This is a genomic window from Sphingobacterium sp. HMA12 (assembly GCF_002933815.1).
Taxonomy (GTDB): Bacteria; Bacteroidota; Bacteroidia; order Sphingobacteriales; family Sphingobacteriaceae; genus Sphingobacterium.
In genome coordinates this window covers 1-115343 of record NZ_BEYR01000001.1, presented here as the reverse complement: position 1 = coordinate 115343, position 115343 = coordinate 1, and the positions used below count along the sequence as shown (strand labels likewise).

Here is a 115343-nt window from a genome sequence, read left to right as displayed (position 1 = left end):
ATACGGAGAAATCACACTATTATCCTTATCCGCACGGGGAATGTTTAGCAGATTTTATTTTTGCTTCAAGGTTCTCGATAATCAATTTAGAGAAATCCTCTTTTAAAATTTCCTCTGTTTGACATAATGCACCGGGACTAAAAACATTAATTTCCATAATACGGTCACCTACAATATCCAACCCCACGAAGTACATTCCATCCTGAATTAATTTATCCTTGATTTTATCAACCATCTGCAGTAATCCATCTGATATGACTGCGGCTTGGGTTTTCGCACCCTGATGCACGTTGCTCCGGATTTCATCACCCTGTTGTACCCGGTGGACAGCAGCGTATTTCCCATGAATTGAAACAGGTTCACCATTGAGCAAAAAGAATCGGATGTCACCACCCGCAGCTTCGGGAAGATATTCCTGCCCAATTACGTAACCATCCCGCGCTATAGCTTCTACTGTCTGCTTTAGATTTTGTTGATTATCTTTATTGATTAAAAACACATTTTTACCGCCTGAACCTTTTAGGGGCTTTAGAATAATCAGTTTATTTTGTTGTTCAAAAAACTCGACTACATCTGCATAATTCCTGGTTACAATTGTCTTAGGCCGAATAGATTCGTCAAAACCTTCGAGATACAATTTGTTACTTGCCCTTCCCAGACTATCGGGATCATTGATCACCTGTACCCCCTTCTCTTTTAACAGCGAAGCAAATTGCAGGGCAGATGTTGCTGCCCAGGGCCGATTGACCATATCAAGAACAGGATCGAATCTGAGCCAAACTACATCCATCTTCTCCATATTCATTTTTGTCTTTGTCGTCGCTCGCAGCACCTCCATCAGCCGCTTGGCTGAAGTAACTTCCTGCTCAGGCAATACTTCCCGCACATGGGCTGCGATGTGGGCAGATTCATAATAAAAATCTGCTAATCCGATGTAATAAATTGCATGTCCCATCTGATGTGCCTTCAATGCGAGAAGGGTTGTTGTGAAACGTTCTGTTTCTTTATGGGTTTGATTAATAACAAATGCTATCTTCATATAGTGTCGCTAATTATTGTATCATCTGAAATATTCCTTTACTTTTCTTTAGATTTGCCAGTACATCGTTATAAGAAGATGTCAGGTATTTAGGTGTCAAAACCGGAGCATTCAGGATCCCTTTAAGCATCAATTCCTCGACTATCGGGATGTAATCCTCCCTGATCTTACCCATGGTCAATAAGGTAAGATCCCGGCCACTTTTTATATAATTTATTAATTCGATCAAACCGCTGAGGTATAACGCATCTTTTGTGAGTCCGCCACTTCTAAAAACACGCATGGTCATTTGAAAAGCTGTTTCCGGCAGGAACTGATACTTATCTACCAACAGTGCAAAAGTATCTAAAAACGTGTTTCCCTGTTGCATGTGGTATACCGCAACCACCCGGCCTGCCAGTATACGCAACCGATTATTCGTCAATCCGCCAACTAAATATTCGGCAAGTACCGCCAGCCCCTCCTGAAGCTTTTCATAGCCGGGTACTCCCAATCTAAAAAGACTGAAAGGTTGCTGTTTGCCATTGTAATAAGTAACGATATGCGTCCCTACTTCATGCTGGATTAGTGCCTGTACCCTATTCCTTGGCAAACTATATTGTTTACTGATGTTTAACACACCCTGATTGACCATGACCCCGTAAATATCATCTCGAAGCCGTACAGTAGTAGAAAAATTCGGATCCTGACTTTTTAAATAATCCAGTTCCTCCTGGGCTAGTTTGGCAAATTCTTCGGCATAGACAATATCTTCTTCTTTTGTTCTACTTTCCCTATCCGTCACTGTGATTGTTAAGATGGCCTGTGCTTTCTCGAGCAGTTTCTCATTGACTGTACCAAAAACCTGCATGCTGCCGAGTAAAAATCCTTCTTTCCCTCGCTCACTGAGCATAGTCATCATCTGATCAAGCTCTTTGCGTTTGTCTCGGAACAAATAAGCAATCGATGGGTCGTAGAGATCTTCAATATGCAGATTATACAAATTCCGTTTGATAATATCAGGATCAATGGGCATAGGTCGGTAACGAAAAACAGGCACTTTACGATAATTCCCTTTTCTGAACTGTAGCCATGCATCGTAAGAATTCGTCGGAGTAATTAATAATAGAAAATCAAAACGTTGGCTTTCACGCGCCAGTTTTTGATCAATTTCCCAAGCCAATGGAAGCATCTTTTTGGGATGACTTATTTTAAATGATGTCGGTTTTGAGAGGGTATGTATCCGAATAAACTCAAAAAATGTCTTGGACAAGCTCCTGGATATTGCTTCACGAAAATGTCGCAGGTCGATCGGCAGTATTTGCTGATTAGCTCCCAATAGATACTTCGGTTTGATTTCCAGCCCCATGTAGAGAATATTGCTATTTAACTTATCTAGTTGGATACTTGCGGGTGAAAGACTCTGTGTCGCATTGGTTTTCGATTCGGTCACAATCTCAACCTTAGCAATAGATTCCTCTGTTTCCAATTGTTTTCCAAGATACTGAGCAATGGATTGCACATTTTTCCGGGCGATATGGATCTGGATATCCTCTTCCTGGCCTTGTCCTGCGGTCCATGCCTCTATAATAAGACAGGCGCCAAATTCTTCAACAAGCTGATTGAGTAGGGGAGCAATCCAGTCGGACACATTCATTTCCGGATCCTTCACTCTAAAATATGCAGGTTCTGATTTCACCAATTCCGCCAACATCGGATCTGGACTAAAAAACTGCCGATAAAGAAATAGGTAAGGTACAACCTGATTGAATACCAGTTTATTCTTTGGTGGTATCTGAACATGAAAAACCTCTTTATTTTTGATCTTTTTTAGAATGCCCGCCAGCTGCTTTGCATTATCTTTCATAGGCAAAATAGGATTCAAGTGTTTCTATACTTTGCATTAACAACTGTTTATACTCCTGTAGCTTTTGAGGAAAGACCTCCCCCGTCCATTCATCCATAAAATCCTTTCGAAACTCAATGGAAAAAACGCAGCCTTTATCACCAAATTTCTTATTTAAATAGGCGGACAAAAAACCACCCTTAAATTTAATATTCTCACGCACATCATAATCCTGCCCATCCTTGCCCTTTCTAAGCTTAGCTAAAAATAAATCTGTCAAGTCTCTCCATTTACTGTGATTATGTTCTGTACCAACATTAATCTGCGGATTTTTGACCTGGTCAACAACTGTATCCGGGCCATCGCGGCGTGCATTGTAACTATGAATATCATAAACAACAAAATAACCATACCGATCGATTGTATTTTGAATCTGTTGTACAATTTTTTGATATAAACGATCATAAGATTCGTACAATTGATCTTTATACTGCTGCGGCAATTGTGTTTGCCATACCCGTATTCCCCAGGATTGTTCAGGTGTCAAATAAATTGCTCCTTCCTTATTCCGATTCAAATCCAATTGAAATCTCGAAGTGCCACAAACAAAACGATTGAAGGGCAATTCTGCCAAAATAGCGGTATACGGATCCTCTTCACGTAACCGATTTTCGGGAGAAATATGCAAATACGATTCTAAATCCGCATCGATGTGATGGCCATCGTGAACTGCAAAGGCCCAAAAAGGACTTCTATAATTTTCGAATTGATAAAGATAGGACAGCGACATGTACTTTATTTTAAACAGTTTCACTTATTATTTGCTCACTCCGATTAGTAAACGCTTACAGGCAATAAAAGGTTTGAAAAATAAAACAACATGCAAACGGTAAAATCTCTTGCCACCTTTGTGGCGATATAAAGCGTTAAAAATCGTTAAACCGGCTGGTCGTTTTATGCCTTGGCATTTTTATTGGAAGATGTTTACTAGTTTCATAAATTTAGGTTAATAATTAGTTAGTTTATAAAAAACCTGTTAGTCCCCGCTAACAGGTTTTTTATTTTTCTTATACGAAAAGAATATACATACTAGAATATTTTACTGAAAATCAACATACAAATACTAAAAAATGTTAAAAAACCAAAAAAAGTGAAAATACCTGAAACATTTTATGTTGAGATCACGTTATACTTGTACTTTTCATAAATTTAGGTTAATAATTGGTTAGGAAAACTCCTGTTGCTCCCCGCTTCAGGAGTTTCTGTTTATCAGTAATTTACATAATAAAACAAAGAAACATCCCCCAATACCATCAACATACCTTAATACGTTTGTCACATATCAAAGTTCGATGAAGAATTAGCATTTAAAAATCAACGGTATCAGTGTATAGCGAAAATGGAAGCAAAATTATAAGTTAACAAAAAAATGACAATTTATTCATCTTAGGTAAATAAATTTTGGCACAGGTATTGCACTGTTTTAAGCATTCATAAATTTAGGTTAATAATTGGTTAGTTAAAACACTTGAAGTTCCCCGCTTCAAGTGTTTTTCGTTTAACGACTCCTGTAAAAGATTTAGAGAAGTTGCTTTAATGCAATTTCATATGCTCTGGAAGCAATCTGTGTACGATCAGCAGAAGAATCTCTTATCTTTTTCAAAGCCTCAAAAATCACGTTTGAAACATCAGAGAAAATCGCATCATCACTCATTTCTATATTTCGCTGCATTAAATAGGCGAATACCCTTGCCATACCACAATTTGCAATAAAATCAGGTATCACCGCAACATGTTGATCAGCAAACTCCATCACTGGTCCATAGAATATTTCCTGATCAGCAAAAGGTACATTTGCACCAGAAGCAATGACTTCAAGTCCATTTTCCAGGAGCTGCTGGATCTGATCTTTTGAAACCAAACGTGATGCAGCTGCCGGGACAAAGATATCGGTCCTCAGTCCCCATATTTCCTTCTGAGTCTGCTCAAATGACATCAAATCCGGCGAATTAAGCTCGTTTCCCCTACGATCCAGAAGTAATTGTGTAATTTCTGCTTGGCTAAAACCTTCAGGATTGATTAAACCACCAGCCCGATCAATAATTCCGACAATTTTCACACCCAGCTTAGAGAGGTAGAATGCTGCGGCGGCGGCAACATTCCCCCATCCTTGGATGACTGCACGTTTTCCTAGACAGTCGCTTCCAAAAAGTTGATAATAATGGCGTATAGATTCAGAAACTCCATAGCCTGTTATCATGTCTGCAACCTTATATTTACGCTTTAAATCCGGACTGTAGGTATTATCTTCCAACACTTTGGACACTCCATAGCGCAACTGTCCTATCTGGTGGATACGGTTACTCTCATTTACCTTAAAATGTCCATTCAAGATACCTTCCTGTGGATGCCATAGGCCATATTCTTCGGTCAATGGAATGACATCATGGATTTCATCGATATTAAGGTCCCCCCCTGTCCCGTAGTAATTTTTTAATAGCGGTGTCACCACTTTAAACCAACGGTCCAAAACCTCATTTTTGCGTGGATCATGTGGATCAAAGTCAATTCCTGACTTGGCACCACCAATCGCGGGTCCTGAAACCGTGAACTTCACTTCCATAGTTTTGGCAAGGGATTCTACTTCATGCCGATCTAGGCCTGCCCGCATCCTTGTGCCCCCCCCTGCTGCACCACCCCGCAAAGAATTGATAACAATCCATCCTTTGGCATCAGTTTCACTATCTTTCCACTCAAACACTATTTCTGGACTTCTATGCTCAAATGCGCGCAATAATTCTTTCATACCCAACATATCCTTATAGATTACCTCTGCGTTCCTGTTCCCGTTCAATTGCTTCAAAAAGTGCCTTAAAATTACCGGCACCAAAACTCTGCGCGCCTTTTCGCTGAATAATCTCATAAAACAAGGTGGGCCGATCTTCCACTGGTTTAGTGAAAATTTGGAGTAAATACCCCTCTTCGTCACGGTCCACCAAAATACCCAGTTCTTGGATAATCCGGATTTCCTCATCTATCACCCCGACCCGCTCTGGAAGCATATCATAGTATGCTTCGGGAGGAGCTCCCAGAAATTCGACACCCCTAGATTTAAGTTCCCTCACGGTACGTACAATATCCTTCGTTGCCAATGCCGCATGCTGCACACCTTCACCTTCATAAAATTCAAGATATTCTTCAATTTGAGATTTCTTTTTTCCCTCCGCAGGCTCATTGATCGGAAACTTTACATAGCCATTGCCATTACTCATCACTTTGCTCATCAATGCTGAATATTCGGTATTGATCTGCTTATCATCAAAGGACAAGATGTTGACAAAGCCCATCACATCCTGGTACCATTGAACCGTTTCATCCATTTTATTCCAACCCACATTGCCAACGCAATGATCGATATAGAGCAAGCCGGTCTCTGCAGGATTATAATCACTTTCCCATTTTTCATATCCTGGCATAAATACCCCGCTGTAATTCTTTCGCTCCACAAAGAGGTGCACCGTTTCTCCATAAGTGTATATCCCTGCAGTCCAGACCTCCCCTTGTTCATCTTTGAACAGTTGCGGTTCTTGATAAACCTTTGCTCCTCTTTTGGTCGTCTCTTCAAATGATTTTCGGGCGTCATCAACCCATAAAGCCAGTATTTTGACGCCATCGCCATGCTTTTTTACATGCTCAGCAATCGGATGGTCCGATTTAAGCGCTGTGGTCAGCACCAGTCTTATTTTATCTTGTTTTAGAACATAAGATGCACGGTCTCTAATACCGGTCTCGGGTCCTGCATAAGCCTCCGACTGAAAACCAAAGGCAGTTTTGTAATAGTGTGCGGCCTGCTTCGCATTCCCCACATAAAATTCAATGTAATCGGTGCCATTAATAGGTAGAAAATCTTGCGCTTGGGCAATCTTCTCTGCAAATGTATTTGCCATAATTTATATAAAGGTTATTCGTATTCAACTTAACTCATCCAGGATTTAAAATAATCCGGATCTTCAATTTCTAACGCTTCTTCTGTCAGCATCAAGGGACGGAAAGGATCGATCATGACCGCAAGTTCCTCTGTTTTAACTTGCCCGATACTCTTTTCCACAGTACCGGGGTGTGGCCCATGCGGGATACCGCCCGGATGTAATGTAATCTGTCCTTTCTCAACCGATTTCCGGCTCATAAAATCACCATCCACATAATATAGTACCTCATCCGAGTCTACATTGCTGTGGTTATAAGGCGCGGGTACGGATTGTGGATGATAATCATATAGACGTGGGCAAAAACTACACAACACAAACGTATCGGTCTCAAATGTCTGATGGACAGGCGGGGGCTGATGTAATTTCCCGGTAATCGGCATAAAGTCATGAATGGAAAATGCCCAAGGGAAATGATAGCCATCCCAACCAATAAAATCAAAGGGGTGGCTTCCATAGATGTACGGATAGATCAATCCCTGTTTCTTGATTTTCACCTCAAAATCGCCAAGCTGATCAAAAGTTTCCAGATCCTGTGGTACATGGATATCCCGTTCGAAAAAAGGAGCATGCTCCATCAGCTGACCAAATTCATTCCGATACCGCTTTGGTGTACGTACCGGAGAAAACGATTCAACAATAAATAATCGGTTGTCTGTCTGATCAAATTCCATCTGGTAAATTGTGCCTCTAGGGACAACCAGATAGTCACCATACTGAAATGGAATGCTTCCGTACCCCGTCTTGAGTTTCCCTGTTCCTTGGTGCACAAAAATAATCTCGTCGGCCTGGCTATTTTTATAAAAATAATCCGTCATGGATTGACGTGGGGCAGCCAGTGAAATGTGTAGGTCCTGGTTGACCAGAACAGGTGTCCGGCTTTCCAGATAATCATCTTTGGCCTTAACCTGAAATCCTTTTAAACTGGTATGTTTAAGATGTTTTTCACGGACAATCTTGGGAGTAACATCATAAGGTTCACGGATCTGTTTGACCAGTGTAGGCGGGTGGCAATGATACACGAGCGAATAAAGACTGGAAAAACCATGGGTAGAAACCAATTCCTCCGCATAGAGCGTATGATCGGGCTTTCTAAAAACAGTATGTCGCTGTGCTGGAATTTGCCCTTGTTTAACATAAAATGGCATAATTCTACGATTTAAAACGGTTATAAAAATAAATGAATATCAACCTTGCCAATAGCATCGATTGGCAAAAAACTCGAGGGGATTAGTATTGTGCAAAAACGATATCAGCTATAATTGCTCTATTAAAAGCAATATAGGGCATGGATGACGCAAAGCGATGTATTCCATGATTAATCATTTTTACTAGTTTATAATGTTATAATAAAGGTAAGAATATTTTTCTGTTTTCAAGGGAAGAAATATTTTTTTTCAAAACTTATACGATATATTTGTGTCGCATTCAAAGATTGAATAACCAATAGAATATTCCGATATGAGAATTGTTACATGCACGAAAAACGGCCAACAAGAATTAGGAATTATGATCAATGACCGGGTGTACACCTGCTCGGAAATAGCTCCTTCCCTTCCAACCGATATGACTGCTTTTTTGGTTCGTGGCGATGAAGCCGTAAACGATTTAAAGTATTATCACAACGCATTGCTGGAGGGGCGGATGTCCAGACCTTACCAGCTATTTCAAGATAATCAACTTGTTGCCCCAGTACCGCATCCGACATCGGTGCGTGATGCTTATGCTTTTCGGCAGCACGTAGCGACGTCAAGAAGAAACCGCGGACTGGATATGATTCCGGAATTCGATGAATTTCCTGTTTTTTACTTCTCCAATCATCAAGCCATACAAGGCCCCGGTCCGATACAATGTATGCCGCTGCATCTTGAACAACTGGATTTTGAACTTGAAGTAGCCATTGTGATCAATAAAACCGGGATAAATATCCCTGCCTCAGAGGCCGATGAGTATATTGCTGGTTATATGATCATGAATGACTTCAGTGCCCGAAAACTCCAGCTGGAAGAGATGAAATTAAGCTTGGGTCCGGCCAAAGGAAAGGATTTTGCTACAGCAATTGGTCCTTGGTTAGTCACCAAAGACGAATTGGAACCTTATAAAATTAAATCTTCAGCGGATCATATTGGCGACAGATACAATTTAGACATGTCATGCCGCGTGAACGGTCAACAGGTTTCTTCCGGTAATTTCGCTACAATGCACTGGACATTTGCCGAAATTATCGAACGCGTCTCCTATGGTGTACGTCTTTTTCCTGGGGATGTGATCGGTTCAGGAACAGTTGGAACGGGATGTTTTTTAGAACTCAATGGCACAGGACGCATAGAGAATCCGTTTCATCAGGATCGATGGTTGCAGGAAGGCGATCAGATCGAACTGGAAGTAACAGGTCTGGGAACACTTTCTAACACTGTTGTGTTATACCACCAATAAATCTATTCAACCAATGAATTCTTCTTTCGATACAGTCACTTTTGAGTCCTCGGCCGATAAAGCCATCATTGATAATTTAATCAAATATGCCATTGCACCTCGCCCAATCTGTTTTGCGAGCACGATCGATGGGGAAGGCAATGTCAACCTGAGCCCTTTTAGCTACTTCAATCTGATGTCACACCAGCCACCAATATGTGTGTTCTCTCCCTTACGTCGCATGCGTGATGGAAGTACCAAGCATACGCTGGACAATATCCAAGAAGTTAATGAGGTCGTCATCAACATCGTAAACTATGCGATGGTACAGCAACAGTCTCTGGCGAGTACAGAGTACGCCAAGGAGGTAAATGAATTTGACAAATCTGGGTTTACACCGGTCCCATCATTACACGTTCGCCCACCACGGGTAGCGGAATCTCCGGTTCAACTTGAATGTCGTGTGAGAGAAGTGATCGCCATCAGCGACGAGCCTGGAGCAGGAAATCTTGTTATTGCCGAAGTTATCTATATGCATGTGCACAAAGAACTCTTGCACAAAAACAATACGATAAAACAAGAGGAACTCGACCTGGTCGCCCGTCTCGGCGGTGACTGGTACTGCCGTATAACCAACGAAAATCTCTTTATAGTTCCTAAACCACTCCGCAGTCTGGGTATTGGTATCGATCAGCTACCCGAAAACATTCGCCTTTCCAAAGTACTCACCGGAAACCATCTCGGGTTACTAGCAAATGTAGAATCCTTGCCAGTTTTAGAGCAGGCCACCCAAGAGGATAAATATTTAAACTATCTCCGGCTGAATTTTCAACAAGGTTCACCACAATTGACACAAGAAATACATACTTATGCTGCACAATTGTTGGATTCAGAACAATTGAACAAAGCATGGCAAGTCTTATTAAGCCTATAAAAATGCTTCTTGGCACACGATACACAAAAGCAAGGCTAAAAAAACAGGGAAGCATAGATTGATGGCTATGCTTCTTTTTGGCAGAGGTCAGTGGAATTGGAATAAATCATTTCACTCAATGGTTATTTAAGGGCTCCTCCTTTGCTACCCGGATACCATCATCAATAAGTTTTTTTAAGCTTGGACGTTCAGTAACAATAGCTTGGAGCTTACGTTCTACATTTTCAGCGAAGTCGTAAGCATGATTCGCCAAGGCGATCTCATAAAGTTCTACCAGAGCCAGCCAGCTATCTGTGCTTTCAGATTGCAGCTGGTCAAAGATGTTGCTCCAACTCTCCCCTTCAAAATTTCCTATGCGGAGCTGTTCAATTGTAGCATGTAAAGCGATCAATTTTGAGCTTTCAGGCTGACCATCCCATGCAGCCGATGGCCCTTCTATTTCTTCATCAATAGACTCATAAGCATCTTTGTCTGCTGCACCCGCAAAGACTGAAACGATCTCAGCTCCAATAGCCATGTCGTAAACTCCCCATTCAGGTTTAAAATAAATTTCCTTCCGGCCATTTCGGTAGACTTCACAGTCTTCAAATGAAATCAATACAACTTTACCCGCCTGACGCGCAATATTAAAAACAAGGCCCTCAACTTCAATCCCTGAAGAAAACCGTAAAGAACATCGCTTTCCTTGACTGATACCATGAGCGATCATTTCTTCATCGGAGAAATCCGCCAGATCTTTATTGCTATCTGCGAGTAGACCGACCGGAGAACCAAAGCCTTCGTGATGATAACTTACGCCGTGTCCTTCTAATTGCCTCCCTGAACACGCCAATGCAGTGGGCCCTGCTGCTTGTATATAGGAAACAGATTGATCTGCATTCGCTGCCTTAAAAATACCGGACACCTGTAGCCCAGAACTATAAACAACCGTGCATACAGCCTGACAATCAATCGCTTTTTCCAAACTTTGTTTGCCGCCGATCCGGAAGGCCATGGTATCTGCAAATTGATTCAGGACATCCATTAAATGTTCAAAATTGGGTGTGACAAACAACTGTGGCTGTGGCTTAGTGATATCATAGGTATATGCTACAGTATTTAAATCGTAAGGGAGCTTAGGTACCGACTTCTGCATACAGCTGGCACTTTCACCAATGGAAGACAGTAGCCCCGCACCATAAATCTTAGGATCTTCCAGACTACCGATCAGACCATACTCCACAGTCCACCAGTGCAATCTACTTAGTAAAGCCATTTCCGAAGGTTCGCCCATATTATCCTGAACAATCTTCAACTGATTTTCAGCTTCCATCAACTCGGCTTCGGTTGTACCCGCATGCTCTTTTAAAATTGACAGATGACGAATGGCCTCATATAATTCGAAATCCTTACGGGATGACAATGCTTTTGTCCCAATTTCACCAAAATACTGTAGATAAACCGCGTAGTCCGGCTCCCCTATAATGGGCGCATGTCCGGAAGATTCGTGAATGATATCCGGTGCTGGTGTATATTCGATATGCTCCAATTGTCGGATATCTGCGGCGATGACCAATACTCGATGCGCCTGAAATTCCATAAAAGCTGCCGGTGGAATAAATCCATCGACTGTTACAGCCCCCCAACCAATTAATTTCAAACTATCGTTCATTTGTTGCAGATCCGGTATGTACGCAATGGAGAGTCCAGCTTTCTTCAATCCCGGTATATACGGATAATAGGCGACATCTTTTAAAAAGGAATAATTCTGGCGCATGACATAGCGCCACAATGCTTGATCCAAAGCTGTGTAACGTTCGTATTGCTGGGCGACTACATAGCGCTTTAAATGTTTGGGCAACTGCTCCAAAACAACATTATTGTATGTTTCCATTTATAATCGGTATCAAAATAAAGTGTGAGACTTTGTATGAAGGTAGAAAATATTTATGGCTTCCGAAAGGCTAACCTGACATTCTCACAATTTTTACAAAATATATCAAAGGTATACCCCTTTAAACCTTCCTAAACAAATTTAAAAAAACCTCTTTTTCCTAATTTAATTCTAAAACTAGTCTTCAGGTCAACAGCCAGATCCGGATTTATACATTTAGTTGAATCAATCTGAACTGCTCCTTCGGCTATGAGTCGGCGGACAGCAGATTTGCTCAAGTCCTTTTTTAAAAAGTGACAAAGATCAACAAGCTTTGCAACAGGCCCCAATTGTGCTTTGGCGAGTGGCAGTGATACCTCTTCAAAGCTTTTATCGTCAAATGACTTTTGCTGAAATTGTTTAGCAAAAAAATCCGCTGCATCCGTTGCCGCCTGCTGATCGTGATATTGACACACGAGATTGTGTGCAATAAGCTTTTTGACTTCCATCGGATTTTCGCCCATTTCCATGCGTGATTTCAAGAGCGTCTTTTCTGATCTGGTAAAGTCTGTCGTGAGATCAATATAATCCGGGATTAAAGTGTCGGGAATAGACATTGCTTTACCGAACATGTCATTCGGCTTATCCAACAGACCAATGGTATTGTGCAGCGATTTGCTCATTTTCTCCTTACCATCTAATCCTTTGAGCAGTGGCATACAGAGCACAACTTGAGGATCGAGACCGAAAGATTCCTGAAGTTGTCGCCCCACTGTACAATTAAACAACTGGTCTGTCCCCCCCATCTCAATATCGCTTTTGATGTGCGCCGAATCAAAACCTTGCAGTATAGGATAGATGAGTTCATGCATGGCAATAGGCTGATTTTCCGTAAAACGCTTGTGAAAATCATGTCGTTGCATAAGTTGCGCAACTGTCACTTTTGAAACAAGCTGAATAACCTCCGAAAAATCCAGTTTATCTAACCAATCGCCATTAAAGACAACCTTTGTCTTCGACATATCGATAATTTTGGCTAACTGAGCAATATAAGTAGCCGAATTGTCAGCTATTTTTTCCTGGCTCAAAGGTTTGCGAGCCTTGTTTTTCCCTGTTGGATCTCCAATCCGAGCGGTAAAACTTCCAACCAAAACGATGACCTGATGGCCCAATTCCTGAAATTGTTTTAGTTTTTTCAGCACCACGGCATGCCCCAGATGAAGATCCGGAGCAGTAGGATCAAAGCCCAGTTTAATAATCAGTGGCCGCCCCGTCTCTTTAGCCTGTTCCAATTTGGATCTCAGCCCACCCACGGGGAGGATAATTTCAATGTTTTCTTCTAAATCTGTCAACATAATGGTATAAAAACAAAAAAGCCCGAACGTGATGTTCGGGCTTAGCTATATAAATAATTGAATTCTCTAATTTTTAATAGGCATAATGTTCCCGAACTACGATCGGGAGATAATAATTAACGAAAAATGGAAGACGTAAGATATTATTCATTTTCTTCATTGCCTAGGCAAAGGTAATGCTATAATTTCAAAATTCAAAAAAGATGCTATAATACGCAGCCGGCTTCTATCGGAGGCCGGACTTTGCTTCTTGTTGATCAAAAACGCAATTATACATTACTTCCGTCTGTCTTTTTTACATCGCTGCCTTCACTTTTCTCAAGTAATTTGCCTGCGGCGTTATACACCGATCGTTCGATACGACCATTTCTCTTTTTCTCAACAATTTTCTTCAACAGCAATTGATTCTTAAAGTATTCTCTAAAAGTTGAACCATTGGATTGGTACAGGCGTTCTACAAGATTATTATGCTGATATAAATCGGTGTAAGCCACCTTATCCTTTTTATAGGTGTGTTTGAGTAACTGCCCCTCCTTGTTAAAAGACTTAGATTCCATGACCTGCCCAACGCAATCCAATTTAGCCTTATAAAGCAACTTATTATCCAGACTATAGTCAGATTTACTATGATCAAATTCATTTTCAATCGTGTAATAGGTATCAAAAAAAGTCTTTAATACCTTCTTCTTCCCCAAATTCGGCTGATATACAACGATCTTCTCCTGGCTGATTTTACCGTTTCGGAAATCACGCTGCACACTTGATGTATCCGTTATGGTGTACTGAAAATCCATTAATGCATCTGCTTTAACCTCCATTTGTTGCATGACACCATGTCTTACCTGAACTATAGCGCGCTTTCCTTCTTTTTCAATCTTAAAATTTCCGTCCACTAAACCTTCTTTGTTGATCGTGATAAAAGCATTGGAGCTGCCCATAAATTGATTTTGCTGCAAAATGTATTTTCCCTGTTTCAATTTAGTTGCCCGTCCTTTTTCAACGATGCTAATGGTGTCCTTTGGAGATTCCGACAAATGCAATTGATAAATGTCTTTATCCAAACGAACATACTCTTGTGCTACGGCTATTTGCCCAAATAAGGCAATAAATGGGTATAAGAAAAAATTCAATTTCAACATATTGTAATAAGTTTGTTGCAAATAGAGTAATGCAATTATTACACCAAAAATGATAAACGCAGAAAAATCAGGGAGTAATACGGCGCAAAAAAGGGTAAATATCAACATATAACCATAAAAAAGGGAGAAATATCGTTACGATAAATCTCCCAAATTGTCTTAATAAGTGATGGTATTAGACGGATTCGAGGTACTGCGCATAGCAATATCCTTCTTCATTATCTTTGGTTCTTACCAGCCACCATTGGTCATTTGCTTTACTGATCAATGTGATAATTTCGCCTTTCGCCGCTTTTCCGACAATAGGCTGATCTGTCCCGGGCCCCTTTCGAATATTCAGGTTACTATTCTCCGTAACCACTTTCACTTGACTTCCCGGTACTTCTGTAGCTACATCAACATTCAAAACGACATCACCGGCCTGAAAATTTGGATCTATATTTCCGTAAATCTCCCATAGCTTATTTTTTACGTCTGCACTAGGTGCGGTACCCCTAATCTGAAGTACACCATCCATTTCAGCGTAATTTAAATCGTTAACGCCTGAAGATTGTGCAGTATCCAATAAAACTTTATATTTTTCTTGTAATGACATAATTTCCGTTATTTTATTTTTTAACAACAATACCACTCAAATCCACTTTCTTCGGATTTAGATTATCCAAACCCTGCTTCAGTGTAACAATCTTTGTTTGCTCCAATGTCCCTGTTACCGAAATAACACCATCTTTGACACTCGCTTGAACAGAAGGGAAATCTTTCATAAACGTGTTTACAGCCGCACCGAGTACAGCATCATTATTCGATGTTTCAATAGGCGCTGGAGTTGTCGCTACAGGTGCACTCACAATAATATTATTCTGAATGGACTTAACATCCTTATCTCCCGCTGTCTTAGCAATTGTTTCGATTTGCTGCTTTTCTTCTTCTGACGCGACAGTTCCGCTTAGGATTACTTTTCCTTTTTCGACTTCAACGTCTACAGTTTTACGCCCCGTAAGTGCATTTTCTATCTTTTCTTCCAATTTATCATCCGATAAACCCGATTTGCATGCAGAAAAAGAAAGTGCTGCAGATACTGCCAAAAGGCAAAATGTTAATTTGTAAAATTTCATATGCTCAATATTAATTTATGATTTCCAACAATATCCTTAACAAACTGCTCGATCAATTGTTTGTCAGATAATTTTTAAACAGCAAATCACTTGTTGAAACCTAATTATATCCTTAATTTTAAAAGAAAAGGTGTAACAAGTTTTTGCATATGACATAGGGATTCAAATCGAATAAATAGGAATTATGGGATTTTTGGACAATATTTTTGGCAAGAAAGAAAATAAAAAAGATAGCATACAGGATTTCTGGAGTTGGTTCATAAAAAACGAGCAGACTTTTTTCCAAACAGTAAAAAATAGTGATGACATCGATCAGAATTTTTTCAGCAAACTTTCTCCAAAAATTGACCCACTTCGAAAAGAGCTCTATTTTTTAACAGGGATGTATAACGATAATATAGCTGAACTTGTCATCACCCCCGACGGAGTTGTAAAAAATATCGCATTTGTTGAAGCCTTGGTAGATGCTGCGCCTACCCTTCCAAACTGGAAATTCACAGCTTTAAAACCAGCAATCGAAGATATGGAGAAATTCAAAATAACCATGTATGGGTTCTCTTTTGATATTAACGCGATGTATTTTTATCCTATTGAACATAAATATCGTCCCGATGATGTCGATATTGTTATTGTCCACCCCGATTGTACGGAGGAAAACAAAGCTCACATCGCTCATGGGGTTGAAATCTTCTTGGATAATTATATCGGTGAGCTAAATTCTATCATCACCATTGACAATTTAAATGTCATTTCAAGCCAGCAAGCAACCGGAGAACTTATTCCACTAATCAAATTAAAAGACTATTTGGTGTGGCGGGAGAAAGAATTTATTGAAAAATACACAGATATTCGACACGAAACCGAAAATGATTCCTACACCGCTTTTGAAGGCCAGATGGAAAATGACCTACCTATTTTAGCCATAATAAACACCACATTATTAAACTGGGACGGAAAGGCCTCACATCCTTGGATCGTAACATTGCGGATCAATTATGACGGAACTGCCACAAACGGTATGCCTGACCAGAAAACATACGACTTAATGGATAAATTTGAGGATGAACTCATGGTTAGTCTCCCACATGATATTGGCTATCTCAATATTGGCCGGGAAACTGCGGACAATTTAAGGGAAGTTTATCTCGCTTGCACGGAATTTAGAAAATCATCCCAAACGATAGATCAGTTAATAACACAGTATCAAAATCAGCTCCAGATAGACTATTCGATCTATAAAGATAAATATTGGAAATCGTTTGAGCGATTCAACAGAACAGTGGAATAACGATATAAACCGCTAAAAATAGATAAGCCCTCCTTTTATGAACAAGAAAGTGTTTCTAAGAAATGAATAAACTTACTGCACTGATGATCATCATCGGGATCGGTTTGATCGCTTTTAAGATATCCAGAAATAACGGGCTCGTTGCAGAGCACACTAATGACACGGCCTTATCGGACCAAGAGCGATATAATAAAGCTCTCGATCAGGTCAAAAGCCTCGTTAAAAATGAAGAAAAATACAATAAAGAGATTGCTTTTCTTCTCGACATGAAAAGATCTTCGGGTAGAAATCGTTTTTTTGTTGTCGACCTTCAAAACAACCGGATCCTGGATCAAGGTTTGGTATCCCATGGCTCAGGATCGGAAACTGGAAAAGCCGGTCAATTAAAATTCAGTAATACGGAAAACTCTTATGCTACTTCATTGGGCATCTACTCGATCGGCTCATCTTACAATGGCCGCTTCGGAAAGGCTTACAGGTTATATGGACTGAAAATTCCAACAGCAATGCCTACAGCAGAAATATTGTTTTGCATAAATATGACAGCCTGCCTTACGATGAACAGGTTGCTCCAATATGTTTGAGCCAGGGCTGTCCGATGGTGAATGTAAAATTCTACGAAAGATTGCAGGCTGTTATTGACCCTTCTCCAAAACAGATCATCTTAACTATTTATTATTGATCCATTTTCAGCCCCAATGTTCCGACCAGATCCAATAAAGCTTGGTAAGGACTTTCAGATGTGATCAGGGATTTTAACCAGGCAATGAATCCGAGCACAAATAAATCTTGATTTTCGACATCCTGAGCCATATTATCAATGGCGGTAATAAAAGCTTTATTTTTTACAATTGCAGGGTTTTGCAGATACTTTTCAACCAGTTTTAAAAAATGGACAACTCGGCCTTCCCGTACCGTTTCCAAATATTTTTTATACCGACGTCTAAAGCTTTTCACACGCGAAAACGCCAGTTCAATATCCCCAAATTGAATATGGATTAATATTTCCAACAAACTCTTGCGAATCGTCCAGAGCATGCCCATTTTCTTCTCATACCAAGCATCCGTCCGAATCAATTTCCTTAATTCTGTCAATGCTAGTTTATCTTGAAATTGTGTCAGAAACATAACTAGACATAATTGTAAGTCAGCAAGATCAGTCTCACTGGACTTCAATGTTGATTGTTCGATCCCAAGTCTTAAAATAGCAAGGGCTTGTGCCCCTTCACCCATATAATGGTAGTTTAAGGCCTTTAATAAATAATAACGTAAATGAAATTGAGTACGAAGCACTGTTCCTTGAGGACAGCCCGCAATTAACTGTTCTAAATATGTTAAACTTTCATCAAATAACCTATTCCGTAAATTGAAATTAGCGAGGTAATAGAGAATATGCAGGTAGTAAAACGAATGATGCACTGAATTTACCTTTTGCCGTGTTATAAATTCGTTACTTATGTTCAAAAATGACCGAACCAACGTATAATTCTGATGGATCATTGCGTATTCATTAGCGATAAACAAAAGCTGATAAAGCGACTTAAAAGACAATAATTCGCGCAATGAAATATCATATTTACCGATGGTATCAAGCACTAATTTATTCAGATCTACAATCTTTCCTTTTAAATGGATATCCTGCAATTCGACTCTAAGAAATGCATAAGCAATTTGAAACTTTGCTTCCTGCTGCATTTTATGTTGATTTACCCTAAAACGATCTACCAATAGCTCCAAATCAGGATTGGAGTCCAAGTAAGCATATTGCAACCTAACTTGTAAGATTTCATTGAGCAAGCTAAATTGCTCTAGAAGTAACGCTTTTTGTTCAGCACGCTGTAAGCATTTAAAGCCCGGTTTTATCAAATGATTCTCCAACAGGAAACGGCCGACGATCAGCAACCTCAGCGCTTCATGCGCTTCACTATTATCCCGTTCAAAAGTCTTGTTTGAAATAAAAAATAAAAGACTGTCATGCAATCGTTTCCTTAGTGAGTGATAAGCATCTTTATTTTTTGAAGAACCATAAAGTTTTTTTAATCTATTTATATCATCAGTTTCTAAAATTTCAAACAACCTGATATTCTTGACATCGTTCCGTTTGTTTTTCTTTTTTAAAAACCCTTTAAAGTCTTTAATATCTTCATGATTTAATGTACCAATAAGCTCTACAATTGAATCCATATTTTCAAATTTACACGAAAATCAAATATAGTCAACAAAAATATATCATCAGTATTTCAGATAATATGATTTTATTTTAGCTCAGTCCCTTCTGATATTTGAACCAACAAATAATAAAAACAACATTAAAAAATAAAAATTATGGAACCGCTAAAAAACATGATTGAAGAAAAAATTTCAAAAAAGGATTCAAACACAAGAAATCCTTTCAAACCAACAGGAGCCTTCATTGGCGCATCCTGGACCGCTTTACTGGTGGGAACTATTGGTTATTGCATCGGTTTATGGAATGCTTCAATGGCATTAAATGAAAAGGGCTACTATTTTACGATTCTATTATTTGCCTTATTTGCTGTCATTTCTGTTCAGAAAAGTGTCCGGGATAAAGCCGAGGGGCTTGCTGTAACTGAACTTTATTACGGCTTAAGTTGGTTTGCAACCATTGCCGCCGTAGTCTTACTTGTGGTGGGGTTATGGAATGCTGATTTACTGCTGAGCGAAAAAGGGTTTTATGCCATGTCTTTCTCACTAAGCATATTCTCGGCGATTGCTGTTCAGAAAAATACACGGGACGCGAAGCTTATCGACGATAATGAAATAAAACTTTAGCGGTTTGCCGATCCTGCGGCCACTGTTTCGACATGCCGCAGGATTTATTGCAGATCATTAGAGATAAAAGAAAAAGTCATATCAAAAAGCTATTTTTTTAATTTGAGCAATGAGATGGCCTTTTCTTTGGTTATTGTCTGCTTATTTATTGGTGATCGTTTGATTATTTATTGCTTATCCTAGGCCATTTCTTCGGACTTTCTAGGGCCTGGCTTGCTTCTGCGGTGCTATATCCTTGCTATTTCTCTGGTATTTCGTTGCCTTTTCGTTGCTATATTGACCATAAAACAGTAATGAAAAAGTAAGTAAACGGCAATAGAGGTCCTATGTTGCCTGGCCATAAAAAAATCCAACCAAAAGACATCTGAATGAAAAAACTGCACTATTTTGAAAACAGATTTAAAGATTGATGGGATTGCGCTATTTAGACTACGGGGAGAAAAAATGAAAATGTACTTCCAGCACCATACTCACTTTCCACTGTAATACCCCCGCCCATACTTTCAATAAATTCTTTGCTAATGCTCAGCCCTAAGCCTGTGCCTTCTTTTTTTGTCTCGGGAATACGGAAGTATCGTTCAAAAATTTTGTCAAGATATTGTGCTGCGATCCCCGGCCCCGTATCCTGCACACTTATCAATACCCCCGACTCGCGCTTGCTGACTAGAATAGAAACTGAAGTCCTTTCATTGGAATACCGGATTGCATTAGACAGCAAATTTGTCAATACCCAGGCCGCTTTTTCACTATCTGCCATAACCAGCGGCAAATCTTCCGCTACATGCACATCAACATGAATTCCCCGCTGTTCAGCCATAGACCTATTGGCCAATACAGCATATTCTACTATTGGTGCTACAGCAACTGGAATCAGTTTCATCTGAATTGCACCACTTTCTACCTGAGTCATATTCAACAGCTCCCCAGTGATACGTAGCAAACGATCTGTGTCGTCGGCAATGCTAGCGAGCAATTCTTTCTGTTCGTCATTCAACGCACCGACCTGCTTGTTTTCTAACAACTGGACTCCCATTCTTATTGAAGCAATCGGTGTTTTCAACTCATGAGAAACTGTTCCGATAAAATTTGTTTTGGCGACATCAAGCTCCTTGAATGTGGTTATATTCTTTAATAAGATAAACTGGCCTATAAATTGAAATTCACTTTCTCCCGTTGGAATAATATTGATAGGGATAATCTCTTCCTCAAAATAACTCTCCCTGCCATTGACAAATACCTTAATCGGGTCAGCATTCGTTTTCTCTGGGTGCTTATGGAATAGCTTACCTATTAACCAATCCACCAAATTGTTAGACAGAGCAATGTCCTGCAATTTTCTGCCCTCAAAATCAATCAGTTTTACACCGGTAATCAGACAGGCTTGTTCATTCGCAAAAAGTACTTTTCCCTCTTCATCAACCCCAATAACCGCATCGTGCATATTAGCTATTAATGCTTCAATCCGTTTTTTGTACGCCAATATTTTCCCCAACTTACTTTCGGAATATTCTTCAAGCTTTTGAGCCATGGTATTAAAGGACTGGGCCACAAGACCAAATTCATCTTTTTGCTCAAAATGCAGGCGTCGTCGATAATTTCCATTGGCGATCTGCTGTATGCTCTCCGTCAATTGAGCAATTGGATTTGCGATTGCCGCAGGAAGATTGATAAGCAGCACAAAAGCAATCATAAAACAAATCGCTCCCGCTACCGATATGGCTAAAATAGCTTTTTCCGCCGTGTCATCTGCAATTTTACTTTTGTGCTCAATGGCCTCCATATTCAGATACATCAATTGAGATATATCTTTCCGTAGATCAGCTATTAAAGCAAGATCTGACGGGCGCTGTTGGAGTGCCGAAAAATGCAAACTCACACGTGCGGTGGCTTCTTTTTCTCCATTTTCGGTCATATTTTGCTGTTGCAATTTTAAATTATGCGCAAAAAGCTCCAGCCCGCTCAAGTCGCTATGAAGTTGCTCCAAAGCAAGCAGCATATTTCTTGAATAATGAAGTGTATTGTAGTTTGCAACTAAAATATTATTGGTATCTTGTTTTAAACGACTGATTTTCCAGCCACTTAAAACGGCCAAAAACAGGATCATGAAAAATAAAAAACCTACGCCGAAAGTCAGTTTTGCCTTGAGTTTCATTGTATTTTATACTCCTCAATTTTTCGATACAAGGTGGCTACACCGATCTCCAACAAGCGCGCTGCTTCTGCTTTATTTCCATTTGTATGCTGTAATACGCGCTGAATGTGCTGGCGTTCTACAGTTGTCATGGAAAAACTGGAGGATAGCCCATCGTTGGCTTTCAAGCTATTTACACCAAAAGGAAGACTTCCAACATCGAGCTGTCCATCTTCGCTCAATATGACACTGCGTTCAATCACATTTTTTAATTCACGGATATTTCCCCGCCACACATTTCGTTCGAGCACGGCAACAAATTCAGCTGTCATTTCTAAAGGCTTGAGATTCGATTTTAGTGCAAAGATATCGGCGTAATATTGGGCTAACAACCGAATGTCCTGAACACGTTCGCGCAAAGGCGGTAGCTGTATCGTAAAGACCGATAGCCTATAAAATAAATCACTTCTAAAATGCTCGGCATCAATTTCAGCTTCAAGATCCCTATTGGTTGCGGCAATAATACGGACATCCACTTTTGTTGGCCTGGAATCACCGACTTTTAAGAATTCCCCAGTCTCCAGTACACGCAGAATTTTGGCCTGAAGTTCAATCGCCATCTCCCCGATCTCATCCAAAAAAATCGTCCCCAAATGCGCCTCTTCAAAAAGGCCACGCTGGTCTTTTGTTGCGCCCGTAAACGCGCCTGCTTTATGTCCGAACAATTCATTTTCCAACAGATCCTTCGTGAAAGCCGCACAATTAATGGCAACAAAGCTACGTTCCTTCCGCGGACTAGCTTGATGGATCGCCTGTGCAAACACCTCTTTACCTGTCCCCGTTTCCCCGGTTAAAAGCACGGTCGTATTCGTAACAGAAACTTTTTGAGCCAAAGCGATTGCAGATTTTATCGCAGCAGAACTTCCTATAATTTTATCGAATGAGAGCCTATCGCCCAACTGCTTTTCCAACTGTCTTACCCTTCGGGCGAGCGCAACTTTCTCACAGGCATTATAGAGTAAGGGAATAATCCTGTTGTTGTCATCACCTTTGGTAATATATTCAAATGCACCATTTTTAATTGCCTTAACCCCATCTGGAATATTGCCATAGGCAGTCAACAGTATAATTTCAACAATAGGGAAACGTTCCTTGATCAATTTTGCGGCTTCCACCCCATTACCATCCGGCAACTTGACATCACACAATACAACATCAATATCGAAAATATCAAGCTTTTTCAAGCCAGATTTAATATCAGCGGCCTCGATTACCTCAAAACCTTCCAAAGTAATGATCTTAGCGAGCAGTTTGCGAAGTTTCTCTTCGTCATCTATAAGAAGTACTCTATTCACCATGTTTTTTTTCAAAATTACGATTTGTTAAACGCAAAAGGCAATAATATACACTCAAAATTCTGCCTATTATCCTATATTTTCGTAGCTCAGCACTCAGGAATTTGACTGTAGATCAAAAACAAACTTTTTGAGATCAAAAATAAAGCTGTATATTTGCAATACTACAACACAAATAAAACTGTATGTAAGATTAAAATTCTTTATAACGTCATCAAATCCAACGATAAATAGCTTATCGAAATGGTTCGTTTTAACATTTAAAGAATTTTAGCATGATTTCATTACAACAGATATCCTATATACATCCTAATAAAGATTTATTGTTTGAAAACATAAGTCTATCGATCAATTCTCAAGAGAAAATAGCTTTAATTGGCAACAATGGTGTTGGTAAATCCACCTTACTGCGTATGATGTCCGGAGATCTATCTCCCAGTACCGGAAGCATACACAGCGATACCCCTGCATTGTACATTCCGCAAGTGACCGGACAGTATGACGAGTTTACTGTCGCTCAAGCTTTGGGCATTGACAAAAGACTGGAAGCATTATATGCTATTCTAGCCGGCAATGCTTCGGAACAAAATTTCAATGATCTTCAAGATGACTGGACACTGGAAGAAAGATGTCAGGAGGCCTTCGGGTATTGGAATTTACCAGAAATTCATTTGAAACAGAACATGTCCGATCTTAGCGGTGGACAAAAAACTAAAGTACTTTTGGCCGGCATTCAGATTCACGCTTGTGAGCTTATTCTTCTGGATGAACCCAGTAATCATTTGGACTTTGACAGCAAAAAGCTGCTTTATCACTGGATGGAGTCTTCCAAGCAAACCATCGTTGTCGTCAGCCATGATCGAATGCTCCTCAACCTCCTGGAGGATACCATTGAGATGACTGCAAATGGCATCAAACGGTACGGTGGAAACTACGCATTTTATGAGTCGCAAAAAGAAGTAGAACGCCATGCTTTGCAACAGGATATACAGCATCAGGAAAAGGCAGTCAAAATCGCAAAAGAGAAAGAAAGAGAAACCATTGAAAGGCAAAATAGATTAAACAACCGTGGTCAAAAAAAACAAGAGAAAGCAGGTGTGGCCCGTATTATGATGAATACATTACGGAACAATGCGGAAAGAAGCACGGCCAAAATCAAGAGTGTTCACCAAGACAAAATCAGCGATATCCAATCCAACCTCCAAGAGCTTAGGAGTACCAAAGCTGCATTGGATGAAATCAAAATTGATTTGGGAAACAGCTTTTTCCCACTCGGAAAAAGCATTATCAAAGCCACAGATATCAATTTTAAATACAATTCAACTGAACTATGGAAGGATAATATTGACTTCCAGCTATTCAGTGGAGACCGCGTTATTTTAAAGGGCTCCAATGGTTCAGGCAAAACTACATTGGTTAAATTGCTCTTAGACCGGCTCACTCCTACACAAGGTCAAATTGACCGACATAGCTTTAGCTTCATCTACCTCGACCAAGAGTATTCACTTATCGATCTGCAGCTGAGCGTTTATGAACAGGCCCAAAATTACAATAACGAATCTTTACCAGAACACGAAATCAAAATTAGACTCAACCGTTTTCTATTCGGGAAAGATGACTGGGACAAATCCTGTAAATTTCTAAGTGGCGGCGAGAAAATGCGTTTGATCCTGTGCTGTCTAACAATTAAACAGCAGGCCCCCGACCTGATCATATTGGATGAGCCCACCAATAATTTAGATATCCAAAATATTCGTGTACTTACACATGCAATTCAAGGTTACAAAGGCACACTGCTTGTAATTTCTCATGATGAAATATTTCAGCAAGAGATTGGGATAGATAGAACAATCAACTTAAAAAATTAAGTTAGATCAAGCGATAACCGATATTTCTTGTGCGAGTAATATCAGTATCATTTTACTTTGAGCCCCAACATCATGCTCGCTGCATTCAAATAATCAACACGACATTTGTAACAATCTTCTATTCTTTATTTAGAAACTTGCTAAAACGATAAATTAAATTGGAAAAAAATAAAATTTTATCAATATATTCACGATGATTTTAAACATGAAACAATAACCATCAATTAATTGAACCGTCCCATAGATAGAAAAATCGCTCAAGAAAAATATATCTCATAGGTTATTCAATTAATTACTCAATTTAATTATGTCAAATTATCAAATTAAAGAGAATCCCGAATTGTTTGACGCGATCGTAGTTGGCTCTGGTGCTGGCGGAGGTATGGCCGGATATATCCTGGCACATGCAGGCCTTAAAGTATTGATGCTGGAGGCTGGTCCATTTTATGATCCGGCAAAAGATTCGTTACAGTTACGTTGGCCATGGGAGTCTCCACGAAGAGGAGCAGGTACCACACGGCCTTTTGGCGATTTCGACGCGGCATTTGGCGGCTGGCAGTTGGAGGGCGAGCCTTATAGTAAAGTAAATGGAACCGAATTCGAATGGTTCAGAGCAAGAATGCTGGGGGGGCGAACAAATCACTGGGGACGTATATCTCTACGTATGGGACCGGACGATTTCAAACCAAAAGATGGGGTCACGGACGAATGGCCGATTACTTACGATGAAGTCAAACCATTTTATGATCGTGTAGACCGCATGATCGGTATATATGGAACAGCGGAGGGTATACATAACGAACCAGACGGCATTTTTATGAAACCTCCAAAACCTCGACTCAACGAATTGTACATCGCAAAAGGTGCCAAGAAAGCAGGTGTACCTGTCATTCCGGGACGCGGTGCCGTACTGACCGAGGTCTCCAAAGACATTAAAGACAGAGGTACCTGTTTCTATTGTGGACAATGCGGCCGTGCATGTAAAGTATATGGAGATTTCTCATCATCATCTTGTCTGGTGATTCCGGCAATGAAAACCGGAAATCTAAAAGTGATCGACAATGCGATGGTTCGGGAAGTATTGACCAATGACGAGGGCTTGGCTATTGGAGTTTCCTATGTTGACACAAAAGATTTACAAGAATATACCGTAAAAGGAAAAACGGTCATCCTTGGGGCTAGTGCCTGCGAGAGTGCCCGGATTATGCTAAATTCAAAATCAAAATCGCACCCCGGCGGTGTGGGCAATAGTAGTGGATTAGTCGGCAGATATCTCCATGATTCGACCGGAGCCAGCCTGTCTGGATATTTACCTCAACTTCTCGATCGTAAGAGATATAACGAAGACGGAGTGGGAAGTGTCCATATCTATTCACCATGGTGGGAAGACAACGCAAAACTGAATTTCCCAAGAGGTTATCATATTGAATATGGCGGTGGTTTGCATATGCCATCCTATGGCTTTTTAAACTGGGTACCAAACGTAAATGATGCCGGAAAAGCTACCAATGGAAAAACGAAAGCGAAAGGCGGATATGGTACAGCACTGAAAGAAGATTTCCGCAGCTACTATGGGGCAAATGTTGGCATGGCAGGTCGCGGTACAGCATTGGCAAGAAAAGATAATTATTGTGAAATTGACCCTAACCAAGTTGATAAATTTGGTATCCCGGTACTCCGCTTTAATTACAAATGGGCAAACGAAGAGATAGCGCAAGCCAAACACATGCAAGAAACATTTCAGTCCATTATGCATGAAATGGGTGCTGTCATTACGTCTAAAATTCCGGGTGCAGACACTTTATATGGTTTGGAAGCTCCGGGAAAGATTATTCACGAAGGAGGTACAACCCGAATGGGCAACGATCCTAAAACTTCCGTGTTAAACAAATGGGGACAAGCCCATGACTGCAAAAATCTCTATGTCGTGGATGCAGGTCCATTTGTACAACAAGGTGATAAAAATCTTACATGGACAATTCTGGCTTTATCAATGCGCACAGCAGAATATATATTACAAGAAAAGAAAAAATTAAATGGTTAAAGCATGAATAGAAGAGAATCTCTAAAAGCATTGGGTTTTATTGCGGCTGGATCTGGTCTTTTAACCGCAGCTTGTAATTCCAAAGATGCCAAAAACACAACAACCGCAAATAATGCGGATAAATTACCTGGTGTCCAGGATTTTGAATATGAAAGGACAGCACAATTAAAAGCAGAAAAGTTTTTTGATGAACATGAAATGGCAACAATTACTGTTTTAGCCGATATCATTATTCCAAAGGACAGCACATCAGGAAGTGCTTCGGAAGCAGGAGTTCCCGATTTTATCGAGTTTATTGTCAAAGATTTACCCGACAATAAGATCCCGATGCGCGGCGGTCTACGTTGGCTGGATCTTCAGTCTAAAAGACGGTATGGTAATGTATTTATAAAATGTGACAGCAAAGATCAACTTGCACTCATAGATGAAATTGCTTATCCTGAGCTGGCAAAACCAGAAATGCAACAGGGCGCCGCATTCTTTTCTTTGATGCGCAATCTGACTTCTTCCGGATTTTATACCAGTGAGATAGGTATTAAAGATATAGGGTATGCGGGCAATAAACCGGGGGTCTGGAACGGTGTTCCAGACGATGTACTGAAAGAACATGGTTTTGATCCAAGTAAATTTTTCGGATAAAATAAAAAATCCTTTCCAAGTTTTTGGAAAGGATTTTTTTATTTAAACAGTATACTTATTGATCTACGCATCGTTCTAACACTTTATTTATTGTTCTTGTGTTACTTCCGTCGGCTCTGGAGCTTTATCAATTAATTCCATAAACTGATCCAACTTTGGTGTAATAATAATCTGCGTTCTACGGTTACGCTGTTTTCCAAGAGCAGTTGAATTATCAGCAACAGGATTATACTCGCCTCTACCGCCAGCTGTCAATCGCTTAGGATCCACACCGTATTTAGTCTGCAAAGCTTGAACAACAGAAGATGCTCTCAGCGTACTCAAATCCCAGTTGTTTCGGATATTTGGTTTTGAAATAGGATCTGTATCTGTATTACCTTCAATCAATACTTCATAATCTCTGTAATCCTGGATAATCTTCGCTATTTTGCTCAGCGTCATGTCAGCACGATCACTGATCTCATAGCTACCAGACTTGTACAGCATATTATCCGCAAGTGATATATATACTACCCCTTTCAAGACCTGAACATCAACCTCCTGTAATTCCTCACGGCTCAGTGATCGAGTCAGGTTATTTGTCAATACCAAATTCAACGAGTCAGACTTGTTCTTTGTTTCAACAAGATGTTTGATATACTTATTCGAAGCATTGATTTCATCAACAAGTTTGGAAATATTGACATTTCCCTGAGAGTTTTGATTGATACTCTTATCCAGTGAACCTTGTAGCGCAGCATAGGCCGCCTTAAGGTCAGCATTATTTTGTCGTTCTGAAGCCAATTGATCTTCCAAACTCTTAATCCTTGACCGACTTTCAGTCAATTGAAGTTGACTATCCTGATATTGCGTCTGCAAGGTTTTGTACTCCGTCTGCAAACCTACATATGTTTTTTTACTGACACCACATGCCGTAAAAAGTAAACTTGCGGTCAGTATGGACATCGGAAAAACTATATTCTTCATAGCATTCTAATTTTGTAGATGTTGAATTAATTCGTCGAACTAAGATAAAGCAATATTTCAGCCAAAAAAAGAGCATCCCATTGAATTAACATCCTTTAACGTCTATTGTCCAAGTTCCTTTAAATCAACCGTAGAGAATATCTGCTCCCCTTTCAGATAGGGATTGGCTCCTTTCAGGTAACTGTAAATAATTGATTTTGCTTCTTCATTCGGTAACTTATGCAGATTTTTGACAAGGAAGTTTTTATCTTCGATAATATTATCTTTGTACCCCAAAAATGAAGGCGCATGAACCTGTACACTCCATCGAATAAACCGGGCTTCAATATGATTGGGATTATCTTTAATCAATTCTTCCAAATGCTTCTTACCTTCTTTAAACTGACCGACTTTTTTAAAGGGGTTACCCATGTGTTTAGCCATTAATATCTCATAAGCTGCCCGGTAAACTTTTTCTGTAGTAGATTTAGCACCTTCTTCGAGTAGCTCAAAATTCCGTTCACATAGATCCTCATCTTTAACTGCCTCAGCATAATCTTTCCGGATCTTATCAATATTCAACTGCTGCCCCATCCCCATCTTTGCCATTGTAAACAAAAATACTGTCAATACTATTCGTGTCATCATAATTATAAATCAGGCTATTTCAAAAAAATCATTTTCCGATTTAAATTACTAAAAAAATCGAATTCAAATATTAATTTTCAATTATCATACCACAAAGCCTAAAGCTTCATGTCATGATATGACTACAATAGTCTTTTTCGCAGCCAAAATTTTTTCTTAAAGGATATTTTTAACGCATTTTTGCATCATGAAATTAGCGTTAACAACAAGCCCTATCTGGCTAAAAGTAAGTCTATCCATTATTTCCGGTATCTTATTGGGATGCTTATTAGGTGAAATGATTTTCAATCTCCTCATGTCTTAATTTGCGTCCGGAGAGGGCACAAAGAAAAACAACATACACACCGCTGCCAAACAAATCTTGTCTCCAATCTTGCCCAAAATAAAATTATTTTTAGTATATTGCTGATACCAATATAAATTTAAAGTGAGCTATGGAGATAAAAGCGGAGTATCAGATTTGGGACACTATAGTGAATAGTGCAAAAACTAAATTCGATTATAAGCATATTCGTGCTATGTTCAAAAAGGAAGATGACGAAATAACCGATAAATTTCTATTCCATATTATTGCAGGATTTGCCTGTGGTGAAAATCATCAAACGATCTCGACCAACTTATTCAACGAGTTGCAAAGTATACATTTCGAATGCAATGAGCAGCAAATCGATAAGTTTATTTCAGACAAACATGTTAAATTCAGTCCTGAGATCTACGCAACATACCTAGCGTTTTCGATGCTGGAAGATGGTGAAGATATCGATAATATTACCGAAGTCATTAATAATCTACTACAAATAGACAAATAATATTTTTAGAGCTATCGTTTAATTTTGGCCAAAAACTTATATTCGTAAATAAATTACGCCTAAGTTATGCGCCATTTTTTAACGCTATTTTTTATATTTTATTTTTGTCCAACTATATTTGGTCAAAATTTTGAATTTGGGAGGATATCTACTTCGGATTTCTCGCCTACGCCACTCGACAGTAATGCCGATGCTATCGTTTTAAAAGAATTCGGACAAAGTTCGGTCTTCGTCGATGACTATGACCACCGGGTAAAATTAATGCATGAGTATCATGTACTTATTCGCATAAATAATAAAGAGGGATTTAAAAAAGCTAATTTCGAAATACCATCCTACAAAAGAGGCAGTTATATACGTGACCATCTGGACGAATTAAAAGCTGTTACCTACAACTTGGAAAATGGACAGATCAATCGAACAGAACTTGAGAATAAAAAGGTTTTTAAAGAAAATTACTCCACTTACCTCGATCTGAATAAATTTACACTCCCCAATATTAAAGAAGGATCCATCATAGAAGTTTCTTATCGAACACTCGAACAGGATCTATTTAATTTTAAGACATGGGTATTTCAGGATGATATTCCTAAATTACAGAGCCAGTACATCGCTATTATACCAGCATCTTTTACTTATAATGTGGTATTGCGTGGCCCTTATAAACTGGACGACCAAAAAAAAGGAGAAGTTTTGAAGGAACATCTCTTTTTGGATGGGGTAAGAATGGATTGTTCAAAGCTCACCTATGCGATGTCCAATATTCCAGCTTTTATTGAAGAAGACTTTATGACTTCCCCAAAAAATTTTAAATCCGCAATATATTATGAACTCGAATCTATATTCTATCCAAGTACCGGGGTTAAAAAAACATTTAGTAAGACATGGAAAGATGTTGACACAGAATTAATGAATGAAAAAACTTTTGGTGGACAGCTGAAGAAAACAGAGCTATTCAAAACTACATTGTCAACGCTTTTATCTCCAGATGATTCAAAATTGATAAAGGCCAACAAAATCTACGACTATATCAAGAAGCAGATAAAATGGAATAACTACCACGGAAAATATGCAGAAAGCGGGATCGAAAAAGCGTTGGAAAAAAGAACTGGTAATATCGGTGATATCAATCTAGCACTGGTCACTGCCCTACAAGCTGCGAACTTAGATGCTTATCCAATTATTCTATCTACTAGACGAAACGGCAACCCTAATTCGCTATTCCCTGTATTATCTGATTTTGACTATGTCATCGCCTGCGTCGACATCGATGGGACGAAATATAAACTGGATGCATCGAACACCTATCTTCCTTTTGGCTCATTGCCACTACAATGTCTCAATGAACGCGGCAGAATCATATACTCCAAAAAAAGTTCAGACTGGTTTCCATTAGCTTCCGAGGAGATATCCGAACAATACTATACATTGATAGGTGTACTAAATGAAGAAGGTCAGATTAAAGGAACGCTTACCATAAGCAGTCAGGGCAATAAAGCACTCTTAAAAAGACAACATATCGCCAAATTCAACTCCCTCGAAGAATATTGGGAGAAAATGGATGAAGAGATGTCCAACCTCAGTCTTACGAATGCTAAAATTGAACATCTTAACGAGGTTGACCAGGTATTAAACGAGACATTTGATATTACACTCGAAGTCAATAAGCAACAAGGAAGTACTATATTATCGCTTGCGCCCAACGTCATCGATCGTATATCCTATAATCCGTTCAAAATCCAAGACCGTACTTATCCTGTAGATATGGGATTTAAATCTAAGCTTCAATATACTATCCAATTGGAAATCCCGGAACAATATGAAGTAACGGATAAACCACAAAACTTATCTTTAGCCCTTCCTGAATCCGCTGCGCGATATAAATATCTAACACAGCTAAATGGTAATAAACTGGAAGTTCTGGGAAGTCTTAGTTTTAACAAGCCCATATTCACGGTAGATGAATATTTCTCCTTAAAAGAGCTTTATTCACGTATTATACAACAGCAAAAATTAGATATTAGATTAACCACAAAAAAATGAAAACGTTAATTGCCAATTTAATCTATTTAATCCTTCCAATTGCCGCTATTGGACAAGATAACTACGATATCGCCAACATTCCAGGTCCGTTAAAAAGCCGGGCCGTAGCCACAGTCAGAAATGACAAAACCGTGGTGGAGGTAAAATCCCCAGAGCAAGTCACTGAAACAGTTACGCGCATCATTACCGTATATAATAAAAACGGAGATTACTATGCAGCCCTTCCGATACATTATAACAAATCAAATGAGATCAAGAGCATCAAAGGAGCGATTTATAATGAGATGGGGATATTACAGAAAAAAATAGCAAGCAAAGATTTTAAAGATCTTAGTGCTGTCGACAACAGTACGATGTTTGCGGATTCGAGGATGAAGCTTTATGTTCCAGATTACCACAGTTACCCCTATACAATTGAATATCAATACGAAGTCAAACATAAACAAAACTTGATTATTCCTTCATGGACTCCTGAAGTTTCGAACAATGTCTCGATTGAAAAAAGCAGCTATCAATTTATAACGCCCGTTGGCACTGAATTCCGCGTTGAGTCAAAAAACTATAAAGGTGATATTAAAGAAGAGAAAACAGACAAAACAGTCAGCAAAACCTGGAATGCGGGACAAATTCCTGCTAAAAAAGAGGAGTCTTATTGTCCCAATCCAAATCTAAAAAGAATAAGTGTATTGATCGTTCCTAAAAACTTTGTCTATTATGGAAAAGAAGGCAACTTTAACGACTGGAAAGAATACGGAGACTGGTTTACAACCAAATTATTGAGCAAAAAGGAAGATCTTACAGAAGCCTCAAAACAAAAATTCATATCACTTACAAAGAATGCTTCATCGGATCGGGAAAAAGCAAAAATTCTTTACGATTATTTGCAAAAAAACACGAGATATATCAGCATTCAGATCGGAATAGGTGGACTTGAACCTTTTCCCGCGTCTGAGGTTGACCGTTTAGGATATGGTGATTGCAAAGCCCTAGTGAACTATATGAAAAGTATGTTATCGGCAGTAAATATACCTTCTTACTATTGTATGGTAGAGGCCGGTAAACGCAAGGAAAATTTCCACAAAACATTTGCCAACGTACAGGATGGCAATCATGCAATCCTATGCGTACCCTTCAAAAATGATACGACCTGGCTTGAATGTACCAGTCAGAATCTTCCTTTTGGATTCCTCAGCAATTTTACCGATGACAGGGATGTCATCGCCTGCACAGAAAATGGTGGGGTGATTATGCATACCCCAAAATATAGTAATTCAACCAATCTCCAGCTTCGCAATGCTGACCTCACACTTGCTGATGACGGCAGTATAAAAGGTGCTTTAAACACGAAGTTTTATGGCACACAATATGAAAACCATATGGAGATACTTTTAGCGAACAACAATGAGAAAACCAAATTATTGGCCGAATATTATAATATCGACAATATCAATTTTGACCAGGTGAAATACTCCGAACACAAACAGGAGAAACCATTTATTGAGGAAAACCTAACGGTTTTCATTAAAAATTACGCCGTGAAAAATGGTAATAAAATGTTGATCCAACCCAATATTTTCAACACACAATCCAGCATTTCCGAGAATAAAAATCGTACAGAGGATATTTTTATAGAACGTGGATTTATTGACATTGACAGCATTAGCATCACACTCCCGGACAATATCGTAAAAAATATAACACCTGAACAAAAGATCATCGAAAAACCATTTGGTAAATATGAATTTAAATCGGAAATAAAAGGAAATAAACTATTAACGTATCGGAAATTGGAACTCTTCGAAGGAAATTATCCAGCAAGTAATTACGAAGATTTCTTTCAGTTTCATAAAGAAGTAAGCAGTTCCGATAAAGGCCGTTATAATCTAGGCATATTGTAAAAAGTATCAAAAATATTTACCGGAATATGAAAGTTGACAAACAATCAAATAAAGCAATTATTGTATATTAGCCACATGACAGAATACGCGGCAATTTTTGACATGGACGGGGTTATAAGCCACACAAATCCCTTTCATGCAGAAGCTTTCAGAGTTTTTTTTAAAAACCATAACGTACAGCAGGCTACTGAAGAAGAATTTGAACAGCACATGTATGGCAAACACAATAGCTATATCATGCAGCATTTTTTTAAACGACCAATATCTCCTGAAGAATTGCGTACGCTTGAATTTGAAAAAGAACAGCTCTTTAGAGTGATCTACAAAGAACATGTGGCTCCGATCAAAGGATTAATAGAATTTTTGAAAGATTTAAAAGACAAAGGATTTAAACTTGCTGTAGCAACATCTGCACCCAAGGAAAATATGGATCTGATCTTGGATGAATTAAATATCCGGGATCTTTTCTCGTCCACCTTAAGCAGCGAAGATGTGAAACTTCATAAACCACATCCCGAAGTTTACTTGAAATCAGCTGAAAATCTCGGTATGCCAATTGAAAAATGTATTGTATTTGAAGATTCCTTTTCAGGTATTACAGCTGCTAAGAATGCGGGTATGAAGGTTGCTGCTGTATTATCAACCCATAAACAAGAAGAGCTTCCTGTAAGCGATACTTATATCAGAAACTATACTGAAATTTCAGTAGCAAATGTGAAAGCAATGTTGCAGTAGAAAAATCTTGATTTGATAGCTCTTATTAAACTTTATCAAGATCATTTTGGTGATATAGCTGCTTAACTATAATTTGTGAAGTAAGCATAAACCTTTAAAGAAAATAAAATAGGGGCTTCTAAAAGAAGCCCCTATTTTATTTTAATCCCTTTTGAGACCAAATTTCTCAATTTTACTATAGAGATGGCTACGTTGTATATCGAGGTCATCTGCAGTCTTGGACACATTCCAATTATTCTTTTCTAATTTATATTTTATAAATTCTTTTTCCGCATGATCCTTATAATCCTGAAATGAATCAAACGAATCCATATCCAAACCATAATTTACTGTCCCCTTTTCATAGGCAACCCCACCTACGGGCTCACGCGAAGGATTAGCGAATGCAACAACATCTTTATCAGTAATGGATTTATCACTCAAAATAATTAGACGCTCGATCATATTACGTAATTCACGAATATTTCCTGTCCAAGGAAGATGGCTCAATTCTTTCATTGCAGCACTCGTTATTTCCTTAACAGGAATACCGTACTCCATGCATATTTCTTCACAAAAGTTGGTGGAAAGCAAAGGAATGTCATCAACGCGATCAATCAGTGCGGGCACATGGATTAAAATCACCGAAAGGCGGTGATATAAGTCCATTCTAAAATTCCCATCTTCAATTTCTTTTAGCAAATCTTTGTTGGTTGCAGCGACAACACGTACATTAACATCAATTTCCTTATCTCCTCCCACTCTGGTAATTTTATGCTCCTGTAATGCCCGCAATACCTTAGCCTGAGCAGAAAGGCTCATATCACCTATCTCGTCCAAAAACAATGTCCCACCACTAGCCTGTTCAAACTTACCTATACGTTGTTTAATCGCGGAAGTAAAGGAACCTTTTTCATGCCCAAACAATTCAGATTCAATTAATTCCGAAGGAATCGCGGCACAGTTCACCTCAATCAATGGTGCCTGTGAACGATTTGATTTTTCATGCAGCCAACGAGCCACAAGCTCTTTACCCGAACCGTTTGCTCCGGTAATCAATACTCTGGCCTCCGTTGGAGCAACACGATCTATTGTTTCTTTGATCCGTTTGATTGCCCCGGATTCACCCAATATATCCTTTGTCTTTGAACTGCTGACTTTACGTTTTAATACCTTGGTTTCGGTAACAAGCGAACTTTTATCCAATGCATTTCGAACCGTAATCAGCAACCGGTTTAGATCCAATGGTTTTTCCAGAAAATCGAAAGCACCCTTTTTTGCGGCCTCAACTGCTGTTTCAATCGTGCCATGACCGGAAATCATAATAAAAGGAATATCTGGACTGGTCTGATGTGCTTCAGACAGCACTTCCATTCCATCCATGTTATTCATCTTGATATCACATAGCACCAAGTTGATCTTTTCTTTTTTTAAAATATCTAATCCATCCCGGCCATTGTCAACATCTAAAATCGTGTAATCTTCATATTCCAAGATATCACGCAGAGAACTTCTGATGGCGCGTTCATCGTCAATGATTAAAATTGTACTCATAAATTCAGCGTTATGCTATTTTCAATTACGGAAATCAATATAAGGTTTTTTTAGCAATTAGCGAAAAAGAAGCAAACCTTGTAAGCCGGGTTCTGTAGACCACCGAAGTGGAATTTCTATCATTTATCTAGATTTGCCATCGCTGACAAACTCAATCAACCTACCCATTACGAATTCCAATAAATTGAAAGAAGACGAGCAGCCTTCAGATTTCGTAACCTATTTGGTCTTTCAACACACGAGGTTTACCGTAATATATGTTACCATATAAGACCGTAAGCTCTTACCTTACGTTTTCACCCTTACTCCGAAAAGCGGTATATTTTCTGTGGCACTTTCTGTCTGCTATTTGCATAGCATCCTTCCCGTTAGGAAGCGTGTCGCTCTATGTTGCCCGGACTTTCCTCTCCTCCCGAAAGAGCAGCGATAGAACCAGTTTGCTTCTGCGCAAAAGTAGCTATTTTACTTGGATAAACAGCGAATTTCCTTAAAAATTCAATGATGCTCCTTTAAAGCGTTGAAGACAATTAAAAATCACGCAGTCCCTTTGCGTAGATAACATAAAGTTTGTATTTTCATCTAAACTTCCATCAGCAAAAATATGGCATTAAATAAACTCGCACTTATCCGTTACAAAACAATAGACAACTGTCTGCGTCTAAGACACCGTAAGTGGACTTTAGAAGACCTAATGGAAAAAGTTTCCGATGCACTTTATGAGTTCGAAGGAATCAAAAACGGTATAAGCAAACGAACTATTCAGGGCGATATCCAGTTGATGAGAAGCAATAAATTGGGATATAATGCGCCTATAATTGTCACACATCGCAAATTTTACACCTACGAAGACCCAAAATACAGCATCAGCAACTCCCCTATTTCTGTTGGAGATATGCAAAAAATGAAGGAAGCTGTAGAGGTCTTAAAACATGTCAGTGGCTTTTCAAGCTTCGACGAAATGAGTGATATCGTCGCACGCCTTGAGGATAGTATACACACTAAAAAAGACAATCAACCCGCCATTATCCAAATGGAGAGCAACAATCTTTTGAAGGGGTTATCATTTATTAGCCTCCTCCATCAGGCGATTCGTGAAAAAACACCACTTCTCATCAGCTACCAGTCTTTCAAAGCAACACAAGGGCAGGACCTCGTCTTCTCACCCTATCTCTTAAAAGAATATCGTAACCGGTGGTTTCTGATTGGCCATCATAAAAAAAGCGAGGGCTTGATGACACTTGCGTTGGACCGAATTGATACGATTGAGGAGATGGGTAAAAATTCATACATCGCCTATACAGGAATAGATTTTGAACGATACTTTTCCGATACCATAGGCGTTACTAAAACACAAAAAGATCGTGGCCAACGTGTGATACTAGAGATCAACGCGAGAAATACACCTTATGTGGAAACCAAACCGCTACACTCCTCCCAGCAGATTTTAGACAAAAAGAAGGACGGATCAGTCTTAATCCGCATTGATGTCGTCCTGAACTTTGAATTGGAGCGGGAAATTTTAGGTTTTGGTGAAGCGATTAAAGTATTGGCTCCGCGCAATTTACAAAGTCGGATAAGACAACGTCTAACTGCAGCAGCTCAATTATATCTAGATCGGTCGGAATAGCCAACTGATACCGCACAGAATCAGCACGCTTCTAATCATCTTTCGTAAAAATCTGGATTTAACGGTATTGAACTCCTTATTGTTCCTCAGCTCACCTTCAAGACATTTCCCCAGTAAACCAGAGATTTACCTTGGGCACTAAATAGCTTGCGCAATCACATAGCCACTTGCCCAGGCCCATTGGAAATTATAACCGCCAAGCCAGCCTGTAACATCAACAGTCTCACCTCCAAAATAAAGACCGGGTATTTTCTTGGATTCTAATGTCTTGCCACGCAGTTCCTCTGTAGAAACACCACCACGCATCACCTCGGCTTTATCATATCCTTTATCACCTGCAGGTTTTACTTTGAAACGATGGATCGTATCGACAATCACCTTAGCGTCAGCTTTACTCAAGGATGCTATTTTGATATCCAATGCAAGGAATTTGCCGAGCGCGTCCACCAGCTTTCGACTAAAATAGTCATTCAGCAGTTGTGAAACAAGCCTCTTTCCGCCGACTTGGCGCTCTTGTTTGATAAGATTCTCTAAATTAAAATTAGGTAGCAGATCAAGGATAATTTCCTGCCCCGGCCGCCAATAACTTGATATCTGAAGAATTGCCGGACCACTTAATCCCCAGTGCGTAAACAGAATATTCTCTTCAAAAGACATTCCGGCAACAGATACTTTGGAGAACAAGGAATTCCCAGACAACGAACTATACCAGTCTGCATCTTTTCCCGTGATTGTCAAAGGGACCAATGCAGGAGCCGTAGCGACAAGCTCCAAGCCAAACTGTTTTGCAATACGTAATCCAAAATCAGATGCGCCCAGTTTTTGAACCGGAAGCCCCCCTGAAGCAATCACCAACTTTTTAGTTTTATACTGATGCGCTCCTTTTGGATTTTCTACATGGACCGTAAATCCATCAGCGTTCTTTTCCACCGATTTCACGAGCGTATGGAGTGCAATATCCTGCTCAGTCTCGTGCATAATTTTCAGGAACACCGCAACAATATCCTTAGCTTTATTGGTTTCGGGAAACAGTTGCCCTAAAGTTTTTTCCTGCCCGCTGATACCATATCCTTCGAAAAAATCGATGGTATCTTCGACGGTCCATTGCTTAAATATCCCGTGCAAAAAATCTGGGTTGTCCGAGATAAAATTAGCAATTGTAGTTCCGGTATTCGTATAATTGCATCGTCCGCCACCTGAAATCAAAATCTTTGCCCCGGCCTTATCATTGCGCTCCAAGAGCAAGGTTTTCTTCCCCAACAATCCGGCTTGCGCTGCACACATCAAACCACAGGCACCAGCCCCAATGATAATCGCATCGTATGTCTTCACAATCGTATATTAATAAGCAATCAATTGATCTTCAACCGAAACAACACATCGTTCCAATTGACTTTGGTACCCAAGTTCGATGATACGAATTACATCTCTTGCCTGATCGGGCGAAGCAATTAAAGTAGCTTTGCCTAAAATCGCATCGGCAACATTTTGATAAAAATCAGGATAGGATCCTTTCTCCGATACAATGATTTCTTCTACATCTCTACCATCTTCAACGATGTTCAGCTTGCCGTAAATACCGGGATCCTCTTCACCCCAATTTGGATCTTCATCGGGGAACTTACCATCCCTCAATAATGCTTCTTGGGGGTCAACGCCATTTTTCACAAAATTACCGTTCATACCAAAGAGGCGATATCGTGAGGTCGGTTCTTTCGCAAGCATTGATCCTTTTAGCGAAACTCTCAGGTTATCGTAGTACAGGATACATTCAAAATTGTCAATGGTCTTTGCATGGTCACGCTGTACCGCAAGATCCGCGAATAAGGCCTTCGGTCTCCCAAATAACTGCAGCGCCTGATCGATCAGATGCGGGCCTAAATCGTAAAATATACCCGATCCAGGCAAATCTTCTTCCCGCCATGCATTGGGCCGCAAATAATTCCGGAAACGGTCATATCTTGATTCCAGATTTACAATCCTTCCCAAACGTCCACCTTTTATGATTTTCACGAGCGTACGGAAATCCGAAGTAAATCGCAGATTATGATAAGGAGCAAGCACCAAGTTCTTTTCTTTAGCCAAGGCGATTAACTCATCGGCTTGTTCTACCGTGTTTGTAAACGGTTTTTCAACAACAACATGTTTTCCTGCCTCCAAAGCACGTTTAGCCATTGGGTAATGCATATCGTTAGACGTCGCAATCACGACCAGTTCGATGGTTTCATCGGCAAAAATTTCATCAGCAGACAAAGCGATTTCTGCTTGCGGAAAGCGCTCTTTCAATAACGCTTGCTGTTCAGCTTTGCGTGCAGTAACTTTTACCAGGTCCAATACCGCAATCGAACGCATGACAGGAGCATGAAAAACCTGTCCAGAAATACCAAAGCCTATAAGGCCAACACGAATCTTTCTCATATCCTTACATTCTTTCTGGTACACATATACCCAACAAACCCATTCCTTTGGCGATAACTTTCGCTGCCGCCGCGGATAGATGTAATCTAAAATTCTTTACATCCGTGGCTTCAGCCTTTAATATACTTTCCTCGTGATAAAATTTATTATATAACTTGGCAACCTCGTAAATGTAATTCGCTAACTGCGCCGGACTAAATTCTTGTGCCGATGCTTCAATAGTTTCAGGAAATGCGCCCAGCTGCTGAATCAGGTCACGTTCGTAAGATGAAATAGATGTGAGAACAGATACAGGACTGCTGTCATCAAAATTAGCTTTACTCAAAACAGATTTTATACGAGCATACGTATACTGTATAAACGGCCCGGTATTCCCTTGAAAATCAACCGATTCATTTGGATCAAACAATAAGCGTTTCTTCGGATCTACTTTTAATAAAAAGTATTTCAAAGCGCCCATTCCAATCGTGTTATATAAGGTTGCTTTGGCATCCTCAGCCAAACCTTCGGTTTTCCCTAGTTCTTCTGTTCGTTCCTGCGCTGTTTTTAGCATTTCAGCCATTAAATCATCAGCATCCACAACCGTTCCTTCACGTGATTTCATTTTGCCGGAAGGCAGATCAACCATACCATAGGATAAGTGGAACAAACCTTCTGCCCATGACTTACCCAGTTTTTTCAGGATCAAAAACAATACCTTGAAATGGTAATCCTGTTCGTTACCAACAACATAAATAGATTCACTCATTTTGAATTCGTCATATTTAAGTTGTGCAGTACCTAAATCCTGCGTAATATAAACTGAAGTACCATCTCCACGGAGAACCAATTTTTGGTCTAATCCTTCGTCAGTCAGATCTATCCAGACCGAATTATCCTCTTTCTTAAAGAAAACGCCTTTGTCTAGTCCCTCCTGAATAATATCTTTACCCAAAAGATAGGTGTCGGATTCATAATAATATTTATCAAAGTCTACCCCCAATTGTTTATAGGTTTTTTCAAAACCGGCGTAGACCCAACTGTTCATGGTTTTCCAAAGCGTGATTACCTCTTCGTCTCCTGCCTCCCATTTTTGAAGCATAGACTGAGCTGCTTTCATCAGGGGAGCATTCTTTTTTGCTTCATCTTCTGACTGCCCAGCTGCTTTCAGTGCTTCAATTTCTTTCTTATACTCTTTATCGAAGACTACATAATATTTCCCAACAAGGTGATCGCCTTTCATTCCTGTAGATTCAGGCGTCTCTCCCGCACCGAATTTCTGCCAGGCCAACATGGATTTACAAATATGTATACCGCGATCATTCACTAAATTTGCTTTGATGACTTCGTAACCGTAAGCTTTCAGTATTTCAGCAACAGAATACCCTAATAAGTTATTTCGGATATGCCCCAAATGCAATGGCTTATTTGTATTTGGTGAAGAATATTCGACCATTAGTTTCTTTCCATTGGCAGGGAAGACACCAAAATCCTGGGCCACAACCGTTTCGTTCAACAAGGAAACCCAATAGTCATCGGAAAGCACAATATTCAAAAAGCCTTTTATCACGTTGAAGTCTGAGATTTCAGGAATATGCTGCTGTAAATAGGTACCGATCGCTGCACCGGTCTGCTCCGGAGACGATTTTGAGAAGCGCGTTACTGGAAAAGTTACGATCGTAATCTGCCCTTCAAACTCCTTTCGGGTCGCTTGTAAAGCTATCTGATGTTCTAAAATATCTGCATTGTAAAGTGCTTTAACAGCCTGTACAGTGACTTCAACAAGTCGCCTTTGAATAGAATTTGCCATTTAGTGATTTTGTAAATTTTACAACTTCCTGATAGTGAACTGGAAATAAATAACATTCCTTATTTAGGTATTCACCATTAAAGTATATCTTTGCAAAAATAATAAAAAATGCAGAGCTATCAGGAATTTCTTGACTTAAGTGTTGGTTTTCCGCAAGACGGATTCGAAATCATCGACGACGAATTGTATTTTCACGATTTGAATTTAATGGAAATGATAGAAACGTACGGTACGCCGTTACGTTTTACCTATTTGCCTATCGTCAGCAAAAAAATTCAGCAAGCGAAAATCCTTTTTCAGACCGCCATTCTGAAACATAACTATCGCGGATCTTACAAATACTGTTATTGCACCAAATCTTCCCATTTCAAGCATATCGTAGAAGAAGCCTTGAAAAATGACATCCACCTTGAAACTTCATCTGCATTTGACATGCCGATGATTGATTCATTGGAAAGACAAGGTACCGTAACAAAAGACATTACAGTCATCTGTAATGGATTCAAAACCTATCAGTACAAGCAGTATATTGTCGATATGATCCATGATGGATATACCAACATTATTCCTGTACTGGACAACAAAGAGGAATTCAATCTCTATGATGATGAGATCGAACTGGATGAACCGTGTGCTTTGGGTATCCGTGTCGCTTCAGAAGAGCAACCCGATTCTCAGTTTTACACGTCGAGATTAGGGATTCGCCAAGAAGATGTGATCGACTTCTACAACAATAAGATTGTGGACAATCCCAACTTCAAAGTAAAGCTACTTCACTTTTTCATCAATTCTGGAATATCGGACACACCATATTACTGGAATGAGCTGGAGAAATATGTGACCCTCTATTGTAAATTCAAAAAGATAAATCCTGATTTAGACACACTGGATATCGGTGGCGGCATGCCTTTCAAAGATTCATTAGTACATGACTTTGATTATGAATACATGGTCAACGAAATTGTCAATCGGATCAAACAGATCTGTGCACATCATGAAGTGATGGAACCAGATATCATTACAGAATTTGGCAAATATACAGTTGCTGAAGCATCAGGTATACTTTATAAAGTACTCGGACGTAAACAGCAAAATGATCGGGAACGCTGGTTTATGATTGACGGATCTTTCATCACCAACTTACCGGACGTTTGGGCTTTAAACCAAAAATACATTCTATTACCAATCAACAATTGGGACTCAGAGTACGAACGTGTAAATTTAGGCGGAATCACCTGTGATGGCCAAGATTACTACAATCAGGAAGCACACATGAACTCTGTTTTTATGCCTAAAACACGTAAAGTACAATATCTAGGATTCTTCCATACCGGAGCTTATCAAGATGTATTGAGTGGATACGGTGGTATTCATCATTGTCTGCTCCCTTCGCCCAAACATGTATTGGTAAGGAGAAACAGAGATGAAACTTTCAATTACGAAGTATTTGGAGAGGAACAAAATTCCAAACAGGTCATGAAGCTATTGGGTTATCAATAAGATATTCCAACTAAAAAAATGACTTTATAAATTTTAACATATCTTTTTAGAAGGAAGATATGCTAATTAATCATACAAAGAAAGGTCTCGATCTTAAGGTCGGGACTTTTCTTTGAGGTAGCCGCCTACTTTTTTCAATCATTTACGATCTAAACTTCCCCTGTCAATCAATAAAGCTGACAGCACCTAGCTTCAAAACAAGTCTTCACTTAACAGGGACTTTATTCGGACTTAATAGGGACCTCATCCGGACCTAGTTCGGATAAACCCGTTTAAAGTACGTTTTAACTCCGTATAATATTCATATTAATCTTATATCAATAATGGAGTTTTTCCACTGATGCTTCCATCCAAATACATCGCTATATACCGAATCTAGTACAGTACTATTCTGATACATCATTTTACCACAAAACAAAGCAGGCCCCTTATTTAGGGACCTGCTCGTAGTGTATTTTCCGTTGCTGTATGATGATCTTCCTTAAGAAATTCAGCCGTGGTTCTTTTTTATTTTGCTACCCAAGCTTTAAAAAATTGAAGCACTTTCTCTTCGTCATAACTTTTATCCTTTTCCAGGCTGCCGCTCTCCTGTACATGAAGTGTCTTCCCATTCATATTCAATACGATAAAAAATGGATATCCTAACTTCCCGCCCTCAGGCGCATACTTCTGAAAAACTGCCTCATTCTTGTTCTCTTTCGAATAATTTAGGTGATAATAGAGAAAACGACTTTTTAACAATTTGTCTATGCTTGCCGTTTTATGGATATAATCATTAAATCGCAAACACCATACACACCAATTCCCACCGGCTTGAATAATAACATTCTTTTTTTCCTTCTTGGCCAATTTCAATAAGCTATCAATATCTTTCTGTGCGTCAGCTTCTGGATGATATGGTTTGGAAAATTCGGTCTGAATCTTCTGAGCTTCCTGCGCAAAGGCGCCTGAATGCATTAACTGGGCACCCATAAATACACCTAGTCCTAAAAACAATAATTTAATCCTTCTCATTATTCAACAAGTTATTAATGATTTAAAATTACAAAATCATTTTCCCAAACCAAAACATAAGCCTATTATAATGGTTAAACATTATATCATTCTTTTTGAAAAAAAAAGACATATATAGAGCCATAATGAAAATGTCACCTTAATTGTTTTTAGAATTTTGACAAAAAAACAAGTGGCAGCGAACGAATTAAAAAAACTAAAGACATAAATATCAAAACAAAACAAAAGGAAATAAAACATAAAACGCTTTTAAATAATTTTATCAAATTCCTTTAAAATCTCATAAATATACTATAACTTAGTACTAATCGGCTAAAACGATTATACTAAGGGATATCACTTTAGGATCAAAAACGAAACAAAATGAAACACGAAGAATTCAAACGGTCAAAATTAATAGAAAGAATAAAAGACACAAGTGAATGGGATGTTATTGTGATAGGAGGTGGAGCTAGTGGCTTAGGTGTTGCACTAGACGCATTGAGTAGAGGATTCAAAACTATATTATTGGAACAAGTCGATTTTGCAAAAGGCACATCCAGCAAAGCAACAAAGCTCGTTCATGGCGGTGTACGTTACCTCGCCCAAGGAGACATCTCCCTTGTCAGAGAAGCACTTCATGAAAGAGGCCTATTGCAGCAAAACGCACCACATTTAGTTAAAAACCAATCTTTTATCATCCCTAATTACAGTTGGTTCGACGGTCCTTTCTACACCATCGGCATGAAAATATACGATTTCCTGGCCGGGAAACTGAGCTTAGGAAAATCCACACATATTAACAAGGAGGAAACACAACGAAGAATCAGCACAGTGAGAACAAAGGGCCTTTATGGCGGTGTTGTTTATCAGGATGGCCAATTTGACGACTCAAGGCTCGCAGTCAATGTCGCGCAAACCTGTATTCAAATGGGTGGTGTCGCACTAAACTATATACGCGTAACCAATCTTACGAAAAATAATGCAGGCCAAGTAAATGGTGTTATTGCGCAAGATACTGACACTGGAGAAGTTTTCGCGATCCAAGGCAAAGCTGTCATCAATGCTACAGGAATTTTTGTCGATGATATCCTAAAAATGGATAAACCTGAAGCAAAACAGATGGTAAGGCCAAGTCAAGGTGTTCATCTTGTTTTTGACAAATCCTTCCTCCCTGGTGATGATGCGATCATGATCCCAAAAACTGACGATGGTCGCGTACTCTTCCTTGTCCCATGGCATAATCGCGTTATTGCAGGAACCACAGATACACCTATTGACGAACATAGTCTTGAACCTGTAGCACTGGAACAAGAAATCGATTTCATCTTAAAAACTGCCGGACGGTATCTCACCAAGCAGCCTACCCGTCAAGATGCACTTGCTGTATTTGCCGGTCTTCGACCCCTCGCGGCTCCAACCGGAAATTCCAATAAAACCAAAGAAATTTCCCGAAGTCACAAAGTTATTGTCAGCGATTCAAACTTACTGACGCTAACTGGAGGAAAATGGACGACTTTTCGCAGAATGGGACAGGATACAATCGACAAAGCAATTAAAATTGGTTGTTTACCCAAAAAGGAAAGCAACTCGGCGACACAAAAGATTTATAGTGCCATCCCTACAACCGACAGAAGTAACCACATGTATATTTATGGCGCTGACCAGGAAGCGATACATGCGCTCGCGCAAGAAGATCCTGCCTGGGGTGAAAAATTAGTGGATCATCTCGAATTTAAAAAAGCCGAAGTGGTCTGGGCTGTTCGCAACGAATTAGCACAAACAGTAGAAGATGTCCTTTCACGTCGTGTGCGTATGCTATTCCTCGATGCCAGAGCAGCCATTGCTGCAGCCCCGGAAGTCGCCAAAATACTCGCCCATGAATTAGGTAAAGACGGGAACTGGCAAAAAAATCAAATAGAAAATTTCGAGAAAGTTGCAAAAAATTATATCTTAAACTAATACAAAATAACCAGCAGTAATCAATTATGGAACAACAATACATCTTGGCCATGGATCAGGGTACAACAAGCTCCAGAGCCATCATTTTTGATAAAGAAAGAAATATCGTTTCAATAGCTCAAAAAGAATTTACACAAATATTCCCAAAACCAGGATGGGTAGAACATGACCCACATGAAATCTGGTCCACGCAAGCCGGTGTCACAGCTGAAGCAACAACAAAAGCTGGACTGAATGGCAAAAACATCGCCGCAATCGGAATAACCAATCAGCGGGAAACTATTGTTGTATGGGAAAAGGAAAGCGGCAAACCGATCTACAATGCCATTGTATGGCAAGATAAGCGGACTGCGGATTATTGTGATGAACTCCGCAAATCGGGCAAACATGAAATGATCCAGAAAAAAACGGGACTTATCCTAGATCCTTATTTTTCAGCAACGAAAATAAAATGGATTCTTGATCATGTCGATGGCGCAAGGGAAAAAGCTCAAAATGGTGAGTTGATCTGTGGCACTATTGACACCTGGCTGGTATGGAATCTTACACGCGGAGATGTTCACATTACTGATGTGACCAATGCTTCACGTACACTTCTGTTCAATATCCATACAATGGACTGGGATACCGAGCTTCTAGAATTATTTGATATTCCCGCCTCCATGCTACCTCAGGTGAAAGAAAGCAGCGAAATATATGGTGAGTCCAGAACAACAATCTTTGCGCATAAAGTCAAAATTGCCGGAATCGCCGGGGACCAGCAAGCAGCACTTTTTGGTCAACAATGCATTGAAAAAGGCATGGTAAAAAACACCTATGGCACAGGATGTTTTATGTTAATGAATATTGGCAATAAACCAATCATGTCCAAAAACAACCTACTGACGACCGTAGCCTGGAAGATTAACGGGAAAACCGAATATGCCTTAGAAGGAAGTATATTTATAGGCGGCGCACTGGTCCAATGGCTACGGGATAATCTTAATATTATTTACAAATCCGCAGAGATTGAACAGTTGGCACTCTCCGAAAAAGATAACGGTGGAGTAACCTTTATTCCCACCTTCGCAGGTCTGGGTGCACCTTATTGGAACGCCAGAGCACAAGGCACAATATTCGGACTAACACGTGCAACGACAAACGGGCATATTGCCAGAGCTTCACTGGAAGCAATCTCACTCCAAACCAGAGATGTGTTAAAGGCCATGGAAGCAGACAGCGGAATACCGATCAAGGAACTTCGCGTGGATGGCGGAGCAACGGCAAATAATCTTCTGATGCAGATCCAGGCCAATGTACTGAACAGCAACGTCATTAGACCTAAAATCACTGAAACAACAGCTCTGGGAGCAGCCTACCTGGCAGGATTGGCAGTCGGTTTTTGGAAAAACGAAGAAGAACTTTCCAAATTCTGGGCGCAAGACCGTCTTTTTGAACCCGAAAAGGAACAGCGAGAACAGACCCAACAAATTATTAAGCAATGGATCAAGGGTGTTAAAGCATTACAATTCTGGACAGAAAACTAACCAATACTTATGAACCATTATTTAGCAGAATTTATAGGCACAACGCTCCTTCTACTTCTTGGAAACGGTGTCGTGGCGAACGTAATCTTAAAAGGCACAAAAGGAGAAAATAGCGGATGGATTGTGATCACGACAGCATGGGCCTTGGCTGTGTACGTTGGCGTCGTATTCGCAGGCCCTTATACAGGCGCTCACTTAAACCCAGCAGTGACTATCGCCATGGCGCTTCATAAAGCGCTCCCCTGGACGGAAGTGCCAGGCTATATTCTTGCCCAAATTGCGGGCGGTTTTTGCGGGGCTATGCTAACTTACATCATACACAAAGATCACTTTGACGCGACAGCCGATCCGACCACAAAATTAGGAGTTTTCGCTACGATCCCCAATATCCGAAATACCACGACAAATCTGGCGAGCGAAATCATCGGAACTTTCGTCTTAATTTTTGTCATCTTTTTTATCACCGGACAAGATGTGACCATCAATGGAAAGACTGAACCTATTGGAATGGGCTCTTTAGGCGCGATACCCGTTGCTTTTTTAGTTTGGGCTATCGGATTATCATTAGGCGGAACAACAGGCTATGCGATTAACCCTGCAAGGGATTTGGGACCACGTCTATTCCACGCACTCTGGCCAATTAAAGGGAAAGGAGATTCGGATTGGTCGTATGCCTGGATTCCTATTATAGGACCTATCACCGGAGCGGTGCTAGCGTTTGTTGTCTATATTTTAATAAAATAAATAAGGGATAAAATAATAAGGGATTCAATAAATTGAATCCCTTATTATTTATGCTCGTTTTGGTTTTCGGTGACCATATTCACGGTCACGTTCAAAAGTATTCATGTGCCGTTCTTTTTTTACGGGATAAACATCTTCAATAACAATCAATATCCCTTTCTCTTCCACAGTACCGAACTCATCATTTCGGGCAGTGCCAAAAGACTTCATCGTTGGAGACAAGTTCATGTAGGTATTGATTAACGGTGGAATATTTTCTCCCAACGCCCTGACATGACTATTTAATATTTTATACCCTTCTTTATAATCTAATCCATCAAAAATACCCACAAAACGATCGTAGTCATTTTTAATTTCGAGGTCAGGAAGTGGGACAACCAATTTATCGCGATCTGGGAAATAGTAATCCATGAAGTAAAGCAGCATATCTCTAGCATCCTTGTTATAATGAGGATACATCGTTACTTTTCCAAAAAGATACTTAATTTCGGGGTTCAGCATAACCAAAGCACCCAAACCATCCCATAAATTGTCTAGCGAAAAAATCCCTTTCCTATTATCAATTGCCGGCTGATACCTAGGCTGAACAAACGATCGGCCCAGTTCAATTGTATACGGTAAATAATCTTTTGTAAACTGATCAGAGAACTGAAAATAATGAGCTGTAGATAAATTGGGAATACCATTTGCCTCCCCTGCTTCAGCACATTTAATCACACGATATCCTGCAACAACTTCTTCATCTTCAGGATTCCAAGCGATCAATTGGTCATAACAGTCTTCGCATGTATCGTTTTCATCAATGTCGATGGAAAGCCCTGTACCTCCTCCTGCGCCACGGAACGTCAACTCTCGTAACCGGCCGATCTCACGCATCACATTTGGCGAGTTATGATAGTTGATTAAATATATCTCGTTATTTCCATTGTTGGTATAGCGTAAGAAAACCTCTTTATTCAATTCGGCTTTCAATAATTCTCTATCAACTGGAGGTATAATTTCTTGCATAAATTCTATTTTTCTTGAGCTAATCCATAAACCCTTCTTTTCACTTCTTCAGCCCAAGTCTTTTCGTTTTTTGATTGATCAAACGCTGTATAAGGGATTCTCTTTCCTACTATAATGTTAACGGTATGCCCGCGCTGGGCAAACATTTCATCGGGTAAATATAACATTTCAATGTTTACCTTAAGACCTATTTTTTGTCTAAGCCTTGCAAAATTATAAAAAAACTTAGAGTTTTTGCCGTCAATCAGTACCGGAATGACATCTTTTTTATATTTTTTTGCTTTACTAATAAAACTTTTTTTCCATTCCAGGTCTTCAATACGCCCATCTTTCTGTTTTCTAGAAACCAGCCCCGCGGGAAATACAAGCAATGCATCATCTGCGCTGTAGGCTTCTTCAATTGCCGAAATGACTTGTTTCCCTTGAGTCCCCAGTTTATTCACTCCTACAAATAAAGGCCTCAAATTACCTATATTTAACAAGATATCATTGACCAAAAATTTCACGTCCCGCCGATGCTTTCCGATCGCATGCATAAAGGCAATACCATCCAATCCACCCAGAGGATGGTTGGATGCGAAAATTACCGGATCAGACACCGGAATATTTTCTGCGCCGTATAAGTTTACTTTCACTCCCAGATCATTGATTAACGCATCGACAAAATCCAGTCCTTGCAAATCTGCAAAGCGTGTCATGATATCATTGATTTCATCCTCATGGATGGTTTTCTTCAGATAGTTCAGCAGGAAAGATGGAATCCATTTTGCTAGTCCAGCATTTTTTTTGTGAATAACTTCGCGTATATCAATAAATTTTTTATTCTCACTCGTAATCATCAATCTTATTTTTCTGACTAAAAACACCTACTTGCCCTATTTAAGCATAGCAAATAGCTGACAAAAATACTAACAGAATGCTAATAAAAGTACAATTTTAAACATTAAAATTGTACTTATTTGCAATAATGTGATTACTTACTTTTATTTTATCCATTAAATTCAAAAAAGCCTCTGTTTCATGGAGGAACCTGATCTATAAAAATTTCCCTTTCACATCATTTTTTTTATTAAGTTTGGGTATGTTAATAGGACAATTTCTTTCAAACGCAGATTTCAGCATTCAAAAAGCTGATTCAATACAGCAGGCATTAGAAAAATTACAGGACATGCTTTGTAAAGAATTAGTTGTTTTAAATGGAGATGAATATATTGGATTTGTCAACGAGTCAATTTTATTGGATGCTGACAATGAAGAAGCTCCTATTTCCGCCATTAAAATTAATACAGCCCCGATACAGCTTAAATTTAACCAACATCCCTATGATGCTCTAGTCATGATGACCGTATATAATAGTTCACTGGTTCCTATTTTGGATCAGGATAACAAATATGTCGGTGTTTCTACACAATTAGATATTTTAAAAGCAATTTCATTGATTCAATCTCAAAATGAATCCGGAGCTATTATTGTCCTATCAATTGGATTACATGACTTTTCATTATCTCAAATTGCGCACTTGGTGGAGAGTGACAATTGTAGAATTCTCAATTGCGCTACAAAAATAAACCTTGAAAGCGACTCGATTGAAGTTACTTTAAAAGTAGATAAATCCAATATCAATGCATTGCTTAATTCTTTCCTAAGACATAATTATATAATTATGGAGACACACAATACTGTTGCCGCTTTTGATGACACAGCAGAACGTTATCAGCAGCTTATGAATTACATCAACATTTAGTTATTTAAGATTAGTTTTTTTCTCATCTTTGCCCCATAAATTCAAAAAATATGAGAATTGCGATATATGGACGAGAGTTTCAACCCTCCGTTATAGCACATGTGAAGCACTTGTTTAAATATCTCGTTAATAAAAACGTCGATATTTGGGTTTATGACCCCTTTTATAAGTTCTTGACAACGCAGTTTGAATGTGATTTTAATTTCCCTACCTATCATACGTACGAGGAAATTAAAGACAGCGCAGATCTTATGCTCAGTTTAGGTGGCGATGGAACAATGTTGTCCGCAGTATCACTCATAAGAGACTCTGGTATACCGATTGCAGGAATTAATTTTGGGCGTCTTGGCTTTTTGGCCTCTATTAATAAAAATGATTTCGAAAATGCAATAGATGATATATTAAACAATCGTTACGATATCCAAAAACGTGTTCTTCTATCCGTAGAGTCTGAACAGATCAATTTATTTCAGGGCAATCATTATGCACTTAATGATATTACGGTATTTCGTTATGACAGCTCTGCCATGATCACTGTCAACGCACGAATTAACGGTGAACTGCTCAATTCTTATTGGGCGGATGGTTTGATTATCGCCACCCCTACTGGTTCTACAGCCTACTCACTGAGCTGTGGAGGCCCAATCATTATGCCTGAAAGTGGAAATTTTGTCATTACACCGATTTCACCACATAATCTTAATGTCAGACCAATCGTTATTTCAAATCAATTCACGCTTGAACTTGAAATTGAGAGCCGAAGCAATCAATACATACTCAGCTGTGACTCAAAAAACGAGTCTATTGATACGTCGGTCAAACTGACAATTAAACAAGCCCCATTCACGATTAACCTGATTCGTCTTCCACACGAAAGCTTTTTTAGCACATTGAGAGAGAAGCTACTTTGGGGCATCGATGTCAGAAACTACTAATCTTTATCATATTGTACTTCTGAATTTCCAATTAAAAATCGATATTTGGAACAAATAAGCGTAGATAAGATACATAAGGCGTCTATAGTGAGGTTTCAACAATAATGATCAAACGAATTCATTCTGCGAGGTCAAAATTCGTTTGAAGATAATACACAGAGAACCAGTTTCTGGTTTTAACACACGAATAAGCTGTTAGTAGGCTAAAGGTGTTAATTTTATTGAAAATAGCAACAATGAGCTTTTTAGATCAAATTGATAACATTAAATTACCCCAACATATTGCCATTATCATGGATGGTAATGGCCGTTGGGCAAAACAAAAAGGCAAACTCCGGGTATTTGGCCATCAAAATGGTGTAAAAGCGGTAAGAGAGGCCTTAGAAGGATGCGTTCAGGCCAACATTAAATTTCTAACACTCTATGCATTCTCCGCCGAAAACTGGAATCGACCAAAACTGGAAGTGATAGCGCTGATGGAGCTTTTGGTTTCCTCTCTAAAAAAAGAGATCAAGACATTTCAGGAAAATGGTGTCAGACTAAATGCCATCGGAGATATCAGCAAGCTTCCGTCGAATGCACAAAAAAAACTGCAGGAAACAATTGACGCTACTAAAGACAATACACACTGCACACTAACCCTTGCCTTAAGCTATAGCTCTCGTCAGGAAATCGTGGAAACAGCCCGAAATCTGGCTAAAAAAGTTAAGGCCGGAGAATTGAGCATAGAAGAAATCAATGACGACATGTTCGCTGCTAATCTCTATACCCGAGACCTACCAGATCCAGATTTATTGATCAGAACCAGTGGAGAACTTCGGATCAGTAATTTCCTTCTTTGGCAAATTGCCTATTCTGAGTTATGCTTCATAGAAAAGATGTGGCCAGAGTTTACAAAAGAAGATTTATATAAATCAATTGTAGAATATCAACAGCGAGAAAGACGGTTTGGAAAAACAAGTGAACAGTTATAAATGATTTTATTAAATTTGTCAACTGATTTGAATAAAAAACAAGCTGGTTAAATTTTCTTAATTAACAAAAATTAACAACTGATTGGTGTACTTTAGCGCCAATAATTCAAGATAAATGAAGCGTATACTACCCGTAATACTATTTTTTGGTCTCTCATCAATGCAACTTGTCTATGGACAGGAAAATGGTGCGTTCAACTTAAATGATCCCGAAAAAATCAGTTATCTCAACCCTAAAAACTATGTAATTAGTGCTGTTGACGTAACCGGAACACAATTTTTAGATAAAAATGTATTAATTACCATATCTAAATTGTCTGTAGGTCAATATTTGGAGGTACCAAGTGAAGCTACCGCAAAAGTAGTAAAAGATATGATGGCTCAAGGCCTCTTCGATGATGTCGAATTATGGGCAGAAAAAATTGAGGGCGAAAACATCTTTTTGACCATCCGTGTAGTAGAACGTCCTCGTTTAACACGCATTGATATTAATGGACTAAGCAAAAGCCAAACCGAAGAAGTACGTAAACGCTTAAATAGCAATACAGGTAAAATCGTCAACGAAAATTTGATGAATACTACACGTGCAACGATTCAACGTTTTCTAAAAGAAAAAGCTTTTTTATACCCTGAGATTACACTCAAAACAGTTAAGGATTCGGCGCAAGCCAATAACGAAATCCTGATTGCGGATGTGGATAAAAAACATAAAGTTAGAGTCAAAAAAATGAACTTTACAGGCAACGAACATTTTTCTCAAAAAGAGCTGCGGAAAATGGCGAAGCCAATCAAACAAAAGATGTGGTACCGCATCTTTGGCCCAGGTAAATTCAAAGAAGAGAAATACAAAGAGGGTAAAGAAAACCTGATCAAGAAAATGGCGGCCAAAGGGTATCGGGATGCCGAAATCTTAAAGGATACGGTCATTCGGGATGGAGAAAAAAATGTATTGGTAAATTTTGATATTTACGAAGGGCCTAAATATTATGTTGGTAATATTGTATGGACAGGAAATGCAAAATATTCGGATACGCTATTAAATAAAATTTTAGGAATCAAACGCGGGGATGTATTCTCCGAAGAAAAACTGAACACCAAATTGCTAGGCGGTGGTCGAAATTCTGATGATATTTCATCGATCTATATGAATGATGGATATTTGACTTTCTCCGTAGATCCAGAGCAGACACGTGTTTATAATGATACCATCGATTTGAATTTACGCGTTTACGAAGGTGCACAATATACCATTAACAACGTCATTGTAAAAGGTAACGATGTCACGAATGATCGTGTGGTCTTACGTTCTATTTATACGAAACCGGGGCAAAAATTCTCGAAAGAGCAAATTATGCGAAGTGTTCGTGAAATTGCCCAATTAGGAAATTTTGATGAACAAAAAACAAATCCAGTTCCGACCAATTTAAACTATGCCGAAGGAACAGTGGATATTGTTTATAATGTAACCGAAAAACCTTCTGATCAGGTAGAACTTTCAGGGGGATATGGTGCAGGACAGATCATCGGTACACTAGGATTAACCTTCAATAACTTCTCCACAAGCAATTTCTTTGATAAGAGCTCCTGGAAACCCCTACCCCGTGGTGATGGACAAAAATTAAGTGTACGTGGCCAGACTTCAGGTAAACGTTATCAATCCTATAGTTTTTCCTTCTCAGAGCCTTGGTTAGGTGGAAAAAAACCGATCTATTTTGGTTTAAGTGCTTATACCTCTAGTTCATCCTATGGTGGATTCAATTATTACACCGGCGAGCAAGTTGTAAAAGATTCGGAATTGAACCGTATTTGGATGACGGGTATCACCGCAACCTTAGGTAAGCGTTTACAATGGCCTGATAACTGGTTCCAAGCCAATACCTCATTATCGTTCCAACGTTACAAACTTCAAAATTATGGCAACTATTTCTTGTTTGACAATGGTACAGCATACAATATTAACTTGACACAAGAATTTAGCCGTAACTCGATAGATGCTCCGATCTACCCTACTTCGGGTTCGAACATCAAATTCTCAGTACAGCTAACGCCTCCTTATTCATTGTTCAATAACGTTGACTATAAAAATGGTACTCCGCAAGATCGTTACCGCTGGACTGAATACCACAAATGGAAATTCGATTCACAATGGTATGCAAAAATTGTAGGAAAATTAGTTTTTAAAGCTCAGGCACAGTTTGGTTTCTTAGGAAAGTATTCCAATAAAACAGAAATTTCTACTTTCGAACGATTCAAACTTGGTGGTGATGGTATGCAGGGATTTGATTACCTTCAGGGTTCAGAAATTATCGCTATGCGTGGTTATGCAAATGGTGTGATTATTCCAGAAGGCACTCAAAATGTCAACGTAGCAAGAAACTCGGGTAGCCCGATCTACACGAAGTATCAAATGGAATTGCGTCATCCGGTGATGTTAAATGATCAAGCGACTGTATACGTATTGGCATTTGCCGAAGCAGGTAACACTTGGAACAAATTCACTGAATACAATCCATTTAAAGTACGCCGTTCGGCGGGTGTAGGTGCCCGTATCTTCTTACCTATCTTTGGTATGCTGGGAATTGACTACGGTCACGCATTCGATCCTATCCCAGGATTACCGAGCAGCACCTGGAAACAAAACTTTACATTTAGCATTATGCAAAATATGGGTGGATTCTAAGGTTGATCCAAGCCTTAAGATCACTCCTAATAAAAAAAGCTATCGTACAAACTGCGATAGCTTTTTTTGTATCAAATTAATTTTCAAATTTAAAGCAAGATATAGCTAAATCTTCCTATATTGAAGTAAGCTTATTTTCAGCAACAAAAGTTAGCCATACTGCCCCTTCTAGAAGGGCATCTTGAGAATCGGCCAACAAGTTAAATAGTGTTAAACCCGAGAAATATCTGTTAGATTGCATCTTTTTTGTTATTTTTGAGCCGTAAATTTATTTAAGGCGATTTGCTAGATTAAACTTTTGAGCGTATACATTGTCATAAAGTAAATTAATGTTAAATAATAAATTATAGTCTATAAAACTTACAGGAAATATGAAAAAAATATTGTTAGTTATAGCTTTTGTAGTCGTGAGTGCTACAGCGACATTTGCTCAACAGCTTGCGTATGTAGATTCAGAATATATCCTAAAACATGTCCCCGAATATACCACTGCACAAAAACAATTGGATGATCTTTCTAAACAATGGCAGGAAGAGGTTGATCAAAAATATGCTGAAATAGAAAAATTATATCAGGCTTATCAAAAAGATCAAGTTTTATTAAACGAAGATATGCGTCGCCGTCGTGAAGACGAAATCGTTACCAGAGAAAAAGAGGTAAAAGATTATCAAAAACAAAAATTCGGATTCGAAGGTGAACTTTTCAAAAGACGTGTGCAATTGGTAAAACCTATTCAGGACCGTGTGGCAAAAGCGATACAAGAAGTTGCTTCAGCACAAAATTTTGATTTCATTATGGATAAAGGAAAAGAATCCACTTTCCTATATGCGAACCCAAAATTGAATAAAAGTAATGAAGTCATTACAAAATTAGGTTATAAACCTAATCCTAGTCTTGCAAACTAAGCTGGAGTTTATTATCATTGTAGACACAAGTAATACAAATAGTAATTAATTAGAAAACTAAAAAGATTGCCATAGAGATGGCTTATTAGATTAAAATGAAAAGCATGAAAAATTTATTTAAAGGTGCGGTTGCTATAGTGGCAGTATTTTTCTCAACTCAATTCGCGAATGCGCAGCAAAAACTTGGTCATATCAATTTTGCTGAAATCATTCAATCCACTTCAGAATACAAAACAGCTGAAGGCCAATTGAAAACATTGAGTGACGGTAAAACAAAAGAAATTCAAGATATGGTTACCATTTATCAGACTAAACAAAAAGAGGCGAATGATAAATTACGTAACAGAAGTGAAGCGAATAAAGAGACCGTTGATCCTGAAATCAATAAATTAGGTCAAGAGTTACAAGATATTCAATCGCGTATCCAAACTGCACAACAAGCAGCACAAGAAGAATTGGGTAAAAAAGAAGATGAATTAATTACGCCAATTCAAAGAAAAGTAGCTGAGGCAGTCACTGCAGTATCGAAAGAAAAAGGTATGGCTTATGTATTTGATATCTCAAGTACAAACATTCCTTATTTCCAAGGTGGAGAAGATTTAACTGCTGCTGTTAAAACTAAATTAGGTATTTCTGCTACAGCAGCACCTGCAGCACCAGCGAGAAAATAATAACATATTTAACGGCATAAAAAAGGGATTATTCGAATGAATAATCCCTTTTTTATTATCCCTTTTCTTCACCCAAACCCTGAAATCAGCAGCTGATTATGTTACTAAATGAGTTAAGAAATAGCTATTAAAATTGATTCATGAATAGGAATAAAAATCTGCCATACGATTTTCTTGTTTTTACCAGCTAAAATTTAGATATTGTAAAAAAATACATATCTACCCTAATGAAAACATCATGAGCTCAAATTTGTTTACTAACGAACAAATAGGACAACTCATGGAAGCTTCATTGCTACAAATGGTTTTAATCGCATGAAATGATCATGGGCTTAAATCAGCTCAAAGGCTTATATAACTCAGTCTATGATAGCTTCAATGCTATTAAACCGCCGAAGGCAGCACGAATGCCTTTGAAAACAAACTGGTAATGAATAAACAAATTATTCTAATGAAAAAGAAAGTAACTGAGGATCATCCAAAGAAAGAAAGAAAAGTAACATCTGGTCCCATCCGAGACAAAGAACGCACCAAAGCACGCATGATCGCTGCGGTAGGAAAAGTCATCCAAAAGAAAGGCTACCATGCCTTGAACGGTCCGAATATCGCGCTTGAATGTGGATTAAATAAAGCGCTTATCTGGAACTATTTTGGTGGTCTCGACCAATTGGTTGAAGCTTACTTAACGCAAAAAGATTTTTGGCAAATCGGAGATAAAGGAGTTTTGGAACAGATGGTATCACATCCACAGGATATTGATGTTAACCTAGTAAATGAACTACTAAAATCCCAGTTGAATACATTTTTAAAAGATAAAACCAAACAGAAAATCATTCATTGGGGATTGGGCGAGAAAACAAAAGCACTAAAAAATATCGCTGATCGCCGTGAAGCTCTTGGCGAAGAATTATTTAAATACTTTGATCCAAAATTTGAAAATTCTGAAAATGATGTAAGAACGACATTAGCTTTATTGATTAGTGGAATTTACTACCTAAGCTTACAGGCCAAATCGACGGGCAGCACATTTTGTGGCATCGATATCAATACAGAAGAAGGAAAAAAACGTATCGAAAAAACGATTGAAAAAATACTTAAGCAGACATTTATCGACGTAGAATAACTCGATAAATAAAAGAACCTCAGCTTCCAAGAAATCTCCATAATTTCTTGGAAGCCTCTTTTCCCATTCCCCGATCTTTTCCTTATAAATTTTCAGAAAATGATGTGAACAATCTGCTTTTTTGATTTATTTTTATTATGTTAGCATAACAAAATAATATACTATATTTGTTATGTAACCAATATTCGAGCATATGATCGGTCAACTAATATTTGCAGTTTGTTTTCTGGGCGCATTATTTTTCTTTAGTAAAAATGCACGGCAGATCTATAGTAATATCAAATTAGGTCGAGAGTTAGATCGTTCTGACAGGTCTTCGGAGCGTTGGAAAACGATGTTGTTGGTTGCCTTTGGGCAAAAAAAGATGTTTAAGCGTATTATTCCTGCCATTCTGCACTTATTTGTCTATTTAGGCTTTGTTATCATCAATATTGAAATGTTGGAGATTATTTTCGATGGCTTATTCGGAACCCATCGGGTATTTTCGTTTTTGGGAAGTTTCTATAATTTCCTAATTGGCTCATTTGAATGGCTGGCGCTTGGGGTGTTGGTGTCCTGCTTAGTCTTCCTGATTCGAAGAAATGTCATTCGAGTAAATCGCCTGAACAGTAAAGATCTTAATAATTGGCCCAAAACCGACGCTAATATCATCTTGGTAACAGAAATTCTGCTGATGTCGGCTTTTCTGCTGATGAATGCAACCGATCTTAAATTACAACTTTATGGATTCGAGCATTTTAAATCAGTTGGTTCGTTTCCAGTAAGCCACTATCTCCTACCCTATTTGCCAACAACAACTACGACTTTATATATCATCGAAAGATCTTGTTGGTGGTTTCATATATTAGGTGTATTGGCTTTTTTAAATTACCTGCCCTACTCGAAACACTTGCATATCATACTCGCTTTTCCCAATACCTATTTTTCAAACTTGGACGCCAAAGGGAAATTATCCAATATGGCTGCTGTAACAAATGAAGTAAAAGCAATGCTTGATCCAAGCTTTACGCCGCCATCTTCGGATGGAATAGCGCGTTTTGGAGCCAAGGATGTTCAGGATTTAACATGGAAAAGCCTTTTGGATGCCTATACTTGCACCGAATGTGGACGTTGCACATCCTCCTGTCCTGCCAATATCACCGGAAAACTCCTCTCACCGCGAAAAATAATGATGGATACAAGAGATAGACTAGCTGAAGTAGGTAATAACATTAAGGTAAATGGCAGCTTCGTGGAGGATGGCAAGTCTCTCATTGATACCTATATCAGCCGCGAAGAATTATGGGCTTGTACGAGCTGCAATGCCTGTGTAGAGCAATGCCCTGTCAATATTAATCCATTGGACATTATCATCGAACTTCGTCGCTTTGCGGTTATGGAGGAATCTCAGGCGCCCGCAAGTGTCAATAATATGTTTGGAAACATTGAGAATAATGGTGCGCCATGGAAGTATGCACAAATGGATCGCGCAAATTGGACTCAACAACAATAGTTTAATGATGGAAAATGAATTGAAAGTTCCAACAGTCGCTGAACTGTTAGCTAAGGGAGAAACTCCCGATATATTATTTTGGGTGGGATGTGCCGGTAGCTTTGATGAGCGGGCACAAAAAATAACACGTGATATTTGTCGAATTCTCCAACACGTTGGCATTAACTATGCTATTCTTGGAACGGAGGAAAGTTGTACCGGTGATCCTGCTAAAAGAAGTGGAAATGAGTTTTTATTTCAGATGCAGGCCATGATGAATATAGAGGTTTTGAATGGCTACGAAATCAAAAAAATTGTAACCGCTTGTCCCCACTGTTTTAACACACTTAAAAATGAATACCCTGCTTTGGGTGGTTATTACGAAGTCATTCATCATACGCAATTGATCCAAAGCCTCATCGACGAGGGCAAGTTGAAACCGGCCGACAATAACATCTTTAAGGGGAAAAAAATAACCTATCATGATCCTTGCTACTTGGGTCGCGCAAATGAAGTCTATGAAGCACCTCGAAAAGTTCTTGAAAGTCTAGATGCACAACTTGTTGAATTAAAACGCTGCAAGAGCAACGGTCTATGCTGCGGTGCCGGCGGGGGTCAAATGTTTAAAGAACCCGAATCAGGTAAGAAAGATATCAATATTGAGCGAATTGAAGAGGTAATAGCAATACAGCCACAGGTTGTTGCTGCGGCATGTCCTTTCTGTATGACGATGTTAAAAGACGGTGTAAAAATAAAAGAGAAAGAGTCCGAAATAGAAGTACTCGATATTGCAGAAATAACAGCCCGGGCAAATAAACTTTAACTATTTCAGTTTAAAAATCACGATATAAAACAAGAAAGGCTTGATCCGAAGATCAAGCCTTTTTTTGTTAAGGACATTACCCTTTAACTTGCTAAAAGCTAGCCGTCATAGGCACCCCGCCGGTTAAAATATGGGTACCTATGATCGAGCTAGCGATGGGTAATTTCTCCTATTCCCCATCAATCAAACCAAGTTGATAGCCATTTCAAAGATAGAACGTATCGTCCAACTATCTATTGATCATTTTGTAGAAAAAATTGATCAAATTGCAAATTTCAAAAAAAAATCAATGGTTTTCCCAGAAGAGCCTGCGAAATCCAAAAATTGCAGTCTGATATGCTGATTTAATAAAATCTGGTGTAAGAAAATCAATAGATAGGGATCAGCAAGTAAATGGAGCAGCCGACGTATCCATCCATCTTTTGCTCTACAGAATACAGTTAGCGCATTAGCTTTGCAGTGCTCAACATACATATCGTGAGATATGCTATGCTTCAGACAACTGGCGGGGATTTTACCGCTTATAATGCTTAGAAATGATTTTATTTTATCAATTTTCATGATTTTAAGCTGTCAGGCGAAACCGTCTGTGCAGGAAGACAAAAGGAGGAGCAGTAATTAATAAAGGGGTAACAAGACCTTTGAATTGTAATATAATTAGTTAAAGAATTTCTGTTAGAAAACTCCAAAAACACTATTAAAATAAAAGCAGCCTTAACAAAGTAGAGGAGCTGTGTCAAGACTGTATTAGAAAGCAAAACCTGTTAAAACAACAACGCTTTTTTAAATCTCATTTTTTCGGATCCATTTTGTTACCTCTGGCGCCTCATAGTTTTCCATCTTATCTAATAGCCCTTCAATTGAATCGCTTATCAACAGCATTTCTCTATTCTCCTGTTTTAAAAGCCCCTCAAGAACCATATGATCCATAAATTTGATCAAATGATCATAAAACCCATTAATATTTAATATCCCAACAGGTTTTCTATGTAGCCCCAGTTGTGCCCAAGTAGTCATTTCAAAAAGCTCCTCCAGTGTCCCAAATCCACCGGGCAGCGCAATAACTCCTTCGGCATAATCATTCATGATTCGTTTACGATCATGCATACTATCTACTACAATTAACTTTGTTACGCCGCGATGTTCCCGTTCTTTTGAGTTTAAAAAATGGGGAATAACACCGATGACCGAACCACCCTTTTCCAGAACGGCATTTGCAACCACGCCCATTAATCCTGCGCGTCCACCGCCATATACCAATTGCACATTCCGTTGTGCAAAAATATGACCTACATATTTCGCTTGATCCTCATAAATAGTGGAATTGCCCAAACTGGAAGCGCAAAACACAACAATGCTTTTAATTTTATTCATATACAAGTATAAAAAATAAGCAGCCTAAATCCATTTTTTTAGCAATTTAAATATTCCATCTTTATAAGGGGGATAAATCCATTTGGAAAGATCATATTTAGATTGACGCATGACAGCACGTTCATGTGAGAATGCCTTGAAGCCAAAAAAACCGTGGCAGCTTCCCAGGCCACTACCGTTGACCCCGCCGAATGGTAAATGAGGATTAGAGACATGGATCAGCACATCATTGACACAGACACCTCCGGAAGCAACTTGTTTGATGATAAGCTGGGTATGGTGCTTACTTTCGCTAAAAATATACAATGCAAGTGGTTTTTCACCCCGATTTACGATAGAAATTGCTTCTTCCAATTTTTCATAAGTTATAATAGGAAGGATAGGTCCGAATATCTCTTCGCTCATGACTGCATTATCCAAAGAAACATCCATCAACAAAGCTGGAGTTAATGTTAAATCCTCCGACAGCAACCCTCCTTCAACCAGCGTTGCCCCGCCTTCAACCGATCTGGCGATCAAAGTACTGAGGCGATCAGCATGATTCTGATTGATAATCTTCGCATAGCGGGTAGGGTCTATTCCACCACTCCCTGTAAAAAACATTTTTTTTACAGCATTCAAGTAATGTTTTACAAATTCATCGCGCATTTTTTTAGGGACAAGAATGTAGTCTGGAGCAATACAAGTCTGCCCCGCATTGATCAATTTCCCCCAGGCTATTTTATTTGCGGCCTTTTCAAGGTAAGCTGTTTCATCCAATATAACCGGCGATTTTCCTCCGAGCTCCAAGGTTACGGAACTTAAATGATCAGAAGCAGCGCTCATAATTTGTTTGCCCACCACAGAACTACCGGTAAAGAAAATATGATCAAAAGGAAGTTTCAAAAGGGTCTCCGCTGTAGCCTTTTCGCCTTCGATACAAACGATTTCTTTGGTATCAAATGCTTCGGAAATCATCATCCGAATTACCGCCGAAGTATATGGACTGTGTTCAGACGGTTTCAACACAATACAATTACCGGCGGCAATGGCTGATACCAATGGGCTCATGGTAAGCTGAAAGGGATAATTCCAGGGAGATATAATCAGAACAGCCCCTTTGGGCTGATATACAATCCAACTTTTTGCCAGCAGGTTTGTCATTGAACTCCCTACGTGTTTTGGCTGCATCCATTTTCGCAAATGACGAATAGCAAACTCGATTTCACCATAAATAAATAATACCTCGCTTATTGCAGCTTCATTTCTTGATTTGCGTAAATCTTTTGCCAACGCTTCATAAATTAAATCTTCGTTGCTTTCAATTACACGGCGCAATTTACGCAGCTTTTCTATCCGTTCCCGGACATCACTATATCGCAATTCAATTTTAAAGAGCTGCTGTTGCTGAAATATGGAATCTATTTGTTCGATCATGCTATTCGAATTAATATAAAATTGAAAGGCGAAGATAATGTTACTTTTTCTTTGGCATATTATCTATCCATTGTCGGATCAAATCCACACCTTCCTTATGGATTATACTTCGGGCCAGTTCAGGCATTGATGTGCCAGGTTCTATACTATTCATTCGATACAATAAGATGGAATGTTCGGAATCTCCAGGTATAATATCATAGTTTAAGCCACCTGCTCCTCCTCCTGCAGATACAGGGGCCTTATCCACACCCAGATGTGCCGGCGTATCCTCTTCGTAGTTGAGAAATAATCCCGTATTAAATGCGTCTCCGCCCTTTGTATGACAATGGGCGCAATTAACGTCTAAATAAGCCCGGGCACGATTTTCAAGACTATATTTATCCTTATCCGTCCATACGGGCAATTGCGCGACATGCTCTAAGTCGGGCATATTTTTCAACAATCCCCTGGCACTCCAGTGAGCCAATTGATTGACAGAATCGCCCGAACGGACAAAATTCAAATTACGGGCTTTAGGACCTATTGGCATTAATTTCGATGCATTATTATGACAACGCTTACAATCATTGGTATTTGGCACCATATAACTTGTCTTATGCCTATTCCCATTGTTATCGACTAAAGTGATCGCTAATTTCGCCCCTCGAATATGCTTAACGGCATTCGTCAGCGCAGCATTCCAAAGGTAGTTCATCACTTTCCAGTTATGATCTGCGGGGTCTTTGACCAATAAACGGGTTTCAATAATAATCTTCTGCCCTTGAACATTGATATAGGAGAAATTTTTAACGATTATTGTTGAATCCGGAAAATCTAAAGGCCCCTGTGCAGTATATTCAACTGATTTTCCCTGTGGAAGAATAATAAAGCGATCTTTAACCGTATAGTCTGAAAACAAAGGTGTACTTAGCTCGTAAGGGATTACCCCTTTTTTCGGCAATAGATCCCTCAACTTTCCCTTGAAAAATCCATAACCAGAAAGCTTTTCTTTAAACACGAATGAATTATTGAGCTGTTCCGATTTATTTTCCCCTGGCCGGCAGCTTTGTTGCAAAGTCAAAAAGAACACACTCAAAATAACAATCCCAATTAGGGTTAGTTTTCTATTTTTCACGGCTATTTGCATTGAAATGGTTTTACATTACTTGATGGTTTCCATTTGTCTGTCTGGCCCGCATGTTTAAAATCTGCTGAAACAAACATATTCTCACCCGGCTGGTCAATGCAAATAGCATCCGGATTTAAGGCCGTCCCATTGGTCATAATGTTGCTGGTGATCCCATCATACAAAATTGCAGGGATTCTTTTCGCTGAACGATTGGGTTCGACTGCATTTAGCTGCGCTTCAGTAGCAATAATCAATTGGCCAATACGGTGTTCATAGGCAGGCTGAGGAAACTTATCTCCCATGCTTATTGTATTTCCATGGATTTTAATATGAGCGGGTATTGGCGAGTAGTTGTTATTGATACGCTCCGCGGCCTTCTCATCCACAGCAAAACCAGAAGCTATGGTAATAGCAGAAGTGTTATTTTGTTCAATCGTATTGTTATATAGTTCGATATTTGATGTGGAAAGGATAATAATTCCACTTCCGGGTGAAGCATTTCCTACCCCCCAAAAAGTCCCAAAACTACCTCCTTTTGCAAAATTCTTAAAATTATTATCATAAATATTATTACGATAAGCCTTCACTCGTCCGCCGCGCTGGGATAGATCGGGTAGATCAAAAATCAGAAAACCAGCAGTATTTCCATAAAACTCATTGTCATATACCTTGGCATCTGTCGTATTTTCAATTTCACAACCAGCGACATTCTTTGATGCCTTGCATTTTCTTACCACGACTCCTTTGGTTTGTCCAACATAAATACCTGCGTCTGACGCCCCTTCGGCATAGCAGTTTTCAATAAGAACATTTTTACAAAGCACCGGATAAATTCCATATCCACCACTTGTAGAATCGGCCGAACTCCATACACTGTGTAGATCCGTAATAATAATGTCCTGGCTATTGTTTATTTTCAATAAATCTCCTTTCGAATCCCGGATCGTCATACTCCCTATTGTCAATCCCTTAACATCAGTAATACGGATTCCCTCTCCCCCCTGTATCTGACCTGAGAAGTCAATGATTGTTTTATCATGTCCCTCACCTTCAATTTTAATATGATTTACCTGCGCGATACTTAGGTTATCAAAACGATATTTACCCGATTTCAAATGTATATTCGTACTATCTTTAATCGACAGAAAAGCCTCTTCAATCGCTTCCTCCTGCCCGGGCCCAAAAGTCAACATGTTATAATCTTTACTTTGTTGATTCTTGCAGCTCCAAAAGGCGAAACTTATGAACACCATTATGAGCCAGTTTTTTACATATCCTTTCATGATTTATCTTTTTATGGTTTATTTTTGTTAAAGAATATTATAAGCATAGGTGACGTAATACACCGCACCGATGCGAGGATTTGCGATACCAGTAGAATAATATTTATTCGTAATGTTCGTTCCACCTATACGAATGCCAGAACGGGCTTTAATAAACTTATAGCTCACCTGAGCATCAATTACTGCGGAGCTGGGCACCTGTCCTGCCGCCAGACCGCCTGAAACAACATAATAATATCCGGGCTTATAACGAAGAGATGTACTAAAGGACCAGACCTGCTTTTTACCGAATCCACTATTTGCAAATTCAAAATTGACGTGATAATTCGGTGTATTAAAGTTGTTGATCTGACTGTTATTTTTGTTTTTAAGATAGTCCGAATAATAGTTTGCCTTTGTCATAAAATTCTTACCGAGATCTACGCTCACACTTGCGGCATAACCATATGTATTGACAGTTTCTCCACCGTTAAAAGCCACATTATATTGGACATAGGTCGTGTGATCCTTAAAAGCATTGATGTCGTCAGTGCCCGGTGTATTTGCAACATTGGCATAACCAATAAAATTCTTCCATGTTGAAAAATAACCTAATACATCAATCATGACACGCTTTCCAATCATGGCCGCATATCCCAGTTCAAAAGCATTTACGGACTGTGGCTTTATATCGTCAAACTTGAATAGCTGAAGTACCTTCGGATCATTTGTCGCCTGAAATTTTTGGACACTTTCCAATGTGTAAGGAGGATAACGGTCAAATTGATAGTTATCAATCAATAAGAACGAGGATCCACCGGATGAAAAGCTATTATAACCGTTCATTGTATTTTGGAGCGCCTGAATATTTGAAGGAAAACTATACGCATTTTGATAAGAGAAACGTAAATAATTCTGTCTTTGCACTTCGTATACCATCGATGCTCGCGATGTAAGTTTCGGTTGAGCAAACAAGGTATTCTTATCATATCGAAAAGAAGTAGCAATATGCATCCGTTCTTCCATGATCTTTTTCGCGAGTTGAAGGTAGACACTATACTCATTGACGTGAATCGGTTTATCCTTATCCGGGAATAAAGTGTTTTTAGAATTCAGGCTATATAAACGCCAATTTACGCCCGCTATGACCTGCATAAATTTGATATGATCCGAAAAATTATACTGTGCTTCGGTATTATACAGCTTACTACGGTCCAGAAATAGCGTCCCCCCATCAGAAATTGGCGTATTGCTAATGCTGTCTTTAAGTTTATTGAATAATGCGCTACCGAGTTCCGCACGTCCTTGATCCGCCAAGCTGCGTCCTTGGAGATGAGCATCTGTAAGTGCTGCCCCCGAGGCCAGTGCCTGAAGAAAGCCGGTAGTATATTCAGGATACCAGCCCCCTACATTACCATCGTAACTTTTTTTCCAGGACTCATTGATGTATTGGGCCGTTGGGCCAGCCACTAATGTTTTGCCTGAATTTTCCTGAGTCGTATAAGTCCGAACAAACCATTTGTCACTCCGTACCTCCAAACGATATTGCCCCACTTTAAATCCTTTTAACTGATAGCGGGTATCATTGGTATAGACAATATTTCCAGTACCAAAAGTTGCTGAGGCAATCGCTTCGATATCAGGCGAAATCTTATAGCGAAATTCACCATTTACCTTAAAAAGCTTTGCCCGATTATCAAGATATCCATACTCAGGGTAGCCTGTACGTGAGACATAATTTGGATGAGCAAGTAGAGGTTCAACAATAGGCCCCAAATCGGGGTTTCCTGCAAGAGCAGCTTCCAGGAAAGGATTGATATCTACCGAAGTTGCTCCTCCATACCTATTCACACCATTATAATTGGGATCTGTGAGCGCTGTACCCAAACCGTTTTTGTTCGTCCCATCATTGGCAACCCAGTCCTTTGCTTGTGTATATTGACCGTTAATCTTAAAAGCAATCCGATTACTGAGCTGCCTGGCATAACGGATAGACCAGTCATAGTAGGGTGAAGCGGGGACTGGATCGTTGTTCTTTTTAGGGTATATATGATTGACTCCCTGAGTTACCAATATACTTAATCCCTGATATTTGAATGGATTTTTACCTGTCGCAATCATCGTTCCGTTGAGTCCCCGTGAGCCATATAACGCAGAAGAAGCGCCTGATAAAAGCTCAATATTATCGACATCAAGTTGGGTCAAGCCAATCACAGAACCCAATGGAAAGTTTAAGCCTGGAGCTTGGTTGTCCATCCCATCAACAATTTGCGTAAAATTTGTATTTCCACTCGTATTGAATCCGCGTGTAGTGACACTCGTAAAACCAATACTCGATACGGTAACATCAACTCCTCGCAGCCCCTGTAACATATCCATGTAATTTATCTGCGCAGCATTATGGATATCTTTAATATTGATTTGCTCAATAGTTACCGGAGAAGAAAGTTTGGTCTGCACCGTTCGGCTTGCTGACACCACCACCTCTTGCCCTAAGATTGGCGAAACATTCAGCGGAATCTCCAAAGTGGAAGCCGTACTTTCAACAACAATCTCTTTGGGTTCAAAACCGATTGCAGAAATAGATAGGATTAGTGGTAAAGCTTTGTTCGTTTTCAATTGAAAACGACCTCGATCGTCCGAAAATGTGCCTTGCTTACCGTCTTTTACACGTATGGAGACGGCATAAGCTGCTTCTCCGGTTAGGCTGTTACGTACGCGCCCGTTTATTGTGTGTTGCGCAACCAACGACAATGGAGCGCAGAAACAGAGAATCTGGATGAATAAGGTAATTTTTTTCATGTTTATATTGGTTAGCGTATAATAATCGCTTCAAGGCTTCACTTTACCCCATCCATGATTCCCTAAAACAGGTTATCATCCTCGCTTTCTGATTCCCTTAAAAATCAAGGAAACCAAAAATTTAGTATCCCGAAGGCTTTGCGTATAGTCGATTTCGACTTGCTTCTTTAGGATTGCTTGTTGCTCGGTACTATGCTTTAACGCGTTGGCAAAATTGATTAATACCGAGGCCGTATTTTCCGGATCTTCCATATCCAGCTGTTCTTGAACGGCGGCTTGCAGTAAAAGCTTTGTCAGAAAGTCTTTCTCTTGCACCATCATCGCATCATATAGTTCAAAAAACCGAGGTAAAATCTTATCCAGAGATTCTACCGATACCCGGTTCATATTCAGTACATTCGTATAATAGTTCAATCTTGATTCCAGATAGAAGGCTATCTGATGCTCTACTCCCTTTTTCTTCAATGTACTCTGCTGTAACGTTCCTATAAAGGACTCTCCCTCACGGATAGCAACCTCTATAAAAATATCTTCCTTGTTCTTGTAATAATAGTAAAGCGAAGTTTTGTTCAATCCAACCGCTTTTGCAATATCGTCCAATGTTGTCTTTTCCAAGCCATATCGCTCAAAACACTCCATTGCGGCCTGACCAATCCGCAACTTAACCTGTTCCTTTTTGTTCATCTGAATTAAAGTTAGTTATATATTTTCAATTTTCAAACATTTTAATAAAATGTTTGAAAATTGAAAATATATAAAATGAATCTTGTCCATAGTCGTTTAAATAAGCTATTAAGTCTTCCTATTCATTCCGCACTATTCTTATTGTAAGTTAAATTTAACATTTCGTAAGTAGTTTTAGATTACTATCGCAAAAAACATTGCTTTTAAATGCATGCTCCCTATCATTTATTTTCTTGCCTTATGAAAAGAATAAAAAAACAAAAATGAATTATAATTGTAAAGAGAAAGTGACGTTCAACAATTAAAAAAATTATAAACATGTACAAGATTATGAATATGATAGCGATTGCCGGCTTTAGCGCAGTACTCCTTTCATCCACCCCAGCTCCAAAGCAAATGGCAAGTCAGCGCTATCCTTTTGAAGCAAATGAACAAAGTATGCTCACAAAAGAACAAGAGGGCACAGATTCCCTATTGCAGTACTTTAACGAGACAACGAACGAACTCGAAAAACAGGTTGCAGGACTTAGTGAGGCACAGTTACAATTTAAACCTGCTCCAGACAAATGGTCAATCAGCCAATGCCTGGAACATATTGTACTTTCTGAACGAATGATATTTGATATGGCAAAAGCATCATTAACAAAAGCTCCCCAACCAGAAAGAAAAGGCGAAGTGCAAATGACCGACGACAATCTAAAAACGACAATTACAGATCGAAGCCATAAATTTCAGGCGCCTAAAGAACTTCAGCCAACCGGTATATACAAAGATTCAAAAACGGCGCTAGCTGATTTTCTTGCTGCGCGACAACCAGTGATCGATTACATAAAAAGGCAGACGCTAAAGACCTTCGCAATCATATCAACGATTACCCAACCGGCGTCGTCGACGGGTATCAAGGTTTAATGTTTATCGCCGCACATTGTGCCAGACATACCAAACAGATTGCAGAGGTAAAAGCGGACCCTAACTTTCCAAAACAATAAGATTATGAAGAAAATGAATTATCAGATCACCATCGAATCGCCGGTCGATCATGTATTCAAGACCATGCTTGAAAAAGAAACGTATAAAAAGTGGACCGCTGCTTTCAATCCAACATCTGACTTTGAAGGCAGTTGGGACAAAGGTGCCAAAATCTATTTTACCGGTATTAATAAAGATGGTGAAAAAGAAGGTATGGTGGCGGAAATAGCCGAAAATATTCCCAATAAATATGTATCTATTCGTCACTACGGCATATTAGATAAGGGCAAAGAAGTGACAGAAGGCCCGGCAGTCGAAGGTTGGGCCGGTTCGCTTGAAAATTATTCCTTTACGGATCTCGAAGGTAAAACATTACTAAAAGTCGATGTAGATACCAATGAGGAGTATCTAGACTATTTTGACGAAACCTGGCCAAAGGCTTTACAAATACTTAAAGAAATCAGTGAAAAATCGTAATTGACAGGTTCAATCTTTTCTTCTTTTTAAAAAAAGATGCTATAGTTGAAATAGAAAAAAGGCCAAATCTTTAAATAAGATTTGGCCTTTTTTAAGTGCCCAGGAGCAGATTCGAACTGCCACGCCCATACAAGCGCCACCCCCTCAAGATGGTGCGTCTACCAATTTCGCCACCTGGGCTCATATTCACCTTTGGTATCACAAAAATAAAGATTTTTCCTTCTTTTGCAAGTCGAAAAATGCTTTTTAATGCATTATTTCACTAAATTCCTATTGATCAAGGTTCTAATTACACCATCAACCAAACCAACACGGGGAACAATGATTTGTTTTAAACGGCCGTACTTCATAATCGTCAGAAAAATCTCACTCGCAGGGATAATGACGTCCGCTCTGTCTTCATTGAGACCCAGTAAAATAATACGTTCCTTCAGAGAGAAAGACGATAAATGTTCATATACCGCTTTCAATTTTGCGTAAGACAACGGCTTATCCAGTTTCTCATTGGATAACCGAGCCAATTTATTGATGTTGCCACCAGTTCCTATCCCGATAACCTGTTTATACATATGCGTGTTGCTTCGAACCCATTCTTTGAGTTCATCCCAGGTCTCTACTTTATCCTGATTATCCAAGATACGTATGGTACCTAAATTAAAGGACCTCGAATTCACCAGAACCCCATTCGCAAATAAAGACAATTCAGTGCTACCGCCACCAACATCAATATAAAGATACACCTTATCTTTTTCCATCTTATTATCCCAATGACTATTGTAGATAATCTCAGCTTCCTTAGCCCCTTCTATAATATCTATATTGATCCCATTTTTTTTAATTTCCGCAACAATATCGGCACCATTTTTAGCATCACGCATCGCAGACGTTGCACAAGCCATATAGTCTTCCACATGATAAACATCCATCAATTCACGAAATGCTTTCATTGTTTTTATCAAACTTTCCGCCTTTCTGGGAGAAATTTCCTGTTGAATAAATGCATCATCGCCCAGACGTAAAGGAACACGTAAAAGCGTATTTTTTTTAAAATTGTATTGATCCTTTTGGCCAATGATATCAGCGATCAAAAGACGGACCGCATTGGACCCTATGTCTATAGCAGCGTATCTCACGTTATATTGTTTCTTAAATATTATTTGATTAAATCATGCTAAAATAAACACAGTTATTAACAACTGTATTATAGTAATGTTAAGTTATTATTAATTTAACAACTCAACAAATTATTTCTATTCTGATTCTCCTATAGCTAATAGAAAACTGTATCTATTACATCCCGAAAATAAATCCAATTTTAATTACAACGTTTAAAATGAGGTTCAGAAATCTTTTGAAAATCGTATAAAACATCAGTGCAGTTCGATCTCCTCTCCATAGGTCTTAAATGCTATTATAGACCAATTATTTATCGACGAAGTAGACAAGGAAACAATTGCATAAAAAAAGGAATATTCACCGTGGTAAATATTCCTTTTCTTCTTATATAATCTCTACTTAGTGATGGCCATGTCCTTCAACTTTACCACCAGCCAACTGATAGATTTCTTCAACTTTTTTCAAAGATTCTTCCGAAATATGAATAACCTCTTTATTGGTATTATGTTCTTCATGGGACAATCTGCTATTGATCTCACCTTGTTTTTCCAGTACCAATGCTAAAAACGCTTTATCATTGAATGCCGCAGTACTGTCTGATCCGATTGACGCCGGAGTTTGAAACGCCGGTACACCGCGCTGGGCATCCCCTACATGCAGCTCTTTTGCCAAACCGTCCAACTCAGGCAATACAGTAGCATAAGCTTCTTTAATTTTAGCCGCTACATTCTTCACTTCTGTTGAAGTAGACTGTTTTGCCGCCACATCAGCAAGATTTACTAAATAGTTTCCCTCTTCGCCAACGAATTTAATCATTGCAAAGGCATCACCATCTGCTAAAGATGCATTGGCATATTGACGCTGTCTATTTGCAGCTGTTTCACCACAAGACGCAAATACAGTACTTGCACAAGCAGCTACAATAAATAACTTATTAATCTTCATATCAATTTTGTTAACTATACAAAAGTAGATAAAATATACATTCTTCGAAACCTAATCCGCGAAAAGAAGCAAAAATTAAGCAACATTTCTTCCTGCATTGATCACACCGAATATTGTGCGCGCGATCAGCTTTGAATAATCCTCCCGTTGTGCCTCATCCAGCTTATCCGAGTTGAGTGCACGAATCGCATAATGCTGAATCACCAATAGTGGCAACACAATACCCTCCCGGGCCAAAATTGACTCACGGTCTACCGGATAATTCTCCATTAATTTGGACGTACCGCTAAGTTTTAACAGGTATTCTTTAGTAATCTGATATTCTGCATAAAGATTTTTCCAAAATTCACCATAGACTTTATCTTCCTTCATATAGGCCGTGATATCAAAGTTCGATTTGGTCATGGACATCATACAGTTGTCAATCAAGGTCTGGAAGAATCCCGATGAAACATACAACTGTTGCACATCTTTCCATAGATTATTCTTCTCAGCCCATTGCAAAGCTGTCCCTACCCCATAAAATCCGGGAATATTTTGTTTCAACTGACTCCACGAAGTAACGAAACTGATCGCACGTAGATCTTCGAGGCGTAACTCACGTCCCGAATTCCTTTTCACAGGACGGCTTGAAATATTGATGGATGAAAGTGCTTTCAACGGAGACATCGTTTCCAGATAAGGCAGAAATAACTTATTGGTACGAAGGTCCATAAATTTATGATGACTCAATTCGGCCAGTTTATCAATAATCTCTTGTTGATGTTTGGTCAGGGTATCGCCTACGCGTTGTTTCAAATCTGAGATAATACCGGCATGTAGAAGCTGTTCTATATTGAATCGAGCGGTATCCAATGAGCCATACTGGCTACTGATTGTCTGACCCTGGATTGTTAATTGAATATGATCATTGGCAATCTCCTTACCCATGGAAGCATAAAACCGTTGTGTCTTACCTCCTCCACGCGCTGGGGGACCACCACGGCCGTCAAAAAAGACAAGATCAACATCATATTCGCGAGAGATGGCTGTCAACTCGATTTTTGCGCGATAGATTGACCAATTCGCCATGAGATATCCCCCGTCTTTTGTGCTATCCGAATAACCCAGCATAATGGTCTGCTTGTTTCCTCTTAACTTCAAATGTGCCTTATATTCTTTATTACTGTATAAAGTCTTCATCACATCCGCAGCTCTGGTCAAATCATCCACTGTTTCAAACAGGGGAACAAAATCGATCGTTAATGCATCTTTTTTCCAGCCAGACCACAAAAACAGCTGCCGTAATCCCAGAATATCACTTGCCTGTTGGCAATTGCTAATGATAAAACGTTGAGCAGCGCGCTCAGAACCCGAACGTTGGATCTCCTTGAGCAATTTGATCACACCGGAAGTGTCTTTCGTCAATGGATCTGCATCCTCAGCGACAGTAAGATCCAGCTCCTTAAATTTCAATGCTTTTTGTTTATCGACCTCACTCAGTTCCAGGTAATTTAATGGAACTCCGGTAGCCTCCTGATTCTGTTGGATTAGATATGCTGTTGCTTCACGAAGAATACGGCTATCTTGTCTGATATCTAAAGTTGTGAAAAAACAACCGAATGTCATTACCTTACGAAGCAAATCATCAACAATCTCAACAAAAAGACCATTGTGATATTCTTCCAGAACATTTTTAATAGCCTTTAAGTTCGTAATAATATTATCTGTTTCATCTTTTGGATTTTCAACAGGATTAAAGCTATTGTCGTAAAATAAGGTCTGCAAGTTTTCCATATATTCTTCGACCCCTCTGAACGTAATACGGCGTCTTACAATACGGAAATCGCGGTAATAACATCTAAACAAAATAGTACGCAATAAAGCCGCTACCTTCTTGGTGCTCTCAACACTGACATTCGGATTTCCGTCACGGTCTCCTCCTGGCCAAAAGCCCAATTCGATGAGCTGTTTTACCTCCTCGGTATCGACATCCAATTCATCGTCAATAAAAGACTGGATCTCTGAAGCGACTTTATAAAATACATTTTCCAGAAACCAGGCTAAACTGGCTGCTTCATCTACGGGCGTTGGTTTATTTTTATTGATGAATGGCGTTTTGCCGAGTTGTTGCAGTAATAGATGTATACTATGGATATCGTTAGTCTTTATCGCGTCAATCAAATCATTGATAATCCCCAATACCGGCCCCGGATAAAATTGGGTAGGGTGTGCTGTAAGGACCAGACGGACGGAAAAATCTTTTAATTTGGAAACGATTTTTCGTCGCATATCACCATTGCCCTCTGCATTTTTGATCAATGCCCCCAAAACATTTTCATCGTCGCCACGGCCCACCACTTGAAATGATGAATCCTCTATCGCATCAAACAATACCACTTGACGTTCTATATACTGGACAAAACGAAACAATAAATCAATACGCTGTTCTTCTGAAGAAAACTCTTCATGCTGATCAAAAAAACTCTTGATGATCTCATCTGGAGTTAAGTGTTGATCAACCCCCTTCTCACATTGCTTTGCAAAAAATGGCAATAAAGTACCAGTATCCTTAACACGTTGAAATGGCAACGTTAAAAACAAACTTTTAAAAAGCTCAAAGCGTGTCAATACCTCGTCCTGAAAGACGGCTTCATTTTTACTTTGCTTCATATTTAAATCTTTGAAAAATGGTCAAGAGAGTTTAGGTGACTCTTGAGTTTCTGTAATATATCTGAAATTACCCTATGCACCAAATATAGCAATATTATATTTAAACAAATAAAAAAATATAAATTAATCAAAAAAAACATCAAAATATTATAAAGATATTAATGAAAATTCGTAATTTTTCGTTTTTACTATATTATCGTAACAAGCAGGAAACCTCAGGCTAATATAGCCTTATCTCGTATATTTGTGCTATACATTATGAAACAGACACAAGAAATAAAAAGTTTTTTTTATAGTCAATATTTTGCGGATGGACTGCGAATTACCATCGGATGCATTGTACCTGTCCTCATCTTTGCTACCATAGGCCAGTTTACCAATGGAACGATTGTATCCCTGGGCGCCCTTTTAGTTGGGCTATCCGATACCCCCGGAGCGCCAAGCCATAGACGCAAAGGTATGTTTGCCGGGGCCATACTGACTACCTTGACTTTTATACTGACTAATATTGTCAATCAAAATGTATATCTCCTTGCCATTTTTATCGGAATCGCCTGCTTTATCTTTGCGATGTTTGCCGTATTTAATGGCCGGGCAGCCAATGTAGGTTTGATGTGTATATTAATGATGCTGATCCATGTGCAGATACACTATCCCTTCGAGCAGGCAATTAATTACCTCGGATTCTACACCCTTGGCGGGCTTTGGTATATCGCAATCAGTCTCTCCATCACACAGGTACGCCCTTATAGGCTAGCTGAGCAAGAACTCGCAGAAACTATTCGTTATGTAGCTGATTATATTCGGCTGAAAGCTAATTTTTACGATGCTAAAATCGATAATGATAAAAACTACCTGAAACTGATTGACAAACAGGTTGAAGTAAATCAACATCAGGAAAACGTTAGAGACTTGCTGTTTCAGAGCAAAAGATCCATTAAAGACACCACAAAAGTAGGACGTTATCTCACCTTGATCTTTAATGATATTGTGGATCTATTTGAGCAAAGTATGGCCGCGCATTATGATTACAATACAATTAGCGAACGTTTCGGCCCCACGGGTATCCTAGAGGACTTCAAGAACGTTATTTTAAAATACACGAATGAGCTCGACAATTTGGCCTACCAGCTCAACACGAATATTCAGCCCAAACCCCTATATGATTTCGATGCAGACCTCACACGTCTTCATGCTAAAATTGATCAGCTCGACAAAGAAAATCAATACAGTACCTTTGCCCTGCGTAAAGTACTGATCAATTTACGTGATCTGGTCCGTCGTATAAAAAATATCTACGGCTATGCTCACCTGCAACCCGACGACATCAAAAAGAAAGAAATTGATGACGCTAAACGTTTCGTCCAAAGTTCAGCCATCGACCTGAAGAAATTCCGTGAAAACCTGACCTTAAAATCGACGATCTTTAGACATGCCTGCCGCATGGCAATCGTGATGTCGGTCACCTACTACGTTTTTGAGACAACCAACATCACCAACAATGTCTACTGGATACTATTGACGATTATGGTCATCCTCAAACCGGGCTTTGGCCTTACGAAAGAGCGTAACATACAACGCCTGATCGGAACGACCATCGGTGGACTGATCGGAGCCGTCATCCTATTGACGATACATGATCCAACCATACTATTCGTGCTGCTGGTATTTTTCTTCCTGACAGCATACAGTTTATTTAGAGTCAATTATGTAGTTGCAGTGCTATTTATGACCCCCTATGTGTTGATCATGCTTAGTTTCGTAAGCTCCAACACCCTTGAGGTCACTAAAGAACGTATTTTAGACACCTTTATTGGTGGCATGATTGCCTTCCTGTCCAGTTATATTATCTTTCCAAATTGGGAGAGCATGCAAGTGAAAGAATCCATGCGCAAACTTTTGATTGCCAATTACAATTACATCTTTCAGGCATTAAAGGAAATTGCAGGCCAGGCTCCATCGATTACAGATTACAAATTAGCCAGAAAAGCCGTGTATGTCGAAACCGCAAATATGGGATCCACTTTTCAACGTATGTTGACTGAACCCAAAAAAAGGCAGAAATACAGCAAAGAAGTCAATAAGTTTGTTATATTCAATCATATTCTGGCCTCATTTTCTGTCACGCTGATGAATCATCTGGATGAAATGGACAATAACTACCTTAACAAAGACCATGTTCGGACCATACGGAAAATATTAAATAGCTTGGATCAATCTATTCAATTGCTTTATTCATCAGACTCCAGTACTGTGTTTTCGCCCATGGAAATCGAAATATCGAACCATCGCTTTGACAATAGTGACATCAATTCTGCCGACGGAAAGCTATTGGAAGAGCAGTTGGAGTTCCTGTATAAGATTGCCCAGGACTTAAATAAGATTGTTCAGGATCTCCATGACAAAAGCGCTGCCGAACAAGCAGCAGAATTATCTAAGCTGGCAAGCTAATTTATCCCAAAAATTCACGAAATTTACATTATGAGTGAACATATAAAAGCTTCTTATGACATTATCATCGTTGGAGGAGGCCCCATCGGTCTCGCCTGTGCCCTGGAAGCGAAACAGGCCAATCTCAATTACCTTATTCTCGAAAAAGGATGTTTAGTCAATTCGCTCTATAACTATCCCCAAAATATGACCTTTTTTTCTTCTTCTGAGCGGCTGGAAATCGGAGATATTCCCTTTGTAACCACCAATCCAAAACCCCGAAGAACAGAAGCCCTGGAATATTACAGACGTATCCAACAAAAATTTGAACTGGACACCCACCTGTTTGAAGAAGTATTGGATATTACAAAAAAAGAGGCTACTTATTTTAACGTCGAAACGAATAAACGCAATTACACCACAAAAAAGGTCATCATTGCTACGGGGTTCTATGACATTCCTATGCTACTCAATATCCCAGGGGAAGAACTTGGCAAAGTACGACACTATTACAATGATCCGCATTATTACAGTGGACAGAAGGTAATTGTTGTAGGAGCAAGCAATTCATCCATAGACGCCGCCCTTGAAACATTTCGAAAAGGTGCTCAGGTAACATTGGTTATTCGGAGCAATGAAATCAGTCCAAGAGTCAAGTATTGGGTAAAGCCGGATATCGAAAATAGAATTGCAGCGGGAGAAATTGATGTACTTTACAATAGTGAATTAACATCGGTTACCGAAACAAGTGCCACTATTCAAACGCCGACAGGCCCCCTTGAGATCGAAAATGATTTTGTTCTTGCGCTGACCGGATATCGGCCAAATTTTGACTTTCTACGCAAAATAGGAGTTGACATTCCAACACAGGCCCCATGTATCCCCTATCATAACGAGCAGACGATGGAAACAAATATAAGGGGCCTATACTTAGCGGGGGTCGTATGTGGTGGATTAAATACCCACCTTTGGTTTATTGAAAATTCACGTATCCACGCTAGGCAGATCATCGAACATATACAAAAAATACCGATTTAACGCTGTTGATACCGTAAACCATTTAAGAAGATTTTCATCATTTTCTTCTGTAAACTGAGGATATGATCAAATTCTTCTTTCGTGGGGAAGAGCATATTTTTCATGTCTTTCAAGATCCCCATACGCATACCAAATAACGAATACAATAGAATACGGGCTGTCTCATTCAGATCATCTACTTGAATCTCTTGGGCGTCTATTCCAATCTTAAGAATTTTTTCAATGATTTCAACTTCACGCAGATAAGATTCTTTGAACACTTGCTCCAATTCATCCGGAAGTTCTTTAACCATCTTCATGGTATATTCAAACAAATTGTAATATTGATTGATTGCCTTGACACGCATATCAATAGAGTACATCATGATTTCTTCAAAGTTGCCACCTTTATCGATAACAGCTTCGATATCTTCAATCATCTTATCAATAACATACTCAAAAACAGCAGAATACAGACTATTCTTGTCGGGAAAATAATAATAAAGCAGCGCCTTTGAAAAATTAAGATCTTTAGCTATCTCCGACATTGTCGTTTTAGCCATTCCAAAGTGTGCAAAGCGCCTTGTTGCAGCTTCTAGAATTTTGATCCTTTTTACATCTGCATTACCCATTAAACTTATATTTTTTATCGTTAAATAAACGGTTTATACTATCTTTACCGATTATCATGCTAAAGATAGCGGATTTTTTTGAATTTCTGAAAACTAAAGTCAATATGAAATTAAACATTCAATCGAATATCTCTTTGAAACCTTTCAATACATTTGGAATAGAAGAAAAGACAAATTTCTTAATCGATGTGAATGATAATGAAACATTGACCGAAATTTTTAAACAAGGACTTTTCAACGAAAACTTTTTTGTTCTCGGCGCGGGAAGCAATGTTTTATTCACCAAACCGTTTGAAGGATACATTATCCGAATGGCCAGCAAAGGTATACAGTCAAAAATTGAATCGGATCATGTATATGTCACCGCGAAAGCCGGGGAAATTTGGAACGACTTTGTTTGGCATTGTATCAGGCACAATTATGCGGGCATAGAGAACATGGCTCTTATTCCAGGGACCGTAGGTGCATCCCCTGTACAAAATATCGGTGCTTATGGTGCTGAATTAATGTATGTTTTTCATGCCTGCGAAGCTTTTGACACCAAACTGGGCACATTTAAAACCTTCAAAAAGGAAGACTGTAATTTTTCTTATCGTGACAGTATTTTTAAAACTGAGCACAAAGGTCGCTTTATTATCACGGAGGTGACTTATAAACTCAGCCTTACACCTAAAATAAATACAAGCTACGGTGCCATTGAAGCTGAACTCGTAAAAGAAAATATAACACAACCCTCCATCGCCGATATCGCAACCGTAGTATCAAAAATTCGTGTGGAGAAACTACCGGATCCGAGTACAGTTGGCAACGCCGGAAGCTTTTTTAAAAACCCTGTGATCTCAGCAGACAACTTTGAAAGGCTATTGGCACTTTATCCAACAATTCCACATTATCCCATGCCAGACCAACAAACAAAACTGGCCGCTGGATGGTTAATAGAACAGTGTGGCTGGAAAGGTAAAGAATATGGACAAGCTGGTGTCTGGAAAAATCAGGCGCTTGTACTAATAAATAGACAACATGCTAGCGGTCAGGAAATTTACAACCTTTCTGTCCAAATTATTAAAGATGTACAAAATAAATTTGGTATCACGCTCGAGCGCGAAGTTAATTTATTATAAAGAATCAAAAAAAATATTTGTACAGCTTTGAAACTTAAAAGAACAATAATACAGCGTCTATTTCATCTCAACATCAACCAAAGCCACTCTTATTTACTTAAGGTTAATATACACATACGATTGCATGCCTTAAAATAATCTTAAAATTACATTAAGAAATCCATTTTTAAGGATTTTGGCGCATTATTTGCCTCATACTTAACGAACCGCATTTTATAAACTTACTGTTTCCTAAAAAGAACAGTTATAATTCATTAAGCTATGACAAAGAATGAATTTGACAGCATGGTTATTGAGCAATCGGACTCACTAAAACTCTACGCCAGAAATTTTACCAGCGACTATGAAGATGCAAATGATCTTGTACAGGACACCATCCTCAAAGCTGTAACCTATTTCAAAAATTTTAAAGAAGGCACTAACCTAAAAGGTTGGCTCTATACCATCATGAAAAATACGTTTATAAATAATTATAGACGGATTGTAAAAACAAACTCCTTTATCACAAAAGATGAAGATATTTCCAATTCAAATCTATTAATATCCGCTTCAAGTAACCAGGGAGAAAGTAAGTTTGTCATGGAGGATATTCACGAAGCCTTAGCTAATCTTTCAGAAGAATACTACATCCCCTTTTCCCTCTATTTCGAAGGATTTAAATACCATGAGATATCAGAACATTTAAACATTCCTATCGGGACTGTAAAGACAAGAATACATGTGGCTAGAAAATTGATGAAACGGTCACTATCTGCTTATAAAGTCGCCTAGTTTTTTCTATCTTCGCCTTCTTACAGATTGTGATGGAAAAAGAAGGATTACCCGAATATAGCAAGAGTCAGCTTGCGTTACGAAATGGTCAGGATAAGCCTCAGATCTGGGTCGCTTACAAAGGCTATATCTATGATGTCAGTGACAGTAGACTTTGGAAAAACGGCATGCACTATGAACACTGGGCAGGCCAGGATCTAACTGAGGAGCTTAAAGACGCTCCTCATTCAGATAGTGTATTTCCAAGATTTCAGATAATCGGAATCCTAAAGACTTAATAAAAATCTATAAATTAAATTGGGAAAGGGCTACAAAAGCGTTCAGGCGCTTCTGTATATCCTCTTCTGTAAGATCCACGAGACGATCTGTACCGAACTTTTCTACGCAAAAAGAAGCCAGTGCAGATCCGAAAATCAAGGCATTCTTCATATTGGTAAAATTGATACTCTTTACCTTGGCTAAATAACCAATGAAACCGCCGGCAAATGAATCTCCTGCTCCCGTAGGATCAAATACATCTGCCAGAGGAAGTGCTGGAGCCGAAAAAATCTGATTCTCGCCAAAAAGCAAAGCGCCATGCTCGCCCTTTTTTATGATCAAATATTTTGGTCCCATCCCCAAAATAGCCTTCGCTGCTTTGACCAATGAATATTCACCTGATAATTGTCTGGCTTCAGCATCATTGATCGTCAAAACATCAACCTCCGCAAGCACTTTCTTTAAATCATCCAAAGCAACATTCATCCAATAATTCATCGTGTCCAGTACAACGAGTTTTGGTTTCCTTTTCAGGCGGGCCAAGGTCGTTAACTGTACTTGTGGAGTTAGATTGCCTAACAAAAGATATTCGCAATCTTGATAACTATCAGGAATAATTGGATCGAAATCCGCTAATACATTTAAGTCCGTTGCTAGCGTATCCCGGCTATTCATGTCATTATGGTATCTTCCAGACCAGGAAAATGTTTGTCCACCCGGTATAATCTGAACACCTGATACATCGATGCCATGATCTTTTATCAGGGCAAGATTGCGGCTTCCAAAATCTTCTCCAACAACACTGACCAATTTGATTTGATCACATAAATAGGATGCCGCTATACTCGCAAACGTACCGGCACCACCTAGAATTTTGTCAGTTTTACCGAACGGTGTTTCAATTGTATCAAAAGCCACCGTACCAATAATTACTAAACTCATAGTTTTTTAATAAGCATGGTAAACAAAAAAACCGGCATAAAGCCGGTTTCAATATTGCTCCTGAAGCTGGGCTCGAACCAGCGACCCTCTGATTAACAGTCAGATGCTCTAACCTGCTGAGCTATTCAGGAATTTTTATTTTTATGAGAAACTCCTTCCTCATCGAATGCACAAAAATAGCACATTTTTATATTATTCGCAAATAATTTTATCATTTGCCTATCGCTCCTGAAGCTGGGCTCGAACCAGCGACCCTCTGATTAACAGTCAGATGCTCTAACCGGCTGAGCTATTCAGGAATGAAAAATTGAATACTTTAAAAACTCCGGTTATGTAAGTTTCTAATTGCTCCTGAAGCTGGGCTCGAACCAGCGACCCTCTGATTAACAGTCAGATGCTCTAACCTGCTGAGCTATTCAGGAGTATTTTTCAATTTTTCCGGAAACTCTATCGCGTTTCCGTGATGCAAGTATCGGAAGATTATTAGAATACTACAAATTTTTTGAACACATTTTTTACAACTTCCTAAAATCCAACTAGAATAATTTATTTTTCTTTTGTCGAATCATGGGCAAAAACCTTCTTTAAGCAATTCAAACAGCATAATCCAACTTTTACCGCCACACAAAAAGACACATTTACCGATTGCTCTCAACGAATCAATTCAAACGAACCTTATAGCAACACCCCTTTGAGAATAAGTGTCGCCACCGTAAAATAAATGAGAAGTCCTGTAACATCAACTAGCGTAGACACAAATGGTGCCGATGAGCTCGCTGGATCCGCTCCCAATCTTTTCATCACAAAGGGTAGCATGGACCCCATAAGCGAACCCCACAGAACAACACCGATCAAGGATAATGAAATTACTAAAGCGACCAATACCCAATATTCACCATAGCTATGTGCAAAAGACTGCCAGGCCATAATCCTTAAAAAGCCCAATGCTCCTAAAATAAGCCCAAGCAGCAGACCAGACAATATCTCTCTCCGCATGACACGCCACCAATCCGACAGAGTCACCTCACCCAATGCCATCGCTTGTATGATCAATGTCGAAGCCTGTGAACCACTATTGCCGCCACTGGAAATGATAACCGGCATTAAAGCGAACAACATGATGGCACTAGCCATCTGCTCTTCAAAATGCTCAATAACCGTCGCGGTCAACAACTGCCCTAGAAATAAAACTATCAACCAGCCAGCTCGTTTTTTCACGAGGTTTTTAATTGAAACATCTAAATAAGGTTCATCCAATGCCTCGGTTCCCCCAATACGCTGCATATCCTCGGTATACTCTTCATTGGCTACCCACAAGATATCATCTACCGTAATGATCCCAAGCATCACCCCCTGCCCATCCACAACCGGAAGCGCAACCCTATTGTTCATCCGGAAAATATTAATTGCTTCCTCTTGCGGATCATAAGCATTCAGGGAAATCAAACGGTAATCAATGAGGTCACCTACGATCGTATCGGGCTCCGCCATCAAAACATCTTTAATACGAATATCATCGATCAGTTTACCATTTGAATCTATGACATAAAGCACATCTATGGTCTCAGAATCTTTCCCATATCGACGGATATGTCCCAATATTCTTTCGATACTCCAGTGCGCTTTTACCGTAATATAATCTGGAGTCATCAAGCGTCCGACACTATCTTCTGGATACCCCAATAACGCCAGTGCTTCTACCCGATCTTTGGGCGGCAATAGTAATATTAAGTGCTTAATATCATCCTTCATTTCGGAGAAAAAAGAGGTCCGATCATCAGGAGGTAATTCATTAATTAATGCACTTATTTTACCCTTAGAAAGTTTTTTAAAAATTCGATTTTGAGTAGGAAAATCCAGGATACGAAAAACGTTTACTGCACGATTCAAATTTAAGGATTCGATAAAGAGTGGACCATGTTCAGGGAGTTCATCGATCAGTTCCTCTACCTCAGAAATATTCAATTCATTTAGAAATTCCTCCAGCCCAACAAAGTCTTCTTTTGCTATCAATTGTTCTATTTGACTTACCTGCATTTCCAGTTCTTCCATATCTTCCTTTCGATTTTAAAATCCTACATCGGTACAAATTATATGTTACAAAAATCGCTTTTTTAAAGTAAATTCTGAATAAAAAAATAAATAATAAAAAGATATCAAAACCGCAGTGAATTTTCACTTTTGATAATGTACCTAAAAAGTGAACCTTCTCAAGGTAATGACATTTTGTCACTACCAAATACATTAAAAAACAACCCCAAAATTCGAACAAAAAGATGGTGGGTCAATCCCTCATTAAAATCGTCCTTCAGGCTTTCATCTTTATAAAACCGACCACAAAATTTGAAGCAACCCAAAAGTCGCAAACTCCAAAAACCGCAGCTTGGTCAGGTCGCATCTATAAAATTCATATCAGTAAAAAATATTTAGATATTTTCCCGCAGACGCTATCTTATGGATGAATATTTAAGTATATTCGTCACATCGTTCTTTCCAGTTGAAAAACGAATTTTCACGACGAAAGCAGCCAACTAAAGTCAAACAAAAATAATAAATAAACAACAAAATCTGCAAATAAAACAACAACATAACTATATATAAATCAATATATTTTACAAATTAATATAAACTTAAGATTTATATAAAATCGAAATATTTAGCTAAAAAAAATAGCAACCCATAAATCAGCCTTATATATGAGATATAAAAATATAATTTCCAACACTTTAATAGCATTCATATTAACACTATCTTCAAAAAAAACTTTCGCACAGTTTTTTGAAGACAGCCAAGCCCCTTTAAGTCAGAAATGGTTCAAAATTGAAACCCCAAATTTTAAACTCATTTTTCCAGAAGAGATGAAAGGCAAAGCCCCTACCCTAGCAAATCAGGTACTCAACTCCTTGCACACAACAAGTAGAAATTACAAAATAACACCTCGAAAAATTCCTTTTATTATCCACAACACGAACCTACAAACAAATGGCTTTGTGCAATTATCTCCTCGAAAATCCGAACTATATAGTACCGCCGGAGCTGAGCCCGACAACCAAACTTGGCTACCTAACCTGATCCTCCACGAGTCTAGACATGTTAGCCAATTTGACAAATTGACAGGAAAATTAAACGCCCCTTTTTTTGAACAACTCGCCTTAGCTTATTATGGGCTCACTGTCCCTTCTTGGTTTTTTGAAGGTGACGCCACGCTAACTGAAACCATTTATTCTCATGGTGGAAGGGGGCGATTGCCTTCTTTTGAAATGCCGATCAAAGCTAACTTCCAATCTAAACACAACTACAGTTTCAACAAATACTTACTCGGATCATTTAAGGATATTGTTCCCAGTTACTATACGATTGGCTATCTCATGACATCAACACTGAAGTCTGAACTACCATCAAATTACGAAGCAGATTTATTTTCAGACCTCAACAAGCGTCCGCTCTACCCGTATAATATCAACCGTGTATTGAAGAAAAAAATAGGGGGAAACAGCAGTTACTTATTTAACAAGACGATCGCAAAATTGGACACGTTATGGAAGATAAAAACAGCGGATTATTCAGCCCAAAATTATGCTGAAATTACTGGTCGAAATGACCGTTATTATAACAACAATCTATTACCAAAATCAAGTGGTCATTTGATTTACTTTATTAAGCAAAATCCAGAAAAAACAAATGCAATATATGCTTATGACAAAGATAAGAAATCGGAATCTCAACTTGTAAAAACAGGCATCCAGCTGACCCCGCATTTCGATATTAATAACACATATATCGTATGGGACGAACTCCGAAAAGACCCCCGTTATAACAAGAGAACATACAATGTCATCAACTTAATGAACCGGAAAACGGGAGAAATTAAAACACTTACCAAACAATCCCGGTATTACTCACCCGTATTTAGCCCCGTAGAGGAGTCCATCGCCTGCATCGAAGTAGATTTATCCAACACAAGCTATCTTACGCTCATAAGCCTTAAAAACGGCGCTGTAATCAAGCGTATAAAAACACCGGGATCGGAGCAGCTTCAGCATCCTGCATTTAACGCTGCGGGCGATAAAATCATTGCGATCCGCCTGTCAGAAATTGGAACGGCACTCTGTGAGATTGATCTAAAAAATGATAAAATCACAAACCTGACTCCTTGGGGCAACCAACAATACGAACGACCTCAATACCTTCCGGGTATGAACATTCTAGTCAAAGCAAACTTTAATGGTATTGATAACATCTACAAGATAGATCGACAATCAGGCGCTAAACAACTCTTGACCAAAGCGCCATTTGGTGCCTTTAATCCCTTTTATGACAAGGACACCAAACGATTATTTTTTAACAACTACCAGTATAACGGCTATAAAATCAGTCAGACAAGCATAGACACCGTCTTTGAAATCAAACCAGAAACCGATTATTTTTCTCATTATTATGCTGCAGCCGTACAAAAGGATAGTATATTCAATATGGCCACCATTGCATCGGATACTACTCAAAAATACATCATCACACCTTACAAAGGACTCGGCCGAACATTCAACTTCCACAGTCTTTCGCTAAGCAGCAGTAATTTTGAAAGTTTCGATAATTTCAAACCGGGTATTTTTTGGCTTTCAAATAACATTTTAAACACCACCCAAATTGCACTTGGTTATGAATACGACACAGACATCCGAAAGGGTATCTATTCAGCCGAGCTAACGTATAATAAATATTTCCCAAAATTCACACTACGTTATGAAAATAGGGGTCAGATCGCAGCAGCAACGATCCCCAACAAACCAGACAGCAGTATTAGATTTGACTGGAGAGAACATTACGTTTCTTCACAGATTTCCGTTCCATTGTCTTTTTATAGACTTGATTACAATTATTCAACAGGATTCAATTTTGCCACAGCCTATTTGAAACGCTACAATCTAAGTCGCAATGACCTTAAAAACTTTAATTACGAGACCGCATTTCCATTGACTTACCAACTTTATTTCAACCGAAACGCGCGCATGGCAACGATGGATCAATATCCGAGATGGGGGCAGAATTTTAGTGTAACCTATAGGCACACCCCTTTTGAGAACAAGGCCAAAGGTGAAATTCTATCAGCACGAGCAGTATTCTATCTCCCCGGATTAATGACTAACCATGGATTTCAGATCCGCTTAAGTGCACAGGCGGGAACAGGTATCTATGAATACATCAACGACATTCCCCTAGTCAGCGGATTTAGTTATTATAAATATGAGACAGTGAAAAATACCTTACTGATCAACTATAGATTTCCTATTGCTTATCCTGATTTTGGGGTAGGATCAATAGCCTACGTAAAACGTATCAAAGGTGGTGTATTTGCAGATTATCAGAACATCCATAAACACAAAGAAGCAGCACCTAAGAGCTTCGGAGGATACCTTTCCTTTGATTTCAATGCTTTTAGATATCCGCTGCCCGACTTTGAGTTTGTCGTGAAAGGAACTTACATCAATGACAATACAGCAACACAGCGCATCGTACCAACGGTAAGTTTAAATTACACCTATTAAGAATGAACAGCCCAATTAAAATTAGCCGCCAAAGCATAGTGATCTGACAAAGGCAAGCCCCTGACATTCGTAAATAGGTTGTTTTCGATATTATAATCACGGGCGTTCAAACTCAGATGGCTATTGCTGCGATAGAGAATCTTGTCTATTGATTCACTCTGATTACCGATTGACAGCATATGAGGCGGTTTAAATGCATGCTTCGCTTCTGGCACAAGTCCTCCGTTCTGTAGTTCAACCCAACTGTCCACCAATGTGGTTGACTCCATAAAATCGTGCAGGTTATCATCACCGAAACTATAATGTGCATTAAAGTCCCCCATGACAATCAGCGCGTTTTCACTAGAATTCTCGCCTATGTAATCACGTAACTGATTAAGATTATCCCTTCTCGCACTGGAAGCCCGTCTACTGTTCTGCGCGTTCGCATGTACATTGTAGACATCTAGCCATATTCCCGCAACGATCTCCACTTTGACCAAGGTAAAACCTTTCGGGGTCAGAAAATCGGCTCCGGTACGTTTTTTCCAAGGGACTCGCACAACATCCGACATCGGGAAACGGGACAAGGTATTGAGACCGTCTCCAAAAGGTACACGCCCCTTAGGCTTGGTACGGTAAGGGTGTTGATTCCCGCCCCAATAGAGACTATTGTTATAATTGAAATCCTCCTGAACATTCACAATATCAAAAGGATTAATCTTTTTGCCTATTTCAGCAATACTCCTACTCCTGCCTGTAATCGCAGAAGAAATAAACCCCGGCAATCCCGCTACATTATAAGTCAACACCGAAAAAAAACCCGAACTATCTTTATCTTTTTTGTGATTAGCATCCATCAATAAAACCTATATAATCATGTCATGATAAATTTAAGAAATACAGTAAATACTCGCCACTGCCATACAGATATTTAACAGATAATTGATTTAAATCTGACATTAGCGAGAAAATATAGCTCATTCTAATCCAAAGCTGTCTTTTTCAAACCATTGGTGCCTAATACTAAAGTATGCTCCTCCACAGATACAAGTTTTAATACATGTATAAGAAACATTTTGCAATAAAAAAGGGATAACACAACATTATCCCTTTTCCATACTATTTTTTTTAAAAGCTATTAATCTTCCAGTGCTTTAACACCGGGAAGAACCTTTCCTTCCATATATTCCAGCAATGCGCCACCACCCGTACTCACGTAACTGACATCTTCGGTCATACCAAATTTACTTACGGCAGCAGCTGAGTCTCCACCTCCTATTAAAGAAAATGCACCATTTTTCGTCGCCTCGACAACTGCATCGGCCACAGCTTTCGTACCTTTTGCAAAAGTATCAAACTCAAAAACTCCCATAGGACCATTCCAAAGAACTGTTTTTGAATCTTTGATAATAGACGCAAAATTCGCTGCCGAATCCTGACCAATATCTAAGCCCTGAAGATCTGCAGGAATCTGATCATTTGGACCATCATATACATTTGCATCATTAGAAAATGCATCAGCTATTTGCGCATCTGTAGGAATAACCAAATTTACTCCTTTTTCTTTCGCTTTCTTTACCAATTCATTTGCTAGGTCAAGCTTGTCCATCTCCACCAATGACTTACCGATTTCGCCACCTCTTGCTTTGATAAACGTATATGCCATACCTCCACCGATCAGTAAGTTGTCCACTTTATCCAATAATGCCTCAATCAGCTGGATTTTATCAGAAACTTTCGCTCCACCCATAATCGCTGTAAACGGTCTAACCGGATTATTCAACACCTTCTCCGCATTACCTACTTCAGCAGCCATCAAATAACCGCTATATTTAGCTGAAGGGAAAAACTGTGCGATAATCGCCGTTGAAGCATGTGCTCTATGCGCCGTTCCAAAAGCATCATTCACATATACATCACCTAACTTTGAAAGCTTTTCGGCAAATCCTACATCACCTTTTTCTTCTTCTTTATAAAAACGCAGGTTTTCAAGTAATAAAACTTGTCCAGCTTGCAATGCCGAAGCTTTTTCTACAGCTTCATTTCCAATACAATCATTGGCAAATTGAACCTCTGTACCTAACACCTTAGAAAGGTGAGCAACAATATGTTTTAATGAATACTTATCAGTAGGACCATCTTTTGGCCTTCCTAAATGGGACATCAATATCACACTTCCGCCGTCATTCAAAATTTTCTTTATTGTCGGAGCAGCTCCCTGAATACGATTATCATCCGTAATATTGAAATTCTCATCCAAAGGAACGTTGAAATCTACGCGAACCAAGGCTTTTTTACCTGCAAAATTTAAATCGTCTACTGTTTTCATTATGTAACTTTAATGTGTTTTAGGATCTGTCGTTTGCCAAACGAACAGTTAAATATAGAAAAAAGGCATTTATTTTCATCAAATAAATGCCTTTTTATCGGATTAAATTATCATTAATGGATTTCAACGGCATAAGGTAGCCTAGCCTGCACCCCGCTCTGTGCTGTCGCCTGCCGCATCACATCAAAATAACGATAGTATTCGCCCATTTGCTCCTTCGCTACCCAAGCCTGAACCTTTTCCTTTGAATTGTTCAATATCGAAGTGAAAGGATCCTCCTTTGCAGGATATTGAGCAACTTTATACTTGTTTAGCTTCGCTTTTTTAGCAGCTGCCTGAATAGCGACATCAAGATTACCCAAACGATCCACCAATTTATTGCTTAAGCCCTGTGTACCCGTCCATACACGGCCCTGTCCAATACTATCCACATTCGCCAACGGCATGTTTCTGCCTTCAGACACAACTTTTGTAAAAGTAGCGTATACTTTATCAACCTCGCGTTGAATAATATCTCTTTCCTCAGCTGTCAAAGGCCGATCAAAAGTAGTCATCAAATCCGCAAATTTTCCTGTTTTCACACCATCATAGTGTACGCCAATTTTATTGTTCATCAAATTCTGAAAATTCGGTATTACACCAAACACACCGATTGACCCCGTAATAGTGGTTGGCTCTGCAAATATAGAGTCTGCAGCAGCTGAAATATAATAACCTCCTGAAGCGGCAACATCACCCATTGAAACAATGACAGGTTTAACCTTTTTAGTCAAAATTACCTCACGCCATATAATATCCGAGGCAAGGGCTGAGCCTCCGGGAGAATTCACACGCAACACAACAGCCTTGACAGCATCATCCTCTCTCAACTTCCTTAATTCCCTTGAAAATTTATCTCCTCCTATCTCTCCCGGGCGTGTCCCTTCCCCGTCCACAATCTCTCCGACTGCGTAAAGAACCGCCACCTCAGAGCCACTCGCATCTTCTTTTATCTTTTTATTATAATCTAATAAGGAAACAAACGATATTTCGTCCTTATCACCTATCTTCAATCGCTTTCTTAAGTCAGTGAGTAATTCATCCTTATAAATCTTGGCATCAGCAAGCTTATACCGTACCGCATCATCCGCATTTCTGACCAGATAATCATTGGCTATACCACGTAATGAATCAGCAGGAATGTTCCGGCTTGCCGAAATTTCACTGATAAAAGTTTCATAGATACTTCCCAGATAGGAAGTAACCTGCAAACGATTTGGATCACTCATTTTATTTAAGAAATAAGGCTCTACAGCACTCTTAAATGTCCCCACTTTTACAATCTGCATCTCTACCCCTACCTTATCCAATAGATCTTTATAAAACATGGTCGAACTCGCAAGTCCCCTAAAATCGATGGTTCCTTGTGGATTGACATACACTTTATCAGCAATACTCGCCACATAATATGCTTTTTGATTGTAACCGGCATTGTAAGCAACGATAAATTTCCCTGTTTTCTTAAAAGCAAGTAATTCATCGCGCACCTCTTTTAAACTAGCAAAGCCAGTACCGATGCTCCCAGCATCCATATAAATCCCCTTGATATTGCCATCCGTGGCCGCATATCTTATTCTCCCCAGAATATCATCCAGCCCGATACTCTTTGTAGAATAACCCGGAAGATTCAAACTTCCAAAGGGATTATTATCGTTCCGCTCATTGATGTCATAATCAAAAGATAGAAATAATACCGAATTGCTTTTGACAACGACCTCCTGATCGGAGGAAGCCGAACTGATGAGGGCACCAATAATCCCCATAAAAACAATAAACAGGATCACAAAAGATATTACAATCCCCGTAATCGTAGCCAATACATACTTAAAAAATGATCTCATATTTAATAATTAATCCCGATTTATACAGTCCTGAAAATGGAATGATTTATTTTACACTAAAGGTAATGCAATATTTTTTATTCCCCCAGTATTTTATTTCATAAAGCCTTAATTTAGCAACATGAATAAGATTTTTATATTATTGGGAACCAACTTGGGAGACCGTCTGCGACAGCTATCACAAGCAAAGCAAGCGCTTGAAAAACAGGTTGGAGAAATTTTGATAGCATCTTCCATTTATGAAACCGCCGCCTGGGGCGTTGAAGAGCAACCCGCGTTCCTAAATCAGGTCATCTTGATAAATACCGTTTTATCCCCAATCGAATGTTTGAATTGCACACAGCAGATTGAATTGGATTTGGGAAGGGTACGTTTGAAGAAATGGGGCCAAAGAGCGATTGATATTGATTTACTTTATTTCAACGATGAAACTATCAACTACCCAAACCTAATTATACCACATCCGTTTATTTCAGAACGACGTTTCACCTTGGAACCCTTAGCAGAAATAGCGCCGGACTACATTCATCCTGTTTACAAAAAAAATAACGTATCTTTATTGCGTAACTGCAAGGACAAATTACCCGTAAAGAAAATTAACAACGATGAACCATATCGACATTGACCTAATCAACCAAAACATGTTTGACAATTCAGATTTGATCAAACAATTTGTATCAATGTATCTTATCCAAACCCCCGTAGATTTAGATAACTTACGAAATGCGTTAGTTGAAGGTGACCATCAAAAAATTGCCGATGCCGCTCATCACATCAAACCTACGATGGACTATATCGGAGCATTCCATTTAAAAGCCAAATTCGAAGAATTGGAAATGAATGCCAAAAATCAGGAATCCTTAGAGGGACTCAGAGCGACTTTTCACGTTCTAGATATCGAAATGAAAGAACTGTTATTTGAACTTGAACAATACGAAAAAACGATCTAAGCCAGATCGTTTTTTTTATTGAAGTGCAATGCCGAAAGTATAAAATACAAAAGTAGAATAACTGGCAAAGCCATAAATTGCCCAATTACAAATAAGATCAAAGTTAAAAACAGAAAGATAAAGCGAAATTTGTTCGTTTTCCAATCCATCGAACTGAATTTCATTGAAAACAGCCGGATCTCACTAATCAACAGATAACTGGTCAGTAGCGCACTACAAATCAAAAATATTGGATTTATAATGAGTTCGGGATACTTAACAGCAATATAGGGTAGTGAAAGCACATAAAAGGTATTCATTGGTGTATTAAGTCCAATAAAATCAGAAGTTTGTCGTTCGTCCAAATTAAACTTAGCCAAACGCAAAGCCGAAAATACGGTTACAATAAATCCCAGATACGGTAGTAAGGAACCATCAGGAAGTGCTTGCTGCAGCAATGTAAACATGATCGTACCCGGTAAAAATCCAAAACTGACCATATCAGCCAACGAATCCAATTCTTTGCCGATAAGTGATTTTACATGAAGTAGCCTAGCTACCATGCCATCGAAAAAATCAAATATTCCAGAGGCAAAAACACAGATCGTTACTTCTTTAAGATTCCCCTCCAAGGCCATCAGCACAGCAATACAACCACTAAAAAGATTCAGGCAGGTCAGCAGGTTTGGAATATGTTTTTTCATTTATGTGATTTATTTCTTATAAAAAAGCCATCATTCGGTTAGAAATGATGGCTAAAATATTAAAATTTGATGGGATTACCCATTCATACTGATCAAAAATTCCTCATTTGATTTAGTACCACGCATTTGTCCTTGTAAGAATTCCATTGCTTCTGTAGAATTCATATCCGACAAGTGATTACGAAGCACCCAAATACGTTGCAATGTTTCCTTGTCTGTCAATAGGTCATCACGACGCGTGCTAGACGCTGTAATGTCAATTGCAGGGAAGATACGTTTGTTTGCCAATTTACGATCCAATTGCAGCTCCATGTTACCAGTTCCTTTAAATTCTTCAAAGATCACCTCATCCATTTTAGAACCTGTATCTGTCAAAGCAGTCGCAAGGATTGTCAATGAACCACCGTTTTCGATATTTCTAGCCGCACCAAAGAAACGTTTTGGTTTATGTAGCGCATTTGCATCCACACCACCGGACAGGATTTTACCCGAAGCTGGGGCAACAGTATTGTAAGCACGTGCCAGACGAGTGATGGAATCCAACAGGATAACCACATCGTGACCGCACTCAACCATACGCTTCGCTTTTTCCAATACAATATTAGCAATCTTTACGTGACGATCAGCAGGTTCATCAAAAGTAGATGAAACAACCTCTGCACGTACGCTTCTAGCCATATCCGTAACCTCCTCAGGACGCTCATCAATCAATAAGATGATCAGGTATACTTCAGGATGATTCTTTGCAATTGCGTTCGCAACTTCCTTCAGCAAATTTGTTTTACCTGTTTTCGGCTGTGCAACGATCAATCCGCGTTGACCTTTACCGATAGGTGTAAACAAATCCATGATACGTGTAGAGTAATTACCCATACCCATATCTAAATTCAAGCGCTCATCCGGAAATAATGGGGTCAAATAGTCAAAAGGTACACGGTCGCGTACTTCTGCAGGATTCTGTCCGTTAATAGCTTCTACTCTAACCAATGGAAAATACTTCTCACCTTCTTTTGGTGGACGAATACAACCACGAACGGTATCCCCTGTTTTCAAACCAAATAATTTGATCTGGGACTGTGAGACATAAATATCATCCGGAGATGTCAAGTAGTTATAGTCCGAAGAACGCAAGAAACCATAGCCATCAGGCATAATTTCCAAAACACCCTCATTAACGATAACATTGTCGAAATCTGTACTAGAAGAAGTATTTTCAGCTTTAGGAGTTTGAAGAGTTTTTTCAGGTTGGGAACCTTTATCTGTTGTCGGAGTCGTATCTACTGCGGGACTGCTTTCTTCACTTTCGACAGCCTCACGTTTTCTTACAGTCACAGGCTCTGCAGTTTTCACCGTTCTTACACGTTTACGTGTACGTTCACCCTGTTCCTGATTGTCTTCCTCCACTTTAGCAACATTTTCTGTAGAAGCCGGAGCTGCTTCTTCTTCCCCACCGGTATTGCTAATTCTTTCTATTAATTCTTGCTTACGCAATTTATCAGCATCCGCGATACCGATCAACTTAGCAATCTCGCGCAATTCCGATACGAGTTTAGCGTTTAATTCGTTAATATCCATTAATGTGTTGTGTATGATTTTTGGATTTTCTTTTGAGCTTTATTCTGATTACACACTTAAGCTTGTTTCCTTGTTTAAGTGAATGAAGAACTTAATGATTTCTTTTAAACCCGAAGTGGATTAAATCTTGAGAACCTAGACAAAGAAAAAAACAAATTTTGTTATTTCAAAATATTTCAAAAAAAATATTTACTATTGTAGCTAGTAAAACGATTTAACAACATTTTTAGATTGAATTTTATATTTTTTTTCATAAGTTCGTACCTTTCAAAATTTAAGTTTTTAGATCCCTTATATGGAACAGCAACAAACTAAAACCAATTACCCCGCACTCTACACATTGATTATTGTGTTTTTCTTTTGGGGGTTTATTGCAGCGGGGAATAGCGTATTTATCCCATTCTGCAAGAATTATTTTCACCTGGATCAATTTCAATCGCAACTTATAGACTTTGCCTTTTATACGGCATACTACATCGGTGCATTGCTCCTTTTCATCTTTAGTTCGATAGGCGGCAAAGATCTCGTTGGAAAATGGGGTTACAAAAAAAGTATCGTGTATGGTCTATTGTTTTCAGCACTTGGTGCGGCAGCGATGATTGTAGCAGTCGAGGTGAATCTATATATTGGCATGTTGCTGGGTCTATTTGTGGTTGCACTGGGATTTTCCCTGCAGCAAACTGCAGCCAATCCCTTCGCTGTCTTATTAGGGGATCCAAAGACAGGAGCTTCCCGTGTCAACCTTGGCGGTGGTATCAACTCCTTTGGAACAACCATAGGCCCCTTAGTGATTGGATTCTCACTTTTCGGGACATTTGAACCCATTTCCGATTCTGAGATTGCCAATCTGCCTTTAAATAAAGTGGTCTATCTCTATGTTGGTGTAGGTTTGTTGTTCCTTCTCGCTGCGGCATTGTTCAACTTTAGCAAAAAAGTCCCAGCCGGAATCAGCAATGAACCCATGGAAAAAGCCAACAAGGCTTTACGTACTTTAATCATCATGACGGTGTTGCTATTCGGCATGTTCACACCTGTATTTTTAAGTTATAAGAGTGACCTTGCGTTACACATCGAGCAACTACACCAACAAGTCTCTAGCCTGACCGACCAGGTTCAGATAGATCAATTAAAAGCACACATTAAGGAAGTTGCTAAACCACTGGAAACACAACGTATGCTATGGTTAGCAGGTGCTTTAATCGTTGTCATCGGCGGCTTACTCTTTTCAAACAGAAGCGCTAAAAAGAATCCGGAAGGTTGGGGAGCAATGAAGTACCCCCAATTAGCATTGGGAATGCTTGCATTATTTATCTATGTTGGTATTGAAGTAGCGATTGGTAGCAATTTAGGTGAGTTGTTGACTTTAAAAGAATTTGGTCACCTGCAATCTTCCCAGATCACACCCTATGTATCCATGTACTGGGGTAGTATGATGATTGGTCGATGGGCAGGTGCAATTACAGCATTCAACCTAAGTAAATCGACTAAAAACGGCTTACTGATTATCGTCCCTTTGGTTGCATTTTCCATCATTATTGGTGTCAATACACTTGCGGGCTTCGAAATGTCACACCTTTATTACTACGTAATCTGTATTATTCTTCAAATCGTGGCTTTCTACCTAAGTAAAGAAAAACCTGCACGTACATTGATTATTTTTGGCTTATTTGGAATCATTGCCATGTTAATCGGGCTTTTCTCTTCTGGCACAATTGCTATCTATGCATTCTTATCAGGAGGTCTTGCTTGTTCAATTATGTGGTCATCTATCTTCAGTTTATCAATAGTGGGTCTTGGAAAATATACAGCTCAGGGTTCAGCATTCTTGGTTATGATGATTCTTGGTGGTGGTGTCCTTCCTCCTATCCAAGGAAAATTGGCCGACCTTATTGGAATACATAACTCCTATATCCTACCATTAATCGGATTCTGTTATATTGTTTTCTTTGCTGTATTTGTCAAGGGAATTTTAACCAAACAAGGAATCAATATTGATGAAATCGAGGCTGAAGGAGGTCATTAATAGCATCAACTAATTGTAAATAGTACACTATTTAAACAATTTTATTACACTAATCAAAAACTGGCTTAACGACATTGTTAAGCCAGTTTTTTTATATAATGAGCGAATTCATAAAATTTATTTTTTTAAAAATACATGGATAAATTATGATATTTAAAATTAAAAAATGTATTTTCGGGGAATTGATTAATGAATTGATTACTCATTTTATAACGATAAACACAATTAAAACTACTCAATAATGATAATCATTGCTGACGGGGGATCAACAAAAACAAACTGGTGTTTGTTAGATGATTCAAATAAAAAAATCTACTTCAATACAGAGGGGTATAACCCTTATTTTGTTGACAGTGAATACATTGTAAACTCCCTAAAAAAAGGATTACCGCAGGATTTACCTTTTGAAAAAATCGCGGAAGTAAATTATTATGGCGCTGGTGTCCATAATAAAGAAAAAGCTCAGATTGTAGTTGATGCTTTAAAACAAGTATTTACTACAGCGAAAGTGGAAGTAGGACATGATCTACTTGCTGCTGCGAGAGCATTATTAGGATCTCAAGCCGGATTTGCTGCAATTTTGGGTACAGGAACAAATTCTTGTCTTTATGATGGTAAAGAAATTACGCTAAATATTGACTCCGGAGCTTACATTTTAGGTGATGAGGGATCGGGTAGTTACATTGGTAAAAAATTACTTGCAGACTATGTTCGTAATTTAATGCCTAAAGATGTCAAAGAAGTTTTTTGGAATACCTATAAAATGACAAAGGACGAAATTATGGATGCGGTTTATACCAAACCAATGCCTAACCGTTTCTGTGCAAGTTTTAGCAAATTCGTCTATGACAACAATGTGAACATCGAATATACACGTAATATTGTCGATGAAGCATTTGAAGCATTCTTTAGAAATTTAGTCAGCAAATATCCTAATTACCAGAGCTATACATTCAATTGCATTGGTTCAGTAGGTTATAATTTCAGAAATGTACTGGCTGAAAAGGCAGAACAATATGGTATGAAAGTAGGTAAAATCCTGCGTTCTCCAATTGATGATCTTGTCCAGTTCCACATTGATAGAGCAGCTGCAGTTGCCAAATAAGAAGGTAAATAATCTTTAACATATTTTAGGGTGTCTGATCTGGATCAGACACCTTTTTTATTGACTAAAATAAGCTAATATTAAATTCTAATAAACTTACCTATACTGCTTTACAGGATATTTTAATGATTTAATAACAGGAATTTCATCAATACAAAATAAATTTACTTTTTTTTTGTAAAAAGAATATTTATAGTTTATTCCGATGAAAAGAAGCCTTGATATACTTGTACTCTCAGACATACACTTAGGTACATACGGAAGTAGAGCCAAAGAACTTTTACTTTACCTAGAATCTGTCGCACCCAAGATATTGATCCTAAATGGTGATATTGTCGATATTTGGCAATTTAAGAAAAGCTACTTTCCCCAAGATCATTTAAAGGTCATCAAGAAGATCATCGACATGAGTTCAACAGGTACTGAAGTTCATTACATAACTGGCAATCATGACGAAATGCTTCGTAAATTTACGGATCTTAAACTTGGTAATATCAAACTGAGCAATAAACTGCTTCTTTCACTCAATAGTCAAAAAGTATGGATCTTTCACGGCGATGTTTTCGATGCATCCATTCACCATTCGAAATGGCTGGCAAAACTTGGCGGTTGGGGTTATGACAAACTGATACAGCTCAACAATGTCATTAACTATTGCCTGGATAAAATGGGAAAAGAGAAATATTCACTCTCAAAAAAAATCAAAAACTCTGTTAAAAAGGCCGTCAAATACGTCTCGGACTTTGAGCATACAGCAACAGAACTGGCGATTGAAAAAAATTATGATTTCGTGATCTGCGGTCATATTCATCAACCCCAGATAAAGGAAGTTATCACCCGAAAAGGCACCTGCACCTATATGAATTCGGGTGATTGGATCGAAAATCTAAGTAGCTTAGAATACAAAAATGGCGAATGGAAGCTATTCTATTTTGAAGAGAATAAGGAACAGATCCTTAAAAACAAAATCATTGACACCCCTCTTTTCAGCTTAGAAGATCTCAAGAAAATCGTCATCTCATCCTAGGAGAACTATGGGACAACAGCATAGTTAGGTAAAATTTATTTAAGCAAAAAAAGCCGAACTAATTCGGCTTTTTGTCGTTTACAATGTTATTGTTTCTCCTATTTTCGGAAGAGACAGTGAAATATCTTCGTTTTGAAATTTGTCCAAGGCCTTTTGTTTATCAATCTGAATTGGCGGGAATGAATCATAATGAATCCCTACCACACGTGAACAGTTAATAAACTCCGCTGCTTTGATCGCATCATCTACATCCATGGTGTAGTATCCACCGATTGGTAAAAATGCCCAATCTAATTTCAGGTCTGCCAACAGCTTCATTTCCATGGTCAACGCCGTATCGCCGGCGAAATAGATCTTTTTCCCCTGTACATTAAAGACAAATCCTACCGGAAATCCACCATATTGGCCATCGGGCGTACTATTTGTATGTGCAGCATAAACCATCTTGACAGTGCCAAAAGGGAGCTGTACCGTACCGCCCAAATTGAACTCAACCACCTTATCGTCAGGCACACCTTGTCTTTTTACCCAAGCCGCTGTCTCCACAATGGCCAATACTGTAGCATCGCTATTCTTTTGGATGGTAGCCATATCTGCGACATGATCCTGATGTCCGTGGCTTAAAAAGATGTAATCGGGTTTAATCGCGTTTACATCAATTGCTTTTGCCAGTGGATTATACGTTACGAAAGGGTCCAATAAGACCTTCGTTCCATCAAAATCAAACTCAACACAAGATTGACCGTAATAAGTTGCTTTCATGATCATATTGCTATTGATTAAATAAGCCGCCTAAGCCGCCTAACATATCTTTACTTGCCGCCTGCATTTCAGCCTGACTGATATTCTCTGCTTGGACTATTGCCTTGTTCAAAGCAACAACCAATAATTCCTCCAATTCTTCTTTATCCGCATTAGACAAAAAAACAGGATCTATCGTAATCTCTTTAATCTCTTTATTGGCTGTTGCCACTACTCGGATCAAACCACCCTCAGCTTCACCGGATACCGAAATTGTATCTAGTCTTTTCTTGATTTCTTCTGCTTTTTGCTGTGCCTGAAATAATTTGTCAAACATATCTATCACATTTATTTGATGCCAATTTACAAAAATCCTCCAATACCTACTATTGCTAATTTACTTTCGCTAATGCTCGCCTTTTTGTATTTTTGCAGCATGCAAAGCAATCAGGAAAAATTAGTTGCCCATTTTTTGGAACAGCTGAATCTAAATAATAGCACTTTCTCACCAGAAACATACGCTAAGTTAGCAGCAAAGCAATCGGCAATCGTTAGCATCGAAGACGTCATCGCCTATATCAATACACTTGGCGAAGAATTAAACAGCGAAGAAAACATCAATGCGCTTATAGAAAAAATAGAAGATGAAACCAGTATCTTGATTCACAAGCTCAAATTTATAACGGCCAGTGACAGACCCAAAGTATTGGTTTTAGATCGAATTGAGCCACTGGAGATCAATGAATCTGCCTATCTACACGAGTCTATCAAAATAGCAGGCGGAATTCCAACAACAACTGCCCATGAGGCAGATAAAATTATTCTAATTGACAGCGACGAAACTGTATTTACCCGTATTCCGCTAGTATTAAATGATCCTTCAATTGCACAATCAAAGGCCATTGAACTCGATCAGCTTTTCATTATGACAAAACCCGGTTTTGCCCAAATCCCAGGATACGAATACCTTACTGAGCTGGAATCTTTAGCGGAGATCTTTCAGCCAAAATATTTCGTTTATGGCCACGAGGGCAAAGACTGGTTGCAATTTCAATTGAAATAATAGCAAACAATATTTCCTATTCAATTCATAAAAAAAAGCATCATTAAATGGATTAAAGATGCTTTTTTTATGATATGAGGGAATTATGCACTAGCTATACCTTCTTCGCAATACCTCATATAATTTTTCAACAGTATGGGGTTTATCTGCCCACCTGTTTTTGATTGCGTAATTAGTTTGCAAAAATGCATCAGCTTCCGCATAGCTGCTAAATCTGTTTAATAACTCTACCGCTTCGCTATAAGCTAAACTATAGCCATTAAATAGGTCTTTAATAAATAAAAGCTTATCGTTCAAACTTATTCCGGTTTTTATATCAGTCAGTTTATCGGAACTTCCGGATTGATTGACTTGATATACCCGGTTCTGTACTCCGGCTTGCTTTTGCTGTGAGATAATCTCATTTAAGGTGAGCGGTCTAGAAGGAGCCTCCTCCACTACCGTATTGACTTCTTCCTGGATAAGGTTCTCTTGAATTTCCTCGATGATAACCTGTTTTGGTTCTTCTACAACCTCTGTAACCACCACTGCTTCCTCATCAACAAGGCCTATCTTGGGTTCATTTATGGTATACTGATTTTCTTCAACAGGTTCTACAGTAGCTTCAAGTGTGGTCAGCTCCGCATCATCAACTTGTGTAGGATTAGCTTCACTAGGGATCTTGGTCGAAGACGAAACTGTCGGAAAATCTACTGTTTCTTCTATTTCCTGCTGTACTTCAACAGCCTCTCCATTTGACGTTTTAGATACGTTACCATCCGCAATATGCTGTACGGTATTTTCGGTTTCAACAATGGGCTGGGTAGATGTCCGTATCGAAGAGGGTGGCGTAAAATAATCATTAAATGCTATTTTTTTGCTCTCCAACACCGATTCTTTTAAGGTATTTTGAACTTGCCCGCCTTGTAATACAACATCTGTCTTAAGCAAAGTCACATAAGCCGCCACAGATTGCGCTTTCGCTTCCAAACTCACCAAATAACTTAAATCAGTAGCACTGTCTTTTTCTGATAAAGCCAAATACTGTGCATTCAAATCCTGTAATAAATCTCCTATCTTATTAAAAATTTCTTCTTTAGTACCCATAATTCTATTTGAAATCGCCTGTTAATCGTTTATAATACCTTTACATTCCTTACCTTAAAAAGTGGAAAACTCAATCCTTTGATTTATAAATATTTGAATTTGTATTCACTTTTTTGCTACTCAAATTTAATATTTAATTCTGATATTAGCATTGTCAAAAACAGAATATAATAGGAGGTCTATGGACAAATAACACCTTATTTGCTGACTATCCGAAAAAAATAATTTAATCAAATGCTTTTTTCCGAACATAATCTGACATTGAGACCAGCTCGATATGGAAGTATTGAGGTTATCTGTGGATCAATGTTCTCAGGCAAAACCGAAGAATTGATACGCAGGCTAAAACGGGCACAATATGCACGGCTTAACGTTGAAATTTTCAAGCCTGCAGTCGATAAACGATATGATGAAAAATTGGTCGTTTCCCACGATAGCAATAGTATCCCATCTACTCCGGTTGAAAATTCTTCAGCAATTCTACTATTGAGTTCGGCTACTCAAGTTGTTGGCATAGATGAAGCACAATTTTTTGATGACGGATTGACAGAAGTATGTGTCAAATTGGCAAATAGTGGGATTCGGGTGATTATTGCCGGCTTGGATATGGATTATAAAGGTCAACCCTTCGGCCCAATACCAAGTTTAATGGCAGTAGCTGAACATGTCACCAAAGTTCACGCTGTATGCATGCAATGCGGCGCTCCAGCGAATTATTCTTATCGGCTGACAGATGACACGCAAACCGTGCTACTCGGTGAAAAGGAAGCCTATGAGCCCCGCTGTAGACAATGTTATTATCATTTGGACCAACAGGGCCACTCACATAGTCAACGCTAGGATACAATCTTCAATAACCATTTCATTCTTTTACCGAATATCCTATCATTGCAATCGAAAACAGCTGGCTGTCGGTTGCTTTTATCTGGTCAATTTATAACATTTCTGTTAGAAATAACTGCCAGATAGACCGGGAATCAATTTGGCATAAGATTTGAAATATACTTACAAATAAGAAGATAAACGCTTTCAAAAGCGACAAAATACTTTTCATAATTTAGGTTTATAATTGGTTAGTTTGCACCTCCTTGCCCATCAAGGAGGTGTTTTTTATGACGTAAAAAAACGCTGCCCTTTTCAAAGAACAGCGTTTCTTTTGTATTACATTAACCTCGATCTCATTAGGGCTGTACGCGATAGTTGATCACTTTTCGACCGATATTACCCGTCTGGTCCATCCCTTCTACAATTACTTTATAACTGCCGTTTCCATCCGCATTGTAGAATTGAACGGCGGCCTCCCCTGTCTCGGTTACCGTTACCTTTGGATTCCAATAAATCGTAGTCCGCAGATCATTTGCCGATTTTCGCTCTGGCGTATCATATTTTGGTGTGTAGAACTTACGTTCTTTAACATAGCCTAGCGGGAACATGTCTATAACATTCGATTTTGGCAGGAGTTTCTCAATTTCACTCAAGGCCATCCGAGGTTTCTTGGCCTCCACTTTCTTTGTATAAATAGAGACAACACCATTGTTTTGATACATTCTTGATACCGTCCCCAATTCGTCACGCAAAAAGATTTCTATCCCCTCGATATCCGCCACATTGATACTGTTCAATCCGGGTTCGTCAATAGCCATACCATTTAGAAAAAACTGAACAGGTGTACGTCCACCAGCATTATAATCACGCGAAACATAATATTTCAATGTTTGAGGGTCATAGGTAATCCCCGTTAAAACAGTCTGCAGGCACATGGTCAACACATTACACCCCGTCAAACGTTCTGGCTCAATACGATGTTCAGGCATAGACAAGCCCGAAATCGACGGAAAATCCTTATTGGTGATGACTTTTTTCTGGACTCCTGTTACCTCTACTTCATCCAACAAAATGGATTTTCGATACTCTTTGCGGCTATTATCCAAATAAGGCGCAAATGCTTGGTCTATATTGGGAACAAAGTAGCTTTTATAGCCATTATTCTTATCTATTTCGGGATAGTAACTCTGATCCATATTGATTACCAAGCTCCGGTAATTATCATTTGACCGCGCATTTACAGTCACTTTAGATGAGTCAGGAAAAACAAGGTCTTTGAATGTAAAGCGGCCATTTTGATCGGTGTATACATCCTTTTTGATATTTCGCGAAGGTACAGACAACAACAGGCCTCCATTCGGATATGGACGACCGGTATTCATTCGCAGAATTCCCGATAACTCGATCCCTTGTTCAGGAAGAAAACTGACCTGAGGTAATTTTTCAGCGATTAATGCGGGATATTCAAAACGTCGGTATCCCTGTGTCATTAATAAGGCATCCAACGCCTTTTCACGATTTGGATTTTTTTCATCAAAATAAGCATTTGGGTTTTCGACATTCCCTTTCAGATCCGAAGTCAATAGAAAATTGCTCACAATGGAGAGATCAGCTTGGTCATTATAAGGGACCTTAGACTCATCAATTACTGAAACGGAATAATTGCCGGGATATTTCTGTCCATTATTATCAACGGAAAGCTTTAAATTAACCAGATCTTTCGCTTTATAACTTTGTTTATCACTGGCGACTTGAATGTTGAGCAATTTCTCACTCTGCACAAATGCCAGGCGCTCACTTACAGGTTTGCCGTCAGGGGTCATTAAAGTAACCTGGACAATACCGTTAGGTAATCTTTCTTTTGGAATATTGACCAGCGCTGAAGAAGATTTTAGATTAACCTGAGCACCAAAACAGAGATGACCATTCGACTGAACCAATACATAGTAAGATTGAGCTGGGTTTTTCGAGAAATTCTCCTCGCTAGTCACAACAGCAAATTCGGCATTTGTTTCATCCTGCTTGACAAATACAACATTTGCCTTATCATTAGCAACAGCTGGAAGCTTATATTTACGTTCCTGTCCATTGTCAAATTTGATAACGGCTTGGTAGTTTTCTCCAACTAAAGGCAATAAGGAGAAGTAACCCATTCCCGATCCAAAATCTTCAAATTCTGCAACAGATTTTCCTTTTGAATCGAGGATTGAACCTTTTACTTTTAGACTCTTGCCATCAGATCCCACAGCTTTAAAAGCCACCTTTTTGGCAAGTCCGGCAATTAGGTCTCCGCCCTCAGGAAAAAATTGCACATCCGCATCCCACAGTGCATTTTTTAGCAGAAAAGAACTGGATAACGGTTTTTCATTTTTATTTTCCTGGATACTCACCTTTAGTTGGCCTTTCTCCAGATTAGCCTTCTCTTTTGCCGATAGGTTGATCGTCACTTTCCCCATCGCATCCGTCTCACCTTTACCTTTATCGACAGTTTCCCATCCAGCGACAAACTCCCAGTTGATCTTTGAATTAATCATCGGCTTGCCGGTCCGATCCCTGAACTGTATGACAGCTTGGCTTTTATTTCCACTGAGATTATTCTGAAACTCAATATTTGTGGTCAATTTCTTATTGATCACATCACCTATTGGAACGATTTTATTGAAGAAGTAAGAAGCGTCAAAATTTGACATCCATTTGGTATATGCTCTGAAGCGGTAGTTATCCTGCACCATGAACTGTGGATCGAGCACCATCTGCCCATTTCCAATACCTTTATCCAACGGAATCCTAAAGGTCTGAATAAGGGAGTCGCGGCTATTCAATACTTCCACATAGGCGATTTTGCTCGGCTCATATTCTGGAAGGTTCCGGGATAAATAAGTAGAAAACCATAGGGTATCCCCCACGGCATAATAAGGTTTATCAAAGTGCAGATGTACTTTTTCTGTTGGGTAACCTTGAAAATATTTTTGAACCCGTTCTACGATCGTATTAATAGGCAATGTAGGTGCAGTCTGTGCATATGCTGTCCCGACTCCTAAAATCCCTATCGATAAAGTCAATAGTTTTATGTGCTTCATTGAAAGTATTAGAATTAAAAAAAGAATAGCTAAATATATTCAATTTTAACCAAAGGCCAGTCTTGTTATGGCATTTTTAACATTTATTATGCCATTATACTATATCCAGCAAACTGCTAAAGTAAAGGCGCCAATAAACGGCAGATGGAATCGACCCCCCGTTTCCAGCGGCTCCTTTGCATCCATTTCCGAATTGTAATTAAATCCGAAGCTTCAATATCTGCAAGAAATTGATTGTTCAGGCGTTCACATAATGCTTTGTCAGAGACAATCCCGGATATCTCAAAATTGATATAAAAACTTCTGATATCCAGATTAGTGGTACCGATATAGGCTAGTTTACTGTCAATACAGATCGTTTTGGCATGTAGAAATCCTTTAGTATAAAGGTATACATTTACTCCCCTTTCAAGCAGCGGCTTGATAAAGGAAAAGGAAGCATGCTGTACAAAAAAGGAATCTGATTTTGCCGGCAACATCAGATCAACGCGAACCCCGGAAGAGACCGCCAGCATCAAAGCTGTCGTCAGTTGATCACTTGGAATAAAATAGGGCGTACACAATTGTACATATTCCTTTGCTTCATTGATTCCGGCAATAATTGCCTCCATATTGAATGGAGCTGGAGAACCGGGATCGCTCGCCGTAAAACCAACACCACTCGCGTCTTCATCAGCGATCGGAAATCTATTCAAATAGCCTCTACCCAGTTCAAATGATTCTGCATCCGTCTGATTCCAGCTATTCCAAAACTGAATTTGCAAGGTATTTACAGCCGCTCCAATGATCATCATTGCTGTATCGCGCCAATAGATATCATTTTTTCCATTATTGATATAACGATCTGAAATGTTGATTCCTCCAACAAAACCGACCTTTCCATCGATGACCGCAATCTTTCGGTGATTTCGGTAATTGCTATTGGCCAAAGAAGAAAAAGTGACGGGAAGAAAGGGCTCAAAAAGAAAACTTGGCTTATGTCTACGTAAATATTTAATCACATCAGGAGCACCAAAACTGTCCAAGATCAAACGTACTGTTACCCCGGCTTTTGCCTTCTCTTCTAAAATTTGTAATATTTCACGTCCGACTTCATCCATTTCCCAGATATAGTACTCCATATGAATGGAATGTTTCGCGTCTTTCAATTGCTGAATCAATACCGGAAATTTTTCCTCGCCGTTAATGAACAAAGTGACATCGTTATTCAGGGAGAATGTGGATATTTTCTGGTTTTTGAGGTACCGATACACCATAGCCAAACTCCCTATACGCTCGTTCAGTGTATCAATATGTTCTTCCATAATTTCGGATTCTTTACGCCAGGCATCGAGTAATTTTTTTGATTGCTCGCGGTACATCCGCTTCATTCGTTTAACTTTCTTGAATTTTTGGCCAAAGAAATAATAACTGAGCAGACCGATTACAGGCAGAAAAACAATCACCATAATCCAAGCGATCGTTTTGGCAGGGTTACGGTTTTCAATCAAGATGGTGCCGATTACACCAATATATAAGATGAGTAAGGGAATCCAGTAATATTGTAAAGCAATTTGTAAAATATGATGAAGTACCTCCATATGATGCGCTAAGTTTAATATCAAATATAATACTTAGCCTCGACAAATTGTTTGCCCTTAAGCACAGTTTATTGCACCGTCAATATGAATAAGAGGACTTAAATAAGGGATATTTAAGTTCGCCCCTCTAAGTATAAACCAGATTCCCAGTAGAAAATATAAAAAAGGCACCCATTTTGAAAAGCGAATTTTGAAAGATCTGGAGAAATTTCCCAAAAAGGAAAACAAAAACAACAGTGGAATTGTCCCCAATCCAAACCACAACATAAATAGGAAACTCTGTTGCGGACCATCGGCATTCATTGCAGACATTAAAGCCATATATACCATACCACAAGGTAATAATCCGTTCAATATACCCGCAATAAAACTTCCTCCCGGTCTATACAGCCATTTCGACAGAAGCCTGACAAAGGGCTGCACGGAACGAGTCTGCAAGCGCGCAATGGTACGGTTATTTTTCCCTACAAGCTGAAACACAGCAATCAGTACCAATATGATCCCTGTGATCCAGCTTAATGCACGTTGCCAGCCCTGAATTTGTGCAAATGTACCAATGGTTCCTAAAAGAAATCCCAGACTACCATAGGTCAAAACCCGGCCTAATTGATACAGTATCTTATTTAGAAAAATAGACCAACTCAACCCTTGCCTTCCCTCAATAGCAAAAATTAGGGGACCGCACATGACAGCACAATGTATGCTTCCAAATAAGCCCATAAAGAATGCAAAATAGGTATAGCTCATGCCCTTGGTTTAAAATAAAATATGTTCCTCAAATAAAAAATCTTTACCTTCGCTTTTCCAGTCAACATACAAATTCCACATTCCTTTGTCGAATGTCGAAATAGGCAATGCGAGTATATTACCCGTTGTCTGAAATGGCAACTCCCTATCCCGCTTACTGTCCGAAGGTTTACGAAACAATAGTTTCCCTTTGTTCACTTTCGAGACAAAATGTATGTAAAGTGTATCTTTCCTAAGCTCCACTTTCGGCGTCTCTTTCATGCTCAGTAAATTTTGTTTTTTTTCATAAGCCTGATCATAATTCAAGCCCTGTTCATAATAATCGTCTTCTTCTAAGCTATCCTTATCATGAGTGACCATGTAAAATCCTGCGGCAACGATGCACAGCATAAATACCGCCAAGCTCAAAAAAATTTTTGTACCCCAATTCATTGTTTTATTTGTTAATTCATTCCAGGAGGAGCAATAAAAGTAGTTTTTAGGCTTTCTACTTTTTTATCTCCTGAATAGATAGATAATTTGATATTACTTTTATATGTTTCGACGTCCTTATTATCGATAATCAGAAAGAAGCTTAAAGTTGCATGTCCACCTTTACTGAGCTTTTGGATAGGATTAACCAGTTGGATTTTGAGTCTCGGATCCTCGCATACTAATTTAAAAGGCATCTCCTTGCCCGATTTGTTAATTAATTCCAGGGCATAAAGATTACTGATTGTCTTATCATCGCGAAGTTGATAGGTACTTCCTTTTGCCCGTAACAATCGGCCATCAACCTGAGAGCGATTGAACAGCAAAAATCCAAATACCGACATCAGCAGTACCAAGACAATGGAATAAGCTACCGCCCGCACGTTGCTTTTTTTCTTTAGCGTACCTTCAATCTCCCCCATGGGGTAAAAACCGATCAGCTTTTTGGGCTTTCCGATTTTTTCCATGACAGCATCACAGGCATCAATACAAGCAGTGCAGCTCACACATTCCAATTGTAGGCCTTTACGGATATCAATCCCTGTTGGACAAACGTGCACACAGAGTTTGCAGTCCACGCAGTCTCCATGTGAAGTACCTTTTTGCTGCTTTCCTCTGGGTTCACCACGTCTATGATCGTAGGCCACTGTGATGCTTTGGTCATCCAGAAGGACGCCTTGCAATCTTCCATAGGGACAAATTGCAATACAGACAATTTCTCTGATGTAGGCAAATACCGCATAAAATACCAGGGTGAATATGATGATGGAGATTAAGCCGGCAATATGCTGATCCAATGGATCTGTGATTATTTTAATCAAAGCATCCGAACCGATGATATAAGCCAAAAAGATGTTCGATATAAAAAACGAAATAATCAGAAAAATACCATGCTTCAATAGCTTCTTCATCTGTTTCTGATCGGTATTGGGGCCTTCATTGCACTTTTTTTGTTGCTGCCAATCCCCTTCGATCCAATATTCTATCCTCCTGAAGATCAGTTCGAGAAAAATTGTCTGCGGACAGGTCCATCCACACCAGACGCGTCCAAAGACCACTGTAAATAACACCACGCAGACCATGACGATCAACATTCCAAAAACAAATATATAGAGGTCCTGTGGGTAAAAAAGGTTTCCTAAAATCGAAAATTTCCGTTCAATAATATTGAACATTAAAAACGGTTCACCATTTACCTTAATGAAAGGAGCTACAAATAAGAACAGTAGCAGTGTATAACCAACCCACTGTCTTTTTTTATAAAGTGCTCCCTGCGGTTTTTTGGCATAAATCCACTGTCTCTTTTTTGACTTAGATCCACCATTATTGGTATTATTAACTACTACTGTACTCATTTCAATCTGGATTTACTATTCAGCTTTTTTTTCTGTCCCGGCTCCATCCTTTGCTTTTGCTGTATCCTCAGCGTTTCCGTAGGCTACCTCTTCTCCTTGTGGTTCTTTTGGATTGGCAGGATGTGTATCCCTCAACGTAACAATGTAGCTTGCCACCTGTGCAATTTGCGCCGGACTTAAGGTTTGCTCCCAGGGCACCATCCCTTTATCCGGAACACCGTACTTTATAGTTTTGAAAAGATCTTTAATCTCACCGCCATGCAACCAAAATTTATCCGTCAAGTTGGGACCAATACCACCCTCCCCGTTTCCACCATGACAGGCGACACAGTTTGCAGCGAATATTGCTTTTCCTTCAACAGCCATGTCGGGTTCAAATTCAACCGTATTTTCATCGACATTACTGGCTGAAGCAGCTAAATAAGCCTGTCTTTCCTTTTCCGCAACAACCATTTCATGTGCGTACTCCTGATCTTGGTTCATACCGATCCCGGAAACCTGATAGATGAATAAGTAGACAAGCCCAAAGAAGATTGTTCCATAAAACAAAAAATTAAACCAGATTGGAATGGGGTTATCCAGTTCCCGGATACCATCGTATTCGTGATCGATGACTATGTCCTTTTCTTCAGAGATAGGTCTTATTCCCATGATCTTGTTCCAAGATCGTTTTAACCATCCCTTATTGGCTAATTTCTTGAGCTCTTCCTCTTTGACCAATTCAGGCATTGTAATCTTAATGATGGATTTCATGGCGCGGTTGACCATCAGTGCCGATGCCAAAAGGGCCAACATCACGACTATCAATACGATAATTAAGATATCTGTGTATAAATTATCTGTACCAAACCCCCAGGAAGACTGAATAGCTTCTACTGTGGCAGGTGCAGTATCTAATAATAAACTCATATACTATATACTTTCAGGTGAATGATTCATTTCCTTTTCAGTTTCCTCCTCCAAAGGCAGTTCCTTCATATAGTTTATATAGTCCTTTTTCATGCGAAACAACATGATTGCGACCGAAATAAAGAAAATCAGGAATATCCAAAGTGATACAATAAGGTAAAGCTCACTTCCGTTCAAATTTGTGATTTGTTTAAACATCGTGCTATTGATTTACGTTAACATCCTCAGCCACTTTCGGAGCTGCTTTTATATCCGTCCCCAATCGTTGTAAATAAGCGATTACTGCGATAATTTCGCGATCGGCCAATACATTGACCTGGTTCTGTTTCAGATCGTCTGCAATTTTTTGTGCCTGTTTGTGCAGATCTTGTTCCGCATTCGCTATTGCCGCATCGGTATATGGGATTCCTAGTTTACGCAGGGCCTCCATTTTATCTTTCAAAATAGAGTTGTCCAATTGCTGGTCTATTAGCCAAGGATAAGAAGGCATAATGCTTCCCGGAGAAGTTATGGTCGGGTCCAAAAGGTGATCAAAATGCCATTTATTTGGATATTTAGAACCAATACGGTGCAAATCAGGTCCTGTACGTTTCGATCCCCATAAGAATGGTGTATCGTATACATATTCGCCAGCTTTACTATACTCACCGTAGCGGGCAGTCTCCGATCTAAACGGACGGATTGCCTGCGTATGACAATTGACACAGCCCTCTCTGACATAAAGATCACGTCCTTGCAGTTCCAGTGCTGTATAAGGCTTCACACTTGCGATTGTCGGTACGTTTTTGGAAATGGTAAATGTAGGAACCATCTCAACCATACCACCGATCAGAATCGCGATAAGTGCCAGTACCATGAACAATATAGGTTTACGTTCAAGACGACGATGCTGAGACTGTTCATTGACCTGAACCGGTAATAAAGCTGGCGCTTCAGCGGGCTCATTGGCCAGCAGCTTTCCTTGCTTCATGGTCTTAATCAGGTTAAACGTCATCAGGAAGACACCAGATAAATAAAGTGCTCCCCCTACAGCCCGCATCATATGCATTGGTAGAATTTCCAGTGTTGTTGCCAAGAAGTTTGGATATTTCAAAACGCCTTCCGGTGTAAACTCTTTCCACATCAGCCCCTGTACAACTGCTGCCCAATACATCGGAATAGCATAAAATAGAATTCCAAGTGTACCGATCCAAAAGTGAGTTGACGCTAATTTTTTAGAGTAAAGTTCCGTTTTATAAATACGTGGGATTAACCAATAGAGGATACCGAACGTCATAAAACCATTCCAGCCCAATGCACCGACGTGTACGTGCGCAACAATCCAATCGGTAAAGTGTGCAATTGCATTTACCTGCTTTAAAGACAGCATCGGCCCTTCAAATGTTGCCATACCATAACAGGTCAGTGCGACGACCATAAATTTCAACATAGGTTCTGTGCGTACCTTATCCCAGGCACCACGCAGAGTCAGCAGACCGTTTATCATACCACCCCAACTTGGTGCAATCAGCATAATCGAAAATACTACGCCTAGGGACTGAACCCAGCTTGGTAATGCGGTATATAACAAATGGTGAGGTCCAGCCCAGATGTAAATAAAGATCAAAGACCAAAAGTGCAGAATACTTAATTTATAGGAATAAACCGGACGATTAGCCATTTTCGGCAAAAAGTAGTACATCATTCCCAAGTAAGGAGTAGTTAGGAAGAACGCTACCGCATTATGGCCATACCACCATTGCACGAGTGCATCTTGCACACCTTTATACACATAGTAGCTTTTCCATCCTGCTACCGGCAATTGAATGGAGTTGACGATATGTAACACCGCTACCGTAACAAATGTGGCAATATAAAACCAAACTGCGACGTACATATGACGTTCACGCCTTTTGATAATTGTACCAAACATATTGATACCAAAAACCACCCAGATAAGGGTAATTGCGATATCAATTGGCCACTCCATTTCGGCATACTCGTGACTTGATGTGAGTCCTAGTGGAAGAGTGATAGCCGAGGCGACAATAATTAACTGCCAACCCCAAAAATGGAGCTTACTTAAAGCATCACTAAACATTCTCGCTTTAAGTACCCTTTGCAAGGAGTAATAGACTCCCATAAAAATACCATTACCTACGAAAGCGAATATCACGGCGTTGGTATGTACTGGGCGTACACGGCCAAACGTTGTGTATTGCAATCCGAAGTTCATTTGAGGCCAAACAAGCTGCGTCGCCACAAGCAATCCTATGGTCATACCAACTATTCCCCAAATAATGGTAGCGATTCCGAAATTTCTGACAATTTTATTGTCGTAATTAAATTGCTCTAACTGCATTACTTAAATTGTTGATTCTGAATCAAAAGTAAGCAGCATTTTATGACAATCTAATGATGTACAATGCGTACAAAAGTGATGTACGTCACTTTATATAAATAGTAATAATCCGCTTTTCATTGGCTGTTTTGATTGATTTCAAGATATTTAAATCAAAAGAGCAAGAAACAAAATAAATTATTGTACAATAGTTCGGGAATAAAAGTGATACCTGTCACTTTCATAAGTAGGATTGCTAGATTACTGTCACTTTGGAAAGTACAGTAGCGACTTGGGTTACTCTTCTTTTTTGCCTAATTTTCTGGAGTATTCTGTTCTTTCCTCCTACCCCTCCTGCGGAAGCATGAACTACACACCCTCTCGTCTGGATTATAGTGTACCTTTTTAGTGCTCCCTTCCCTGCTTGTTCTTATGGTTCTGTCTAAGCAGAATTAAACATGTACTAGATTAGTCAACGATGATATGACCAATCTGTGGCAGCGCTAGCATTCGAAACGACGTATCGGTTTCCATGAAAACTTGGGCCCGTTGGGTAATCTTCAATCGGACAAGTTTTCCTAACAGCCAGATGTGTTCCAGACCTGTTATAGATCTGATCATAACTCAGTCCCTTGGAACAATGTTAAGCTATCGGGTTTCTAGGCCTGCTGTTCCGGGCCGGTATCCCCGGACTTCCCCCGGAGCCGATAGCCCTGTTGAACCAGAAGACCTGTAAAAAGGATATAAACGAAAGAAGCCCTTCACTGTTTCCAGCAAGGGCTTCCGTGTAAAAAAAGGCACCGAC

92 protein-coding genes, 4 tRNA genes, 1 other RNA gene and 1 pseudogene are annotated in these 115343 nt (G+C 39.1%); 41 read left to right on the top strand and 57 right to left on the bottom strand.

Features of this window, described 5'->3' with window-relative positions:
- Positions 1 to 25 precede the first annotated feature (25 nt).
- The 6 genes from HMAT_RS00495 to HMAT_RS00470 form a co-directional block, all read right to left on the bottom strand.
- A complete protein-coding gene (locus tag HMAT_RS00495; protein ID WP_104380873.1) occupies positions 26 to 1039 on the bottom strand; it encodes a glutathione synthetase in 1014 nt (337 codons plus the stop codon).
- 13 nt (positions 1040 to 1052) lie between these two features.
- Positions 1053 to 2885, bottom strand: coding sequence for a flavohemoglobin expression-modulating QEGLA motif protein (locus HMAT_RS00490; protein ID WP_104380872.1), 1833 nt, complete (start codon positions 2883 to 2885; stop codon positions 1053 to 1055).
- A complete protein-coding gene (locus HMAT_RS00485) occupies positions 2875 to 3654 on the bottom strand; it encodes an N-formylglutamate amidohydrolase (RefSeq protein WP_104380871.1) in 780 nt (259 codons plus the stop codon). The genes HMAT_RS00490 and HMAT_RS00485 overlap by 11 nt, the downstream gene beginning before the upstream one ends.
- A 789-nt stretch (positions 3655 to 4443) precedes the next feature.
- Positions 4444 to 5727 carry a Glu/Leu/Phe/Val dehydrogenase dimerization domain-containing protein gene (locus HMAT_RS00480; RefSeq protein ID WP_233789069.1) on the bottom strand — a complete coding sequence of 428 codons (1284 nt, stop codon included), beginning with the start codon at positions 5725 to 5727 and terminating at the stop codon, positions 4444 to 4446.
- Positions 5684 to 6811 (bottom strand): 4-hydroxyphenylpyruvate dioxygenase, encoded by a 1128-nt coding sequence (gene hppD, locus HMAT_RS00475; RefSeq protein ID WP_104380870.1) that lies wholly within the window; start codon positions 6809 to 6811, stop codon positions 5684 to 5686. Before hppD ends, HMAT_RS00480 begins: the two co-directional genes overlap by 44 nt.
- Positions 6812 to 6840: 29 nt before the next feature.
- Positions 6841 to 7998 carry a homogentisate 1,2-dioxygenase gene (locus HMAT_RS00470; RefSeq protein WP_104380869.1) on the bottom strand — a complete coding sequence of 386 codons (1158 nt, stop codon included), beginning with the start codon at positions 7996 to 7998 and terminating at the stop codon, positions 6841 to 6843.
- Between the two features lie 313 nt (positions 7999 to 8311).
- Between HMAT_RS00470 and HMAT_RS00465 the strand changes: the two genes are divergently transcribed.
- On the top strand, positions 8312 to 9286 hold the full coding sequence (locus tag HMAT_RS00465) for a fumarylacetoacetate hydrolase family protein (protein WP_104380868.1): 975 nt from the start codon (positions 8312 to 8314) through the stop codon (positions 9284 to 9286).
- A gap of 13 nt (positions 9287 to 9299) precedes the next feature.
- Positions 9300 to 10199 carry a flavin reductase family protein gene (locus tag HMAT_RS00460; protein WP_104380867.1) on the top strand — a complete coding sequence of 300 codons (900 nt, stop codon included), beginning with the start codon at positions 9300 to 9302 and terminating at the stop codon, positions 10197 to 10199.
- Between the two features lie 115 nt (positions 10200 to 10314).
- On the opposite strand, the gene HMAT_RS00455 is transcribed toward HMAT_RS00460, so the two are convergent.
- From HMAT_RS00455 to HMAT_RS00435, 5 genes are all read right to left on the bottom strand, one after another.
- Positions 10315 to 12072 (bottom strand): aromatic amino acid hydroxylase, encoded by a 1758-nt coding sequence (locus tag HMAT_RS00455; protein WP_104380866.1) that lies wholly within the window; start codon positions 12070 to 12072, stop codon positions 10315 to 10317.
- Positions 12073 to 12203: 131 nt separating this feature from the next.
- On the bottom strand, positions 12204 to 13406 hold the full coding sequence (gene tyrS, locus HMAT_RS00450) for a tyrosine--tRNA ligase (protein ID WP_104380865.1): 1203 nt from the start codon (positions 13404 to 13406) through the stop codon (positions 12204 to 12206).
- A gap of 269 nt (positions 13407 to 13675) precedes the next feature.
- A complete protein-coding gene (locus tag HMAT_RS00445; RefSeq protein WP_158655545.1) occupies positions 13676 to 14545 on the bottom strand; it encodes a hypothetical protein in 870 nt (289 codons plus the stop codon).
- A gap of 175 nt (positions 14546 to 14720) precedes the next feature.
- A complete protein-coding gene (locus HMAT_RS00440) occupies positions 14721 to 15140 on the bottom strand; it encodes an SH3 domain-containing protein (RefSeq protein ID WP_104380863.1) in 420 nt (139 codons plus the stop codon).
- A 13-nt stretch (positions 15141 to 15153) separates the two neighbouring features.
- Positions 15154 to 15660: a BON domain-containing protein gene (locus HMAT_RS00435; protein WP_104380862.1), complete on the bottom strand. Its 507-nt coding sequence runs from the start codon at positions 15658 to 15660 to the stop codon at positions 15154 to 15156.
- 184 nt (positions 15661 to 15844) lie between these two features.
- Between HMAT_RS00435 and HMAT_RS00430 the strand changes: the two genes are divergently transcribed.
- Entirely contained in the window at positions 15845 to 16948 is a 1104-nt protein-coding gene (locus HMAT_RS00430; protein WP_104380861.1) for a DUF695 domain-containing protein, read from the top strand.
- A 62-nt stretch (positions 16949 to 17010) separates the two neighbouring features.
- A pseudogene (locus HMAT_RS00425) lies at positions 17011 to 17630 on the top strand (murein L,D-transpeptidase catalytic domain-containing protein).
- Here HMAT_RS00425 and HMAT_RS00420 read toward each other — a convergent pair.
- Entirely contained in the window at positions 17624 to 19132 is a 1509-nt protein-coding gene (locus tag HMAT_RS00420; RefSeq protein WP_104380860.1) for a hypothetical protein, read from the bottom strand. The pseudogene HMAT_RS00425 and the gene HMAT_RS00420 overlap by 7 nt on opposite strands.
- 141 nt (positions 19133 to 19273) lie before the next feature.
- On the opposite strand from HMAT_RS00420, the gene yiaA reads away from it, so the two are divergent.
- Positions 19274 to 19741, top strand: coding sequence for an inner membrane protein YiaA (yiaA, locus tag HMAT_RS00415; protein WP_104380859.1), 468 nt, complete (start codon positions 19274 to 19276; stop codon positions 19739 to 19741).
- A gap of 424 nt (positions 19742 to 20165) precedes the next feature.
- Here yiaA and HMAT_RS00410 read toward each other — a convergent pair whose 3' ends face one another.
- Both HMAT_RS00410 and HMAT_RS00405 read right to left on the bottom strand, forming a co-directional pair.
- Positions 20166 to 21893, bottom strand: a complete 1728-nt coding sequence (locus HMAT_RS00410) for an ATP-binding protein (protein ID WP_104380858.1) — start codon at positions 21891 to 21893, stop codon at positions 20166 to 20168.
- Entirely contained in the window at positions 21890 to 23230 is a 1341-nt protein-coding gene (locus HMAT_RS00405; protein ID WP_199768503.1) for a sigma-54 dependent transcriptional regulator, read from the bottom strand. The genes HMAT_RS00410 and HMAT_RS00405 overlap by 4 nt, the downstream gene beginning before the upstream one ends.
- A gap of 272 nt (positions 23231 to 23502) precedes the next feature.
- On the opposite strand from HMAT_RS00405, the gene HMAT_RS00400 reads away from it, so the two are divergent.
- The 3 genes from HMAT_RS00400 to HMAT_RS00390 all read left to right on the top strand — a co-directional run bounded on the left by HMAT_RS00400 (position 23503) and on the right by HMAT_RS00390 (position 27778).
- Positions 23503 to 25095, top strand: a complete 1593-nt coding sequence (locus HMAT_RS00400) for an ABC-F family ATP-binding cassette domain-containing protein (RefSeq protein WP_104380857.1) — start codon at positions 23503 to 23505, stop codon at positions 25093 to 25095.
- Between the two features lie 307 nt (positions 25096 to 25402).
- Positions 25403 to 27139 carry a GMC family oxidoreductase gene (locus HMAT_RS00395; protein WP_104380856.1) on the top strand — a complete coding sequence of 579 codons (1737 nt, stop codon included), beginning with the start codon at positions 25403 to 25405 and terminating at the stop codon, positions 27137 to 27139.
- 3 nt (positions 27140 to 27142) lie between these two features.
- Entirely contained in the window at positions 27143 to 27778 is a 636-nt protein-coding gene (locus HMAT_RS00390) for a gluconate 2-dehydrogenase subunit 3 family protein (protein ID WP_104380855.1), read from the top strand.
- Positions 27779 to 27865: 87 nt separating this feature from the next.
- Here HMAT_RS00390 and HMAT_RS00385 read toward each other — a convergent pair whose 3' ends face one another.
- Both HMAT_RS00385 and HMAT_RS00380 read right to left on the bottom strand, forming a co-directional pair.
- The gene (locus HMAT_RS00385; RefSeq protein ID WP_104380854.1) at positions 27866 to 28744 is read right to left on the bottom strand and encodes an OmpA family protein; all 879 of its coding nucleotides are present in this window, start codon (positions 28742 to 28744) and stop codon (positions 27866 to 27868) included.
- 102 nt (positions 28745 to 28846) lie between these two features.
- Positions 28847 to 29371 carry a hypothetical protein gene (locus HMAT_RS00380; RefSeq protein WP_158655544.1) on the bottom strand — a complete coding sequence of 175 codons (525 nt, stop codon included), beginning with the start codon at positions 29369 to 29371 and terminating at the stop codon, positions 28847 to 28849.
- A gap of 434 nt (positions 29372 to 29805) precedes the next feature.
- On the opposite strand from HMAT_RS00380, the gene HMAT_RS00375 reads away from it, so the two are divergent.
- The 4 genes from HMAT_RS00375 to HMAT_RS00360 all read left to right on the top strand — a co-directional run bounded on the left by HMAT_RS00375 (position 29806) and on the right by HMAT_RS00360 (position 34856).
- Positions 29806 to 30180, top strand: coding sequence for a hypothetical protein (locus HMAT_RS00375; protein ID WP_104380852.1), 375 nt, complete (start codon positions 29806 to 29808; stop codon positions 30178 to 30180).
- Between the two features lie 66 nt (positions 30181 to 30246).
- Complete coding sequence (locus tag HMAT_RS00370) at positions 30247 to 32223, top strand: DUF3857 domain-containing protein (RefSeq protein WP_104380851.1); 1977 nt, start codon at positions 30247 to 30249, stop codon at positions 32221 to 32223.
- Positions 32220 to 34121 (top strand): DUF3857 domain-containing transglutaminase family protein, encoded by a 1902-nt coding sequence (locus HMAT_RS00365; RefSeq protein ID WP_104380850.1) that lies wholly within the window; start codon positions 32220 to 32222, stop codon positions 34119 to 34121. Before HMAT_RS00370 ends, HMAT_RS00365 begins: the two co-directional genes overlap by 4 nt.
- A 75-nt stretch (positions 34122 to 34196) precedes the next feature.
- Complete coding sequence (locus HMAT_RS00360) at positions 34197 to 34856, top strand: HAD family phosphatase (RefSeq protein ID WP_104380849.1); 660 nt, start codon at positions 34197 to 34199, stop codon at positions 34854 to 34856.
- 141 nt (positions 34857 to 34997) lie between these two features.
- Here HMAT_RS00360 and HMAT_RS00355 read toward each other — a convergent pair whose 3' ends face one another.
- Both HMAT_RS00355 and rnpB read right to left on the bottom strand, forming a co-directional pair.
- Positions 34998 to 36389 (bottom strand): sigma-54 dependent transcriptional regulator, encoded by a 1392-nt coding sequence (locus tag HMAT_RS00355; protein WP_104380848.1) that lies wholly within the window; start codon positions 36387 to 36389, stop codon positions 34998 to 35000.
- A gap of 65 nt (positions 36390 to 36454) precedes the next feature.
- Positions 36455 to 36832, bottom strand: an RNA gene (gene rnpB / locus HMAT_RS00350) — RNase P RNA component class A.
- A gap of 158 nt (positions 36833 to 36990) precedes the next feature.
- Between rnpB and HMAT_RS00345 the strand changes: the two genes are divergently transcribed.
- On the top strand, positions 36991 to 38016 hold the full coding sequence (locus HMAT_RS00345; protein WP_104380847.1) for a YafY family protein: 1026 nt from the start codon (positions 36991 to 36993) through the stop codon (positions 38014 to 38016).
- A gap of 138 nt (positions 38017 to 38154) precedes the next feature.
- Here the strand turns inward: HMAT_RS00345 and HMAT_RS00340 are convergent, their stop codons facing one another.
- The 3 genes from HMAT_RS00340 to argS are packed head-to-tail and all read right to left on the bottom strand — an operon-like array spanning position 38155 to position 42223.
- Positions 38155 to 39351, bottom strand: a complete 1197-nt coding sequence (locus HMAT_RS00340) for an aminoacetone oxidase family FAD-binding enzyme (RefSeq protein ID WP_104380846.1) — start codon at positions 39349 to 39351, stop codon at positions 38155 to 38157.
- A gap of 6 nt (positions 39352 to 39357) precedes the next feature.
- The gene (locus tag HMAT_RS00335) at positions 39358 to 40434 is read right to left on the bottom strand and encodes an oxidoreductase (protein WP_104380845.1); all 1077 of its coding nucleotides are present in this window, start codon (positions 40432 to 40434) and stop codon (positions 39358 to 39360) included.
- 4 nt (positions 40435 to 40438) lie between these two features.
- Complete coding sequence (gene argS, locus HMAT_RS00330) at positions 40439 to 42223, bottom strand: arginine--tRNA ligase (RefSeq protein WP_104380844.1); 1785 nt, start codon at positions 42221 to 42223, stop codon at positions 40439 to 40441.
- A gap of 108 nt (positions 42224 to 42331) precedes the next feature.
- Between argS and HMAT_RS00325 the strand changes: the two genes are divergently transcribed.
- Positions 42332 to 43723: an arginine decarboxylase gene (locus HMAT_RS00325; protein ID WP_104380843.1), complete on the top strand. Its 1392-nt coding sequence runs from the start codon at positions 42332 to 42334 to the stop codon at positions 43721 to 43723.
- 507 nt (positions 43724 to 44230) lie between these two features.
- On the opposite strand, the gene HMAT_RS00320 is transcribed toward HMAT_RS00325, so the two are convergent.
- On the bottom strand, positions 44231 to 44737 hold the full coding sequence (locus HMAT_RS00320; RefSeq protein ID WP_233789068.1) for a thioredoxin family protein: 507 nt from the start codon (positions 44735 to 44737) through the stop codon (positions 44231 to 44233).
- A 363-nt stretch (positions 44738 to 45100) separates the two neighbouring features.
- Here HMAT_RS00320 and HMAT_RS00315 point away from each other — a divergent pair, with 363 nt between their 5' ends.
- The 3 genes from HMAT_RS00315 to HMAT_RS00305 are packed head-to-tail and all read left to right on the top strand — an operon-like array spanning position 45101 to position 48948.
- Positions 45101 to 46678, top strand: a complete 1578-nt coding sequence (locus HMAT_RS00315; protein WP_104380842.1) for a glycerol-3-phosphate dehydrogenase/oxidase — start codon at positions 45101 to 45103, stop codon at positions 46676 to 46678.
- A 26-nt stretch (positions 46679 to 46704) separates the two neighbouring features.
- A complete protein-coding gene (gene glpK / locus HMAT_RS00310) occupies positions 46705 to 48204 on the top strand; it encodes a glycerol kinase GlpK (protein ID WP_104380841.1) in 1500 nt (499 codons plus the stop codon).
- A 9-nt stretch (positions 48205 to 48213) separates the two neighbouring features.
- Positions 48214 to 48948 carry an MIP/aquaporin family protein gene (locus HMAT_RS00305; RefSeq protein ID WP_104380840.1) on the top strand — a complete coding sequence of 245 codons (735 nt, stop codon included), beginning with the start codon at positions 48214 to 48216 and terminating at the stop codon, positions 48946 to 48948.
- A 48-nt stretch (positions 48949 to 48996) separates the two neighbouring features.
- Here the strand turns inward: HMAT_RS00305 and HMAT_RS00300 are convergent, their stop codons facing one another.
- Entirely contained in the window at positions 48997 to 49956 is a 960-nt protein-coding gene (locus tag HMAT_RS00300; RefSeq protein WP_104380839.1) for a GNAT family N-acetyltransferase, read from the bottom strand.
- A gap of 5 nt (positions 49957 to 49961) precedes the next feature.
- Positions 49962 to 50795, bottom strand: a complete 834-nt coding sequence (locus HMAT_RS00295; RefSeq protein WP_104380838.1) for a 1-acyl-sn-glycerol-3-phosphate acyltransferase — start codon at positions 50793 to 50795, stop codon at positions 49962 to 49964.
- 242 nt (positions 50796 to 51037) lie between these two features.
- Here HMAT_RS00295 and HMAT_RS00290 point away from each other — a divergent pair, with 242 nt between their 5' ends.
- From HMAT_RS00290 to HMAT_RS00250, 9 genes are all read left to right on the top strand, one after another.
- The gene (locus tag HMAT_RS00290; protein ID WP_104380837.1) at positions 51038 to 51700 is read left to right on the top strand and encodes a CBS domain-containing protein; all 663 of its coding nucleotides are present in this window, start codon (positions 51038 to 51040) and stop codon (positions 51698 to 51700) included.
- Positions 51701 to 51750: 50 nt separating this feature from the next.
- Entirely contained in the window at positions 51751 to 52635 is an 885-nt protein-coding gene (locus tag HMAT_RS00285; RefSeq protein ID WP_104380836.1) for an NAD kinase, read from the top strand.
- Positions 52636 to 52871: 236 nt separating this feature from the next.
- Complete coding sequence (locus HMAT_RS00280; RefSeq protein ID WP_104380835.1) at positions 52872 to 53609, top strand: isoprenyl transferase; 738 nt, start codon at positions 52872 to 52874, stop codon at positions 53607 to 53609.
- A gap of 115 nt (positions 53610 to 53724) precedes the next feature.
- Entirely contained in the window at positions 53725 to 56289 is a 2565-nt protein-coding gene (bamA, locus tag HMAT_RS00275; RefSeq protein ID WP_104380834.1) for an outer membrane protein assembly factor BamA, read from the top strand.
- Between the two features lie 371 nt (positions 56290 to 56660).
- Complete coding sequence (locus tag HMAT_RS00270) at positions 56661 to 57194, top strand: OmpH family outer membrane protein (protein WP_104380833.1); 534 nt, start codon at positions 56661 to 56663, stop codon at positions 57192 to 57194.
- Positions 57195 to 57298: 104 nt separating this feature from the next.
- The gene (locus tag HMAT_RS00265) at positions 57299 to 57865 is read left to right on the top strand and encodes an OmpH family outer membrane protein (protein ID WP_104383229.1); all 567 of its coding nucleotides are present in this window, start codon (positions 57299 to 57301) and stop codon (positions 57863 to 57865) included.
- Between the two features lie 451 nt (positions 57866 to 58316).
- Positions 58317 to 58988 carry a TetR/AcrR family transcriptional regulator gene (locus HMAT_RS00260; protein ID WP_104383228.1) on the top strand — a complete coding sequence of 224 codons (672 nt, stop codon included), beginning with the start codon at positions 58317 to 58319 and terminating at the stop codon, positions 58986 to 58988.
- 193 nt (positions 58989 to 59181) lie between these two features.
- Complete coding sequence (locus tag HMAT_RS00255; RefSeq protein ID WP_104380832.1) at positions 59182 to 60480, top strand: (Fe-S)-binding protein; 1299 nt, start codon at positions 59182 to 59184, stop codon at positions 60478 to 60480.
- A gap of 7 nt (positions 60481 to 60487) precedes the next feature.
- Positions 60488 to 61282 (top strand): (Fe-S)-binding protein, encoded by a 795-nt coding sequence (locus tag HMAT_RS00250; RefSeq protein WP_104383227.1) that lies wholly within the window; start codon positions 60488 to 60490, stop codon positions 61280 to 61282.
- 783 nt (positions 61283 to 62065) lie between these two features.
- Here HMAT_RS00250 and HMAT_RS00240 read toward each other — a convergent pair.
- The 6 genes from HMAT_RS00240 to HMAT_RS00215 all read right to left on the bottom strand — a co-directional run bounded on the left by HMAT_RS00240 (position 62066) and on the right by HMAT_RS00215 (position 69931).
- Positions 62066 to 62656, bottom strand: a complete 591-nt coding sequence (locus tag HMAT_RS00240; RefSeq protein ID WP_104380830.1) for a TIGR00730 family Rossman fold protein — start codon at positions 62654 to 62656, stop codon at positions 62066 to 62068.
- 24 nt (positions 62657 to 62680) lie between these two features.
- Positions 62681 to 64072 carry an aldehyde dehydrogenase family protein gene (locus tag HMAT_RS00235; protein WP_104380829.1) on the bottom strand — a complete coding sequence of 464 codons (1392 nt, stop codon included), beginning with the start codon at positions 64070 to 64072 and terminating at the stop codon, positions 62681 to 62683.
- Between the two features lie 40 nt (positions 64073 to 64112).
- Positions 64113 to 65189 (bottom strand): SO2930 family diheme c-type cytochrome, encoded by a 1077-nt coding sequence (locus tag HMAT_RS00230; RefSeq protein WP_158655543.1) that lies wholly within the window; start codon positions 65187 to 65189, stop codon positions 64113 to 64115.
- Positions 65190 to 65191: 2 nt separating this feature from the next.
- Complete coding sequence (locus HMAT_RS00225; RefSeq protein ID WP_104380827.1) at positions 65192 to 66466, bottom strand: parallel beta-helix domain-containing protein; 1275 nt, start codon at positions 66464 to 66466, stop codon at positions 65192 to 65194.
- A gap of 27 nt (positions 66467 to 66493) precedes the next feature.
- On the bottom strand, positions 66494 to 69247 hold the full coding sequence (locus HMAT_RS00220) for a carboxypeptidase-like regulatory domain-containing protein (RefSeq protein ID WP_104380826.1): 2754 nt from the start codon (positions 69245 to 69247) through the stop codon (positions 66494 to 66496).
- 75 nt (positions 69248 to 69322) lie between these two features.
- Positions 69323 to 69931 carry a TetR/AcrR family transcriptional regulator gene (locus HMAT_RS00215; RefSeq protein ID WP_104380825.1) on the bottom strand — a complete coding sequence of 203 codons (609 nt, stop codon included), beginning with the start codon at positions 69929 to 69931 and terminating at the stop codon, positions 69323 to 69325.
- A 318-nt stretch (positions 69932 to 70249) separates the two neighbouring features.
- Here HMAT_RS00215 and HMAT_RS00210 point away from each other — a divergent pair, with 318 nt between their 5' ends.
- Positions 70250 to 70840 carry a DinB family protein gene (locus HMAT_RS00210; RefSeq protein ID WP_104380824.1) on the top strand — a complete coding sequence of 197 codons (591 nt, stop codon included), beginning with the start codon at positions 70250 to 70252 and terminating at the stop codon, positions 70838 to 70840.
- An 84-nt stretch (positions 70841 to 70924) separates the two neighbouring features.
- A complete protein-coding gene (locus HMAT_RS00205) occupies positions 70925 to 71377 on the top strand; it encodes an SRPBCC domain-containing protein (protein ID WP_104380823.1) in 453 nt (150 codons plus the stop codon).
- 96 nt (positions 71378 to 71473) lie between these two features.
- On the opposite strand, the gene HMAT_RS00200 is transcribed toward HMAT_RS00205, so the two are convergent.
- The 4 genes from HMAT_RS00200 to HMAT_RS00185 form a co-directional block, all read right to left on the bottom strand.
- Positions 71474 to 71557: transfer RNA gene (locus tag HMAT_RS00200), tRNA-Leu, on the bottom strand.
- Between the two features lie 74 nt (positions 71558 to 71631).
- Entirely contained in the window at positions 71632 to 72510 is an 879-nt protein-coding gene (locus HMAT_RS00195) for an exopolyphosphatase (protein WP_104380822.1), read from the bottom strand.
- Between the two features lie 382 nt (positions 72511 to 72892).
- Positions 72893 to 73438: a hypothetical protein gene (locus HMAT_RS00190; protein ID WP_104380821.1), complete on the bottom strand. Its 546-nt coding sequence runs from the start codon at positions 73436 to 73438 to the stop codon at positions 72893 to 72895.
- A gap of 75 nt (positions 73439 to 73513) precedes the next feature.
- Entirely contained in the window at positions 73514 to 76090 is a 2577-nt protein-coding gene (locus HMAT_RS00185; RefSeq protein ID WP_104380820.1) for a phosphoenolpyruvate carboxylase, read from the bottom strand.
- Between the two features lie 258 nt (positions 76091 to 76348).
- Between HMAT_RS00185 and HMAT_RS00180 the strand changes: the two genes are divergently transcribed.
- Positions 76349 to 78541 (top strand): FUSC family membrane protein, encoded by a 2193-nt coding sequence (locus tag HMAT_RS00180; protein ID WP_233789067.1) that lies wholly within the window; start codon positions 76349 to 76351, stop codon positions 78539 to 78541.
- Positions 78542 to 78571: 30 nt separating this feature from the next.
- Entirely contained in the window at positions 78572 to 79558 is a 987-nt protein-coding gene (locus HMAT_RS00175; protein WP_104380819.1) for a YpdA family putative bacillithiol disulfide reductase, read from the top strand.
- Here the strand turns inward: HMAT_RS00175 and HMAT_RS00170 are convergent.
- On the bottom strand, positions 79555 to 80169 hold the full coding sequence (locus tag HMAT_RS00170; protein WP_104380818.1) for a TetR/AcrR family transcriptional regulator: 615 nt from the start codon (positions 80167 to 80169) through the stop codon (positions 79555 to 79557). The genes HMAT_RS00175 and HMAT_RS00170 overlap by 4 nt on opposite strands.
- 104 nt (positions 80170 to 80273) lie before the next feature.
- On the opposite strand from HMAT_RS00170, the gene murB reads away from it, so the two are divergent.
- The 3 genes from murB (at position 80274) to HMAT_RS00155 (ending at position 82339) form a co-directional block, all read left to right on the top strand.
- Complete coding sequence (gene murB, locus HMAT_RS00165) at positions 80274 to 81290, top strand: UDP-N-acetylmuramate dehydrogenase (protein WP_104383225.1); 1017 nt, start codon at positions 80274 to 80276, stop codon at positions 81288 to 81290.
- Between the two features lie 261 nt (positions 81291 to 81551).
- On the top strand, positions 81552 to 82061 hold the full coding sequence (locus HMAT_RS00160; RefSeq protein ID WP_077432474.1) for an RNA polymerase sigma factor: 510 nt from the start codon (positions 81552 to 81554) through the stop codon (positions 82059 to 82061).
- Positions 82062 to 82093: 32 nt separating this feature from the next.
- On the top strand, positions 82094 to 82339 hold the full coding sequence (locus HMAT_RS00155) for a cytochrome b5 domain-containing protein (protein ID WP_199768502.1): 246 nt from the start codon (positions 82094 to 82096) through the stop codon (positions 82337 to 82339).
- Between the two features lie 7 nt (positions 82340 to 82346).
- Here the strand turns inward: HMAT_RS00155 and HMAT_RS00150 are convergent, their stop codons facing one another.
- From HMAT_RS00150 to mgtE, 5 genes are all read right to left on the bottom strand, one after another.
- Positions 82347 to 83261 (bottom strand): PfkB family carbohydrate kinase, encoded by a 915-nt coding sequence (locus tag HMAT_RS00150; RefSeq protein ID WP_104380816.1) that lies wholly within the window; start codon positions 83259 to 83261, stop codon positions 82347 to 82349.
- Positions 83262 to 83318: 57 nt separating this feature from the next.
- Positions 83319 to 83392 (bottom strand) — tRNA-Asn (locus HMAT_RS00145).
- A 94-nt stretch (positions 83393 to 83486) separates the two neighbouring features.
- A tRNA-Asn gene (locus HMAT_RS00140) sits at positions 83487 to 83560 on the bottom strand.
- Positions 83561 to 83609: 49 nt separating this feature from the next.
- Positions 83610 to 83683, bottom strand: a tRNA-Asn gene (locus HMAT_RS00135).
- A gap of 253 nt (positions 83684 to 83936) precedes the next feature.
- Positions 83937 to 85313 (bottom strand): magnesium transporter, encoded by a 1377-nt coding sequence (gene mgtE / locus HMAT_RS00130; RefSeq protein WP_104380815.1) that lies wholly within the window; start codon positions 85311 to 85313, stop codon positions 83937 to 83939.
- 806 nt (positions 85314 to 86119) lie between these two features.
- Between mgtE and HMAT_RS00120 the strand changes: the two genes are divergently transcribed.
- On the top strand, positions 86120 to 88807 hold the full coding sequence (locus HMAT_RS00120) for a hypothetical protein (RefSeq protein WP_233789066.1): 2688 nt from the start codon (positions 86120 to 86122) through the stop codon (positions 88805 to 88807).
- On the opposite strand, the gene HMAT_RS00115 is transcribed toward HMAT_RS00120, so the two are convergent.
- The 3 genes from HMAT_RS00115 to sppA form a co-directional block, all read right to left on the bottom strand.
- Positions 88804 to 89646 (bottom strand): endonuclease/exonuclease/phosphatase family protein, encoded by an 843-nt coding sequence (locus tag HMAT_RS00115; RefSeq protein ID WP_104380813.1) that lies wholly within the window; start codon positions 89644 to 89646, stop codon positions 88804 to 88806. The genes HMAT_RS00120 and HMAT_RS00115 overlap by 4 nt on opposite strands.
- Positions 89647 to 89927: 281 nt before the next feature.
- Complete coding sequence (gene pgk / locus HMAT_RS00110; protein ID WP_104380812.1) at positions 89928 to 91118, bottom strand: phosphoglycerate kinase; 1191 nt, start codon at positions 91116 to 91118, stop codon at positions 89928 to 89930.
- Between the two features lie 113 nt (positions 91119 to 91231).
- Positions 91232 to 92998 (bottom strand): signal peptide peptidase SppA, encoded by a 1767-nt coding sequence (gene sppA / locus HMAT_RS00105; protein WP_104380811.1) that lies wholly within the window; start codon positions 92996 to 92998, stop codon positions 91232 to 91234.
- 121 nt (positions 92999 to 93119) lie between these two features.
- Between sppA and folK the strand changes: the two genes are divergently transcribed.
- Together folK and HMAT_RS00095 are read left to right on the top strand one after the other, a co-directional pair.
- A complete protein-coding gene (gene folK, locus HMAT_RS00100; protein ID WP_104380810.1) occupies positions 93120 to 93623 on the top strand; it encodes a 2-amino-4-hydroxy-6-hydroxymethyldihydropteridine diphosphokinase in 504 nt (167 codons plus the stop codon).
- A complete protein-coding gene (locus tag HMAT_RS00095; RefSeq protein WP_104380809.1) occupies positions 93604 to 93948 on the top strand; it encodes an Hpt domain-containing protein in 345 nt (114 codons plus the stop codon). Before folK ends, HMAT_RS00095 begins: the two co-directional genes overlap by 20 nt.
- Here the strand turns inward: HMAT_RS00095 and pssA are convergent.
- Positions 93945 to 94631: a CDP-diacylglycerol--serine O-phosphatidyltransferase gene (pssA, locus tag HMAT_RS00090; RefSeq protein ID WP_104380808.1), complete on the bottom strand. Its 687-nt coding sequence runs from the start codon at positions 94629 to 94631 to the stop codon at positions 93945 to 93947. The genes HMAT_RS00095 and pssA overlap by 4 nt on opposite strands.
- Before the next feature lie 75 nt (positions 94632 to 94706).
- Positions 94707 to 96206, bottom strand: a complete 1500-nt coding sequence (gene rho, locus HMAT_RS00085) for a transcription termination factor Rho (RefSeq protein ID WP_104380807.1) — start codon at positions 96204 to 96206, stop codon at positions 94707 to 94709.
- 295 nt (positions 96207 to 96501) lie between these two features.
- On the opposite strand from rho, the gene HMAT_RS00080 reads away from it, so the two are divergent.
- The 3 genes from HMAT_RS00080 to HMAT_RS00070 all read left to right on the top strand — a co-directional run bounded on the left by HMAT_RS00080 (position 96502) and on the right by HMAT_RS00070 (position 100361).
- Positions 96502 to 98229, top strand: coding sequence for an MFS transporter (locus HMAT_RS00080; RefSeq protein WP_104380806.1), 1728 nt, complete (start codon positions 96502 to 96504; stop codon positions 98227 to 98229).
- A gap of 241 nt (positions 98230 to 98470) precedes the next feature.
- Positions 98471 to 99334: an N-acetylglucosamine kinase gene (locus HMAT_RS00075; RefSeq protein WP_104380805.1), complete on the top strand. Its 864-nt coding sequence runs from the start codon at positions 98471 to 98473 to the stop codon at positions 99332 to 99334.
- 205 nt (positions 99335 to 99539) lie between these two features.
- Positions 99540 to 100361: a UDP-2,3-diacylglucosamine diphosphatase gene (locus tag HMAT_RS00070; protein ID WP_104380804.1), complete on the top strand. Its 822-nt coding sequence runs from the start codon at positions 99540 to 99542 to the stop codon at positions 100359 to 100361.
- Positions 100362 to 100439: 78 nt separating this feature from the next.
- On the opposite strand, the gene HMAT_RS00065 is transcribed toward HMAT_RS00070, so the two are convergent.
- Both HMAT_RS00065 and HMAT_RS00060 read right to left on the bottom strand, forming a co-directional pair.
- Positions 100440 to 101123 carry a metal-dependent hydrolase gene (locus HMAT_RS00065; protein ID WP_104383223.1) on the bottom strand — a complete coding sequence of 228 codons (684 nt, stop codon included), beginning with the start codon at positions 101121 to 101123 and terminating at the stop codon, positions 100440 to 100442.
- A 10-nt stretch (positions 101124 to 101133) separates the two neighbouring features.
- Positions 101134 to 101439: a YbaB/EbfC family nucleoid-associated protein gene (locus HMAT_RS00060; RefSeq protein ID WP_104380803.1), complete on the bottom strand. Its 306-nt coding sequence runs from the start codon at positions 101437 to 101439 to the stop codon at positions 101134 to 101136.
- A 99-nt stretch (positions 101440 to 101538) separates the two neighbouring features.
- On the opposite strand from HMAT_RS00060, the gene HMAT_RS00055 reads away from it, so the two are divergent.
- Positions 101539 to 102165, top strand: coding sequence for a hypothetical protein (locus HMAT_RS00055; protein ID WP_104380802.1), 627 nt, complete (start codon positions 101539 to 101541; stop codon positions 102163 to 102165).
- Between the two features lie 90 nt (positions 102166 to 102255).
- Here the strand turns inward: HMAT_RS00055 and HMAT_RS00050 are convergent, their stop codons facing one another.
- Entirely contained in the window at positions 102256 to 103251 is a 996-nt protein-coding gene (locus HMAT_RS00050; RefSeq protein WP_104380801.1) for a hypothetical protein, read from the bottom strand.
- A gap of 234 nt (positions 103252 to 103485) precedes the next feature.
- On the opposite strand from HMAT_RS00050, the gene HMAT_RS00045 reads away from it, so the two are divergent.
- Positions 103486 to 104091 carry a thymidine kinase gene (locus HMAT_RS00045; RefSeq protein ID WP_104380800.1) on the top strand — a complete coding sequence of 202 codons (606 nt, stop codon included), beginning with the start codon at positions 103486 to 103488 and terminating at the stop codon, positions 104089 to 104091.
- A gap of 341 nt (positions 104092 to 104432) precedes the next feature.
- Here the strand turns inward: HMAT_RS00045 and HMAT_RS00040 are convergent, their stop codons facing one another.
- From HMAT_RS00040 to HMAT_RS26865, 9 genes are all read right to left on the bottom strand, one after another.
- Positions 104433 to 107156, bottom strand: coding sequence for a carboxypeptidase regulatory-like domain-containing protein (locus HMAT_RS00040; protein ID WP_104380799.1), 2724 nt, complete (start codon positions 107154 to 107156; stop codon positions 104433 to 104435).
- Positions 107157 to 107272: 116 nt separating this feature from the next.
- On the bottom strand, positions 107273 to 108736 hold the full coding sequence (gene cls / locus HMAT_RS00035) for a cardiolipin synthase (RefSeq protein WP_104380798.1): 1464 nt from the start codon (positions 108734 to 108736) through the stop codon (positions 107273 to 107275).
- Positions 108737 to 108793: 57 nt separating this feature from the next.
- A complete protein-coding gene (locus HMAT_RS00030) occupies positions 108794 to 109483 on the bottom strand; it encodes a sulfite exporter TauE/SafE family protein (protein WP_104380797.1) in 690 nt (229 codons plus the stop codon).
- Positions 109484 to 109492: 9 nt separating this feature from the next.
- Positions 109493 to 109915 carry a FixH family protein gene (locus tag HMAT_RS00025; protein ID WP_104380796.1) on the bottom strand — a complete coding sequence of 141 codons (423 nt, stop codon included), beginning with the start codon at positions 109913 to 109915 and terminating at the stop codon, positions 109493 to 109495.
- An 11-nt stretch (positions 109916 to 109926) separates the two neighbouring features.
- Complete coding sequence (gene ccoG, locus HMAT_RS00020) at positions 109927 to 111309, bottom strand: cytochrome c oxidase accessory protein CcoG (protein ID WP_104380795.1); 1383 nt, start codon at positions 111307 to 111309, stop codon at positions 109927 to 109929.
- A gap of 15 nt (positions 111310 to 111324) precedes the next feature.
- Positions 111325 to 112218: a cbb3-type cytochrome c oxidase N-terminal domain-containing protein gene (locus tag HMAT_RS00015; protein ID WP_104380794.1), complete on the bottom strand. Its 894-nt coding sequence runs from the start codon at positions 112216 to 112218 to the stop codon at positions 111325 to 111327.
- Between the two features lie 3 nt (positions 112219 to 112221).
- On the bottom strand, positions 112222 to 112416 hold the full coding sequence (locus HMAT_RS00010) for a hypothetical protein (RefSeq protein ID WP_104380793.1): 195 nt from the start codon (positions 112414 to 112416) through the stop codon (positions 112222 to 112224).
- Between the two features lie 4 nt (positions 112417 to 112420).
- The gene (ccoN, locus tag HMAT_RS00005; protein WP_104380792.1) at positions 112421 to 114559 is read right to left on the bottom strand and encodes a cytochrome-c oxidase, cbb3-type subunit I; all 2139 of its coding nucleotides are present in this window, start codon (positions 114557 to 114559) and stop codon (positions 112421 to 112423) included.
- A gap of 447 nt (positions 114560 to 115006) precedes the next feature.
- Positions 115007 to 115159: a hypothetical protein gene (locus HMAT_RS26865; RefSeq protein WP_158655542.1), complete on the bottom strand. Its 153-nt coding sequence runs from the start codon at positions 115157 to 115159 to the stop codon at positions 115007 to 115009.
- Between the last annotated feature and the right edge of the window lie 184 nt (positions 115160 to 115343).

Bases quoted from the DNA above. Each gene is read 5' to 3' on its own strand.
- HMAT_RS00495 (WP_104380873.1), bottom strand. From the start codon at position 1,039: ATGAAGATAGCATTTGTTATTAATCAAACCCATAAAGAAACAGAACGT.
- HMAT_RS00490 (WP_104380872.1), bottom strand. From the start codon at position 2,885: ATGAAAGATAATGCAAAGCAGCTGGCGGGCATTCTAAAAAAGATCAAA.
- HMAT_RS00485 (WP_104380871.1), bottom strand. From the start codon at position 3,654: ATGTCGCTGTCCTATCTTTATCAATTCGAAAATTATAGAAGTCCTTTT.
- hppD (WP_104380870.1), bottom strand. From the start codon at position 6,811: ATGGCAAATACATTTGCAGAGAAGATTGCCCAAGCGCAAGATTTTCTA.
- HMAT_RS00470 (WP_104380869.1), bottom strand. From the start codon at position 7,998: ATGCCATTTTATGTTAAACAAGGGCAAATTCCAGCACAGCGACATACT.
- HMAT_RS00465 (WP_104380868.1), top strand. From the start codon at position 8,312: ATGAGAATTGTTACATGCACGAAAAACGGCCAACAAGAATTAGGAATT.
- HMAT_RS00460 (WP_104380867.1), top strand. From the start codon at position 9,300: ATGAATTCTTCTTTCGATACAGTCACTTTTGAGTCCTCGGCCGATAAA.
- HMAT_RS00455 (WP_104380866.1), bottom strand. From the start codon at position 12,072: ATGGAAACATACAATAATGTTGTTTTGGAGCAGTTGCCCAAACATTTA.
- tyrS (WP_104380865.1), bottom strand. From the start codon at position 13,406: ATGTTGACAGATTTAGAAGAAAACATTGAAATTATCCTCCCCGTGGGT.
- HMAT_RS00445 (WP_158655545.1), bottom strand. From the start codon at position 14,545: ATGTTGAAATTGAATTTTTTCTTATACCCATTTATTGCCTTATTTGGG.
- HMAT_RS00440 (WP_104380863.1), bottom strand. From the start codon at position 15,140: ATGTCATTACAAGAAAAATATAAAGTTTTATTGGATACTGCACAATCT.
- HMAT_RS00435 (WP_104380862.1), bottom strand. From the start codon at position 15,660: ATGAAATTTTACAAATTAACATTTTGCCTTTTGGCAGTATCTGCAGCA.
- HMAT_RS00430 (WP_104380861.1), top strand. From the start codon at position 15,845: ATGGGATTTTTGGACAATATTTTTGGCAAGAAAGAAAATAAAAAAGAT.
- HMAT_RS00420 (WP_104380860.1), bottom strand. From the start codon at position 19,132: ATGGATTCAATTGTAGAGCTTATTGGTACATTAAATCATGAAGATATT.
- yiaA (WP_104380859.1), top strand. From the start codon at position 19,274: ATGGAACCGCTAAAAAACATGATTGAAGAAAAAATTTCAAAAAAGGAT.
- HMAT_RS00410 (WP_104380858.1), bottom strand. From the start codon at position 21,893: ATGAAACTCAAGGCAAAACTGACTTTCGGCGTAGGTTTTTTATTTTTC.
- HMAT_RS00405 (WP_199768503.1), bottom strand. From the start codon at position 23,230: ATGGTGAATAGAGTACTTCTTATAGATGACGAAGAGAAACTTCGCAAA.
- HMAT_RS00400 (WP_104380857.1), top strand. From the start codon at position 23,503: ATGATTTCATTACAACAGATATCCTATATACATCCTAATAAAGATTTA.
- HMAT_RS00395 (WP_104380856.1), top strand. From the start codon at position 25,403: ATGTCAAATTATCAAATTAAAGAGAATCCCGAATTGTTTGACGCGATC.
- HMAT_RS00390 (WP_104380855.1), top strand. From the start codon at position 27,143: ATGAATAGAAGAGAATCTCTAAAAGCATTGGGTTTTATTGCGGCTGGA.
- HMAT_RS00385 (WP_104380854.1), bottom strand. From the start codon at position 28,744: ATGAAGAATATAGTTTTTCCGATGTCCATACTGACCGCAAGTTTACTT.
- HMAT_RS00380 (WP_158655544.1), bottom strand. From the start codon at position 29,371: ATGATGACACGAATAGTATTGACAGTATTTTTGTTTACAATGGCAAAG.
- HMAT_RS00375 (WP_104380852.1), top strand. From the start codon at position 29,806: ATGGAGATAAAAGCGGAGTATCAGATTTGGGACACTATAGTGAATAGT.
- HMAT_RS00370 (WP_104380851.1), top strand. From the start codon at position 30,247: ATGCGCCATTTTTTAACGCTATTTTTTATATTTTATTTTTGTCCAACT.
- HMAT_RS00365 (WP_104380850.1), top strand. From the start codon at position 32,220: ATGAAAACGTTAATTGCCAATTTAATCTATTTAATCCTTCCAATTGCC.
- HMAT_RS00360 (WP_104380849.1), top strand. From the start codon at position 34,197: ATGACAGAATACGCGGCAATTTTTGACATGGACGGGGTTATAAGCCAC.
- HMAT_RS00355 (WP_104380848.1), bottom strand. From the start codon at position 36,389: ATGAGTACAATTTTAATCATTGACGATGAACGCGCCATCAGAAGTTCT.
- HMAT_RS00345 (WP_104380847.1), top strand. From the start codon at position 36,991: ATGGCATTAAATAAACTCGCACTTATCCGTTACAAAACAATAGACAAC.
- HMAT_RS00335 (WP_104380845.1), bottom strand. From the start codon at position 40,434: ATGAGAAAGATTCGTGTTGGCCTTATAGGCTTTGGTATTTCTGGACAG.
- argS (WP_104380844.1), bottom strand. From the start codon at position 42,223: ATGGCAAATTCTATTCAAAGGCGACTTGTTGAAGTCACTGTACAGGCT.
- HMAT_RS00325 (WP_104380843.1), top strand. From the start codon at position 42,332: ATGCAGAGCTATCAGGAATTTCTTGACTTAAGTGTTGGTTTTCCGCAA.
- HMAT_RS00320 (WP_233789068.1), bottom strand. From the start codon at position 44,737: ATGAGAAGGATTAAATTATTGTTTTTAGGACTAGGTGTATTTATGGGT.
- HMAT_RS00315 (WP_104380842.1), top strand. From the start codon at position 45,101: ATGAAACACGAAGAATTCAAACGGTCAAAATTAATAGAAAGAATAAAA.
- glpK (WP_104380841.1), top strand. From the start codon at position 46,705: ATGGAACAACAATACATCTTGGCCATGGATCAGGGTACAACAAGCTCC.
- HMAT_RS00305 (WP_104380840.1), top strand. From the start codon at position 48,214: ATGAACCATTATTTAGCAGAATTTATAGGCACAACGCTCCTTCTACTT.
- HMAT_RS00300 (WP_104380839.1), bottom strand. From the start codon at position 49,956: ATGCAAGAAATTATACCTCCAGTTGATAGAGAATTATTGAAAGCCGAA.
- HMAT_RS00295 (WP_104380838.1), bottom strand. From the start codon at position 50,795: ATGATTACGAGTGAGAATAAAAAATTTATTGATATACGCGAAGTTATT.
- HMAT_RS00290 (WP_104380837.1), top strand. From the start codon at position 51,038: ATGTTAATAGGACAATTTCTTTCAAACGCAGATTTCAGCATTCAAAAA.
- HMAT_RS00285 (WP_104380836.1), top strand. From the start codon at position 51,751: ATGAGAATTGCGATATATGGACGAGAGTTTCAACCCTCCGTTATAGCA.
- HMAT_RS00280 (WP_104380835.1), top strand. From the start codon at position 52,872: ATGAGCTTTTTAGATCAAATTGATAACATTAAATTACCCCAACATATT.
- bamA (WP_104380834.1), top strand. From the start codon at position 53,725: ATGAAGCGTATACTACCCGTAATACTATTTTTTGGTCTCTCATCAATG.
- HMAT_RS00270 (WP_104380833.1), top strand. From the start codon at position 56,661: ATGAAAAAAATATTGTTAGTTATAGCTTTTGTAGTCGTGAGTGCTACA.
- HMAT_RS00265 (WP_104383229.1), top strand. From the start codon at position 57,299: ATGAAAAATTTATTTAAAGGTGCGGTTGCTATAGTGGCAGTATTTTTC.
- HMAT_RS00260 (WP_104383228.1), top strand. From the start codon at position 58,317: ATGAAAAAGAAAGTAACTGAGGATCATCCAAAGAAAGAAAGAAAAGTA.
- HMAT_RS00255 (WP_104380832.1), top strand. From the start codon at position 59,182: ATGATCGGTCAACTAATATTTGCAGTTTGTTTTCTGGGCGCATTATTT.
- HMAT_RS00250 (WP_104383227.1), top strand. From the start codon at position 60,488: ATGGAAAATGAATTGAAAGTTCCAACAGTCGCTGAACTGTTAGCTAAG.
- HMAT_RS00240 (WP_104380830.1), bottom strand. From the start codon at position 62,656: ATGAATAAAATTAAAAGCATTGTTGTGTTTTGCGCTTCCAGTTTGGGC.
- HMAT_RS00235 (WP_104380829.1), bottom strand. From the start codon at position 64,072: ATGATCGAACAAATAGATTCCATATTTCAGCAACAGCAGCTCTTTAAA.
- HMAT_RS00225 (WP_104380827.1), bottom strand. From the start codon at position 66,466: ATGAAAGGATATGTAAAAAACTGGCTCATAATGGTGTTCATAAGTTTC.
- HMAT_RS00220 (WP_104380826.1), bottom strand. From the start codon at position 69,247: ATGAAAAAAATTACCTTATTCATCCAGATTCTCTGTTTCTGCGCTCCA.
- HMAT_RS00215 (WP_104380825.1), bottom strand. From the start codon at position 69,931: ATGAACAAAAAGGAACAGGTTAAGTTGCGGATTGGTCAGGCCGCAATG.
- HMAT_RS00210 (WP_104380824.1), top strand. From the start codon at position 70,250: ATGTACAAGATTATGAATATGATAGCGATTGCCGGCTTTAGCGCAGTA.
- HMAT_RS00205 (WP_104380823.1), top strand. From the start codon at position 70,925: ATGAAGAAAATGAATTATCAGATCACCATCGAATCGCCGGTCGATCAT.
- HMAT_RS00190 (WP_104380821.1), bottom strand. From the start codon at position 73,438: ATGAAGATTAATAAGTTATTTATTGTAGCTGCTTGTGCAAGTACTGTA.
- HMAT_RS00185 (WP_104380820.1), bottom strand. From the start codon at position 76,090: ATGAAGCAAAGTAAAAATGAAGCCGTCTTTCAGGACGAGGTATTGACA.
- HMAT_RS00180 (WP_233789067.1), top strand. From the start codon at position 76,349: ATGAAACAGACACAAGAAATAAAAAGTTTTTTTTATAGTCAATATTTT.
- HMAT_RS00175 (WP_104380819.1), top strand. From the start codon at position 78,572: ATGAGTGAACATATAAAAGCTTCTTATGACATTATCATCGTTGGAGGA.
- HMAT_RS00170 (WP_104380818.1), bottom strand. From the start codon at position 80,169: ATGGGTAATGCAGATGTAAAAAGGATCAAAATTCTAGAAGCTGCAACA.
- murB (WP_104383225.1), top strand. From the start codon at position 80,274: ATGAAATTAAACATTCAATCGAATATCTCTTTGAAACCTTTCAATACA.
- HMAT_RS00160 (WP_077432474.1), top strand. From the start codon at position 81,552: ATGACAAAGAATGAATTTGACAGCATGGTTATTGAGCAATCGGACTCA.
- HMAT_RS00155 (WP_199768502.1), top strand. From the start codon at position 82,094: ATGGAAAAAGAAGGATTACCCGAATATAGCAAGAGTCAGCTTGCGTTA.
- HMAT_RS00150 (WP_104380816.1), bottom strand. From the start codon at position 83,261: ATGAGTTTAGTAATTATTGGTACGGTGGCTTTTGATACAATTGAAACA.
- mgtE (WP_104380815.1), bottom strand. From the start codon at position 85,313: ATGGAAGAACTGGAAATGCAGGTAAGTCAAATAGAACAATTGATAGCA.
- HMAT_RS00120 (WP_233789066.1), top strand. From the start codon at position 86,120: ATGAAAGGCAAAGCCCCTACCCTAGCAAATCAGGTACTCAACTCCTTG.
- HMAT_RS00115 (WP_104380813.1), bottom strand. From the start codon at position 89,646: ATGGATGCTAATCACAAAAAAGATAAAGATAGTTCGGGTTTTTTTTCG.
- pgk (WP_104380812.1), bottom strand. From the start codon at position 91,118: ATGAAAACAGTAGACGATTTAAATTTTGCAGGTAAAAAAGCCTTGGTT.
- sppA (WP_104380811.1), bottom strand. From the start codon at position 92,998: ATGAGATCATTTTTTAAGTATGTATTGGCTACGATTACGGGGATTGTA.
- folK (WP_104380810.1), top strand. From the start codon at position 93,120: ATGAATAAGATTTTTATATTATTGGGAACCAACTTGGGAGACCGTCTG.
- HMAT_RS00095 (WP_104380809.1), top strand. From the start codon at position 93,604: ATGAACCATATCGACATTGACCTAATCAACCAAAACATGTTTGACAAT.
- pssA (WP_104380808.1), bottom strand. From the start codon at position 94,631: ATGAAAAAACATATTCCAAACCTGCTGACCTGCCTGAATCTTTTTAGT.
- rho (WP_104380807.1), bottom strand. From the start codon at position 96,206: ATGGATATTAACGAATTAAACGCTAAACTCGTATCGGAATTGCGCGAG.
- HMAT_RS00080 (WP_104380806.1), top strand. From the start codon at position 96,502: ATGGAACAGCAACAAACTAAAACCAATTACCCCGCACTCTACACATTG.
- HMAT_RS00075 (WP_104380805.1), top strand. From the start codon at position 98,471: ATGATAATCATTGCTGACGGGGGATCAACAAAAACAAACTGGTGTTTG.
- HMAT_RS00070 (WP_104380804.1), top strand. From the start codon at position 99,540: ATGAAAAGAAGCCTTGATATACTTGTACTCTCAGACATACACTTAGGT.
- HMAT_RS00065 (WP_104383223.1), bottom strand. From the start codon at position 101,123: ATGAAAGCAACTTATTACGGTCAATCTTGTGTTGAGTTTGATTTTGAT.
- HMAT_RS00060 (WP_104380803.1), bottom strand. From the start codon at position 101,439: ATGTTTGACAAATTATTTCAGGCACAGCAAAAAGCAGAAGAAATCAAG.
- HMAT_RS00055 (WP_104380802.1), top strand. From the start codon at position 101,539: ATGCAAAGCAATCAGGAAAAATTAGTTGCCCATTTTTTGGAACAGCTG.
- HMAT_RS00050 (WP_104380801.1), bottom strand. From the start codon at position 103,251: ATGGGTACTAAAGAAGAAATTTTTAATAAGATAGGAGATTTATTACAG.
- HMAT_RS00045 (WP_104380800.1), top strand. From the start codon at position 103,486: ATGCTTTTTTCCGAACATAATCTGACATTGAGACCAGCTCGATATGGA.
- HMAT_RS00040 (WP_104380799.1), bottom strand. From the start codon at position 107,156: ATGAAGCACATAAAACTATTGACTTTATCGATAGGGATTTTAGGAGTC.
- cls (WP_104380798.1), bottom strand. From the start codon at position 108,736: ATGGAGGTACTTCATCATATTTTACAAATTGCTTTACAATATTACTGG.
- HMAT_RS00030 (WP_104380797.1), bottom strand. From the start codon at position 109,483: ATGAGCTATACCTATTTTGCATTCTTTATGGGCTTATTTGGAAGCATA.
- HMAT_RS00025 (WP_104380796.1), bottom strand. From the start codon at position 109,915: ATGAATTGGGGTACAAAAATTTTTTTGAGCTTGGCGGTATTTATGCTG.
- ccoG (WP_104380795.1), bottom strand. From the start codon at position 111,309: ATGAGTACAGTAGTAGTTAATAATACCAATAATGGTGGATCTAAGTCA.
- HMAT_RS00015 (WP_104380794.1), bottom strand. From the start codon at position 112,218: ATGAGTTTATTATTAGATACTGCACCTGCCACAGTAGAAGCTATTCAG.
- HMAT_RS00010 (WP_104380793.1), bottom strand. From the start codon at position 112,416: ATGTTTAAACAAATCACAAATTTGAACGGAAGTGAGCTTTACCTTATT.
- ccoN (WP_104380792.1), bottom strand. From the start codon at position 114,559: ATGCAGTTAGAGCAATTTAATTACGACAATAAAATTGTCAGAAATTTC.
- HMAT_RS26865 (WP_158655542.1), bottom strand. From the start codon at position 115,159: ATGATCAGATCTATAACAGGTCTGGAACACATCTGGCTGTTAGGAAAA.